At 63.3% G+C, this 99,866-nt stretch carries 98 protein-coding genes and 1 tRNA gene (1 of these 99 running past the window's edge); 47 read left to right on the forward strand and 52 right to left on the reverse strand.

The genetic code is table 11. The features are described 5' to 3' along the window. The 5 genes from NKJ90_RS11845 to NKJ90_RS11865 all read left to right on the forward strand — a co-directional run. Nucleotides 1-541 carry the 3' portion of an ABC transporter substrate-binding protein gene (locus tag NKJ90_RS11845; protein ID WP_023762459.1) on the forward strand. It extends 719 nt beyond the left edge of the window, so only the last 541 of its 1,260 coding nucleotides appear in the window; its start codon lies beyond the left edge, outside the window; its stop codon occupies nucleotides 539-541. A gap of 241 nt (nucleotides 542-782) precedes the next feature. Next, nucleotides 783-1,712, forward strand: a complete 930-nt coding sequence (locus tag NKJ90_RS11850; RefSeq protein WP_023762458.1) for a carbohydrate ABC transporter permease — start codon at nucleotides 783-785, stop codon at nucleotides 1,710-1,712. 227 nt (nucleotides 1,713-1,939) lie between these two features. Then, complete coding sequence (locus NKJ90_RS11855) at nucleotides 1,940-2,779, forward strand: carbohydrate ABC transporter permease (RefSeq protein ID WP_352486117.1); 840 nt, start codon at nucleotides 1,940-1,942, stop codon at nucleotides 2,777-2,779. After that, nucleotides 2,776-3,855, forward strand: a complete 1,080-nt coding sequence (locus NKJ90_RS11860; protein ID WP_023761320.1) for a Gfo/Idh/MocA family protein — start codon at nucleotides 2,776-2,778, stop codon at nucleotides 3,853-3,855. Before NKJ90_RS11855 ends, NKJ90_RS11860 begins: the two co-directional genes overlap by 4 nt. A gap of 58 nt (nucleotides 3,856-3,913) precedes the next feature. Then, on the forward strand, nucleotides 3,914-4,912 hold the full coding sequence (locus NKJ90_RS11865; protein WP_023761321.1) for an ABC transporter ATP-binding protein: 999 nt from the start codon (nucleotides 3,914-3,916) through the stop codon (nucleotides 4,910-4,912). Between the two features lie 148 nt (nucleotides 4,913-5,060). On the opposite strand, the gene NKJ90_RS11870 is transcribed toward NKJ90_RS11865, so the two are convergent. From NKJ90_RS11870 to NKJ90_RS11890, 5 genes are all read right to left on the reverse strand, one after another. Next, nucleotides 5,061-5,906 carry a fumarylacetoacetate hydrolase family protein gene (locus NKJ90_RS11870; RefSeq protein WP_023761322.1) on the reverse strand — a complete coding sequence of 282 codons (846 nt, stop codon included), beginning with the start codon at nucleotides 5,904-5,906 and terminating at the stop codon, nucleotides 5,061-5,063. Between the two features lie 148 nt (nucleotides 5,907-6,054). After that, a complete protein-coding gene (locus NKJ90_RS11875) occupies nucleotides 6,055-6,786 on the reverse strand; it encodes an SDR family oxidoreductase (RefSeq protein WP_023761323.1) in 732 nt (243 codons plus the stop codon). Between the two features lie 189 nt (nucleotides 6,787-6,975). Next, nucleotides 6,976-9,348 carry an aldehyde dehydrogenase family protein gene (locus NKJ90_RS11880; protein WP_352486118.1) on the reverse strand — a complete coding sequence of 791 codons (2,373 nt, stop codon included), beginning with the start codon at nucleotides 9,346-9,348 and terminating at the stop codon, nucleotides 6,976-6,978. Between the two features lie 65 nt (nucleotides 9,349-9,413). Next, complete coding sequence (deoC, locus tag NKJ90_RS11885; RefSeq protein ID WP_031260758.1) at nucleotides 9,414-10,460, reverse strand: deoxyribose-phosphate aldolase; 1,047 nt, start codon at nucleotides 10,458-10,460, stop codon at nucleotides 9,414-9,416. A 213-nt stretch (nucleotides 10,461-10,673) separates the two neighbouring features. After that, the gene (locus tag NKJ90_RS11890; RefSeq protein WP_023761326.1) at nucleotides 10,674-11,501 is read right to left on the reverse strand and encodes a ferredoxin--NADP reductase; all 828 of its coding nucleotides are present in this window, start codon (nucleotides 11,499-11,501) and stop codon (nucleotides 10,674-10,676) included. Between the two features lie 220 nt (nucleotides 11,502-11,721). On the opposite strand from NKJ90_RS11890, the gene NKJ90_RS11895 reads away from it, so the two are divergent. Both NKJ90_RS11895 and NKJ90_RS11900 read left to right on the forward strand, forming a co-directional pair. After that, nucleotides 11,722-13,806 (forward strand): hydantoinase/oxoprolinase family protein, encoded by a 2,085-nt coding sequence (locus tag NKJ90_RS11895; protein WP_023761327.1) that lies wholly within the window; start codon nucleotides 11,722-11,724, stop codon nucleotides 13,804-13,806. Nucleotide 13,807: 1 nt separating this feature from the next. Further along, entirely contained in the window at nucleotides 13,808-15,550 is a 1,743-nt protein-coding gene (locus tag NKJ90_RS11900) for a hydantoinase B/oxoprolinase family protein (RefSeq protein WP_023761328.1), read from the forward strand. Nucleotides 15,551-15,745: 195 nt separating this feature from the next. Here the strand turns inward: NKJ90_RS11900 and NKJ90_RS11905 are convergent, their stop codons facing one another. From NKJ90_RS11905 to NKJ90_RS11915, 3 genes are all read right to left on the reverse strand, one after another. Continuing rightward, nucleotides 15,746-16,402 (reverse strand): methionine ABC transporter permease, encoded by a 657-nt coding sequence (locus tag NKJ90_RS11905; protein ID WP_023761329.1) that lies wholly within the window; start codon nucleotides 16,400-16,402, stop codon nucleotides 15,746-15,748. After that, nucleotides 16,383-17,471, reverse strand: coding sequence for a methionine ABC transporter ATP-binding protein (locus NKJ90_RS11910; protein WP_023761330.1), 1,089 nt, complete (start codon nucleotides 17,469-17,471; stop codon nucleotides 16,383-16,385). The genes NKJ90_RS11905 and NKJ90_RS11910 overlap by 20 nt, the downstream gene beginning before the upstream one ends. An 86-nt stretch (nucleotides 17,472-17,557) precedes the next feature. Beyond that, a complete protein-coding gene (locus tag NKJ90_RS11915; RefSeq protein ID WP_023761331.1) occupies nucleotides 17,558-18,412 on the reverse strand; it encodes a MetQ/NlpA family lipoprotein in 855 nt (284 codons plus the stop codon). 464 nt (nucleotides 18,413-18,876) lie between these two features. On the opposite strand from NKJ90_RS11915, the gene NKJ90_RS11920 reads away from it, so the two are divergent. The 7 genes from NKJ90_RS11920 to NKJ90_RS11950 are packed head-to-tail and all read left to right on the forward strand — an operon-like array spanning nucleotide 18,877 to nucleotide 24,232. Next, a complete protein-coding gene (locus NKJ90_RS11920) occupies nucleotides 18,877-19,365 on the forward strand; it encodes a hypothetical protein (protein ID WP_023761332.1) in 489 nt (162 codons plus the stop codon). A gap of 33 nt (nucleotides 19,366-19,398) precedes the next feature. Continuing rightward, nucleotides 19,399-19,623 (forward strand): hypothetical protein, encoded by a 225-nt coding sequence (locus NKJ90_RS11925; RefSeq protein ID WP_352486119.1) that lies wholly within the window; start codon nucleotides 19,399-19,401, stop codon nucleotides 19,621-19,623. Then, nucleotides 19,620-20,828: an ABC transporter substrate-binding protein gene (locus NKJ90_RS11930; protein ID WP_023761334.1), complete on the forward strand. Its 1,209-nt coding sequence runs from the start codon at nucleotides 19,620-19,622 to the stop codon at nucleotides 20,826-20,828. Before NKJ90_RS11925 ends, NKJ90_RS11930 begins: the two co-directional genes overlap by 4 nt. Nucleotides 20,829-20,839: 11 nt before the next feature. Then, complete coding sequence (locus NKJ90_RS11935) at nucleotides 20,840-21,619, forward strand: ABC transporter ATP-binding protein (protein ID WP_023761335.1); 780 nt, start codon at nucleotides 20,840-20,842, stop codon at nucleotides 21,617-21,619. Then, the gene (locus tag NKJ90_RS11940) at nucleotides 21,612-22,322 is read left to right on the forward strand and encodes an ABC transporter ATP-binding protein (protein WP_023761336.1); all 711 of its coding nucleotides are present in this window, start codon (nucleotides 21,612-21,614) and stop codon (nucleotides 22,320-22,322) included. Before NKJ90_RS11935 ends, NKJ90_RS11940 begins: the two co-directional genes overlap by 8 nt. Before the next feature lie 7 nt (nucleotides 22,323-22,329). Next, nucleotides 22,330-23,217: a branched-chain amino acid ABC transporter permease gene (locus NKJ90_RS11945; RefSeq protein WP_023761337.1), complete on the forward strand. Its 888-nt coding sequence runs from the start codon at nucleotides 22,330-22,332 to the stop codon at nucleotides 23,215-23,217. 22 nt (nucleotides 23,218-23,239) lie between these two features. After that, the gene (locus NKJ90_RS11950) at nucleotides 23,240-24,232 is read left to right on the forward strand and encodes a branched-chain amino acid ABC transporter permease (RefSeq protein ID WP_031260760.1); all 993 of its coding nucleotides are present in this window, start codon (nucleotides 23,240-23,242) and stop codon (nucleotides 24,230-24,232) included. 108 nt (nucleotides 24,233-24,340) lie between these two features. Here the strand turns inward: NKJ90_RS11950 and NKJ90_RS11955 are convergent, their stop codons facing one another. After that, the gene (locus tag NKJ90_RS11955) at nucleotides 24,341-26,323 is read right to left on the reverse strand and encodes a BTAD domain-containing putative transcriptional regulator (RefSeq protein ID WP_352486120.1); all 1,983 of its coding nucleotides are present in this window, start codon (nucleotides 26,321-26,323) and stop codon (nucleotides 24,341-24,343) included. A 155-nt stretch (nucleotides 26,324-26,478) separates the two neighbouring features. On the opposite strand from NKJ90_RS11955, the gene NKJ90_RS11960 reads away from it, so the two are divergent. Then, a complete protein-coding gene (locus NKJ90_RS11960; RefSeq protein ID WP_023761340.1) occupies nucleotides 26,479-27,474 on the forward strand; it encodes a DMT family transporter in 996 nt (331 codons plus the stop codon). Between the two features lie 91 nt (nucleotides 27,475-27,565). After that, on the forward strand, nucleotides 27,566-28,354 hold the full coding sequence (locus NKJ90_RS11965; protein WP_050589578.1) for a DUF1194 domain-containing protein: 789 nt from the start codon (nucleotides 27,566-27,568) through the stop codon (nucleotides 28,352-28,354). 192 nt (nucleotides 28,355-28,546) lie between these two features. Here the strand turns inward: NKJ90_RS11965 and NKJ90_RS11970 are convergent, their stop codons facing one another. The 7 genes from NKJ90_RS11970 to NKJ90_RS12000 form a co-directional block, all read right to left on the reverse strand. Further along, nucleotides 28,547-29,527 carry a 2-dehydropantoate 2-reductase gene (locus NKJ90_RS11970; protein WP_023761342.1) on the reverse strand — a complete coding sequence of 327 codons (981 nt, stop codon included), beginning with the start codon at nucleotides 29,525-29,527 and terminating at the stop codon, nucleotides 28,547-28,549. A 2-nt stretch (nucleotides 29,528-29,529) separates the two neighbouring features. Continuing rightward, nucleotides 29,530-31,056 (reverse strand): acyl--CoA ligase, encoded by a 1,527-nt coding sequence (locus NKJ90_RS11975; protein ID WP_023761343.1) that lies wholly within the window; start codon nucleotides 31,054-31,056, stop codon nucleotides 29,530-29,532. Nucleotides 31,057-31,146: 90 nt separating this feature from the next. After that, entirely contained in the window at nucleotides 31,147-32,733 is a 1,587-nt protein-coding gene (gene ggt, locus NKJ90_RS11980) for a gamma-glutamyltransferase (RefSeq protein ID WP_023761344.1), read from the reverse strand. A gap of 63 nt (nucleotides 32,734-32,796) precedes the next feature. Then, complete coding sequence (locus NKJ90_RS11985; protein WP_023761345.1) at nucleotides 32,797-33,597, reverse strand: ABC transporter permease; 801 nt, start codon at nucleotides 33,595-33,597, stop codon at nucleotides 32,797-32,799. Beyond that, nucleotides 33,594-34,520 carry an ABC transporter permease gene (locus NKJ90_RS11990; protein ID WP_023761346.1) on the reverse strand — a complete coding sequence of 309 codons (927 nt, stop codon included), beginning with the start codon at nucleotides 34,518-34,520 and terminating at the stop codon, nucleotides 33,594-33,596. The genes NKJ90_RS11985 and NKJ90_RS11990 overlap by 4 nt, the downstream gene beginning before the upstream one ends. Then, nucleotides 34,517-35,602 (reverse strand): ABC transporter ATP-binding protein, encoded by a 1,086-nt coding sequence (locus NKJ90_RS11995; protein WP_023761347.1) that lies wholly within the window; start codon nucleotides 35,600-35,602, stop codon nucleotides 34,517-34,519. Before NKJ90_RS11995 ends, NKJ90_RS11990 begins: the two co-directional genes overlap by 4 nt. A 71-nt stretch (nucleotides 35,603-35,673) precedes the next feature. Next, complete coding sequence (locus NKJ90_RS12000) at nucleotides 35,674-36,714, reverse strand: ABC transporter substrate-binding protein (RefSeq protein WP_023761348.1); 1,041 nt, start codon at nucleotides 36,712-36,714, stop codon at nucleotides 35,674-35,676. Nucleotides 36,715-36,952: 238 nt separating this feature from the next. On the opposite strand from NKJ90_RS12000, the gene NKJ90_RS12005 reads away from it, so the two are divergent. Next, complete coding sequence (locus NKJ90_RS12005; RefSeq protein ID WP_023761349.1) at nucleotides 36,953-37,654, forward strand: GntR family transcriptional regulator; 702 nt, start codon at nucleotides 36,953-36,955, stop codon at nucleotides 37,652-37,654. 40 nt (nucleotides 37,655-37,694) lie between these two features. On the opposite strand, the gene NKJ90_RS12010 is transcribed toward NKJ90_RS12005, so the two are convergent. The 3 genes from NKJ90_RS12010 to NKJ90_RS12020 all read right to left on the reverse strand — a co-directional run bounded on the left by NKJ90_RS12010 (nucleotide 37,695) and on the right by NKJ90_RS12020 (nucleotide 39,956). Next, nucleotides 37,695-37,901, reverse strand: a complete 207-nt coding sequence (locus NKJ90_RS12010; protein WP_023761350.1) for a hypothetical protein — start codon at nucleotides 37,899-37,901, stop codon at nucleotides 37,695-37,697. 93 nt (nucleotides 37,902-37,994) lie between these two features. After that, nucleotides 37,995-38,753: an SDR family NAD(P)-dependent oxidoreductase gene (locus NKJ90_RS12015; protein WP_023761351.1), complete on the reverse strand. Its 759-nt coding sequence runs from the start codon at nucleotides 38,751-38,753 to the stop codon at nucleotides 37,995-37,997. 297 nt (nucleotides 38,754-39,050) lie between these two features. Then, complete coding sequence (locus NKJ90_RS12020; RefSeq protein WP_023761352.1) at nucleotides 39,051-39,956, reverse strand: LysR substrate-binding domain-containing protein; 906 nt, start codon at nucleotides 39,954-39,956, stop codon at nucleotides 39,051-39,053. 108 nt (nucleotides 39,957-40,064) lie between these two features. On the opposite strand from NKJ90_RS12020, the gene NKJ90_RS12025 reads away from it, so the two are divergent. Beyond that, nucleotides 40,065-41,459: an FAD-binding oxidoreductase gene (locus NKJ90_RS12025; protein ID WP_352486121.1), complete on the forward strand. Its 1,395-nt coding sequence runs from the start codon at nucleotides 40,065-40,067 to the stop codon at nucleotides 41,457-41,459. 191 nt (nucleotides 41,460-41,650) lie between these two features. Then, nucleotides 41,651-41,899 carry an MFS transporter gene (locus NKJ90_RS12030; RefSeq protein ID WP_023761354.1) on the forward strand — a complete coding sequence of 83 codons (249 nt, stop codon included), beginning with the start codon at nucleotides 41,651-41,653 and terminating at the stop codon, nucleotides 41,897-41,899. Here the strand turns inward: NKJ90_RS12030 and NKJ90_RS12035 are convergent. The 3 genes from NKJ90_RS12035 to NKJ90_RS12045 all read right to left on the reverse strand — a co-directional run bounded on the left by NKJ90_RS12035 (nucleotide 41,884) and on the right by NKJ90_RS12045 (nucleotide 44,005). Further along, nucleotides 41,884-42,021: a hypothetical protein gene (locus NKJ90_RS12035; RefSeq protein ID WP_245266806.1), complete on the reverse strand. Its 138-nt coding sequence runs from the start codon at nucleotides 42,019-42,021 to the stop codon at nucleotides 41,884-41,886. The genes NKJ90_RS12030 and NKJ90_RS12035 overlap by 16 nt on opposite strands. A 100-nt stretch (nucleotides 42,022-42,121) precedes the next feature. Beyond that, a tRNA-Arg gene (locus NKJ90_RS12040) sits at nucleotides 42,122-42,198 on the reverse strand. Nucleotides 42,199-42,511: 313 nt separating this feature from the next. Continuing rightward, nucleotides 42,512-44,005 (reverse strand): ATP-binding protein, encoded by a 1,494-nt coding sequence (locus tag NKJ90_RS12045; RefSeq protein ID WP_023761356.1) that lies wholly within the window; start codon nucleotides 44,003-44,005, stop codon nucleotides 42,512-42,514. Between the two features lie 280 nt (nucleotides 44,006-44,285). Here NKJ90_RS12045 and rpmH point away from each other — a divergent pair, with 280 nt between their 5' ends. The 5 genes from rpmH (at nucleotide 44,286) to yihA (ending at nucleotide 48,464) form a co-directional block, all read left to right on the forward strand. Continuing rightward, entirely contained in the window at nucleotides 44,286-44,420 is a 135-nt protein-coding gene (rpmH, locus tag NKJ90_RS12050; RefSeq protein WP_008833937.1) for a 50S ribosomal protein L34, read from the forward strand. A gap of 16 nt (nucleotides 44,421-44,436) precedes the next feature. After that, nucleotides 44,437-44,790, forward strand: coding sequence for a ribonuclease P protein component (gene rnpA, locus NKJ90_RS12055; protein ID WP_023761357.1), 354 nt, complete (start codon nucleotides 44,437-44,439; stop codon nucleotides 44,788-44,790). A gap of 14 nt (nucleotides 44,791-44,804) precedes the next feature. Next, nucleotides 44,805-46,619, forward strand: a complete 1,815-nt coding sequence (gene yidC / locus NKJ90_RS12060; protein WP_023761358.1) for a membrane protein insertase YidC — start codon at nucleotides 44,805-44,807, stop codon at nucleotides 46,617-46,619. A gap of 550 nt (nucleotides 46,620-47,169) precedes the next feature. Next, nucleotides 47,170-47,808 (forward strand): CatB-related O-acetyltransferase, encoded by a 639-nt coding sequence (locus NKJ90_RS12065; protein ID WP_023761360.1) that lies wholly within the window; start codon nucleotides 47,170-47,172, stop codon nucleotides 47,806-47,808. Continuing rightward, nucleotides 47,805-48,464 (forward strand): ribosome biogenesis GTP-binding protein YihA/YsxC, encoded by a 660-nt coding sequence (gene yihA / locus NKJ90_RS12070; protein WP_023761361.1) that lies wholly within the window; start codon nucleotides 47,805-47,807, stop codon nucleotides 48,462-48,464. The genes NKJ90_RS12065 and yihA overlap by 4 nt, the downstream gene beginning before the upstream one ends. Before the next feature lie 55 nt (nucleotides 48,465-48,519). Here yihA and NKJ90_RS12075 read toward each other — a convergent pair whose 3' ends face one another. Then, nucleotides 48,520-49,254 carry a TetR/AcrR family transcriptional regulator gene (locus tag NKJ90_RS12075; RefSeq protein WP_023761362.1) on the reverse strand — a complete coding sequence of 245 codons (735 nt, stop codon included), beginning with the start codon at nucleotides 49,252-49,254 and terminating at the stop codon, nucleotides 48,520-48,522. Between the two features lie 127 nt (nucleotides 49,255-49,381). Here NKJ90_RS12075 and NKJ90_RS12080 point away from each other — a divergent pair, with 127 nt between their 5' ends. Together NKJ90_RS12080 and NKJ90_RS12085 are read left to right on the forward strand one after the other, a co-directional pair. Next, on the forward strand, nucleotides 49,382-50,584 hold the full coding sequence (locus tag NKJ90_RS12080) for an HlyD family secretion protein (protein ID WP_023761363.1): 1,203 nt from the start codon (nucleotides 49,382-49,384) through the stop codon (nucleotides 50,582-50,584). 22 nt (nucleotides 50,585-50,606) lie between these two features. Beyond that, entirely contained in the window at nucleotides 50,607-52,196 is a 1,590-nt protein-coding gene (locus NKJ90_RS12085) for a DHA2 family efflux MFS transporter permease subunit (RefSeq protein ID WP_023761364.1), read from the forward strand. Between the two features lie 175 nt (nucleotides 52,197-52,371). Here NKJ90_RS12085 and msrB read toward each other — a convergent pair whose 3' ends face one another. The 4 genes from msrB to NKJ90_RS12105 form a co-directional block, all read right to left on the reverse strand. Next, nucleotides 52,372-52,875 (reverse strand): peptide-methionine (R)-S-oxide reductase MsrB, encoded by a 504-nt coding sequence (gene msrB / locus NKJ90_RS12090; RefSeq protein ID WP_023761365.1) that lies wholly within the window; start codon nucleotides 52,873-52,875, stop codon nucleotides 52,372-52,374. A 232-nt stretch (nucleotides 52,876-53,107) separates the two neighbouring features. Next, nucleotides 53,108-53,665 carry a fasciclin domain-containing protein gene (locus NKJ90_RS12095; RefSeq protein ID WP_023761366.1) on the reverse strand — a complete coding sequence of 186 codons (558 nt, stop codon included), beginning with the start codon at nucleotides 53,663-53,665 and terminating at the stop codon, nucleotides 53,108-53,110. A gap of 226 nt (nucleotides 53,666-53,891) precedes the next feature. Beyond that, the gene (locus tag NKJ90_RS12100; protein ID WP_023761367.1) at nucleotides 53,892-54,617 is read right to left on the reverse strand and encodes an anti-sigma factor; all 726 of its coding nucleotides are present in this window, start codon (nucleotides 54,615-54,617) and stop codon (nucleotides 53,892-53,894) included. Continuing rightward, nucleotides 54,614-55,153 carry a sigma-70 family RNA polymerase sigma factor gene (locus tag NKJ90_RS12105; protein WP_023761368.1) on the reverse strand — a complete coding sequence of 180 codons (540 nt, stop codon included), beginning with the start codon at nucleotides 55,151-55,153 and terminating at the stop codon, nucleotides 54,614-54,616. The genes NKJ90_RS12100 and NKJ90_RS12105 overlap by 4 nt, the downstream gene beginning before the upstream one ends. Before the next feature lie 147 nt (nucleotides 55,154-55,300). Between NKJ90_RS12105 and NKJ90_RS12110 the strand changes: the two genes are divergently transcribed. Beyond that, complete coding sequence (locus tag NKJ90_RS12110; RefSeq protein WP_023761369.1) at nucleotides 55,301-56,797, forward strand: amidase; 1,497 nt, start codon at nucleotides 55,301-55,303, stop codon at nucleotides 56,795-56,797. Between the two features lie 106 nt (nucleotides 56,798-56,903). After that, nucleotides 56,904-57,797: an acetylglutamate kinase gene (gene argB, locus NKJ90_RS12115; RefSeq protein WP_023761370.1), complete on the forward strand. Its 894-nt coding sequence runs from the start codon at nucleotides 56,904-56,906 to the stop codon at nucleotides 57,795-57,797. Between the two features lie 38 nt (nucleotides 57,798-57,835). Here the strand turns inward: argB and NKJ90_RS12120 are convergent, their stop codons facing one another. From NKJ90_RS12120 to NKJ90_RS12130, 3 genes are all read right to left on the reverse strand, one after another. After that, a complete protein-coding gene (locus NKJ90_RS12120) occupies nucleotides 57,836-58,234 on the reverse strand; it encodes a RidA family protein (protein ID WP_023761371.1) in 399 nt (132 codons plus the stop codon). 224 nt (nucleotides 58,235-58,458) lie between these two features. Continuing rightward, nucleotides 58,459-60,006, reverse strand: coding sequence for a magnesium-protoporphyrin IX monomethyl ester anaerobic oxidative cyclase (gene bchE / locus NKJ90_RS12125; RefSeq protein ID WP_352486122.1), 1,548 nt, complete (start codon nucleotides 60,004-60,006; stop codon nucleotides 58,459-58,461). Between the two features lie 114 nt (nucleotides 60,007-60,120). Continuing rightward, the gene (locus NKJ90_RS12130; protein WP_352486123.1) at nucleotides 60,121-60,597 is read right to left on the reverse strand and encodes an Lrp/AsnC family transcriptional regulator; all 477 of its coding nucleotides are present in this window, start codon (nucleotides 60,595-60,597) and stop codon (nucleotides 60,121-60,123) included. 138 nt (nucleotides 60,598-60,735) lie between these two features. On the opposite strand from NKJ90_RS12130, the gene phhA reads away from it, so the two are divergent. After that, on the forward strand, nucleotides 60,736-61,572 hold the full coding sequence (gene phhA / locus NKJ90_RS12135) for a phenylalanine 4-monooxygenase (protein WP_023761374.1): 837 nt from the start codon (nucleotides 60,736-60,738) through the stop codon (nucleotides 61,570-61,572). A gap of 106 nt (nucleotides 61,573-61,678) precedes the next feature. On the opposite strand, the gene NKJ90_RS12140 is transcribed toward phhA, so the two are convergent. After that, entirely contained in the window at nucleotides 61,679-62,440 is a 762-nt protein-coding gene (locus tag NKJ90_RS12140; protein WP_023761375.1) for a GGDEF domain-containing protein, read from the reverse strand. 158 nt (nucleotides 62,441-62,598) lie between these two features. Between NKJ90_RS12140 and NKJ90_RS12145 the strand changes: the two genes are divergently transcribed. Beyond that, entirely contained in the window at nucleotides 62,599-63,306 is a 708-nt protein-coding gene (locus NKJ90_RS12145) for a pyrimidine 5'-nucleotidase (protein ID WP_023761376.1), read from the forward strand. 19 nt (nucleotides 63,307-63,325) lie between these two features. Here NKJ90_RS12145 and NKJ90_RS12150 read toward each other — a convergent pair whose 3' ends face one another. Continuing rightward, nucleotides 63,326-64,165: an LOG family protein gene (locus NKJ90_RS12150; RefSeq protein ID WP_023761377.1), complete on the reverse strand. Its 840-nt coding sequence runs from the start codon at nucleotides 64,163-64,165 to the stop codon at nucleotides 63,326-63,328. A gap of 228 nt (nucleotides 64,166-64,393) precedes the next feature. Between NKJ90_RS12150 and dapD the strand changes: the two genes are divergently transcribed. From dapD to NKJ90_RS12170, 4 genes are all read left to right on the forward strand, one after another. Then, nucleotides 64,394-65,248, forward strand: coding sequence for a 2,3,4,5-tetrahydropyridine-2,6-dicarboxylate N-succinyltransferase (gene dapD, locus NKJ90_RS12155; RefSeq protein WP_023761378.1), 855 nt, complete (start codon nucleotides 64,394-64,396; stop codon nucleotides 65,246-65,248). Nucleotides 65,249-65,320: 72 nt separating this feature from the next. After that, entirely contained in the window at nucleotides 65,321-65,683 is a 363-nt protein-coding gene (locus NKJ90_RS12160) for a DUF805 domain-containing protein (RefSeq protein WP_023761379.1), read from the forward strand. Further along, nucleotides 65,676-66,053, forward strand: coding sequence for a DUF805 domain-containing protein (locus tag NKJ90_RS12165; protein ID WP_023761380.1), 378 nt, complete (start codon nucleotides 65,676-65,678; stop codon nucleotides 66,051-66,053). Before NKJ90_RS12160 ends, NKJ90_RS12165 begins: the two co-directional genes overlap by 8 nt. A gap of 13 nt (nucleotides 66,054-66,066) precedes the next feature. After that, nucleotides 66,067-66,843 (forward strand): hypothetical protein, encoded by a 777-nt coding sequence (locus NKJ90_RS12170; RefSeq protein WP_023761381.1) that lies wholly within the window; start codon nucleotides 66,067-66,069, stop codon nucleotides 66,841-66,843. Here NKJ90_RS12170 and NKJ90_RS12175 read toward each other — a convergent pair. Continuing rightward, nucleotides 66,743-67,831, reverse strand: a complete 1,089-nt coding sequence (locus tag NKJ90_RS12175) for a 2-dehydropantoate 2-reductase (RefSeq protein ID WP_348626175.1) — start codon at nucleotides 67,829-67,831, stop codon at nucleotides 66,743-66,745. The two genes, NKJ90_RS12170 and NKJ90_RS12175, sit on opposite strands and share 101 nt — an antisense overlap. Before the next feature lie 59 nt (nucleotides 67,832-67,890). Here NKJ90_RS12175 and dapE point away from each other — a divergent pair, with 59 nt between their 5' ends. Both dapE and NKJ90_RS12185 read left to right on the forward strand, forming a co-directional pair. Then, nucleotides 67,891-69,084, forward strand: a complete 1,194-nt coding sequence (dapE, locus tag NKJ90_RS12180; RefSeq protein WP_023761383.1) for a succinyl-diaminopimelate desuccinylase — start codon at nucleotides 67,891-67,893, stop codon at nucleotides 69,082-69,084. 3 nt (nucleotides 69,085-69,087) lie between these two features. Beyond that, the gene (locus tag NKJ90_RS12185; protein WP_352486124.1) at nucleotides 69,088-69,720 is read left to right on the forward strand and encodes a transporter; all 633 of its coding nucleotides are present in this window, start codon (nucleotides 69,088-69,090) and stop codon (nucleotides 69,718-69,720) included. Nucleotides 69,721-69,776: 56 nt separating this feature from the next. On the opposite strand, the gene truA is transcribed toward NKJ90_RS12185, so the two are convergent. The 4 genes from truA to def form a co-directional block, all read right to left on the reverse strand. Continuing rightward, the gene (truA, locus tag NKJ90_RS12190) at nucleotides 69,777-70,541 is read right to left on the reverse strand and encodes a tRNA pseudouridine(38-40) synthase TruA (protein ID WP_023761384.1); all 765 of its coding nucleotides are present in this window, start codon (nucleotides 70,539-70,541) and stop codon (nucleotides 69,777-69,779) included. Nucleotides 70,542-70,671: 130 nt separating this feature from the next. Further along, nucleotides 70,672-71,181, reverse strand: a complete 510-nt coding sequence (locus NKJ90_RS12195) for a GNAT family N-acetyltransferase (protein ID WP_023761385.1) — start codon at nucleotides 71,179-71,181, stop codon at nucleotides 70,672-70,674. Then, nucleotides 71,178-72,131, reverse strand: a complete 954-nt coding sequence (gene fmt / locus NKJ90_RS12200) for a methionyl-tRNA formyltransferase (protein ID WP_023761386.1) — start codon at nucleotides 72,129-72,131, stop codon at nucleotides 71,178-71,180. The genes NKJ90_RS12195 and fmt overlap by 4 nt, the downstream gene beginning before the upstream one ends. Nucleotides 72,132-72,136: 5 nt before the next feature. Further along, nucleotides 72,137-72,667, reverse strand: coding sequence for a peptide deformylase (gene def / locus NKJ90_RS12205; RefSeq protein WP_023761387.1), 531 nt, complete (start codon nucleotides 72,665-72,667; stop codon nucleotides 72,137-72,139). A 103-nt stretch (nucleotides 72,668-72,770) separates the two neighbouring features. Here def and NKJ90_RS12210 point away from each other — a divergent pair, with 103 nt between their 5' ends. Next, nucleotides 72,771-74,042, forward strand: a complete 1,272-nt coding sequence (locus NKJ90_RS12210) for a DNA recombination protein RmuC (RefSeq protein WP_023761388.1) — start codon at nucleotides 72,771-72,773, stop codon at nucleotides 74,040-74,042. 6 nt (nucleotides 74,043-74,048) lie between these two features. Here the strand turns inward: NKJ90_RS12210 and NKJ90_RS12215 are convergent, their stop codons facing one another. The 3 genes from NKJ90_RS12215 to NKJ90_RS12225 all read right to left on the reverse strand — a co-directional run bounded on the left by NKJ90_RS12215 (nucleotide 74,049) and on the right by NKJ90_RS12225 (nucleotide 76,434). Next, complete coding sequence (locus tag NKJ90_RS12215; RefSeq protein ID WP_023761389.1) at nucleotides 74,049-74,453, reverse strand: GFA family protein; 405 nt, start codon at nucleotides 74,451-74,453, stop codon at nucleotides 74,049-74,051. Between the two features lie 62 nt (nucleotides 74,454-74,515). Then, nucleotides 74,516-75,481, reverse strand: a complete 966-nt coding sequence (locus tag NKJ90_RS12220; protein WP_352486125.1) for a cation diffusion facilitator family transporter — start codon at nucleotides 75,479-75,481, stop codon at nucleotides 74,516-74,518. Between the two features lie 143 nt (nucleotides 75,482-75,624). After that, nucleotides 75,625-76,434 (reverse strand): transglutaminase-like domain-containing protein, encoded by an 810-nt coding sequence (locus NKJ90_RS12225; RefSeq protein WP_023761390.1) that lies wholly within the window; start codon nucleotides 76,432-76,434, stop codon nucleotides 75,625-75,627. A 211-nt stretch (nucleotides 76,435-76,645) separates the two neighbouring features. Here NKJ90_RS12225 and NKJ90_RS12230 point away from each other — a divergent pair, with 211 nt between their 5' ends. Next, nucleotides 76,646-76,771, forward strand: coding sequence for a hypothetical protein (locus NKJ90_RS12230; protein ID WP_013528464.1), 126 nt, complete (start codon nucleotides 76,646-76,648; stop codon nucleotides 76,769-76,771). A 211-nt stretch (nucleotides 76,772-76,982) separates the two neighbouring features. Further along, on the forward strand, nucleotides 76,983-77,297 hold the full coding sequence (gene sugE, locus NKJ90_RS12235) for a quaternary ammonium compound efflux SMR transporter SugE (protein ID WP_023761391.1): 315 nt from the start codon (nucleotides 76,983-76,985) through the stop codon (nucleotides 77,295-77,297). Nucleotides 77,298-77,378: 81 nt separating this feature from the next. On the opposite strand, the gene NKJ90_RS12240 is transcribed toward sugE, so the two are convergent. Then, nucleotides 77,379-77,807: a DUF6481 family protein gene (locus tag NKJ90_RS12240; RefSeq protein WP_023761392.1), complete on the reverse strand. Its 429-nt coding sequence runs from the start codon at nucleotides 77,805-77,807 to the stop codon at nucleotides 77,379-77,381. Between the two features lie 313 nt (nucleotides 77,808-78,120). Here NKJ90_RS12240 and NKJ90_RS12245 point away from each other — a divergent pair, with 313 nt between their 5' ends. The 3 genes from NKJ90_RS12245 to NKJ90_RS12255 all read left to right on the forward strand — a co-directional run bounded on the left by NKJ90_RS12245 (nucleotide 78,121) and on the right by NKJ90_RS12255 (nucleotide 81,677). Then, nucleotides 78,121-79,185: an LLM class flavin-dependent oxidoreductase gene (locus tag NKJ90_RS12245; RefSeq protein ID WP_023761393.1), complete on the forward strand. Its 1,065-nt coding sequence runs from the start codon at nucleotides 78,121-78,123 to the stop codon at nucleotides 79,183-79,185. Nucleotides 79,186-79,438: 253 nt separating this feature from the next. After that, nucleotides 79,439-80,608, forward strand: coding sequence for an AI-2E family transporter (locus tag NKJ90_RS12250; RefSeq protein WP_023761394.1), 1,170 nt, complete (start codon nucleotides 79,439-79,441; stop codon nucleotides 80,606-80,608). 67 nt (nucleotides 80,609-80,675) lie between these two features. Next, nucleotides 80,676-81,677 carry an LLM class flavin-dependent oxidoreductase gene (locus NKJ90_RS12255; RefSeq protein ID WP_023761395.1) on the forward strand — a complete coding sequence of 334 codons (1,002 nt, stop codon included), beginning with the start codon at nucleotides 80,676-80,678 and terminating at the stop codon, nucleotides 81,675-81,677. A gap of 65 nt (nucleotides 81,678-81,742) precedes the next feature. Here the strand turns inward: NKJ90_RS12255 and NKJ90_RS12260 are convergent, their stop codons facing one another. Then, the gene (locus NKJ90_RS12260) at nucleotides 81,743-82,762 is read right to left on the reverse strand and encodes a LacI family DNA-binding transcriptional regulator (RefSeq protein WP_023761396.1); all 1,020 of its coding nucleotides are present in this window, start codon (nucleotides 82,760-82,762) and stop codon (nucleotides 81,743-81,745) included. Nucleotides 82,763-82,983: 221 nt separating this feature from the next. Here NKJ90_RS12260 and NKJ90_RS12265 point away from each other — a divergent pair, with 221 nt between their 5' ends. From NKJ90_RS12265 to NKJ90_RS12275, 3 genes are read left to right on the forward strand one after another with little or no spacing between them, the layout of a single operon-like run. Beyond that, entirely contained in the window at nucleotides 82,984-84,567 is a 1,584-nt protein-coding gene (locus tag NKJ90_RS12265; RefSeq protein WP_023761397.1) for a sugar ABC transporter ATP-binding protein, read from the forward strand. Further along, nucleotides 84,564-85,880, forward strand: coding sequence for an ABC transporter permease (locus NKJ90_RS12270; RefSeq protein WP_023761398.1), 1,317 nt, complete (start codon nucleotides 84,564-84,566; stop codon nucleotides 85,878-85,880). The genes NKJ90_RS12265 and NKJ90_RS12270 overlap by 4 nt, the downstream gene beginning before the upstream one ends. Continuing rightward, the gene (locus NKJ90_RS12275) at nucleotides 85,877-86,845 is read left to right on the forward strand and encodes a substrate-binding domain-containing protein (RefSeq protein ID WP_023761399.1); all 969 of its coding nucleotides are present in this window, start codon (nucleotides 85,877-85,879) and stop codon (nucleotides 86,843-86,845) included. Before NKJ90_RS12270 ends, NKJ90_RS12275 begins: the two co-directional genes overlap by 4 nt. Nucleotides 86,846-86,887: 42 nt before the next feature. Here NKJ90_RS12275 and NKJ90_RS12280 read toward each other — a convergent pair whose 3' ends face one another. From NKJ90_RS12280 to NKJ90_RS12305, 6 genes are read right to left on the reverse strand one after another with little or no spacing between them, the layout of a single operon-like run. Continuing rightward, nucleotides 86,888-87,349 (reverse strand): MarR family winged helix-turn-helix transcriptional regulator, encoded by a 462-nt coding sequence (locus NKJ90_RS12280; RefSeq protein ID WP_023761400.1) that lies wholly within the window; start codon nucleotides 87,347-87,349, stop codon nucleotides 86,888-86,890. Then, nucleotides 87,346-87,930 (reverse strand): amino acid synthesis family protein, encoded by a 585-nt coding sequence (locus NKJ90_RS12285; RefSeq protein ID WP_023761401.1) that lies wholly within the window; start codon nucleotides 87,928-87,930, stop codon nucleotides 87,346-87,348. Before NKJ90_RS12285 ends, NKJ90_RS12280 begins: the two co-directional genes overlap by 4 nt. Beyond that, complete coding sequence (locus NKJ90_RS12290) at nucleotides 87,923-88,804, reverse strand: UPF0280 family protein (protein ID WP_023761402.1); 882 nt, start codon at nucleotides 88,802-88,804, stop codon at nucleotides 87,923-87,925. Before NKJ90_RS12290 ends, NKJ90_RS12285 begins: the two co-directional genes overlap by 8 nt. Continuing rightward, nucleotides 88,804-90,345 (reverse strand): hypothetical protein, encoded by a 1,542-nt coding sequence (locus tag NKJ90_RS12295; protein ID WP_023761403.1) that lies wholly within the window; start codon nucleotides 90,343-90,345, stop codon nucleotides 88,804-88,806. The genes NKJ90_RS12290 and NKJ90_RS12295 overlap by 1 nt, the downstream gene beginning before the upstream one ends. Beyond that, complete coding sequence (locus NKJ90_RS12300) at nucleotides 90,342-93,137, reverse strand: molybdopterin-dependent oxidoreductase (RefSeq protein ID WP_050589577.1); 2,796 nt, start codon at nucleotides 93,135-93,137, stop codon at nucleotides 90,342-90,344. The genes NKJ90_RS12295 and NKJ90_RS12300 overlap by 4 nt, the downstream gene beginning before the upstream one ends. 17 nt (nucleotides 93,138-93,154) lie before the next feature. Further along, complete coding sequence (locus NKJ90_RS12305) at nucleotides 93,155-94,015, reverse strand: FAD binding domain-containing protein (protein WP_023761405.1); 861 nt, start codon at nucleotides 94,013-94,015, stop codon at nucleotides 93,155-93,157. Nucleotides 94,016-94,275: 260 nt separating this feature from the next. Here NKJ90_RS12305 and pncA point away from each other — a divergent pair, with 260 nt between their 5' ends. Both pncA and NKJ90_RS12315 read left to right on the forward strand, forming a co-directional pair. Beyond that, the gene (pncA, locus tag NKJ90_RS12310; RefSeq protein WP_023761406.1) at nucleotides 94,276-94,890 is read left to right on the forward strand and encodes a bifunctional nicotinamidase/pyrazinamidase; all 615 of its coding nucleotides are present in this window, start codon (nucleotides 94,276-94,278) and stop codon (nucleotides 94,888-94,890) included. Nucleotides 94,891-94,939: 49 nt separating this feature from the next. Further along, nucleotides 94,940-96,349 carry a sodium:proton antiporter gene (locus NKJ90_RS12315; protein WP_352486126.1) on the forward strand — a complete coding sequence of 470 codons (1,410 nt, stop codon included), beginning with the start codon at nucleotides 94,940-94,942 and terminating at the stop codon, nucleotides 96,347-96,349. On the opposite strand, the gene NKJ90_RS12320 is transcribed toward NKJ90_RS12315, so the two are convergent. Genes NKJ90_RS12320 through NKJ90_RS12335 form a run of 4 tightly spaced genes read right to left on the reverse strand, consistent with a single transcriptional unit; the run spans nucleotide 96,350 to nucleotide 99,628 of the window. Then, nucleotides 96,350-97,069, reverse strand: a complete 720-nt coding sequence (locus NKJ90_RS12320) for an ABC transporter ATP-binding protein (RefSeq protein WP_023761408.1) — start codon at nucleotides 97,067-97,069, stop codon at nucleotides 96,350-96,352. It abuts the gene before it with no gap. Further along, nucleotides 97,066-97,791, reverse strand: coding sequence for an ABC transporter ATP-binding protein (locus NKJ90_RS12325; RefSeq protein WP_023761409.1), 726 nt, complete (start codon nucleotides 97,789-97,791; stop codon nucleotides 97,066-97,068). The genes NKJ90_RS12320 and NKJ90_RS12325 overlap by 4 nt, the downstream gene beginning before the upstream one ends. After that, the gene (locus NKJ90_RS12330) at nucleotides 97,788-98,750 is read right to left on the reverse strand and encodes a branched-chain amino acid ABC transporter permease (protein WP_023761410.1); all 963 of its coding nucleotides are present in this window, start codon (nucleotides 98,748-98,750) and stop codon (nucleotides 97,788-97,790) included. The genes NKJ90_RS12325 and NKJ90_RS12330 overlap by 4 nt, the downstream gene beginning before the upstream one ends. Beyond that, nucleotides 98,747-99,628 (reverse strand): branched-chain amino acid ABC transporter permease, encoded by an 882-nt coding sequence (locus NKJ90_RS12335; RefSeq protein WP_023761411.1) that lies wholly within the window; start codon nucleotides 99,626-99,628, stop codon nucleotides 98,747-98,749. Before NKJ90_RS12335 ends, NKJ90_RS12330 begins: the two co-directional genes overlap by 4 nt. Nucleotides 99,629-99,866: the final 238 nt, after the last annotated feature.

Below are 99,866 nucleotides of genomic sequence, written 5' to 3' on the forward strand. Positions count from 1 at the left end.
TGGGTTTGAAGCGCAGACCTACCCGGACAGCCAGAACCTTTTCACGCTCGGCCGCGCCGCCATCTACCCGGCCGGCTCGTGGGAAATCGGCCTGTTCAACACGCAGGCCCAGTTCAAGATGGGCGCCTTCCCGCCTCCGGTCGAGAAGGCCGGCGACACCTGCTACATCTCTGACCATACCGACATCGGCATGGGCCTGAACGCAGCTTCGAAGAACGCCGATGCGGCCAAGACATTCCTGTCCTGGGTCGCTTCGCCGGACTTCGCCACCATCTACGCCAACGCGCTGCCAGGCTTCTTCAGCCTGAACTCCGCTCCGGTGAAGATGGCAGACCCGCTGGCGCAGGAATTCGTCTCCTGGCGCGGCAAGTGCAAGTCGACGATCCGCTCGACCTATCAAATCCTGTCGCGCGGCACGCCGAATCTCGAAAACGAGACCTGGGTTGAATCGGCCAACGTCATCAACGGCACCGATACGCCGGAAGCCGCGGCCAAGAAGCTGCAGGCCGGTCTCGACAGCTGGTACAAGCCGGCCAAGTAAGAGCTCAGGCTGAGCGCTGCTTATCTCCCCCCTCAAGGGGGAGATGTCGCCGAAGGCGACAGAGGGGGTCGGTGGAGGCAGCCGCGACTTGATCGTTGCTTGAAAGCACGGTCAAATGTCGATGGCGCACTGCCTTGACCGACCCCACCCGCCTCGCTTCGCGAGGCACCCTCCCCTCGAGGGGAGAGAGGCGCCGCGCCTTTGGCGGCATTTGCCAACCTGATCGGCGGGGACCGAACTCATGGCCGCAGACATCAGACCGAAACGACCGTTCCGCTGGCACATCGGCATCTTCCTGGCGCCGGCGGTGCTCGTTTACACGGCGATCATGATCCTGCCGCTCGCCGGCACGCTGCAGCTGTCGCTGTTCCGCAATATCGAGCAGCACCAGGTTTTCGTCGGGCTGCAGAACTTCCGCGCCCTGTTTGGCGATCCCAACTGGTCGGTAGGTTTCTGGAACGCGCTCAGGAACAATACCTGGTTCTTCATCATCCACATGCTCGTGCAGAACCCGATCGGCGTCATGCTGGCCGCCATGCTGTCCAGCCCGAGACTGAGATTCGCGGCCTTCTACCGCACGGCGATCTTCGTGCCGACCATTCTGTCCTTCGTTATCGTCGGCTTCGCCTGGAAGCTGATCCTGTCTCCGCTATGGGGCGTGGCGCCACATCTGATGGACCTTTTCGGCCTGAAAAGCCTGTTCACGCCTTGGCTGGGCAAGGAGCAATATGCGCTGACCGCGCTCAGCCTGATCTCGGTATGGCAGTTCGTCGGCATCCCGATGATGCTGATCTACGCCGCCCTGCTGTCGATCCCCGAAGAGGTGATCGAAGCCGCCGAATGCGACGGCATCACCGGCCTGTCGCAATTCTGGAAGATCAAGCTGCCGCTGATCCTGCCGTCGATCGGCATCATTTCGATCCTCACCTTCGTCGGCAATTTCAACGCCTTCGACCTGATCTACACCGCGCAAGGGGCGCTCGCCGGGCCGAACTATTCGACCGACATTCTCGGCACCTTCCTCTATCGCGCCTTCTTCGGCTTCCAGCTGCAGGTCGGCGACCCCAACATGGGCGCTGCGATCGCCACGATGATGTTCCTGATCATCCTCGGCGGCGTCTGCGTTTACCTCTTCCTCGTGCAGACGCGCCTGCGTCGCTACCAGTTCTGAGGGGCGGATATGTCACGGCTAAACACCCCCCTCTGGCCTGCCGGCCATCTCCCCCGCAAGGGGGGAGATCAGATGTCACTTCGGCCTTCGCCAATCTTCAGCGTTGCAAGAAGTGCGGTAAGGCCAACTCCGCCAATCTCCCCCCTTGCGGGGGAGATGCCCGGCAGGGCAGAGGGGGGTGCCTGGGCGCCGCTCTTAAAAATTGCAGCCCGTCAGGAGACGCTCAGATGAGCACCGCCACTCGTTCCATGCCCCGCACCATCGGAGCCCACGCGATCCTGCTGACCTACACGGTGATCGCGCTGTTTCCGGTGATCCTCGTCATCATGAATTCGTTTAAATCTCGCGCTGGCATCTTCGGCGCGCCGCTGACGCCGCCGACGCCCGGGACATTCGACCTGATCGGCTACACGACCGTGATCGGCCAGGGCGACTTCATCCACTATTTCCAGAACAGCCTCGTCGTCACCGTCGCCTCGTTGTTTTTCGTGCTGCTGTTCGGCGCCATGGCGGCGTTTGCGCTGTCGGAATACCGCTTTCGCGGCAATTCGCTGATGGGGCTCTATCTGGCTCTCGGCATCATGGTCCCGATCCGCCTCGGCACCGTCGCCATCCTGCAATTGATGGTGGCAAGCGGGCTGGTCAACACGCTGACGGCGCTGATCCTGGTCTACACCGCTCAAGGCCTGCCGCTCGCCATCTTCATCCTGTCGGAATTTATGAAGCAGGTCTCCGACGATTTGAAGAATGCCGGCCGCATCGACGGACTGTCCGAATACACCATCTTCTTCCGGCTGGTGCTGCCGCTGGTCAGGCCATCGATGGCAACCGTCGCCGTCTTCACCATGATCCCGATCTGGAACGATCTGTGGTTCCCGCTGATCCTGGCGCCGTCGGAAGAAACCAAGACGGTGACGCTCGGCGCTCAGCTGTTCCTCGGCCAGTTCGTCACCAACTGGAACGCCATCCTGGCCGCGCTGTCGCTGGCAATCATGCCGGTGCTGATCCTCTACGTCATCTTCTCGCGGCAGCTGATCCGCGGCATCACGTCTGGAGCCGTCAAGTGAGTTCGCAAACGCCTCTTCGCGTCCCAAATCCTCTACGGGTAATCGTCGCCGGCCTCGGCAATATGGGCCGCAGCCACGCGCTGGCCTATCACACCAATCCGGGCTTTCAGATCGCAGCACTCATCAACCGCTCCGATGTGCCGCTGCCGGACGGGCTGTCCGGCTACGGCATCAGGCGTTCCTTCGATGATGCCCTGCGTGACGAAAAGCCCGATGTCGCCTGCATCGCCACCTATTCCGACAGCCATGCCGACTATGCGGTGAGGGCGTTGGAGGCCGGCTGCCATGTCTTCGTCGAAAAGCCGCTGGCGACGACCGTGGCCGATGCCGAGCGCGTCGTCGCGGCGGCCAAGGCCAATGGCAAGAAATTGGTGATCGGCTATATCCTACGTCACCATCCCTCCTGGATCAGGCTGATCGCCGAGGCGCGGAAGCTCGGCGGCCCCTACGTCTTCCGCATGAACCTCAACCAGCAATCCTCGGGGTCCACCTGGGAGACGCACAAGCAGTTGATGCAGACGACCTCGCCGATCGTCGACTGCGGCGTCCACTATCTCGACGTCATGCTGCAGATCACCGACGCGAAGCCTGTCGAGGTGCGCGGCATGGGCGTGCGGCTGACCGAGGAGGTCGCGCCCTCCATGTACAATTACGGCCATTTGCAGGTGCTGTTCGATGATGGCTCGGTCGGCTGGTACGAGGCCGGTTGGGGTCCGATGATTTCGGAAACGGCCTTCTTCGTAAAGGACGTCATCTCTCCTAATGGCTGCGTGTCGATCGTCATGAAGGAAGGTGTGAAGTCGGACGACATCGACACCCACACCAAGACATCGACCATCCGCCTGCACAGCGCCGCGACCGGACCGGACGGCAAATTCGCTAGGCCGGACGAAATGTTGTCGATGGCAGGCGAACCCGGCCATCAGGACCTCTGCGACCTTGAACAGGCCTTCGTGCTCAAGGCGATCCGCGAGGACCTGGATCTGACCAAACATATGGACGACGCGGTCAAGTCGCTCGCCGTCTGCCTTGCCGCCGACGAGAGCGTGCGCAGCGGAAAGGCGGTGCGATTGTGACCGCAGAATTGCCGTCAGGGGTTGCATTCGCGCCCACATTCCAATCCGGAGGATCGCCGTGGGCTCGCTGAACATCGAGAACGTGAAGAAGGCCTTCGGGCCGGTCGAGGTGCTGAAGGGCATCAACCTCGAAGTGAACGATGGCGAGTTCGTCGTCTTCGTCGGTCCGTCCGGCTGCGGCAAGTCGACCTTGCTCAGGGTCATCGCCGGACTGGAGGATTCGACCTCCGGCCGCGTGGTCATCGACGGCGCGGATGTCTCCGTCACGCCGCCGGCCAAGCGCGGCATTGCCATGGTGTTCCAGACCTATGCGCTCTACCCGCATCTGACGGTGAAGAACAATATGGGCCTCGGCCTCAAGCAGGCCGGGACGCCGGCGGCCGAGATCGATCGGCGTATCGGCATCGCCTCGTCGATGCTGTCGCTGGAGCCCTATCTCGAGAGGCGGCCGGCGGAACTCTCCGGTGGTCAGCGCCAGCGCGTCGCCATCGGTCGCGCCGTGGTGCGCGAGCCGAAGCTGTTCCTGTTCGACGAGCCTCTGTCTAACCTCGATGCCGCGCTGCGCGTCAACACGCGGCTGGAGATCGCGCAGCTGCACCGCCGGTTGAAGGCGACGATGATCTACGTCACCCACGATCAGGTCGAGGCGATGACGCTGGCCGACAAGATCGTCGTGCTCAACGCGGGTCGCATCGAGCAGATCGGCGGCCCGATGGAGCTCTACAATTCGCCGGCGAATGAGTTCGTCGCGGGCTTCATAGGTTCGCCGAAGATGAACTTCGTCGACGGCGCGAGGCTCGGAGAAACCGCCAAGACCATTGGCGTGCGGCCGGAACACCTGACCGTCGATCCCAGTTCAGGCGCATGGAAGGGAACGGTCGTCCATGCCGAGCATCTCGGCGCCGACACCAATCTCTATCTCGACTGCGAGAAGGCCGGGCTGATCACGGTGCGCATTTTCGGCGTCTATGATGCAGAGCCAGGTGCGACGCTGTATGCGACGCCGGATCCTGCGAAGACCTATCGGTTTGGCGCGGATGGGAAGGTGCTGAAGTAGGCGGGCGCAGCCCCCTCACCCAGCCTCCGCTTCGCTCGGCTGACCTCTCCCCGAGGGGAGAGGAGATTGTCAGCGCCGACGCTCACCTCTTCTCCCCAGCGGGGAGAAGGTGGCCGCGAAGCGGCCGGATGAGGGGGCAGCGCAACCTCTACACGTCCGCCTTGAACGTCTGCTTCTGCTGGCCGAGCCCTTCAATACCAAGCTCCACCACATCACCAGCCTTCAAAAACACCGGCGGCTTCATGCCGAGGCCAACGCCGGGCGGCGTGCCGGTCGAGATGATGTCGCCGGGGTGCAGCGACATGAACTGGCTGAGATAGGACACCAGGTACTTGACGCCGTAGACCATGGTCCTGGTCGAGCCGTTCTGCATCGTCTTGCCGTTGACCGTCAGCCACATCTTCAGGTTCTGCGGGTCGGCGATCTCGTCCTTGGTCACCAGCCATGGGCCGGTGGGGCCGAAGGTGTCGCAGGACTTTCCCTTGGTCCACTGGCCCTGCCGCTCGGCCTGGAAGGCGCGTTCCGACACATCGTGAGCAACGCTATAGCCGGCAACGTAGTCAAGGGCGTCGGCTTCGCTGACATATTTGGCTTTTCTGCCGATGACCACGGCCAGTTCGACTTCCCAATCGGTCTTGTCTGAGCCGCGCGGGATCAGCACGTCGTCATCCGGCCCGACAATGGCCGAGCTTGCCTTCATGAAGATGATCGGTTCCGGCGGCACGGTGGCGCCGGTTTCGGCGGCATGGTCGGAATAGTTGAGGCCGATGCAAATGAATTTGCCGGTGCCGGCGACGCAGGCGCCGAGGCGCGGGCTGCCGGAAACCGCCGGCAGCGATTTCGGATCGATCTTCGCCAGATCAGCCAGCAATGCCGGGTCCAGCGCCTTGCCACTGATGTCGGCGACATGAGCGGAGAGATCGCGGATGATGCCATCCGTATCGAGCAGACCTGGGCGCTCGCTTCCCACCTCGCCATAGCGCAGCAGTTTCATCTAGATACTTCTCCTGATTGCGGCCATCGGCCGATTACAATTCGCTCCGTCGCCGCGACGACGTGGTTCCAGGGCCGACGGAACCTAGCCAGTGGATGGTGGCCCGGCAAGCGCGGAAGCAACCTGCTTTTCCGCTAGGGAGAGCACCCTAGATCGACCAGCCGCCGTCGATATTGTAGGCCTGTCCGGACGTATAGGTGGCGCCCGCCAGATAGACGGCGAGATCGGCGATTTCCTCCGGCGTGCCGAGCCGGCCCATCGGCTGGCGGGCGATAAAGGCGGCGCGGGCGGCATCGTAATCGCCTTGCGCGTGCATGCGGTCCTGCAGCGAGGGGCTCTCGACCGTGCCGGGGCAAATGGCGTTGCAGCGTATGCCCTTGCCGACATAGTCAGCGGCGATCGCCTTGGTCAGGCCGATGACGGCGGCCTTGGTGACACCATAGGCGAAGCGGTTGGGCACGCCTTTGCCGGCGCCGGCGACCGAGGACATGTTGATGATCGATCCGTCGCCGCGCTCCAGCATGCCGGGCAGCACGGCCCGCACGGTGCGGATCATGGCGCGGACATTGAGGTTGAAGGCGAAATCGAGATCGGTATCCTTCATCTCCAGGATCGAGCCGGAATGGACGAAGCCGGCGCAATTGAAGAGGACGTCGACGATGCCGATCTCGGCAAAGGCCGCGTTGACGGCCTCGTCATTGAGCACGTCCAGCTTGCGGGTCTTGATGCCGGTGGTCTTGGCGAGCTCAGCCAGCAGCGCTTCGTTGATGTCTGTGGCGTGGACCACGGCGCCTGCCTTGGCGAACGCCAGCGCGCTCGCCTTGCCGATGCCTTGCGCCGCTGCCGTGATGACAACGACCTTGCCTGCCAGATCCGCCATGCTGTTCTCCTCGTCCGCTTGGCATCGTTAGGGTCTATCGGCAGCCGGCCGGGGCGTCATGTGCCAGTCAGCCATCATCATGCGGCCTGCGCGTCATCAACTCACAGATAAAGATGTTTTTTCTCGTTAAAGAACATGCATCCGGGCGTCAAGTCCGAATACGATCACCATCGCGGACAGCCACATGGCTCAATCCCCGTAAGGCACCCAGACATTCTTGACCTCGACGGCGCGGCGCAGGAAAGCATCGCCGGCGGCCTCGTCGGACGCCCAGTCGAGGCCGCGGCCATTGCCGCTCCAGACCCGCTTGAGGTTGCCGATGGAGTCGGCCTCCGCCTTGGCGCAGGTCTCGGCATCGGCGAACACCCACAGCCCGTCGACGTCGTCGTGCTTGGCCAGCACGCCGGCAAGTTCCGCCGTGCGGCCGGTGACGATGTTGATGGCGCCGGCCGGAACGTCGGAATATTCGATGACCTGATAGAGGTCCGTGGCCAGCAGCGGGTATTTTTCCGAAGGCACCGCGACCACCGTGTTGCCCATGGCCAGCGCCGGTGCGACCAGCGAGATCAGGCCGAGCAGCGGCGAGGTGTCAGGCGCGACGATGCCGACGACGCCGACCGGCTCGTGCAGGGCCAATGTCACGGCACGCGCCGGCGGCTGGTGCACGCGGCCCTCGAACTTGTCGGCAAGGCCGGCATAGAGGAACAGCCGCTCGATCGACTGGTCGACCTCCTCGCGCGCGGCCTTGGCGGTGACGCCCGTGAGCTGCACGAGGCGCGCCGAGAACTCGTCGGCACGGCCGGAAAGATTTTCAGCCAGATAATAAAGCACCTGGGACCTGTTATAGGCGGTCGCATCCGGCCAGCCCTTGCAGGCGCGGGCCGCAGAGACGGCATCGCGGATATCCTTGCGGCTGCCTAGCCCGACCTCGCCTGCAAGCTTGCCCTTGGCGGTGGCGACCGCCAGCGAGTAATTGCCGTCCGGCCGAATTTGCTTGCCGCCGATGAACAGCTTTGCCGTGCGGTCGATGGCCGAACCGTCCGCCTGCTCGACGGGCGGCGCCGAGATCGTCGCCGGCTTGATGACCGGGCCAAGCGGCAGTTTCGCCGTGAGATATTCGAACATGCCTTCCCGCCCACCCTCGCGGCCGAAACCGCTTTCGCGGTAGCCGCCAAAACCACAGGCGGCGTCGAACATGTTGGTGCCGTTGACCCAGACGACGCCGGCCTTCAGTTGCGGCGCGACATGCAAAGCGAGATTGACGTTCTCGCTCCATACCGAGGCGGCGAGCCCATAGCGCGTGTTGTTGGCGAGCTCGATTGCTTCCTCGGTGTTGCGGAAGGTCATGGTCGCCAGCACCGGGCCGAACACTTCCTCTTGAGCAAGAATATTAGCCGGCGAAACACTGGTGGCGAGTGTCGGCAGGTGATAATGGCCGGAGGACGGCAGCGCCGCATCCGGCTGCCAGCAGACCGCGCCTTGTCTGGCTCCTTCGGCGACCAGACCCTTGACCCGGTCGAGCTGGGTCAAATCGACCAGCGGGCCGATATCGGTGTTCTTGTCCAGCGGGCTGCCCACACGCAGTCGGCTCATTCGCGTCTTGACCTTGGCGATCAGGGCGTCGGCGATGCCTTCCTGGACCAACAGGCGCGAGCCGGCGCAGCAGACCTGGCCCTGGTTGAACCAGATGCCGTCGACCAGGCCTTCGACGGCGCTGTCGAGATCGGCGTCCTCGAAGACGATGAAGGCCGACTTGCCGCCGAGTTCCAGCGACAGTTTCTTGCCCGAGCCGGCGGTTGCCTTGCGGATGATCTTGCCGACCTCGGATGAGCCGGTGAAGGCGATCTTCTGGACGCCGGGATGGTTGACGATGGCGGCGCCCGCTTCCGGGCCGCCCTGAACGATGTTGACGACGCCTTTCGGCACGCCGGCGCGCTCGCAGATCTCGGCGAACAGGATCGATGTCAGCGGCGTGAACTCGGCCGGCTTCAGTACCACCGTACAACCCGCGGCGAGCGCCGGCGCGATCTTCCAGGCCAGCATCAGCAGCGGAAAGTTCCACGGGATGATCTGGCCGACGACGCCGACACCCTTGTGACCGGGGAAATCCCTGTCCAGCGCCTGTGCCCAGCCGGCATGGTGGATGAAATGACGGATCGCCAGCGGCACGTCGATATCGCGGCTTTCGCGGATCGGCTTGCCATTGTCGATTGTCTCAAGCACCGCGAACAGGCGCTGATGGCGCTGCATGGCACGGCCGATGGCATAAAGCACTTTCGCCCTGACATAGCCTGAACTGGCGCTCCACTTGGGCAGCGCCTTGGCGGCCGCCGCAACCGCCGCGTCGATATCGGTGGCCCTGGCGTCGGAGACTTTGGCCAGCAGCTTGCCGGAGGATGGCTCGCTGGTCTCGAAGCTCTTGCCGCCGGATGCGGCCTTCCAGGTACCATCGATGAACAGCGCCTTGGAAAAGTCGCGGGCGGCAAGCCAGGCATCGGCCTCGTTGCGGGCTTCCGGCGCCGGGCCGTAATCCATGGCGTGATAGCGGTCGAGAATGTTCATCAGGTGCCTCCTTCACCCTCCCTGCAGGGAGGGGTCGATCGGCAAGGCCGATCGGGGTGGGGTGCTCAAGCCATTGCGTGGCGATGATTGGCCGAATAGTGACCGGTCAAGTGATGTTCGAGCTGACGCTCGATGTCGGTCAAGAGGCTGGACGCACCGAAGCGGAACAGGTCCGGTTCCAGCCACGGCCGGCCGAGTTCTTCCTTCATCAGCACCAGCCAGTCGAGCGAAGCCTTGGCGGTGGAAATGCCGCCAGCCGGCTTGAAGCCGATGAGATAGCCGGTTTCCTCGAAATAGGCCCTGATGGCGCGCACCATGGCGAGGCCGACGGGCAACGTCGCGTTGACGCTTTCCTTGCCGGTCGAGGTCTTGATGAAATCGGCGCCCGCCATCATCGCCACCATCGAAGCCAGCATGACATTGCGCAGCGTGGCGAGGTCGCCGGTGCCGAGGATGACTTTTAGATGCGCGTCACCGCAGGCGGCGCGCATCGAGACGATCTCATTGTAAAGCTCCCGCCACTTGGCACCGAACACCAGGCCGCGCGGAATGACGACATCGATCTCGTCGGCGCCGTCGCGGACCGAAGCCTCGATCTCCTGCAGGCGGGTGGTGAGCGGTGCAAGGCCATGCGGAAAGGCGGTTGAAACGGCGGCGACATGGATGCCGGTGCCGCGCACGGCCTCGACGGCGGTGGCGACGAAGGGATGGTAGACGCAGACGGCGGCCGGGTGGATCTTTTCATCGGCTATGCCGAGACCCTCGGCGATGTCGCGGCGGAACGGGTTGATCGCCTTGGCGCAGAGGCGGCGCACGCGCTCCTCGGTGTCGTTGGAGTTCAGCGTCGTCAGATCCATGCAGGCGACGGCGCGCAGCAGCCAGGCCGCCTGGTTGTCGGCCTTGATCGAGCGCCGCTTGGTCAGGCTGGCGACGCGCCGTTCCAGCGCCGAACGGTTGACGCTGCGCACCGATTCCATGAAGCCGAGGTCGAGCTTCATGCCGGGATTGCGCGCGATGCGATGGTCCGGCGGAACGGCTGTGTTGGCGGCGGCACGCGCGGGCAACGGTGTCACCTTGGTGCCGAGATCGGCTTCGCGGATTGTGCTGCTCATCTCCTGCCCTTTCATTCAGCGGCGTGCGCTTATGCCTTGGCGCGTATCGCTTTCCCAAGACCGCTCGACCCTTTTGGACGATACGCACGAAGATAGCTCGCGAAGTTATACTTCACGAGTCCTGTGGGCCGTCATAGCTGAAAAAGGCTACCGGAGCAGCTGATTTTTGACCGCATGGTCAAAATGTAAAATTAAGATGTCGCCGGCCCAGGCCTAGCCGACGAAGGCGCGCTCGACGACGAAGGTCGCCGGATGGCTCAGCGAGCCTTCGACGAAGCCGAGGCTTTCGGCCAGTTCCTTGACATCCTTCAGCATGTGCATCGAGCCGCAGATCATGATGCGGTCGGTTTCCGGATTGAGCTTGTCGATGCCGAGATCGCTGTAGAACTTGCCGGAACCGATCAGCGCCGTGATGCGGCCCATGCGCGGCGATTCTTCGCGGGTCGTGGAATTGTAGAGCGTGACGCGGCCGGCGGTCAGCTCGCCGATCAACGGGTCGCTCTCCAGTGCAGCGACCAACTCCTGGCCATAGGTCAGTTCGGCATTGTCGCGGCAAGTGTGGGTCAGGATCAACTGATCGAACTTCTCGTAGGTATCGGGATCGCGCAGCAGGCTGGCGAAGGGCGCGATGCCGGTGCCGGTCGAGATCATGAACAGCCGCTTGGCCGGGGTCAGCGCGTCGACCACCAGCGTACCGGTCGACTTCTGGCGCATGATGACCGTGTCGCCGACCTGGATCTTCTGCAGTTCCGAGGTCAACGGGCCGTCCGGCACCTTGATCGAGAAGAATTCCAGCTCTTCGTCCCAGGCCGGGCTTGCCACCGAATAGGCGCGGTACACCGGCTTCTCGGCATTGGGCAGGCCGATCATGACGAACTCGCCGGAGCGGAAGCGCAGCGACTGCGGGCGGGTGATCCGGAACGAGAACAGCCGGTCGGTGTAGTGCTTCACCGAGACGACGGTTTCGGCGTAGACATTGGCCGGAATCGGGAATTGCAGCGGGCGGGCGCCGACGGTGTTGAGAGCGGTTGTGGTGTTCATCAAATCCAACCTTCTGGCCCAACTGTGGATGCGGGCGCCAAACTTTCACCTGCGCGCCCGAACCATTCAGGTCCCGGCGTGCTGTTCGCACACTCCAAAGCGGCAAGCTCTTGTGTCCCGAATTTATTAGTATACAAACGATATTTGCGTCAAGATGCTCCCTTAAAACAGCTTTCCAAACTGACGCATATCCGTAGTCCGCGCATTTCGGGTTTCGATGATGGAAGAGAATTTTTCGGCGCAAGCGCATGATTCCCTGGGAAATGTCGTTGCCGGTATCGATGTCGGCGGCACCTTCACCGATCTGCTCCTGATCGACGGACGCGACGGTGGCAGGGTGTATCTAGCCAAGACCCCGACCACGGTCGACAACCAGGCGTTCGGCGTCGTTTCGGCGCTCGGCGCCACCGGATTTGCCATCGACGGCATCGATCTCATCGTGCACGGCACGACCACCACAACCAATGCGGTGCTCGAACGCCGGCTGGCGAAAACCGGCATGATCACGACGCGCGGCTTTCGCGACGTGATCGAGCTTGGCCGACGCACGCGGCCGCAGGCCTATGGCATGACCGGCAGCTTCGTGCCGATCATTCCGCGCAATCTGCGGCTCGAGGTCTCGGAGCGCGTCGAGGCGTCGGGCGCGATACGCACGCCGCTCGACGAGGCCGAGATGCGTGACGCCGTGAAGACGCTGATCGCGGCCGGCTGCGAATCCCTCGTCATCCATTTTCTGCATTCCTACGCCAACCCGATGCATGAGCGCCGCGCCGCCGAAATCGCCGCCGAACTCTGGCCGAACGGCTACATCACCGCAGGCCATGCGCTGCTGTCGGAAGCGCGGGAATTCGAGCGGGGCGTCACCGCCTCGGTCAACGCCTCCGTACAGCCGATCCTCGAGCGCTACGTCGAGCGGCTGCGCAAGGAATTGGGCGCAAAAGGCTATGCCCGCGACTTCCTGATCATGAACGGCAATGGCGGCATGATCTCGGCCCGTTTCGTCACACGTGAATCAGCCAAGACGGTGATGTCCGGTCCGGCATCGGGTGTCATCGCCGCTGCCTATACGGGCAAGCGCGCCGGCTTCGAAAACCTCGTCACCTATGACATGGGCGGCACCTCCACCGACGTGGCGCTGATCCGCAATGCCGAGCCGGCTGTGTCGAACGAGATCGAGATCGAATACGCGATGCCGATCCACGTGCCGATGGTGGCGGTGCACACGGTCGGCGCCGGCGGCGGCTCGATCGCGCGCGTCGATGCGGCCGGCCTGATCCAGATCGGCCCGGAAAGTGCCGGCGCCAATCCGGGCCCGATCTGCTATGGACGCGGCGGCTTGGAGCCGACCATCACCGACGCCAATCTGGTGCTCGGCCGGTTGGCGCCGAAGAAATTGCTGGCGGTCGAAAACCCGGTCACATCAGAGCGCGTCACCGGCATATTCGAGGACAAGATAGGCAAGGCGACCGGCCTGTCCGGGGTCGAGGCGGCTGGTGCGGTGCTGCGGCTGGGCAACATGAAGATGGCCGGCGCCATCCGCATGGTCTCCGTGTCGCGCGGCCACGATCCGCGCGATTTCGCGCTGTTCGCTTTTGGCGGGGCGGGTCCGCTGCATGCGACAGCCCTTGCGCGTGAACTCGGCCTGCCCAAGGTACTGGTGCCCGCGCGTCCCGGCATAACCAACGCGCTCGGCTGCGTCGTCGCCGACCTGCGCCACGACTTCGTCAACACGATCAATCAGCCAGTCGCGGTGCTCGACGAAGTCCAGCTTCACAACCTATTGGAACGGCACCGAAACGAAGGCGAAGAGCTGATCGGCAAGGAAGCGGTGAAGCCGGAGACGATCCGCGTCACCCATTCGGCCGACATGCAGTTCGTCGGCCAGACCCACATCATCAACGTGGCGCTGCCGTCGTCATCGGTGACGCGGGCAACGCTGCAGCAGCTTTTCGAAAAGGCCTATTTCGCCCGCTTCAAAGTCGAACTGCCGGAAATCCGCGCCAATCTCGTCAATCTCAACACCTCGGTGACCGGCGTCAGGCCGGCGATCGATCTGTCGCGGTTGATCGATCCGGCGGGGCGCACCAAGACACTCGACGAGGCGCGACGCGAAATCCGGCCGGTCTGGTATGCCGGCCGCTGGCACGACACGCCGGTATACGCACGCGAAAAACTGCCGTTAGATGCGATCATCGAAGGACCGGCAATCCTCGAACAGATGGATGCCACCACTGTGCTCGAACCCGGCGACTGCGCACGCTGCGACGCCGACGGCAACATCATCATCGATATTGGCGAGGCCTGAGATGGAAAAACTCGACGCCATCACGCTTTCGGTCCTTCAGGCGGCGCTGCAGCAGGTCTGCGACGAGATGGACCTGACCTTTTCGCGCGCTGCGTTCTCGCCTGTGATCGCCGAGGCCAACGACCGCTCCGACGGCATCTATTCGGCCGTCGACGGTTCGCTGATCGCGCAAGGCAGCCAGGGCCTGCCGGTGTTCGTGGGTGTCATGCAGTATTCGACCAGGACGGTGATCGAGATGATCGCCGATGGCCGCTGCTTGGCCCCGGACCCAGGCGACATCTACATCGTCAACGATCCGTATCTCGGCGGCACCCATCTGATGGATGTGCGCTTTGCCATGCCGGTCTATCGCAATGGCAAGATATTCTGCTGGCTGTCCAACACCGGCCACTGGCCCGACATTGGCGGCTCCGTGCCGGGCGGGTTTTCCGCATCGGCAACGGCAGTCGAGCAGGAAGGGCTGCGGCTGCCGCCGGTCAAGCTGTTCAAGAAGGGCGTGTTCGACGCGGAGATCTACGCCATTATCTGCAACAACATCCGGGTCGCCGACCAGCGCATCGGCGACATCAGGGCCCAGGCCGCAGCGCTGCTGATCGGCCAGGACCGGCTCAACGGAATCCTGGATCGTTACGGCGACGAAACTGTTGTCGAGGCGATCGCCGAATTGCGTCGCCGCGCCGCCGAGCAGATGCGTGCCAACATAGTGGCCATCCCCGACGGCACCTACAGTTCCGAGGCGTTCGTCGACTCCGACGGGGTGGTCAACGAGCCGCTGACCATCGCGCTCGCCATCGAGAAGCAGGGCGATACGCTGACCTTCGATTTCTCCGGCTCGTCGAAACCGTGCGCCGGGCCGATGAACAGCGTGCTGGCGACGACCCTGTCGTCGGTCTATCTCGCCATGCGCCACATTTTCCCCGATGTGCCGATCAGCGCCGGCGCGTTTGAACCGCTGATCGTCAAGCGCCCGGAAGGCACTTTCCTCGACGCGAAATACCCGCGACCCGTATCGGGTTGCGCCGCCGAAGTGTCGCAGCGCATCGCCGAGGCGGTGTTCGCGGCCATGGTGCAGGCAGTGCCGGACAAGGTGACGGCGGCCCCGGCCGGCTCCAGCGGCAATTTCGCGCTCGGCGGCAACGACCCGGCGCGCGGCCGCGACTACGTCATGTACCAGATCTCCGGCGGCGGCTATGGCGGCAATTCAAGTCATGACGGCTTGACCAATGGCTGCTCGACCATCGGCATCTCCAAGTCGCCGCCGGTCGAGATCATGGAACAGGCATTCCCGGTGCTCTACCGCCACTATGCCTTGCGCGAAGGCTCGGGCGGCGCCGGCAAGCATCGCGGCGGCTTTGGCCTAGCTTATGAGGTTGAGATCCTGCGCGGCGACGCGCGCGCCTCCTTCGTCATGGATCACGGCCGTTTCGGCCCGCAAGGCGCACTCGGCGGTGAGGACGGCGCGGTCAACACCGTTACCGTTTTCCGCAATGGCGAGGAACATGTACCACTGCATCTGTCCAAGGAGCAGGACATCGCGCTGAAAGCGGGAGATCGGGTCAGGGTCGGCACGCCGGGTGGTGGCGGCTATGGCGATCCGCGCGAGCGGGATGCCGATCTGGTGCTGCGCGATGTGGCGCTGGGATATTATACGCCTGCGGAAGCCAGCGAAAAATTCGGCGTCGTCCTGTCGGTGGGCGAGCTCGCGGTCGACCGGAAGGCGACGGACAAGCAGCGCGCCCGCTAACAGCGAAACGACCGAAAAGACGGATGTTCGAGATCGCCGTTGAGCGCAAGAAGTCTGCGGGCTTCAAGGCGCGCGGCGGAGACGGAAACGAGATGGACATCAAAGGGCCGGATGCCGCGACGCCGCTTCGCGGCTGCTCCGCCCGTGGACGACGAAGTTGGGGAAGCCTCGGCCAATCCCAACTACCGGCTCCGCTTACCCCCGCCGATCCAGCCGCGCCACAAGCCTGTCCCCCACCCACTGGATGCCGCAGACCAGGATGATCAGTACGATGACCACGGCGATCATGACTGACGTCTCAAAACGTTGGTAACCGTAGCGGATGGCGAGGTCGCCGAGGCCGCCGGCGCCGATGGCGCCGGCCATGGCCGAGGCGCCGATCAGGGTCACCAGCGTCACGGTGAAGCCGGCGACGATGCCGGGCAGGGCTTCGGGCACTAGCACCTCGCGGATGATCGTCCAGCGATTGCCGCCCATGGCGCGGGCCGCTTCGATCAAACCATGATCGACCTCGCGCAGCGACACTTCTGCGATGCGCGCGTAATAGGGCGTGGCGGCGATCGACAGCGGCACGATCGCCGCCCATGTGCCGATCGAGGTGCCCACGATCAGTCGTGTCACCGGGATCAGCGCCACCAGAAGGATGATGAAGGGCACCGAGCGGAAGCCGTTGATGACGGCACCCAGCGCGCGATTCACCCACAGGCTTTCGGCAATGCCGCCGCGTTCGGTGGCAATCAAGGCCAGGCCGAGCGGCAGGCCGAAGACCAGCGAGATGAGGCCGGAGGCGGCCGTCATCAGCACCGTCTCCCAGATCGAACGCAGCAGAAGCTCAAACAGGATTGGCGACATGGCCAAGCACCTCCACCCGCGTCTGGCGGGCCTTCAGGAATGTGATGATGTCGGCGAGACGATTTGCATCGCTGCCGGGAACCGAAAGGAACAGCGTCCCGACCGGCTGCTGCTGGATGTGGTCGATGCCGCCATGGACGAGGCGGAAGGCACCTGGAACAGCCGTGGCAAGGTCGGACAGCAGCGGGCCGCTTGCCGCTTCGCCGGCCACATCGACGCGCAGGATCGTCTCCGCGCCGGCCGCCGGCAGCAGCCGGGCCGCCAGTTCGGCCGGAAGCTGCGGCCGGATGGCGCCGAGCAGGCTCCGCGTAATCTCGGAGCGCGGATCGGCAAACACCGACCAGACCGGCCCTTCCTCGACGATGCGCCCGGCGTCGATCACCGCCACCCGGTCGGCGATCGAGCGGATCACCTCCATTTCGTGGGTGATCAAAAGGATGGTCAGGCCAAGCCGCCGGTTGATGTCTTTCAGCAGGGCAAGGATCGACCGCGTCGTCTCCGGATCGAGCGCCGATGTGGCCTCGTCCGATAGCAACAGCGCCGGGCGCGCCGCAAGCGCCCTGGCGATGCCGACGCGCTGCTTCTGGCCACCCGACAGCAAGGCCGGATAGGCTTTGGCTTTCTCCGACAGGCCGACGAGATCGAGCAGCTCGGCCGCGCGCGCCAGCCGCTCGGCCTTCGGGCGGCCTTCGATCTTGAGCGGCAGCGCTACATTGTCCTCGACGGTCTTGGCCGACAGCAGGTTGAAATGCTGGAAGATCATGCCGATGCGCCGGCGCAGCGGCTGCAGGTCGCGCTCGCCGAGCCGGCCGATCTCGCGGCCCTCGATGAACACGCCGCCCGAATCGGGCCGCTCCAGGCCGTTCAGGCAGCGGATCAGCGTCGACTTGCCGGCGCCGCTGCGACCGATAATGCCGAGGATCTCGCCCTTGCGCACCGTCAGCGAGATACCGTCGAGCGCTGCCGTGACACCGAAGCGGCGTTTAAGCTCGACAAGGCGCACGACATCTTGCTGTGTTGCGCCGGCCTGCTCCGCGGTCTCGACGGTCGAGGTAAAGTGCTGGTTCATGGGCGGATCCTGAAAATACGAGTGCGGACCGCGCGTGGCGCGGACCGCCTTGCTGTCAAAGCAGACGCTTGAGCGCCTGTATGTCCTCAATAGGCGCTGAGGCCGGTGCCCTTGTAGACCTTGTCGAACTCGGCTTTCACCGCCTCGTTCTGGTACGAAGCCACCAGCGTTTTCACCCAGGCCTCATTCTCGTTGCCGGACTTCACCGCGATGAAGTTGCGGTACGGATTGTCGGCAATGGGCTCCTGCGCGATGCGGTTTTCCGGCGTCAGGCCGCTTTTTAGCGCCCAATCGGTGTTGACCACGGCAGCGTCGAGATCCTCAACCGAGCGTCCAACGATGCCTGCGTCCAACTCCTTGATTTGGACCTTCTTGGGATTTTCCGCGATGTCGGCAGTGGTGGCCAAGATGCCGGTGGCGTCTTTCAGCTTGACCACGCCTTCATTCTGCAAGACGCGCAGCGCCCGGCCTTCATTGGAGGGGTCGTTCGGAACGCCGATGACCGCGCCCTCGGGCAGCTCGGCGACCTTGGTGTACTTCTTCGAGTAGAGACCGATCGGCCATACGCCGGTGTAGCCGACGCGGACGATGTGATACCCTTGAGTCTTGATCTGGTTGTCGAGATAGGGCTGGTGCTGGAAGGCGTTGGCGTCGATCTCGCCACGCTCCAGCGCCTCGTTGGGTTGGGTGTAGTCGTTGAACACCACGGTCTCGATGGCGAGGCCCTTTTCGGCAGCCTGGGCGACGACGACCCGCCACACATCCTCGTCTTCGCCGCTGATGATGCCGACCTTGATCGCCTTCTTGTCTTCGGCGAACGACGCGCCGGGCGCCAACAGGCTGCCAATCGCGACGGCCGAGGCAAACAGCAGAGCAAGGCCACTGCGCCGGCTTAGGGGTGACCAGAGGGAAGAGGGCGAAGTGTTTTTGAAGTCGGTCATGATTGATCTCTGCGGTTGTGAAGTCATCGCGGCCAGGCGGACTGCCTAAGCCTTGGTCGCATCGTCATAAATTCTATCGATTCTATCAAAGAACGCATTTCGCCGTTCCCACCACAGCCAGGAATATTCTCTCAAAAATTTCAACGAAGAGAGAACAGGACGGCTTCGGCCGACCGCAGCGGTGCACACAGCATCGACGACCCGCCGCCTTTTACGATTCTTTCGCACGAGTGGGAGACGCCCGGCCGCTGGTGGCGGAAGCAGTTGCGGGGGCGGTGACCGGATGATCATGGATGCGACCCTTGCGGCTCACGTCCGGTTTCCGACCACCACCCCGGCGCACGTCCCAGTGGCCGGCCATGATCCAGCCATGGCAACTTTTTCGTGAAGCTGCACGGGTTGATCCGATAGCCTGTTTGCCTAGGTAAAGAAGCGGCGGGGGCCATGCAAATCCGACAGTCGGTATGACATTTTCCTCGATTCGAAAGCTCGCCATTCCTGTTCTCTTCGCCGGTATCCTGTCTTCCTGCGTCGTTCCCGACGATACGTCACGCATGGCCAAGGCTGACCCCACAGCGTCGGCGGCCCGCAAGGAGATGGTCGGTCTCAGCGAAGCCGACGTTCGAATGTGCGCCGGGTTTCCGACCGCCACCGCGGACGCTGGCCGCTCGGGCCAGATTTGGACCTACAAGCGCATCGTTCAGCGCGGCAATCTAAGCATTGTCGTTCCAACCCTGGCGGTCGGCGCGATCCCGGCGGTCGGCGGTTCCGTCAATGTCGCTCCCGGCGGTTATTGCGACACGCAAATTCGCATGGTCGACGGCCGCGTCGCCGAAGTCGCCTACGCCGGCGACAACAATCTGCCGAACAGGCGCGACGCGCTATGCGTCAGCACGGTGGATGCCTGTGTTGCCTATGCCCGCCAACACAGTCAAAGGCCGGCGGCCAGATAGCCGGCAGCAACCAAACCGCGACGGCAGGCCGGGGTGCTCGATCTGTTGATGGAGTTGCAGCGCGCGCCCGGTGTCGCCATCCTGTATCTCGGTCTGTGTCCGCATTGTCCGCGTAATGGCGCCAAAGTGCGCCGCTTTGGCCATGAAATGCGCAGTGGCCTCTTGCCGATCATGCTCATCTTCCTAATGTTCGTCTTGCCGATGATCGATCGTGGAGGGCCGGTCGGCTTCATCGTGATGGGAGGAAGTAGACCATGAAGGCATGCTATTTCGTTTCTGCCGCCCTTCTCGCCGCTATTGCAAGCTCCGCTTCGGGTGCCGAGATTTCCGATGGCAAGGTCAAGATCGGTATCCTCAACGACCAGTCGGGCGTCTATGCCGATTTTGGCGGCAAATGGTCGGTCGAGGCCGCCAAGATGGCGGTCGAGGATTTCGGCGGCAAGGTGCAGGGAGCGCCGGTCGAAATCATCAGCGCCGACCACCAGAACAAGCCTGACATAGCCTCCAACATTGCGCGGCAGTGGTATGACACCGAACAGGTCGATGCCATCATGGAACTGACCACCTCTTCGGTCGCGCTCGCCGTCCAGGGCATTTCCAAGGAGAAGAAGAAGATCGACATCGTTACCGGTGCGGCGACCACGGAGCTGACCGGCAAGCAGTGCTCACCCTACGGTTTCCACTGGGCCTATGACACCCACTCGCAGGCGGTGGGAACCGGCGGCTCTCTGGTGCAGCAGGGCGGCGACAGCTGGTTCTTCGTTACCGTCGACTATGCATTCGGCTATTCGCTGAAGGAGCAGACCGCGAAGTTCGTCGAAAGCCACGGCGGCAAGGTGCTGGGCGAAGTGCGTTATCCCCTAGGGGCGACCGACTATTCGTCCTTCCTGCTGCAGGCGCAATCGTCGGGTGCCAAGGTCATCGGGCTGGCCAATGCCGGCCTTGATACTTCCAACTCCATCAAACAGGCCGCAGAATTCGGCATCGTCCAGGGCGGCCAACGTCTTGCCGCACTTCTCTTCACTCTGGCCGAGGTGCATGGGCTGGGCCTTCAGGCGGCGCAAGGCGTCGTGCTGACCGAGGGCTTCTACTGGGATCGCGATGACAAGAGCCGCGAATTCGCGCAGCGCTTTTCCAAGCGCACGAACCGCATGCCGAACATGATCCAGGCAGCGACATATTCGGCGGTAACGCAATACCTCAAGGCGATCGACAAGGCCGGCACCGACGAGACCGAAGCCGTCGCCAAGCAACTGCATTCGCTGCCGGTGAACGACGTCTTTACGGCCAACGGCAAGGTGCAGGCGGACGGCAACATGATCCACGACATGTATCTTTATCAGGTCAAATCGCCAGCCGAGAGCACCAAGGAGTGGGACTACTACAAATACCTCGCCACCATTCCCGGCAACGAGGCCTTCCTCAGCGAGAAGGAAAGCGGCTGTTCGACGGCCAGCCAGTGATCGGCGCGGCCATGGCGCCGCCTGAGGTGAACGCGAACGAGCCGCATGTGGTGCTTTCCGCCCGCGGGTTGCGGCGCGACTTTGCCGGCTTCGTCGCCGTCAAAAATGTCGATCTCGATGTCCGCCATGGCAACATCCATGCGCTGATCGGACCCAACGGCGCCGGCAAGACGACCGTCTTCAATCTGCTCACCAAGTTCCTGGCGCCGACCAGCGGCAGGATCGAACTGCTCGGCCACGACATCACCCGAACCTCGCCGGCCAGGGTTGCGCGCATGGGTCTGGTGCGCTCGTTCCAGATATCGGCGATTTTTCCGCACCTCAGCGTGCTCGACAATGTGCGCGTCGCGCTGCAGCGGCCGGGCGGGCTCAGCGTCCAGTTCTGGCGCTCGCTCGCGGCGCTCGATCGGCTGACGCCGCGCGCCGAGGAACTGCTGCGTTCGGTCGGTCTCGACGACGCCAGGAACAGGCTCGCCGGCGATCTCTCCTATGGCAGGAAACGCGTGCTCGAGATCGCCACGACACTGGCGCTCGATCCGAAAGTGCTGCTGCTGGACGAACCGATGGCCGGCATGGGACACGAGGACGTGGCCACGGTTTCCGACCTCATCCGCTCGGTGGCACGGGATCGCGCCGTGCTGATGGTCGAGCACAATCTGACTGTCGTGGCCGACCTTTGCGACTGGATAACGGTCATGCAGCGCGGCGAGGTGCTGGCGGCCGGCGACTACGCCACCGTCAGCCGCGACGAACGCGTGAAGGTCGCTTATATGGGTACCGCCGATGACTAGCGCCGCGCCCCTGCTTGCGGTCAGCGGTCTCAACGCCTGGTATGGCGAGGGTCACGCGCTGCACGGCGTCGATCTGGAGGTGTTTGCCGGCGAGACCGTCACGCTGCTCGGCCGCAACGGCGTCGGCAAGACGACGACGCTTCGCTCCATCATGGGGCTCATCCGCAAGCGAACCGGCCGGATCGCTTTCGACGGCAAGGATCTGATGCGGGTGCCGCTGCACCGCACCGCCCATCAAGGCATCGGCTTCGTGCCGGAGGAACGCGGCATTTTCGCGACGCTGACAGTCGACGAGAACCTGGTCTTGCCACCGGTCGTCGCCGAGGGCGGCATGAGCGTCGAGGAAATATTCGATCTCTTCCCCAATCTCAAGGAGCGGCGCAACAGTCCCGGCACCAGGCTGTCGGGCGGCGAGCAGCAGATGCTGGCGATTGCGCGCATGTTGAGAACCGGCGTGAAAATGCTGCTTCTCGACGAGCCGACGGAGGGTCTCGCCCCCGTCATCGTGCAGCGCATCGGCGAGTTGCTGGCGACGTTGAAAAAGCGCGGCATGACGATCCTGCTGGTCGAGCAGAACTTCCGCTTCGCCAGCCGCGTTGCCGACCGTTTCTATCTGATGGAGCACGGCAAGGTCGTGGCAGGATTTCCGGTCGGCGAACTGCCGGACCGCATGACGCTGCTGCACGAAGTCCTGGGTGTATGATGGCGCCATGACGATGATCTTCGGAATCCCCGTTCAGGCCTTCCTCGGCCAGTTGCTGGTCGGGCTGATCAACGGCTCGTTCTACGCCATGCTGAGCCTCGGCCTGGCCGTCATATTCGGCCTGCTGCGCGTCATCAATTTCGCCCATGGCGCCCAGTATATGTTCGGTGCCTTCGTCGGTTATCTGCTTCTCACCCATCTCGGCATCGGCTATTGGCCCGCTTTGATCCTCGCGCCGCTGATCGTCGGCGTCTTCGGCATCGTCGTCGAGCGCCTGGCACTGTCGAGGCTGTACGATCTCGATCCGCTCTACGGCCTGCTCTTCACCTTCGGTCTCGCGCTCGTGCTCGAAGGCATATTCCGCTACTATTACGGCGTCTCGGGAAACGCCTACGCCGTGCCGCCGCTGCTTTCCGGCGGCACCAATCTCGGCTTCATGTTCCTGCCCAACTATCGCGGCTGGGTGGTGGTCGCCTCGCTGATCGTCTGCTTCGGGACCTGGGCGCTGATCGAGAAGACCAGGCTGGGGTCGTACCTGCGCGCGGCAACCGAGAACCCCCGTCTCGTCCAGGCTTTCGGCGTCAACGTGCCGTTGCTGCTGACGCTGACCTATGGCCTCGGTTCAGCGCTTGCCGGGCTTGCCGGTATTCTGGCAGCACCCGTCTACCAGGTGAGCCCGCTAATGGGATCGGATCTCATCATTGTCGTCTTCGCGGTCGTCGTGGTCGGCGGCATGGGATCGATCCTCGGCGCGATCGTCACCGGCTACATGCTCGGCCTCGCCGAAGGCCTGACCAAGGTCTTTTACCCCGAGGCTTCCAACCTGGTGGTCTTCGTCATCATGGCAATCGTGCTTTTGGTCCGGCCTGCCGGCCTGTTCGGAAGGGACGCCTGAGATGCCGGGAGAGACATCCGAGATGTCGGAAGCGAGATCCGACGTGGCTGACCTGACGCTTCGCGAAACATCGGCCAGGACCTCGGCAAGGCTTGAATGGACGCTGGTCGGGCTCGGCATCGTGGCGCTGCTGGTTGCGCCTTTCCTGATCTATCCGATCTTCCTGATGAAGATGCTGTGTTTCGCGCTGTTTGCCTGCGCGTTCAATCTTCTGCTCGGCTATACCGGGCTCCTGTCGTTCGGCCACGCCACCTTCTTTGGCGGCGCCGCCTACTTCACCGCGCATGCCGTCAAGGTCTGGGGCTGGCCGCCGGAAGCGGGCATCCTGCTTGGCATGGCAGGCGCGGCCCTGCTCGGCCTTGTCATGGGCTTTTTCGCCATTCGCCGGCAAGGCATCTATTTCGCCATGATCACGCTGGCGCTGTCGCAGATGTTCTTCTTCTTCTGCGTGCAGGCGCCCTTCACGCAAGGCGAGGATGGCATCCAAGGTGTTCCCCGCGGCATCCTGCTTGGCATCCTCGACCTGAATGTCTCGCTGAACATGTATTATTTCGTGCTTGTCGTATTCCTGGTCGGCGTCTTCGCCATCTGGCGCATCGTCAATTCGCCGTTCGGCATGATCCTGCGCTCGATCCGGGAAAACGAAAACCGCGCCATTTCGCTGGGCTATTCCGTCGCCAACTACAAGCTGGGCGCCTTCGTCATGTCGGCGGCGCTGGCCGGGCTGGCCGGCTCGCTCAAGGCGATCGTCTTCCAGTTCGCCACGCTCACCGACGTCACCTGGCAGATGTCGGGCGAAGTGATCCTGATGACGCTTCTCGGCGGCATCGGCACGATGGTCGGGCCGATGATCGGCGCCAGCCTGGTCATCGGACTGGAAAACACCCTTGCCACCTCCGGCTTTCCGGTGACCATCGCCACCGGGCTGATCTTCATGGTGTGCGTGCTGATCTTCCGGCGCGGCATTGTCGGTGAATTTTACGCGCGGGTGATCAGGCGGGCGGGGAAGGAGTGAACAGTTCCGGATAGGTTTGGATGCGGTCCAGCGGTCCTGAAGGATCTGCAGGACGCGTTGCGCCCGACCATGCTGTTCATTAGCAACGATCTGCTCTTCGCGACCTCCTCAGGAGCTCGGAAGGCCAGCCCTCGACAGCATTTCAAGGAATCTCGCGTGATGATGATCCTTCACATAGCGCGGCACAAAGCCGGGGCAGACATTACCCAGGTTGAGATGCGGAAGTTGTGACAGGCAATGATGGATGGCCCGCGAGGCCTCTTCGTTGTTTCCGGTTGCCGACGCGGCAGCAGCCCAGTAGAGGGCGCCGCGAACGAATCCCGGCTTTGTCCTAACCACCCTGCGTGCGGCTTCGAGCGCCCGCCGATCGTCTCCGCCGGCGAACAGTGCAACAGCCAGGCCATGGTGACGCCAGAAGTCGATGACGTCATGCGTTCCGAGCCGGATTGCCTCGTTGGCTTCACGCACTGCTTCACCGACCTGTCCGCGCAACGCGAAGAGCATCGAAATGTCGCCACGGCCGGTCGGATAGCTCGGGTTGAGGCTGATCGCATGTTGGCACTCGGCGATCGCCTCGTCGATGCGACCGGAACTTTCGAGCGCGAAGGACAGGATGCAGCGGGCGATTTCGTCGTCAGGCACTGCCCGTACCGCTGCTTCCGCAAGCTCGACCGCACGCTCGATTTGCCCTGGCTCCCGGGGCAGCGAGCCAAACGCCACGCCCATGGAAATTAAGACCGAGAGCGTTCGCTTCGCACGAGCGTTGTCGGGACCTATCGCGACAGCATTCTCGGCAAGCTCTATCCCGACCAACAGCGAATCCCGGGTCATTTCAAAATATTTCATGAGAGCTTCGTTCACCAACCTGCGCACTTCAGGGGGACCGGGTGGGCTCTTGTCGCGGACTTTCCAGTTGGTCAGTTGAAGGTCGAGGATCACGGCCAGCACAACCGCCTGAGCGATCCTGTCCTGGAATTCGAGCGCGTTCTCGGAGTGGCCATCGAACTTCTGGGCCCAGACGTTGTGGCCGCCGGCGGCATCGACAAGCTGGATGTTCACCCTCAGCCCATTGCCGGATCTCTGGACGCTACCGCTGAGCACATATTGCGCCCGAAGCATGCCCGGGATTTTGGTTTCTTCGGCAGGGCCGTTCTTCTCCACGGGTGGAAATGCGGAAAGCACGATATAGTCGGCGACCTCGGAGAGGGCCGTGGTGATGTCCTGGACGAGTCCCTTGGCGAAAAAATCGTCGCCCTGCTTTCCGGTCAGATTGATGAAGTCGGCAACGCTGATCGATGGGTGCCCGAGGCGCTGGCTGGCTGGAACAGCATTTGCCGGCTGGGCATTTGAGGCCGTGGCGACGGCAGACAGCACGGATTGCCAAAGCGCTCGCGTCTGCGGGCCAACGTGGACGCCGAGCTCCTTCTTCAGCATGCTTCTACAGGCCTCGTATGTCCTAATCGCCCTGTCGTGTTGACCACATGCGAGGAGCAATTCCATCTTGAGCCGGTAGGATTCTTCCCGCGTCGGCTCCATGGCCAGAACACGATCGACCAGGATGACCCCGGTTTCCGCGTCGACGAGGCGGGCCAATTTTTCGAAGGCCTCAAGTGCGCGGCTCAGCAGCCTGTCGCGTTCGGATGCGACCCAGTCATCGAACCCACTGCTTCCCAGATAAAGCCCGTCGAGGAACGGCCCGGTGTAGTTCGCCAGAGCCTTTTCGAGTTCCTGCACGGAACGGGCCGAGAGGCCTGCTTCGAATTCCTCCACGTCAACTCGAACCGCGTCTGGCGCGAGGCCGATTAGGTCCCCGCGGGAATGGATAAGATCCACACCTGCGCGCGACAGATCCCGACGCAGGACACTGAGCGTTTGCCGCAGGCTATTACGCGAGTGTTCGCTATCGCTGTCACCCCAAAACAGATCAGCCAGTCTCTCCCGTGTCGCCACCATGCCTGGACACCGGGCCAGATAGGCAATGATCGCAGGACCTCTTTTCCCTGTCAGCCGGAGCGGATCCGCCGACCCATTTTCGATCCGGAAACCACCGAAGAGTGAGATTATATTGGCGCCACTGCCCTCATTTTGCATTTGCTCTTCCAGCCTGACGAAATTCTAACTCAAAACTAACGCTTCGGAACTCTAGCGCCCCGCACTCAAGCGCTGTCGTGACGCAAGGTCAATTAGCCTTCGCTGAATTAGGGCCAGCCGAGTCAGCAATAGGCTTTGGCTCGAGGGGGTGGCGGGTGTCCAAGACTAGAGCCAATTTGCTGCTGCTGTTTGCAGCCGCTTTGTGGGGCCTCGGCAATGTCGCGCAAAAGACGGTACTTGCTCATCTCGACCCGCTGAGCGCCGTCGGCCTGCGCTGCCTGATCGGTGGGCTGCTTGTGCTGCCTTTCGTCTTGACCGAAAGGCGACTGCCCGCCGGGCCGGGCTATCTTTCCAGCCTGGCCAGGGTGGGCGTTCTGTTTGCCATCTCCATCACGCTTCAGCAGCTTTGCTATCTCGGCGCCACGGTCACGAATGCAAGCTTCCTGGTGAGCACTGCAACGGTGATGACACCACTGGCCGCCTGGCTGCTCATCGGCGAACGTCCGACAGCGAGCCTCACCGCTGCCGCCGGGCTGACCGTGGTCGGTGCCATGCTCTTGTCCGGCGGGATCGCCGGTCTCAGCAGCGGCGACCTCACCGCCATCCTGTCGGCTGGCTGCTATGCGCTCTGGATGGTCGAGCTTGGTCGGCACATGCAGGCGCATGCGCGCCCGTTCACTGCCGCGGCGACACAGTTCCTCGGCGCCGCCGCCTTCGCCCTGCCGCTCGGGGCACTGCAAGGCAACCTGTCGCTGGCCGCAGCATTTGCAGCCGGCCCGGAACTCGCAGTCCTCGGCGTATTCTCCACCGCAATCGCTTTCGGCATGCAGATTGCCGCCCAGCGCTTCACCTCCGCTAGTCATGCCGCTGTGATCGTCAGTGCCGAAAGCGTCTTCGGGGCGTTGGGCGCGGCGATCTTCCTCGGTGAACGGAACTCATCCGGGAGCGCACTGGGTGCCGCGATCATTCTCGGTGCGATCCTGTCGGTCGCAATGTCGAATCGAACGCCGCAGGCACGCACGCCCTCGCTGGCCGGTCCGGTTCCCTTCGACGCGGCGCCCGCCTTTGCGGCTGTGCCTGCAGCCTGGGCGGGGAATCGTCTTGCTCTCAATTCAGGTCCAAAGGAGGAATGTGATGACCCTTGCGGTTGATGCGAACGTATTCCCAACCCGACGGCCGCCCCGCACGTCTGCACCGACCGGCTTTCGCCGGCAGGTTCGGGCGATACTCAGCGGCATTCCGATGCCGACGAAACGATCGACCAGAGAACCGGCAAGACGGATCAATTCGTATTTGAGAGTGGCGGGGACACTTGCAGCTTCGGTGTTTTGGGGACTGCAGGCACACGCAGCCGACGTTGATGTTGCCGTTGTATTCGCTGTCGACTTCTCGTCCTCGATCGATCCAGAGGTTGCCGATCTACAGCGCGAGGGTCATGCCGCGGCGCTTACTTCGCCGGAGATCATCGCGGCCATCACGCGGAACTACGTTGGCTGCATCAGTGTGGCCTACTTTGAATGGTCGAGTCCCGGGCACACACGCATTGTGCTGCCGTGGACAAGCATCTGCGGGCTGGAGGATGCCAGAGCGGCCGCGTCGGTGATCAGCAAGAAAGGCGATACCGGCGTTACCCGTAGAGGGCGAAGAGGAACATCCGTTTCCTCCGCTATTGACGTCGGTAGTCTTCTGCTCGACCAGTTTCCGGGAAAGGCGGCCAAGAAAGTAATCGACATCTCCTCCAACGGCGAGAACAACGATGGGCTTCCTGTTCAACCGAGCAGGCTGAACGCCATTGCCAAGGGGTATACGATCAACGCGATCGCCATTCCAACGCAAGATGAGAATCCCGATCAACCGTTGGCGTCTTACTTTGCCCAATCGGTCATTGGCGGTTCGCAAGCCTTCGTCATAACGCCGAAGGGGCCAAACGACTACGCCATTGCCCTTCGCCGCAAACTGGTCACCGAAGTAAGCATGGACGTCGGCCGACAGTTCCCGCCACCGGCCGATGATCGCACTTCAAGCCAGTGATCCCGGAACCTTGAGGAGAGTTGAGCCTAAGCCGGCCTGTCCCGAGCTGGGCGGTATTGGTCGACGATCGCAACGGCTCCGAAAGTAAAGTGGTCGTTAGCCGTTGCAGCGGATGCCGCCATCAACCAGCGCGCGCCCCTGCACATCATTGGGACAGAGCAGCGGCTTCAAGCCTAGACGCGCCGCTCCCCCTCACCCATAACACCCGCGCTCCACCGCCAGCCGCCGCACCAGCGCCAGCACGGCATCGATGGTGGGTGTCGGCTTGTCCGTTAGCCGGCCAAGTTCCTGGACTGCGGCCACCAGCGCGTCGATCTCCATCGGCCGGCCGCGCTCGAGGTCCTGCAGCATCGAGGTCTTGTGTTCGCCGACATCGCCGGCGCCCTTGATGCGCCGATCGACCGCTATGGGGAAACGCACGCCGAGGCTTTCGCCTATCGCCTGCGCCTCCAGCATCATGGTGCGGGCCAGCGTGCGGGTGCCGTCGTCGGCAACGATCGCCGCCAGCGTGCTGCCGGTCAGCGCCGAGATCGGGTTGAAGGAAAGATTGCCCCACAGCTTGACCCAGATCTCGCTGCGTATGTCGTCGCGCACCGGGACCTGCAGTCCGGCCTTGACCATTTCCTCGGCCAGAAGCGTAACCCGCTCGCTGCGCTCGCCAGACGGTTCCCCAAGCGAGAAACGCTTGCCCTCGACATGGCGGATGAGCCCGGGCGCATCGACTTCGACGGCGGGGTAGACGACCGAGCCGATGACGCGCTGCGGCCCGATCCGCTGCCAGATTGCGCCGCCGGGATCGACCGCGTTCAGCCTGGTGCCTTCGAGCGGCCCGCCAACGCCATGGAAGTACCACCACGGCACGCCGTTCTGCATGGTGACGACCGATGTGTGGTCCCCGAGCAGCGGCGCGATCTGGTCGAGGGCCGGGGTGAGGGAGTGAGCCTTCAGTGCCACCACGACATAGTCCTGGGCGCCAAGTTCCTCTGCCTTGGCGACGGCCCGGACGGGGACCGAAATTTCCCGGCCATCCTCGATCAGGCGCAGGCCATTTGCCTTGATCGCTTCCAGATGGGCGCCGCGCGCGACGATCGAAAGATCGGTCCGTCCAGTGATGGCAAGCTTGGCCGCGAGATAGCCGCCGATCGCGCCGGCGCCGAAAATGGTGATCTTCATCGTCAAAGCCCGAGTTTGGCGGCGAGGCCGATGCGCTGCAATTTGCCGGTCGCGCCCTTGGGGATCTCGTCCAGGATCAGGATTTTGCGCGGCACCTTGAAATCGGCAAGCCGCGTCGCGGCATAGGTGCGGATGTCGCCCTCGGTAGCACTGATACCATCGCGCAGCACAACCGCCGCCGCCACCTCGTCGCCAAGCTTGTCATGCGGCATGGCGAAGGTGACGACCTGCGCCACCGCCGGATGGTCCATCAGCACATCGTCGACCTCGAGCGGCGAGATCTTTTCGCCACCGCGATTGATGATCTCCTTGAGCCGTCCGGTGACCCTGAGATATCCGTCATCGTCCAGCACGCCCTGGTCGCCGGTGTGGAACCAGCCATGTGCGAACGCCGTGGCGTTGGCATCCGGGTTCTTCTCGTAGCCATCCGTCACATTGGGTCCGCGAATGACGATCTCGCCGGTCTCGCCGGCCTTGAGCAGTCGCCCGTCGGGAGCCATGACGGCCACGTCCGGACCGGCGGAGGCGCCGACGCTACCCGGCTTGCGCAGGCCCGGCGGCAGCCGGTTCGACGCCATTTGGTGCGCGGCCTCGGTCATCCCGTAGGATTCGATCACCGGGCAGCCGAAGGTCGCTTCCAGTTCGGCCATCACTTGCGCCGGCAGCGACGCCGAGGACGAACGGATGAAGCGCAGACGCGCCGCTGCCAGCACCTCGGCATTGCGCGCTGCGCGCGGCAGGATCGCCTGATGCATGGTCGGCACCGCCGTGTACCAGCTCGGCCGCGCCTCGCCCAGCCACTGGAAGAAGCGCAGCGCGTTGAAGCCGGGCGTGCAGTAGATGCTGCCGCCTGATGCCAACGACGACAGCACGGCCGCGATCAGGCCGTGAATGTGGAACAGCGGCATGATGTTGAGGCAACGGTCATCGGCCGTCAGGCCAAGCGTCGCACGAATATGGGCGGCCGAGGCCGCGATGTTGGCATGGCTGAGCGGCACCAGTTTTGGACGTGATGTTGTGCCGGAGGTATGCAACAGCAGCGCGATGTCATCATCCCGCGCCATGTCGGGCGTTGCCGGCGGTCCGATCGCTGGGCCCTCGATGGCAAAACTGCCGGCCGGTGTGTCGGGCTGCACGACAAGCCGCAGCACGCCGATGCCGAGGCGTTCGGCCACCGTCACCGCCGGTCCGGTCTCGCCCTCGGCGACAAGGATCGCCTTGGCGCCGATGTCCGTCAGGTAGAAATCAAGCTCGTCGACCCGGTAGGCGGGATTGAGTGGCGCCGTCGAGGCGGCGGCCGCCACGGCGACGAAGGCGGCGGCCATCTCGGGCCCGTTCGGCAACACGATGGCCACCCTGTCGCCCCGGCCGATGCCGCGCGCATGCAGCTGTTTCGCCGTGTCGGCGATCAGGTCGCGCAAACCGCCATGGGTTAGCGTCGCCCTGTCGGGCGCCGAAATCGCCGGCGCATCATCGGTGCCGGCGGCGAGACGGCGGGAGAGGTCTTTGGGATTTGCAATATTGGTCATGATCACCGGTTGGATTTCGAACGACTATTGGCGGGAGCCCCGCTAACGGGCTTGCCTCGATATGGATACGCCATTGGACAACGGATCGCCTCAGTAGCCAAGCGCCAAACCATCCTTGCGCGGATCGGAGGCGCCGGTCAGCGTCCCTTTCTCCCAGTCGATCAGCACCACCTGTCCGCCACCAAGCGGATGATGCGGTTCGGTGATGCGGTGGCCGCGCCGGCGCAGACCGTCGATCGCTTCGGCGGGCACGTTGCGTTCGGCCTCCACTGTATCGTCATTGTAGAACACCCGCGGGGCATCCAGCGCCTGCTGCGGGTCCATGCCGAAGTCGAGCATGTTGGTGAGCAGATGGACATGGCCGAACGGCTGATAGCCGCCGCCCATGACGCCGAACGGCATCACGACGCGGCCGTTCTTCGTCGCCATGCCCGGCATGATCGTGTGCATCGGCCGCTTGCCGGGCGCGATCGCGTTCGGGTGCGTCGGATCGAGGCGGAAGCTCGAGCCGCGGTTCTGCAGCACGATGCCGGTTTTCGGGCTGACCACGCCGCTGCCGAACGAATAGTACGTCGAGTTGATGAAGGAGACGGCGTTGCGGTCGCGGTCGACGATGGAGATGTAGACCGTGTCGCTGCCGGGCAGGTCCACGCGCGGCAGGTGCGTCATGGCGCGGTCGCGGTCGATCTCGGCGCGCAGCCGGTCGGCATAGGCGCTGGAGAGAAGCTCTTTCACCGGCACCGGGACATGATCCTGGTCGCCGACGTAGCGGTCGCGGTCGCGATAGGCCAGCCGCCCGGCCTCGATCTCCAGATGCAGGCGTTCGGCGCCGTTGGGGTCCAGCCCGCCAAGCTTGAAGCCCGACAGCAAATTCAGCATCAAAAGCGCCGTCAGCCCCTGATTGTTCGGTGGCATCTGGTGGATGTCATGACCGCCATAGGAGGTGCTGACCGGCGTCACATAGTCGCCTCTGGTCGCGGCAAAATCCTCGGCCGAATGAAGGCCGCCCAACTCGTTGAGCCGGCGCACGATATCGTCGGCGACGGCGCCTTCGTAGAATCCGGCGCGGCCATGCGTGGCGATGATGCGCAAGGTGGTCGCCAGTTCCGGCTGGCGGTGGACGTCGCCGGCCTTCGGCGCTTTGCCGCCCGGCAGGAAGATGCGCGCGGCATGTTCGTCGGCCGAAAGATCGGTCTCCGGCTCGGCCCAGTCGACGGCGACGCGGTCATGCACGACATAGCCGTTTTCGGCATAATGGATGGCCGGCGCCAGCGCTTCGGCAAGGCCCTTGCGGCCATAGTCTTCGAGCAGGCGGCTCCAGGCATCGACGGCGCCCGGCACGGTGACCGCGTGCGGGCCCTGCAGCGGGATGCGGTCGAAGCCTTTTTCCAGATACCAGTCGACCGTCGCCTTGGCTGGCGCTCGGCCTGAACCATTGAAGGCCAGCACATTGCCTTGCCCTGCCGGGCTATAGAGCACGAAACAATCGCCGCCGATGCCGGTCGACTGCGGTTCGACCACCGCCTGCACCGCGGCGGCGCAGACGGCGGCATCCATGGCATTGCCGCCGGAGCGCAGCATCTCGATGGCGGCAAGGGTTGCAAGCGGATGTGACGTTGCGGCAACCGCCTCAGTGGCACGAACCGGCGAGCGGCCGGGAAACTGGAAATCACGCATTCTGTCTGGATATCCCCTAGTCACTTCTGCAAATTGGTCACTTCTTCGAATTGGTCATCTGAATCAATGCCGCCGCCCGAAGATCTGCGCAACCGACAACAGCACGACCGAGAGCACGATCAGGCAGGTCGAGATGGCGGCGATCGTCGGGTCGATCTGGTCGCGCAGCGCGTTGAACATGCGGCGCGTCAAGGTCGTGGTCTCGCCGCCCGAGATGAACAGCGAAACCACCACTTCGTCGAAGGAGGTGATGAAGGCAAACAGCGCGCCAGAGATGATCGAGAAGCGGATCTGCGGCATGGTCACCTGCCAGAACGCGGCGACACGTCCGGCGCCAAGGCTGCGCGCCACGCGTTCCTGGTTCATGTCGTAGGAGCGCAGTCCCGACAGCACGGTCAGCACCACCAGCGGCAAGGCCTGCACCGTATGCGCGATGACCAGCCCGGTCAGCGTGTTGTTGAGCCCGATCCGCGCATAGAGGAAGAAGGTGCCGATGCCGATCAGGATCACCGGCACGATCAGCGACGCCGTCAGCAGCGCATTGATGGTGCCGTTGAAGCGCAGCGTGCCCCTGTTGATCGCGTAGGCTGCGGCGGTGCCGAGCGGTGTCGCGACGAACACGGTCATGACAGCCACCTTGACCGAAACGATGGTCGCGTCTCGCCACTCCAGCGACTGGAAATAGGTCTGGTACCAGCGCAGCGACCATTGCTGCGGCGGGAATTGCAGCAGCGTCGAATCCGAAAACGACATGATGACGATGATGATCGACGGCGCGATCAGGAACAACAGCACGAGACCGCCGAGGCAGTAGAGCCACAGGCGTTGCCGGTGCGAAATAGGCAGGCCGATGTCCTCGCTCATCGTGAACTCCACACACCGGTGGCGCGCGCGCCGAGCAGCCACTGGAACAGGCCAAGAAGCGCCAGTGTAACCACCAGCAGCACCACGCCGAGCGCGGCACCCGCCCCCCAGTTGGAATAGAGGCTGGTGGTCTGTTCCATGCGCATTGCCCACATGATCACCTTGCCGCCGCCCATCAGCGCAGGGGTGACGAAGAAGCCCAGGCACAGCACGAAAACGATGACCACGCCCGAGGCGAGTCCTGGAAGCGACAGCGGAAAGAAGATCTGCCGGAAGGTGGCGACCGGACCGGCGCCGAGGTTCATGCCGGCGCGCAGGCAATCGGTGTCGATCGTCTTCATCGAGGCGTAGAGCGGCAGCACCAGGAACGGCAGCAAGATATGCGTCATGCCGATGACCACGCCCGACAGATTGTTGGCGAGCGACAGCGGTTGGCTGATGACGCCGAGGTCGATAAGCCAGCTGTTGATCAGCCCCTTGCGCTGCAGGATCACCAGCCAGGCATAGGTGCGCACCAGCACCGATGTCCAGAACGGCAAGATGACGAAGATCAGGCAGATCGACGCCGCCCGGCGCGGCAGTTGCGACAGCATGTAGGCCAGGGGATAGCCAAGCAGGACACAGGCGCCGGTGACGATGAAGGCGACCTTGAAGGTGGTGACGAAGGTCTTGATGTAGGAGGCCTGCTCGAAGAAGCGCGCATAGTTGGCGGCGCTGAAGGCGCCGGCCTCGTCGAACAGCGACAACCAGAACAGCCAGCCGATCGGCACGATGATGATGGCGAAGACCAGGAACAGGCTGGGTGACAGCAGCGCCAGCAGCCGGAGCTGCTCGCGCCGCGCATCGGCGCGCAGCGCTTGCGCGTTGAGGTCCCGACCGGGGCCGCCCGCAGTCTCGTTCAGAAGGACGGATTGCGCGCTCATCGCTCGGCCGCCACCAGGATCGTGTCCTGCGCATCGAGGCCGAGACTGATCGGCTGGCCGGGAGCCGGCATTCTGGCCAGCACGTCGCTGCGGCAATAGTCGCGCAGCGTCAGCTGGCGACCGTCGCGCAGCGCCGCGTAGCAGACGAAGCTGTCGCCCTGGTAGATGATGTCACTGAGCGTCGCGTCGAGTACATTGACGCCGCTTTGCGGTTCGGCGTTTGCCAGCAGCCGCAGCTTTTCCGGCCGCACCACCATCAGGTGCAGGCCCGATGCAGGCGCCGGCGCTGCGGTGTGGATTCGTCTGTCCTCGTACCAGACCGACCCATTGCGGCACTCGACCGGAATGAAATTCGATTCGCCGATGAAGCCGGCTACAAACCGCGTCCGCGGCGTGGCGTAGAGGGTTTCGGGTTTGTCGAGCTGTTCGATGCGTCCGCCGTTCATGACGGCGATGCGATCCGACATGGTGATCGCTTCGCGCTGGTCGTGCGTGACATAGACCGTGGTCATGCCAAGCCGCCGGTGAAGGGCACGCAGCTCGATCTGCATATGCTCGCGCAGGCCCTTGTCGAGCGCCGACAGGGGTTCGTCCATCAGCACGATGCGCGGCTCGAACACGATGGCGCGCGCCAGCGCCACGCGCTGGCGCTGGCCGCCGGAAAGCTGGTCGACCCGGCGCTCACCCAGGCCCTGCAATTTCACCAGATCGAGCGCCTTCTCGACGCGCTCGGCCGTCTCGGCGGCAGCGACGCCGCGCTGCTTCAGCGGAAAGGCGATGTTGTGAAAGACGTTCATATGCGGAAACAGCGCGTAGTTCTGGAACACCATGCCGATGTTGCGCTTGTGCGGCGGCGTGGTGATGATCTCGTCATCGCCGACCCTGATCGAGCCGGCATTGGCCCGCACGAAGCCGGCCAGGATCATCAGCAGCGTCGTCTTGCCGGAGCCGGAAGGCCCGAGCAGCGTCAGGAATTCGCCGGCCTCGACATCAAGGTTGAGGTCACGCAGCACCGACACGCTGCCAAATCGTTTCTCGATCCGGCGCATGCCGATCGGCAGCGCGGATGGCGCAATGGACAAGATCATCGTCTCCTAAGCAGGGGCGGCAGAAGCAGGGCGAGGCGCCGCCCTGCCGTGGTTTGGGCTGCGGCCTATTGCTGGACCAGATTGTTGAACTTTTCCGTCGCCTCGACCAGATTGTCGCGCCAGAACTCGGGATCCTGCAGCACCTGCTTCTTGACGTTTTCGGGCGACGAATTGATGTCCTTGATCCGGTCCGGCGGGATCTTGCCGGTCTCGAAGGCCTTTTCGTTCGCTGGCCCATTGTCGACATAGAGCGGCAGATTGGCCTGCAATTGCGGGCTGACGAACATCGCCAGCGCCTTCATCGCCGCCTCCTTGTTCTTAGCGCCCTTGGGAATGACCATGCAGTCGGCGGTCAGCACACCCTGGTCGAAGGAGAAGCTGACCGGCGCGCCTTCCTTCTTCAAGGTGCCGGCGCGGCCGTTCCAGATGCTCGCCATGTCGACTTCGCCGTCCTTGACCAGCTGCATGGCCTGGGCGCCGGAGGTCCACCAGGCGTCGACATGGCTGCGGATCTTGTCGACCGATTTCAAGGCGCCGTCGATATCGACCGGATAGACCTTGTCGATCGGAACGCCCTCGGCAAGTGCGGCAACGCTCAGCGTTTCCGTCGCCTGGCTGCCGCTCAGCGCGCGCCGTCCCGGGAATTTCTCGACGTTCCAGAAATCGGCCCATGTCTTCGGACCTTTGTCGCCGAAAACATCGGTCCGGTAGATGAGCACGACCGACGTGTAGGAAATGCCTACCCAGTCGTCATGGACGAGCTTCGGGTTGATGCCGCTCTTGTCGATGATGCCGTAATCGAGCTTCTCGAACAGCCCTTCCTTCGAACCGCGCGCGCATTCGTCGGCGCCGAGTTCGGTGATGTCCCATTTCACCGCATTGCCGGTCACCTGCAGCCGCACGTCGTCGAGGCCGTTGGTGGTGTCTTCCTTGATCGTGATGCCGAGCGCATCGGCGGTCGGCTTGAAGAACGCCTTGGCCTGCGCCTCCTGATAGGTGCCGCCCCATGAGGCGACGGTGATGGTGTCGCCCGCCATTGCGGGGGCAGCGAGCGAGGCCATGAGGCCGGCAACCGCAACAACGCTAACGCTTCTTGTCCTGTTCATTTTCGGCTCTCCAACCGGTGTTCCCATTTGTTTTTGATTTCGCATGCTATCTTGTATACAATTTTGAGTGTAGCCTAGCGGTCGATCTTGTCAACACCGACCGGCGCGATCGGATGAACGCGTTTCGTGCCGGACAAAGTGGCGGGGGACGGGCCTCGCCGGGCGTGGCAAATTACGCCGACTGCGGCTACAGCTATGCGTGTTCCGGCTGAAAGACCGGAGAAGTGGGAAGGGAATCTTGGCCAAGGAAACCAAAGATACGCTGCGCGACTCGGTCTATTCCTCGCTCAAGGCGATGATCGTGACCGGCCAGATTCCGCCGGGCTCGCGCGTCACCGAAAACGACATCGCCGTGAAGCTCAGTGTCAGCCGTACGCCGGTGCGCGAGGCCTTCAACCGCCTCGAGCGCGATGGGCTGGTCACCGGCAGGCCCCGCCAGGGCTATGTCGTCACCGAATTCGACATCAACATGTTCCGCGAGGCCTTCGACATCCGCGAACTGCTCGATGGCCATGCGACGGAACTGGCAGCAACCGCTGCTACGGAACAGGACAAGGCGCGGCTGCGCGCGATGCTGGCCGAATGCGAGCGGCTGGCCGCCATTCCGGAATGCACCAACAGGGAAAAATTCCAGGAGCTGGAAGTCGGCATCGACCTGCACCGCGTCATCGCCGAAATCAGCGGCAACGTGATGCTGCACGGCATGCTGTGCGGCATCCTCGACAAGTGCCAGCACTATGTCTGGACCGAGCTGCTGTGGCTGGACGAATGGAAGATTGCCCGCGACGAGCACACCGAAATCGTCGACGCCATCTGCGCCGGCGACGCCGGCCGCGCCGGCACATTGGCGCGCGCCCATGTGCGCGGATCGCGCGACAATGTGCTGCGCCTGCTGCAGGCCAAGTCGGACTATCGGAATTTTCTCGCTAAGGCGTCGTGAGGAACCACCTGGACGCTACCGATGCGCGCCGCGAGAATGATCAGTGTGTGGTGGGATCAATCTGGCGGAGGCGCGAGCGCGCTTCAGCCACATTTTTTTGCTCGGATCTGATCCGGCAGCACAGGGCAAGGCTGATGCCAACGCCACGCTCCTCGTCCAGCATCTCGTTCGCTCGCTTGAGAAAGACTTCCGCCCGCTTGACGCGCTGCCTGGCTCTCGCCAGTTCCAGTTCCAGATGGTCGTGCATTATTCCGCACCCTTGAGGTTTGCGGTCCCTTCATGGGAAAACCGCTGCTGAGCGGTTTGGTTCCCGCCGATTGGCGGATGTGCCGATCGACGTTCAGCCCTTGCGCTCCTGCAGGCTGTTGCCGCCGTCGACCACCAGCAGGGCGCCGTTGACATAGCTGGCGCGTTCCGAGGCCAGGAACATCACCGCTGCGGCCACTTCGTCGGGTCGCCCGGCTCGCGCCGGCGGCGTATGCAGGGCAGCTTGCCGCTCCATCTCGCTCGACGAACCCGTTTCGATCCAGCCGGGGGCCACGGCGTTGGCCGTAATGCCGCTTTTCGCCACTTCCAGCGCCAGCGTGCGCGTCAGGCCGACCATGCCGGCCTTGGCGGCGGAATAGGCTGATGTGCCTTCGAAAGACACCAGCGGCCCGGTGACCGATGTCACATTGACGATGCGCCCGTAGCCCGCTTCGACCATCGCCGGCAGGAACGCACGGGTGACCAGAAACGCGGTCTTCAAGCTGACGTCGATCCCCTGATCCCAGTCGGCCTCGGTCATGGCTAGAAACGCCTTGTCGACCGATGGCGATGCCAGCGAGCCCATGCCGGCATTGTTGACCAGTATATCGACCGTGCCGACATCCGCCCGCAGCCGCGCGACATCGGCGGCTTTGGTGAGATCGGCAATTGCGGCGTTCGCATCGATGCCTTCGGCACTAAGCTCGGCGGCGCGATCGAGCACACGCGCACTGGCGCCGGTGAGGAAAACCGCGTGGCCGGCACGGCCGAGTTGCCGGGCAATGGCAAAGCCGATGCCGTCGGCCGCACCTGCCCCGGTGATTAAGGCGCGCTTGATGGTGGAAGAAGGCATGGTCAAATCAGGCTCCGCGGGTTTCCGCCTGTCCCGCACTGTCGCAATCAACGAACCATAGTCCATGGATGAATTTGGCGCGCCATCACAGGTGATGATGAGAACTATGTCTACGCGATTGCCCTCCAAAGTGACACTCGGAAGCAGACCGGAACTTGCTGAAATCACGGCGGGTTTCCGGCCGCTTCCTCCCACGCCGTCAAACGGCTGGAAGAAAATCTGTTGGGCGTCTTCGCTGCCATGGCCCCATCCTCTTGAGAGCCAAGCTTGGCGCGGCTCATCCCAGATTCGACAGTCTCATGCGACGGTTCTCATCCACGCCAGGAAGGACTCTATCACCGCGGATCTCGGACTGTGGGGCATCCATACGATATAAAAACTGTAGCCCGGCAAGGATAATTGATGCGCTTTGACGAGCGAGCCGTTTTCCAGTTCACGGCCAACCACGACATCACTACAGATCGCAATGCCTTGCCCGGCGACAACCGCATCGATCGCATGCAGTTCCTCGCGGAAGCTCAAATCCCAAGCTTTGTGCGGGATTAGGTCTGGATCGATTGAACGGGCCGTCGCTAGCCACCGGGGCCAAGTGGGAGCGTCCGGATCCCGGTTCATCCAGTCGAAATGGATCAACGGATAACGCAGGAGATCAGCAGCACGCTCAATCGTTCGCCCGTCGCTTGCCAATAATCGGGGACTGCATATGGGAAAGAAGGAATCACGGCATATCTCCTGCGCGGCAAAGCCCAAAGGCGAGCGACGTGTGTAGCGGATCGCCACATCTGCGGCGCCGGCGCGTAAATCGAGTACTGCGTCCGTCCCGATGATATCCAGTGGTACGGCCGGGTTGGCCTCTCGCCATTTAGGCAATCGAGGCACCAGCCATCGACTCGCGAAAGCGTTCGGGCTTGTCACCCGCAATGGCGCTTGAAAATCTGGCTCGGCGACTGCGGCAAGGGAGCCGGAGAGAAGATCAAAGCCGTTGCGGAGTATAGGAAACAGTCGCGTTCCCGCACCCGTCAACACGAGCGGGCGCGGTCGGCGCTGGAACAGCTTGCGACCGCATATCTCTTCCAACAAGCGGACGTGGTGGCTGATCGCTGTCGGCGTCACGCCGAGTTCCGCCGCTGCGGCTTTGAAGCTGCCGTTCCGAGCGACGGCCTCGAAGGCGTGCAAGGCGCGGAGAGGCGGGCAGTTTCTCATGCCGGCAGTGTAGATGAGTTCCTCTCACCTAGCAGCTAAGAATTTCGCTTTTGCAGAAGGTTGCGTCTCTGTGAGATCATAGTCCTGCCAGAACCGAGGGCGATACCGATGGAGATTCCGCGACAGACCGAGGCGCTATTGGGCCGATCCCATTCTCCGAGTGCGGCGATTGAACTGCTCCGGCAAGGCTTGCGGGGCGAACTGGTGTTGCCGACGGACGCTACCTACGACCAAGCACGCGGAGTCTGGAACGGGGCGATCGACAAACACCCTGCTGCAATTGTCTTTTGCGCCGATCCCGCCGACGTCGTCCATGCCGTGACCTATGCCAGGTCACAAGGCTGTCTCGTGGCGGTACGCAGCGGCGGCCACAACGTCGCCGGTCTGTCCGTCTGCGACGATGGGATGGTGATCGATCTATCACGCATGAAGAAGATCGCAGTCGATCCTGGGCGTCGCATTGCCAGGGCCGAAGCTGGTCTGACCCTCGGCGAGTTCGACGCAGCCACGCTGGCCCACGGCCTTGCGACGACCATGGGCGTCAACAGCGACACTGGTATTGCCGGCCTCACGCTGGGTGGAGGCTTCGGCAAGCTCGGACGAAAGCACGGCCTGAGTTGCGATAATTTGATCGCGGCTGAAATTGTCACGGCCGACGGACGGCTGTTGCGAACAAGCGCCAGCGAGTATCCCGAACTGTTCTGGGCCTTGCGAGGGGGCGGGGGCAATTTCGGCATCGTGACGACGTTCGAATACCGGCTGCACCCGCTTAGCCCGAACCTTCTCGTGGGCTCGGTGCTTCACGATTACGATCATGCGCGCGAGGCCATGCGGTTTTACGATGGATTCTCCCGCGACGCCCCGGACGAGGTGAGCGTCGATGCCGCGCTCGTCACGCTGCCCTCGGGCGAGCGTGCCTTCAGCATCTCGGCTTGCTATGTCGGGTCGCCCGAAGCGGGCGAACCAGTCATCGCACCGCTGATGAAGTTCGGATCCCCCATCGACAGTCGCCTTCAAGCCATTCCTTATCTTCAGATCCAATCGGCGGCCGACAGCCTCTTTCCACGCGGGCGACGCTATTACTGGAAAGCGCAGTTCATGCGCGAGATCAGCGATGGCGCGATCGAGGCCCTGCTCGACGCTTACGCGCGGGCTCCCAATCGCTCCTCCCTGTTGGTTTTCCAGCAGGTCGGCGGCGCGATCGCTCGCATGCCCGCATCGCACTCGTCCTACGCCAATCGCGATGCGGCCTTTGACTGCTTCCCGATCGCGATCTGGGACGATCTGGCCGATGACGAGGCAAATACCCGCTGGGCGCGCGACCTGTGGAATGCGGTCAGACCATTCTCGACCGGTGGCGTCTATGCCAACAATCTCGGTGATGAGGGTGACGAGCGCGTGCGTGATGCCTACGGCGCCAATTATGCGCGCCTCGCTTCTATCAAGAAGCAATACGACCCGACCAATTTCTTTCGATTGAATCAGAACATCAGGCCTGAATAGTTCGGAACAAACATAACGGCGAACCGTGCGCCGTCGCTGGACGATCCTTGCTGTCCTGTTTGTCGCCCGCGCCGCAATGGCGTTTCGGTTTCAGAGCGTCGGCGCCGTCGCGCCTCTTATCAGCGATAGCGTCGGAGCGAGCCTGGCCGACATCGGCATTCTAATCGGCCTATCTTGCACCGGGAGTCGCATTGGCCCTGCCTGGCGCGACCATCGGCCAGCGCTATGGCGATAAGGCGACCGTTCTTGCCGGGCTCCTGATGATGCTGGCGGGTGAAATGCTGATGGCGGCATCGCCGTTCTGGAGCCTGCAGGTCGGCGGCCGATTGATAAGCGGCACTGGCGGCGTTCTCCTGAACGTCCTGATGACCAAGATGGTCGCCGACTGGTTTGCCGGCCGGGAAATCGCAACCGCCATGGCCATCTACATCAACTCGTAGCCAGCGGGCATCGCTATCGCTCTCATGCTGCTGCCGGCAATCGCAACGACATTCGGGGTGACCGCCGGGGCCATTGCCGTTTCGGTCCTGGCCATCGTCGGCATCGGCCTGATGACCTTCATCTACCGCACCCCGGAGGTACCGCCCGCTGGTGGCGTCGAACGCTCTGGCATTTCGGCGGGGACAAATGGCGTTCGCAAATCAGGACGATTTAGAGTCAAATGGCGCGCCCGAAGAGATTCGAACTCCTGACCCCCAGATTCGTAGTCTGGTGCTCTATCCAGCTGAGCTACGGGCGCGCAACAGGCCATGCTTTCCATGGCCCCGCGATCCGATCGTGAACGACCGGCCGCGACGAGACGTGTTCCCTAGCGACTGAATTTCGGAAAAGCAAGCCGATCCGGCAAAAGTTTTGTCGCAGGCGTGTCATCCGGCAATGATGGCCCGTTTCCCAGCGCCTCAAAACCACCAAAGCGCATCGTGTCCGGGCGGCCACAAGTGATGCGCTTCCGATGCATCACGTCCGCCCAAAGCCGGAGACGCCTTCGGGTGACATGTTTCTGCAAGGAAAGGAGGAAAGATCGGTCGCCGGGGCAAAACAGCGCCGATCCGTCATGCCGGGCGGCGCAGGCCGTTGCTGCGGGCCTGGTCGAGCCGTGCCGGCTGGTCGGGAATGGTGACCGCGAATGTGGTGCGCCCGCCAATGCTCTCGACCAGCTCCACCGTGCCGCCATGCGCCCGGATGAGTTCGTGCGCGATCGCCAGTCCAAGGCCGGTGCCGCCGCTGCGGGCCGAGCCGCGGAACGCCGCGAACAGGTTCTCCCGCGCCTTGGGCGGCAGGCCCGGTCCGGTGTCGCTGACGGCGATGCGGCTGACGCTGCCCAGGCGCACGGCCGACACGGCCAGGCGGCGCACCAGGGCGCTTTCACTGTCTGCAGCCATCGCCTGCACGGAATTCCGGCACAGATTGGTGAGCACGCGGAACAGCTGATCGGAATCGGCGTCCACCTCGAAGGTCGGCTCGACGGAATTGACGAACTCGATGCCCTGCCCGATGTCGAGCAGGCCGTGCACGTCCTCGACCAGCTGGCGCAGCCTCAAGCGTCGGCGCGCCGGTGGCGGCTCCTGCGTGCGGCCATAGGCGAGCACGCCTTCGGAATAGGAGACGGCTCGGTCGAGCGCGCGCAGCAGTTTCGGCGCGAAGGCCTGCACGGTCGGGTCCTTGACCTGGCGCAGGCGGTCCGACATCAGCTGCGCCGAGGCCAGGATATTGCGCATGTCATGGTTGATCTTGGAGACGGCAAGGCCGAGGTCGGCAAGGTGCTTCTGCTCGGAGAGCATCTTTTGCAGCCGTTCCTGCATCTGCGACAGTTCGCGCTCGGCAACGCCGATCTCGTCGGCGCGGGCGGCCGGGTGGATGATGCGCCCGGGATCGTCGGGGGCTTCCGAAAAGGACAGCATCGAGCGCGTCATGGTCCGGATCGGCCCGATCATGATCAGGTCGATCGCGGCATAGACCAGCATTGCGGTGAACAGCGAGATCAGCAGCGAGACGAAGGCGACGTTGCGCGAGTATCGCAGCATCGCATTGCGCAGGCTGTTATCGGGCATGATCAGCTCGAACTCCTTGTCCGAGTCACCGACAGGCCCGAAAACGCGCAGCATCCGGTCGCCGCCGAAAAACAGCGTGTCGAGTGCACCGGTCATGCCCTTGATCATGCCGATGCCGGCGATATCGATGTGTTCGTCGACCTTCGGCGGCATTTCGGCCACCACCAGCAGCCGCGAGACGCCACCGTCACGCACCGCGATCGCCTTGGCGCCGATCGCCATCAGCACGTCGTTCTGGGCCGTGCGTGACAGCGAGGTGGGCTCACCCTGCACCAGCACGATCGACACCGCCGCCGCCGTGCTCAGCCGCTCCTTCAGCCAGTTCAGCCGGTAGCTGGCGATCCAGGGCAGGAAGATCAGCACTTCGGCCAGCAGCACGAAAACGATGGTCAGCAGCAGCAGCTTGGTCGACAGGCCGCGCGACAGCGGCACCGTGCGCACGATGGTGGGTTCGGCCGTGCCGGTCCCTTCCTGCGCTTGTATGGTTTCGCTCATGCGGTCCATGTCTTCACAATCACTTGATCAACGCAGATTAGGCGATTACGGCTTTCTTGCCAATTTCATCCTTGGTCGGAAACATAAACCGGCCTGGACGACGCCGGGGTTTCGGCCCGACGACGCCGGATTGACTTCCAAAAGCCTTCTTTCTATAAGCCCGCACACGCTCGGGCCATTCGTCCCGGCGCGGTTTCGATCGCGCCAAAGCCGGCCCGGCAAAGCTCCTGTTACACAGTGACAGAATCAAGAAGGGCCGCACCCCGCGGTATTAAAACAAATGAAGCGTACCTACCAACCGTCCAAACTCGTCCGCAAACGTCGGCACGGCTTCCGTGCCCGCATGGCCACCAAGGGTGGTCGCGGCGTCGTCGCAGCTCGCCGCAATCGCGGCCGCAAGCGGCTCAGCGCCTGAACGGAAGACGAGATCGTTGCCCGCAACCGGCAAGCCAGTGGGACCAAATCCCCAGCGGCTTCTGAAGCGCGCGGAATTCCTGGCCGTCCGTCGTGGTGAAAAGCGACGTGGGCGGCTTTTTCTCGTTGAAGTTCTCGACCGCGGCGACGGCCTGTCGCCGCGCGTCGGTTACACGGTCACCAAGAAGGTCGGCAATGCGGTTATCCGCAACCGCGTCCGGCGGCGGCTGCGAGAAGCCGTCCGTACACACGCTGCATGTGACATGGCGCCTGGCAATGACTATGTCATCGTCGGGCGCGAAGACGTGCTTACCATTCCGTTCGGCCAGTTGAAGGCCGAACTCTCCCGCCGACTGCGCGGAACACGATAGGCCAAGGGCTTTCGATGGAAAACAACCGGAATTTCTTCATCACCATCGCATTGTCGGTGCTGATCCTGGCCGTATGGCAATATTTTTACGTGTTGCCGCGCAGCGAGCAGCAGCGCGAGGCGGCGCGCGTCGAACAGCAGCGCATCGAGGAGCAGAAGAAGGCCGCCCAGGGCACCAATCCCGGCACCGACACCGGAACGCCCGCTGCTCCTGGCGCCATTCCGAACGCACCCGGCACCGATGCCGTGACGCCGGCCGGTCGCGAACAGGCGCTGGCCACGACGACCCGCGCCAAGATCGATACGCCGAGCCTCGAGGGTTCGATCAACCTGACCGGCGCCCGTCTCGACGACCTCAAGCTCAAGCACTACACCGAGACGGTCGACAAGAACTCGCCCGAGATCAGCCTGCTCAACCCGGCGGCACTCCCCAATGGCTATTATGCCGAGATCGGCTTCGTCGGTAATGACAAGACCGGCGCGGTGCCTGGTCCGGAGACGGTATGGGCCGTCGACGGCAATGCGACGCTGACGCCGGCGACGCCGGTCACCCTGACCTATTCGAACGACAAGGGCCTGACCTTCAAGCGCACCTTTTCCGTCGACACCAACTACATGTTCACGGTTTCCGACACGGTGCAGAATGCGGGCACGGCTGCCGTCTCGCTGTCCAATTACGGCCGCGTCACCCGGTTCGACAAGCCGCTCGTCGCCAGCACCTATGTGCTGCATGAGGGCCTGATCGGCTTCACCGGCACCGAAGGCCTCCAGGAACACAAATACGCGTCCATCGAAAAGGACAAGCAGGCCACGCCGGGCAAGTCGACCGATGGCTGGCTTGGCATCACCGACAAATACTGGGCGGTGACGCTGGTGCCGACGGAGAAGCAGCCGTTCCAGCCGCGCTACGCCTATTTCGAGGACGGCCGCCATCGCTACCAGTCTGACTTCCTGACCGATCCGATCACTGTCGATGCCGGTCAGTCGGCGACGGTGGAGAGCGAAATCTTCGCCGGCGCCAAGGAAGTCGCCAAGATCAACGCCTATGCGGAAGACCGTCACATCAAGCGGTTCGACCTGTTGATCGACTGGGGCTGGTTCCACTTCATCACCAAGCCGATGTTCTGGCTGATCGACACGCTCTACAAATTCTTCGGCAATTTCGGCCTGGCGATCCTCGCCACCACCGTCATCGTCAAAGCCATCTTCTTCCCGCTCGCCAACAAGTCCTATGCGTCGATGGCGAACATGAAAAAGGTGCAGCCGAAAATGCTCGAAATCCGCGAGAAATACGCGGACGACAAGATGAAGCAGCAGCAGGCGATGATGGAGCTGTACAAGACCGAGAAGATCAATCCGCTCGCCGGCTGCTGGCCGGTGGCGCTGCAGATCCCGGTCTTCTTCTCGCTCTACAAGGTGCTCTACATCACCATCGAGATGCGGCACGCGCCGTTCTTCGGCTGGATCCAGGATCTGGCGGCACCCGATCCGACCTCGATCTTCAACCTGTTCGGCCTCGTTCCGCTCACGCTGCCGCACATGCTGATGATCGGTGTCTGGCCGCTGATCATGGGCGTCACCATGTTCCTGCAGATGCGCATGAACCCGACGCCGCCGGATCCGACGCAGGCCGCGATCTTCACCTGGATGCCGGTCATCTTCACCTTCATGATGGCGGGTTTCCCGGCCGGCCTCGTCATCTACTGGGCCTGGAACAACACGCTGTCGATCCTCCAGCAGGGCGTGATCATGAAGCGCCAGGGCGCCAAGATCGAGCTGTGGGACAATCTGGTTGCGCTGTTCCGAAAGAAACCGTCGCCGGCAGAATAGCAGGCGTTGCCTACGCGAAATCAAAAGCCCCGGTCAGTTCATTGCCCGGGGCTTTTTTGTCGGCGAGGCATCCCATTCCAACCGATTTCCAATCTGCGGCGAAACTTTGGCCTGACGCACCTCGTAACTGCGCTTTGCCATTCCCTGCGGCATGCGCTTCGGCACGCCTTTGCACAGGCCATGGATTGCGGCCACCGTGTTTTCGCGACGGCGGCAAGATACCCTTGCCAAGACGGCTTCCGGCGCAAGGGTGCCGGTGTTTGGGAGGCCGTAGGCAGACCGGGGTCCTGTCGGCCTCCACGGGGCCCCGGTTCTTTTGCTTGGACTCGAAGATCTGTAGGGTTTGGCTTGTCGACGCCGACTGCTCCAGGAGATCGCTTCTTGGCGGCGCTGTCGTCGACCTTGGCCTATGGCGACAGCAAATGAGCAAAGCCGCCATCGAAAGCTCGCTCGTCAGCCGATTGGTGCTATAGGGCGGATCAGGCTATTTTGGACAGGCGCATGCGGATTTCGGATGCGCCTGGCGGCCTTTTTTTTTACGGATCTCGACATGGACGGACCCAACCCCAACATCAAGCACCCGATCCCGATGCACACGCGTGTCGGGTTCCTCAAGGGACTGGTGAGCGCGCCGAACATCGAGATCGGCGACTTCACCTATTATGACGATCCCGATGGGCCGGACAAATTCGCCGAGAAATGCGTGCTGCATCATTATCCCTTCATTGGCGACAAGCTCATCATCGGCAGGTTCTGCGCCATCGCCGAAGGCGCACGCTTCATCATGAACGGCGCTAACCACGCCATGTCCGGCTTTTCGACCTACCCGTTCAATATTTTCGGCCATGGTTGGGAGAAGGGTTTTGACCCGGCGACCTGGTCCAAGGAAGTGCGCGGCGACACAATCGTTGGCAACGACGTTTGGATCGGCATGGAGGCGGTGATCCTGCCCGGCGTTACGATCGGCCATGGCGCCGTCATTGCCGCGAAGTCGGTGGTCACGCACGACGTGCCGTCCTATGCGATCGTCGCAGGCAATGCGGCCAAGGTGGTGAAGATGCGTTTCGACGACCGGACGATCAGGCGGCTGCTGGCGGTGGCCTGGTGGGACTGGCCGGTGGACAAGATCAGCCGCAACCTCGATGCTATCCGGGGTGCCAATATTTCTCTTCTGGAGGCAGCAGCTTGAACGCTCTAAACAGCAGCACGATCGGCACCGACCTGTTTACACGGGGGTGGGTATTCATTCGTGGCGTGCCGGCCATGAAGTTCCTGCCGCCGGAAGGACCGCCGGAAATCGCTTTTGCCGGCCGCTCGAATGTCGGCAAGTCGTCGCTGATCAACGCGCTGGTCAATCAGAAGGGACTGGCGCGTACCTCCAACACGCCGGGGCGCACGCAGGAGCTCAATTATTTCGTACCGGACGGTTTTTCGGGCGAGGGCGCCGACCTGCCGCCCTTGGCGCTGGTCGACATGCCGGGCTATGGCTACGCTACGGCGCCGAAGGAGAAGGTCGACGAGTGGACCAAGCTGGTTTTCGACTATCTCAAGGGTCGCGTCACGCTGAAGCGGGTCTATGTGCTGATCGATGCCCGCCACGGCATCAAGGCCAAGGACGATGAAGTGCTGTCGCTGCTCGACAAGGCGGCAGTGTCCTATCAGATCGTGCTGACCAAGACCGACAAGATCAAGGCTGCCGGCGTGCCGCGGCTGATCGAGGAGACGCTGGCAAAGATCAAGAAGCGGCCGGCAGCGTTTCCGTTCGTTCTGGCGACATCTTCGGAAAAGGCCGAGGGCCTGCAGGAATTGCAGGCCGCGATAGTGCTTGCGGCCAACGGCGGGTAGAACAATTCCCAAAGCGCATAGGGCCTTCCCTTAGGAATTGCGCGGAAACAAAAAGCTAAGGCTTGGCCTCGATGGCAATCGTTTGATGGCTTTCTTCCGCCACGAGCCTTTCGGTGCCGTAAGCCTTCAGGAACATGCTGACGCCTGACGTGACGATGTGGTCGATCTCGTCCTGCGACGGGGCCTTGGTTCGGTAGGCGAAGATGCACTGGCGGAACAGACTGGCCAGGCACAGTTCAGTGAACTGATAGGCGGCGAGATCGACATCATCGATCCGCAACAGGCCGCGCTCGATGGCAGCATTGAGAAAGGCCACGACCTTGTCGTGACCGCGCTTGGGTCCACGTTCGTAAAAACGCGCGCCCATGTCGGGAATCCGGTCGGATGCGCCGATCACGGTACGCTGTGCCTGGATGACCTTGGCTGATGTGATCTTGAGCGCCAGCACCTTGCCGAACTTCACCAGTGTCTGGCGAAGGTCGTCGGATTTCTCCAGCATGTCGTACATGTTCTTGAAGATGCTGCCGCGCTCTTCCTCGATCAGCGCTTCGAACAGCTCTTCCTTGTTGGCGAAGTAGACATAGATCGTGCCCTTGGAGACACCGGCCTCGCGGGTGATGTCGTTCATCGACGCCGCTTCGAAGCCCTTGTCGATGAAGACACGCCGGGCGCCATCGATGATCTGGCTACGCTTGACCGGGTCCTGCCCTGCCGCCGGGCGACCACGGCGCAAGCTGTCCAGCAAATCGCCACACTGGTCGGTTTCGGCGTTGCGCAGAGTCTCGGCCATAAAGGTCACACCTCGAAAATAATTCGAACCATCCGGTTCGATTGCACTTGATATGGTCCTCTTTACGCGCTATGTCAACGTCCTGATCGAACCGAACGGTTCAGTACTATTACATTAGAGAGATGTCATGTCCTCGAACGCGCCAACATCAGCCGAAGTCCGTCCCTTCCCCAACGCCAAGGTCGCGCCGGCGACGGAAGCACCTGAAATACCCGTCCAGCCCGCGGTATCGCCGCCGTCGACACAGGCTCCGGCCAAGAAGAAACGCTCGGTGCGCTCCTTTTTGCTGCCGGTCATCGGCGTTGCCTTGCTGGGTGCCGGCGCCTGGTATGGTTACGATTACTGGACCACGGGCCGCTTCATGATCTCGACGGACGACGCCTATGTACAGGCCGATATGGCGTTCATATCGCCCAAGATTTCCGGCTATGTCGATCAGGTCAAGGTCAGCGAGAACCAGCTGGTCAAAGCCGGCGACCCACTGCTCGTCGTTGACGATGGCGACTATAAAATAGCTGTCGCCCAGGCCGAGGCGCAGATGGCCACGTTGAGCAAGACGCTCGACCGTATCGACGCCCAGACCGAGGCGGCGCGCGCCTCGTTGCAGCAGGCCCAGGCGCAGAAGGTCGCCGACCGGGCCTCCGCCGACAATGCGGCCAAAGTCGCGGCGCGCGCCTCGCAGCTGCTCAAGACGCATGTCGGCACGCAGGCGCAACTGGATGACGCCCAGACGGCAGTCCAGCAGGCCGACGCAGCCCTTGTCGGCGCCGACGCGCAGATCGCCGCGGCGCAGGCCAATATCGGCGTGCTGCAGGCGCAGCGCGCCGAATCGGCAAGCACGCTCGCATCCTTGCAGCTCAGCCACGACAAGGCCCTGCGGGATCTTTCCTTCACCGTGCTCAAGGCGCCTTATGACGGTGTCGTCGGCAACCGTTCCGTGGAGCAGGGCGATCTCGTCAGCCCCGGCCAGAAGCTTGCCGTCATCGTGCCGATGGACAAGCTCTACATCGTCGCCAACTTCAAGGAGACGCAGCTTGCCCGGCTGGTGCCCGGTGAGAAGGTCAAGATCTCGGTCGATGCGACCGACGGCCAGGACTTCGAGGGAACCGTCTCGTCGCTGGCGCCGGCTTCCGGTGCCGTGTTCTCGCTGCTGCCGCCCGAAAACGCCACCGGCAACTTCACCAAGGTCGTGCAGCGCGTTCCGGTCCGCATCGACGTGCCCGCCGACGCGCTGAAGAGCGGCAAGCTGCGCGCCGGCCTCAGCGTCGTCGTCGCCGTCGACAGCCGCACCGCCCCCGCCGCGTCGGCGTCGGCGGCTGCGTCGAACTGAGCGGCCGCCGGGGAGCAATGCCATGGCAACCGCAACCCTGACAGCAGGAGCACCGCCGGCAAGGCCGGCTGCGCCCGACACCATCTCGACACGGCGCGTCATCGCTTTCCTGGCGATGGTGTTCGGCATGTTCATGGCCATCCTGGATATCCAGATCGTCTCCGCCTCGCTGGCCGAGATCCAGGCCGGCCTGAGCGCCAGTTCCGATGAAATCCCGTGGGTGCAGACCGCCTACCTGATCGCCGAGGTGGTGATGATCCCGCTGTCGGGCTTCCTCAGCCGGATGCTGTCGACGCGCGTGCTGTTCACGATTTCGGCGGCGGGTTTTACCGCTGCCAGCGCCCTTGCCGCGACCGCCACCAACATCGACCAGATGATCGTCTACCGCGCCGTCCAGGGCTTCATCGGCGGCGGCATGATCCCGAGCGTCTTCGCTGCCGCCTTCACCATCTTCCCGCCGTCGCGCCGTGCCGTCGTGTCGCCGATGATCGGCCTGGTGGCAACGTTGGCGCCGACCATCGGCCCGACCGTCGGCGGCTATATCAGCCATGCCATGTCCTGGCATTGGCTGTTCCTGGTCAATGTCGTGCCCGGCATCCTGGTGACGACGGCGGCCTGGACGCTGATCGACTTCGACAAGCCCAATCTCAAGCTGTTCAGCAAGTTCGACTGGTGGGGTCTCGCCGGCATGGCGGCCTTCCTGGGCTGCATGGAATATGTGCTTGAGGAAGGACCCAACAACGACTGGCTGCAGGACCAGGGCGTCTTCATCTGCGCCATCGTCATGACCATTGGCGGGGTGCTGTTCTTCTGGCGCGTGTTCACGGCCGAAGAGCCGATCGTCGACCTGAAGGCCTTCACCAACATCAATTTCGCCTTCGGCTCCCTGTTTTCCTTCGTCATCGGCATCGGCCTCTACGGCCTGACCTATCTCTACCCGGTATTCCTCGGGCGCATCCGCGGCTACGATTCGATGATGATCGGCGAGGCGCTGTTCGTCAGCGGACTGGCGATGTTCTTCACCGCGCCGATCTCGGGCATCCTGTCGAACAAGATCGACCCGCGGCTGATGATGATGATCGGCTTCTTCGGCTTCGCCACCGGCACCTGGTGGATGACGCATCTGACCGCCGATTGGGATTTCTACGAGCTGCTCATCCCGCAGATCCTGCGTGGCTGTTCGATGATGCTGTGCATGGTGCCGATCAACAACATAGCGCTCGGCACGCTGCCGCCGGAGCGGTTGAAGAATGCGTCCGGCCTCTTCAATCTCACCCGCAACCTTGGTGGCGCCGTCGGCCTCGCCCTGATCAACACGGTGCTGATCGACCGCAATGCCTTCCACTTCGCAAGGCTTTCCGAGCATGTGCAATGGGGCAGTGAAGCCGCGCAGTCCAAGCTGCAGAACATGACGTTCAATTTCGAACAGACCCCCGGCCTGAACGCGACAAATGCCGCGATCTCCAAGCTGTCGGGCATGGTCCATCAGCAGGCGTCACTGCTGTCCTTCATGGACGTGTTCTTCATGCTGACAGTGCTGTTTGCGACGCTCGGGCTGTTCACCATGCTGATCCGCAAGCCGGTCGCCGCCGGCGGCGGTGGCGGGCACTGATACCGGAGCAATTCCAGGAAAAGTGTAAGGCGGTTTTTCCATCAGGAATTGCGACAAGCAAAGTTGCGTGGGCAGCGTTTCGGGAAGCTCCTCCAGTCGACGCCCGAAAAGCTCTGACCGCGAAAAAACTCCGGGCTGCCAAGCCCGGAGTTTTTCGTTTCCAGTTTGGAACTTGTCAGGCGGTGGCGGGCTTGAAGCTAAGCGCCACGCCGTTGATGCAGTGGCGCAGGCCGGTCGGCGCCGGGCCATCGTCGAAGACGTGGCCAAGATGGCCGCCGCAACGGCGGCAATGCACCTCGGTGCGGGTCATGCCGAGCGACCTGTCCACGGTTTTGCCGATGCCATTGGGGATCTCTTGCCAGAAGCTCGGCCAGCCGGTGCCGGATTCAAACTTCGTCTCCGACGGGTAGACCGGCAGGTCGCAGCCGGCGCAGGCAAAGATGCCCTTGCGGTGTTCGTTGAGCAATGGGCTCGTACCGGGATATTCCGTGCCTCCCTTACGCAGCACGTCGAAGGCAGCCGGCGACAGGATGGCTTTCCATTCGGCGTCGGTCTTGGTGACTTCGAACTTCTCGGCGGCCTGCGCCGCCTGCGGGTTGCTCATGCGCAGCACTGTCGCCGCGGCCCCGGCGACGCCAATGGCGGCGGCACCGCTCAAAAGAAAGTCGCGACGGTTCATGACCAATTCCTCCTATCGTCTCTTTGCCAAACTATACCGCCGTGCGGAAATCAAAAGCCGGTGACGGTGGCCCTCAACCGAACACCCCCGCGCCGTTCCACATCTGAATGTGGACGCCGCGGAGTGCGCGGGTCGATTGCGGATCTCGGGAGCGGGATCACGCAATCGACGGAGGGTTCTTGCAGCCAGTTCGTCGGCTGCAAGCCCCCTGTTACATCTTCGACAAAAGAAGTTACATCTTGGGCAAAAGAACCTTGTCGATGACGTGAATGACGCCGTTGGACTGTTCGACATCGGCGATCGTCACATGGGCGACATTGCCGTTCTCGTCGGTGACGGCGACCTTGCCGCCTTCGGCCTTGAGCGACAGCTCGCAGCCGCCGACAGTCTTGACCTTGTGGGTGCCGCCATCGGCCTTGGCCATCGAGGCTACATCCGCCCTCATCGCCTTGGCACCGACGACATGGCAGGTCAGAATTTTGGTGAGCTTGTCCTTGTTCTCGGGCTTGAGCAGCGTCTCGACCGTGCCGGCCGGCAGTGCCGCAAAGGCTTTGTTGGTCGGCGCGAACACCGTGAACGGACCGGCGCCCTGCAGCGTCTCGACCAGGCCGGCGGCCTTCACGGCGGCGACGAGCGTCGTGTGGTCCTTCGAGTTCACGGCGTTTTCGACGATGTTCTTGTTGGCGTACATTGCGGCGCCGCCGACCGTCGGGTTTTTGGCATAGGCGGCGGTGGCAAGGGCGGAGACGGCGATGGTACCGGCGAGCAAAAGGGTGGCGAATCTGCGCATGATATAATACTCCTCGGGTTTTCCACTTCCCATCTTTGGGACGAGAGGAGATACGGGACAAAAATGCGCTAGTTTCAGGAATATTGTGATTTCTTTAAGTTACCAACCCAGGCCAGATACATTTTCGAATGCCGCCGGGTTTGCCGACGAACATGCTCACTGAGGCATGTGCAGCGAATAATAGACTTCAGGTAATCTATTTTGAGTTTGCAGACGCAAGGGCCGGTCAGATGCTCTTCAGATCGCCCGCGGCGACCACCGGGCCGGTTGGCTGGCCGGTCGGCGAACCGCCTGACGGCTCGAGGCTGACGGCCAGCACCGCGCCCTGGGCGAGCTTCTGCCGGGCCGCCGGCGAGACGATGATGCGCGCCGTAGCACCTGCCGGAATGACGCCCATCGACACCGGCGGGTTCTTGCCTTCGATCATCCACAGCTCGAAGTCCTTGCCGGCGGCGCGCTCACCGGAGACGTGCGACAGGCCGACCTCGTGATGCGCGGCGTCGTAGACGGCGAGATATTTGACGTCGCTGCCTTCGGCGGCCAGCGAGGCGACGAGGCGCGCCTGCGGTTGCTCGACCGGCGGGTTAAGTATGGGCACGGCGATGTAGATCACCAATGCGGCGACCGCTGCCGCGGCGAGGCCGCGCCAGAAGGTCAGGCTGGACCACAATCCGCGCGGTTGAGCGGGTACGGCAACGGCCCCGGCGGACGCAAACAGCCTGCGGTCGATCGCCGGCTTGACCGAAGCCGGCGGCTCGATGTCCTGATAGGCGGCAGCCAGCGGCGAAAAACTGACCTCCCAGCCGTCGACAAGGCGGGCGAAGTCGGTCTCGGCTTCGATGCGGCGGGACGCGATCTGGCGTTCGTCGGCAGCCAGCACGCCGAGAACGTATTCGGCGGCGAGCAGGTCGTCGCCTCCACGTTCCGGTCCTGTGTCTTCTGCCAGCGTCATCTTTCCAGACATTCTCTGAGTTTCAGCAGGCTGCGGCGCAGCCAGGTACGCATCGTGTTCAGCGGCACGCCGTGGCGCTCCGCCAGTTCGGCATAGCTTTCGCCCTTGAGATAAGCACCCCGGACTGCCGCCGCCCGGTCCTTCTCCAATTCATCGAGGCAATGGTGGATGCGTTCGGATTCGTCGCCCGCCACCACCATCGCTTCAGGCCCCGGCGCCGGATCGGCCACGTCGAGTGCGGCATCGATGTCGGCAGCAGGCTTGCGCCGCGCCCTGATGCGATCGATCGCATGATTGCGCGCGATCGCCACCAACCAGGAGATCGGGCTCAGGTCGGAGACGGCAAAACGGTCCGCCTTCGTCCATATCTTGACGAAGACTTCCTGTAGAGCTTCTTCCGCATCTCCCCGATCGTTCAATACACGAAGACAAACGCCGAAAAGTTTCGCGCTGGTCTGCCGGTAGAGCAGATCGAACGCGGCCCGATCCTTCATCGAAGTCCGGACGATCAGCTTGGTGATGTCCTGCGGCGTCATCGCAGGCAAATTAGGCGATTGCGATATATTTGCAACGGCGGAAAACCTTGTGCACGCCTTAGCTTTGCGTGTCGCCAGCCCGGCTCCGCCCGTCGATTGCTAATGTAGTCGCCACTGGCTAGCTTGCTGCAGGGACGGGGAGCGCGCATGTCGGTTGAACAGATACTATGGTCGCAAGACGCAACCGGCCTCGCCGATCTGATTCGCAAGGGCGAGGTCTCGCCCGTCGAGTTGACCGAGGCCGCGATTGCCCGCGCCGAGGCCACCCGTCCCGACATCAACGCCACGGCCGTGTCGCTCTATGATGCCGCCCGCGCCCGCGCAAGGATCGTCGACCGCTCGCTGCCGCTGGCCGGCGTCCCGTTCGCCATCAAGGATCTCGGCATCGCCATCAAGGGCGTGTCGACGCATGGCGGCAGCCGCATTCCGGCATGGCTGGCCGACGTCGATTCGGCGCTCACCGACCGCTATCTTGCCGCCGGGCTCATTCCGATCGTCACCTCGACGTCGCCGGAACACGGGCTGCGGTTGATGACCGAGTCCAAAGCCTTTGGCATCACCTGCAATCCGTGGAACACCGGCCATACCAGTGGTGGCTCGTCGGGCGGTGCGGCGGCACTGGTCGCCGCCGGCGTCGTGCCGGTGGCGCACGCCTCGGATGGCGGCGGCTCGATCCGCGTGCCCGCCGCCTGCACCGGGCTTGTCGGCCTGAAGACGTCGCGCGGCCGCACACCGCTGACGCCCCTGGTGAGCGAAAGCTGGTACGGCATGGTGGTCGACCATGCGCTCACCCGTTCGGTGCGCGATTGCGCGTTGCTGCTCGATCTCACCCACGGACCCGACCTTTTGTCGCCCTATGCCGCGCCGCCGCCGAAAGGCACGTTCACGGCGGCCGCTGCGCGCGATCCCGGCAAGCTCAGGCTGGCCGTGTACCGCAAGTCGCCGCTTGGCCTGCCGATCTCGGATGAGACGCTCAAGGCGCTCGACACGGCGGTGGCGCTTGCCCGCGAGGGTGGCCACACCGTCGAGGAGATCGACCTGCCCTTCATAGGTCGAGATTTCCTCGCCGGCTTCTGCAGGACGGTTGCCTCGGCCGTCGCCGGCACGATGCGGGCGGAGGCGCTGCGTGTCGGCCGTTCCGTTATGGGCGACGTCGAGCGGGCCACCCGGGTGCTCGGCAGGTTGGGCGAGATGCTGTCGGCCGGCGAGACCTATGCCGACCTGCAGCGGTTGCATGCCGCCTCGCGGCAGCTGATCGCGGAGACTGCTCGGTATGACGCCGTACTGATGCCGATCATTGCCCATCCGCCGCTCGCCTGCGGCACCATGGATCCGAAAGGCACCGACGAGTTCATTGAGAACCTGCTCGACAAGTTTCACCTGACGCCCTTGCTGAAGCTGAAACCGTTCTTCGGCCAGTTGATGGACAAGAGCCTCTGGTTCACCCATTGGCCGGCGATCCAGAATGTCAGCGGCCAGCCGTCCATCGCACTGCCGGTCCATGTCACCGATACCGGCCTGCCGCTCGGCATCCAGGCGGCGGGCCGCCCGGGCGACGAGGAGACGCTGCTGTCGCTCGCCGCGCAGATGGAAAAGATCTCGGGCTGGCTGGGCCGCAGGGCGCCGCTGAAGGTGCCGTCATGATGACGAGGTCGTGAGGCGCTGGAATATGACAGCAAAGCCATTTGCGGGTGGCGCCAATTCCCGCTAAGACGCCGCCGTCTTTACCGATCTCCAGGGAACCAAGCCGATGACGGACATCGCCGCCACCGCCGAAATGCAGGCAGCCCTGCTGTCGCGGGCGCTGCCCTACATGCAGCGCTACGAGAACAAGACGGTCGTGGTGAAATATGGCGGCCACGCCATGGGCAATATCGAACTCGGCAAGGCGTTCGCCCGCGATATCGCGCTCTTGAAACAATCCGGCGTCAACCCGATCGTCGTCCATGGCGGCGGCCCGCAGATCGGCGCCATGCTGGCCAAGATGGGCATCGAATCCAAGTTCGAGGGCGGCCTGCGCGTCACCGACCAGAAGACGGTCGAGATCGTCGAGATGGTATTGGCCGGTTCGATCAACAAGGAGATCGTCGCCCTGATCAACGCCGAGGGCGAATGGGCGATCGGCCTGTGCGGCAAGGACGGCAACATGGTTTTCGCCGAAAAGGCCCGCAAGACGATGATCGACCCTGACTCCAATATCGAGCGCGTGCTCGATCTCGGCTTTGTCGGCGAGCCGGTCGAGGTCGACCGCACCTTGCTCGATCTTCTGGCGCGCTCCGAAATGATCCCGGTGCTGGCGCCGGTGGCGCCCGGCCGCGACGGCCACACCTACAACATCAATGCCGATACTTTCGCCGGCGCCATTGCCGGAGCCTGCCAGGCGACACGCCTGCTGTTCCTCACCGATGTGCCGGGCGTGCTCGACAAGGACAAAAACCTGATCGATGAGTTGACAGTTGCCGAGGCCAAGGCGCTGATCAAGGACGGCACGGTCTCGGGCGGGATGATCCCCAAGGTCGAAACCTGCATCGAAGCGATCGAGCGCGGCGTCGAAGGCGTCGTCATCCTCAACGGCAAGACGCCGCATTCGGTGCTGCTCGAGCTGTTCACCGAACACGGCGCCGGCACGCTGATCGTGCCCTGAGCGGCGGCCGATCTGTCGATCGGTCTGCCGCCGATCGATCAAGCGGCCTGAGGAAGGCGTGCAATGACCTTTATCTCGAAGTCGAAGCCCGCCAGCCAGTTCACGCCCACTGCGGTCCAGTTCGTGTAAGGCGGTTCGCCGAATACCTTCTTTCGAACCGCGTCGATCGCCTCCCACTGCGCGGCCGGATCGGTGTGGAATGTGGTGACGTCGACAATGTCGTCGAACGTGCCACCGGCGGCTTTCAGCACGGCTGCGAGATTATCGAAGGCAAGCTGGACCTGCTTTTCGAAGACCGGCTCGGGCGACCCGTCTTCGCGGCTGCCGACCTGGCCGGAGACGAACAGAAGGTCGCCCGAACGGATCGCCGCCGAATAACGGTTGATCTCGTAGAGAGCCTGCCGGCCGGCCGGAAAGATCGCGTCGCGTTTGGTCATAGTTTCACTCCATCTAGATAAGGCAGGTCCGACCTCCTGATGATCGCGACGTGGCTTCGCCGAGAAGGCGAGAGCTATCCGCAGGGCTTCAGGGTTTTGGATCGCTGCACTCCAACATCCGGGACGGTTGTTGACATACGTCCCGTATGCCGGATGTGGGAACATACGGCGCGTATGTCAATGTGAATACGTCGCGCATGTTTCTATGAGATTGCCAAGAGCTGTCACGCGCGGGGTGAAATCGTAATCTCGGGCGACGTCAGCTTTCGCTTTAGGCGTTGGACAACCATGGACTCCTCTTCCGTGTCCTGCGGAGCGCCCCAGAATTCGGCAAGCGTCGGGCCGTCCTTCACCCTGATGTCGCGGACCAGAAAACCCCAGACCTCGCGGAACCAGACGCGCCGGCCCATCTGGATATACCAGCGCATCGAGTGCCGCTGCTCGGGATCCCTATGGAACAGGATGCGGGCCAGCGCCTTCGGCCGCGACTGCACCGCCAGCTCGATCAGCTTGACGCTGAAGAACAGCATCCACGGCTTCAGCCGCGTCATCTGCAGCACCTGGTGCTTGTAGTCCCACAGCCGGGCATCCTTCTGGATCACCTTGCGGCTCCGCGCGATCCTGAAGAACGGCGTCCAGCGATGCGGCGTCACATAAAGCGCCTGGATCTGGTCCGGGTCGTAGGCGATCAACTGGCGAAAGCCGCGCCACAGGTCGCGAAACCCCTCATCCTCGAAGCCGGCTACCCAGGTCGCCATCGACAGTATGCCGTTGAGGCGCAGCAGCCTTATCGCCTCGCGGTCGGATGAGGTGCTGCCGCCCTTGCGGATCAATTGAAGCGTCTGCTCGTCGGTATTTTCCATGCCGAGCAGCCAGCGGATGACACCTGCCTTGCGATAGAGGTGCAGGATGTCAGCGTCGCGCACGATGTCGTCGGCGCGGGTCGAGCCGACGATCAGCACCGGCACATTCTCGATAATCAGGGCATCGAGAAAGGCGCGCCAGGCCTTCTTCGATACCGTCGGGTTCTCGTCGGCGAGATTGATCAGTTCAACGCCATGCTCGCGGTGCAACAATGCTATTTCTTGCGCGAATTTAACCGGGTCGCGATGCCGCCAGCGGGTCCAGAAGCCGCGCTGGCCGCAATAGTTGCACAGATGCGGGCAGCCGCGCGAAAACTGCATGACCACGGCACGCTTGCCGCCCCAATAGCTGTAGCGCCCGTGATCGATCAGCTCCCAGCCGACACGGTAGGCGTCGAGTTCTGCGATGGTCATGGCCGGCTGCGTGGCGAAGGGACGGCGCAGATCGTCGCGATAAGCGATGCCGGCCACGCTCCCCGGCGGCTGGTGCATTTCAAGCGCCTCGACCAGCGCCACCACGGTCGCCTCGCCCTCGCCGCGCACGACGAAGTCGAAGACGTCCGTTTCAGCCAGTATGTCACGCCAGTGATAGGTCGGAAAAACGCCGCCATAGATGATGATGGTCGCCGGCTCGCGCTGCTTGATCATCTTGGCGAGTAGCAGGGCGGTCGGGTGCGCCGAGGTCGAGCCGGAATGGCCGATCAGGACGAAGTCGGGGCGATCCGTGAGCGCGTTGCGCACGACGATATCAAGTGGCATCGGTCCGAATTCGGCGTCGACAAGGCGCACCTCATGGCCGGCATCGATCAGCGGGCCGCCGAGCGCCAAAACGCCGAGCGGCGGCAGGTGGTCGTCGGGCACGCGACTGCCGATGGCGGTGTGCGGCGGATTGATCAGGACGATGTTCATGGCGGACCTCCGGCTGTTGGTCCGCGCAAGCTGGCCGGCGATGTGGACACGGGCTTGGCCCGCTTCAGCAGTTTGCGTGCAGCTTTCCCGCAGGAATACTGAAGGCAGGCATTGTCATCGCCTCAGGTGGGCGAGCGGCACGTGGCCAGGCCCCTTGATGTTCTGCAGCACGAGTTGGGTATGAACGTCGCGCACGCCGTCGAGCCGCATCAGCCGGTGCATGACGAAGGCGTTGAGCTCGTCGACCGATGGCACCATGACATGCAGCAGGAAATCGTGGTCGCCGGTCATTGTCCAGCACGCAGACACCTCGTCCATGCGCTGGACCGCGGCGATGAAACTTTCGGGCGAGCCGTCGCTGTGGCTGACAAGGCGCACCTGGATGAACACCTCGACCATCAGCCCGACCGCGCGGCGGCTGATCACCGCGGCAAAACCCTTGATGATACCGGTCTCCTGCAGCGCCTCGAAACGCCGTGCGCAAGGCGTCGTCGACAGGCCGATCTCTTGTGCCAGCTCGGAGACAGGCTTACGCCCGTCGCGCTGCAGGACATCGAGCATCCTGATCTCGAAATCATCGAATTGAGGCATCTTCACTCCTCCAAAAGGGCTTCTGAGTAAATCTTACCTCGATTTCTCTCGTTGAGCCATCATCAAAACCGATTTGCCTCGGCAAATCCGGTTATCTTTAACACGTCAGCCATCCATGATCTGTGAGGAGAAAAAGTCATGACGACGATGACAGTTGCGGAATACGCCCGCGATTGCGCGGCGCAAGGGTTGCGCGGCAACTATTCGGTCTGCCGTGCCGATTTCACCGTGGCGCAGGGTTACGACTACAGCGACGAAGAGCAGGCAGTGTGGCGCACGCTGTGCGACCGCCAGACCGAACTGACGCGCAAGCTCGCACACCACTCCTATCTAGACGGCGTCGAGAAGCTCGGCCTGCTCGACCGCATCCCTGATTTCGACGAGGTCAGCGCCAAGCTGCGCAAGCTGACCGGCTGGGAGATCGTTGCCGTGCCAGGTCTCATTCCCGCGGCTCCCTTCTTCGACCATCTCGCCAATCGCCGATTCCCGGTCACCAACTGGCTACGGACCAGGCAGGAGCTCGACTACATCGTCGAGCCGGACATGTTCCATGACTTCTTCGGCCACGTCCCGGTGTTGTCGCAGCCGGTGTTTGCCGATTTCATGCAAATGTATGGCCGCAAGGCCGGCGACATCATTGCGCTGGGCGGCGACGAGATGATCACCAGGCTCTACTGGTATACGGCAGAATACGGCCTGATGCAGGAGGCCGGCCAGCCGCTGAAGGCCTTTGGCGCCGGCCTGATGTCCTCGTTCACGGAATTGCAGTTCGCCGTCGACGGCAAGGATGCCCACCACGCGCCTTTCCACCTGGAGACGGTGATGCGGACCGGCTACGAGATCGACAAGTTCCAGCGCGTCTATTTCGTGCTGCCGTCGTTTGACGCCTTGCGCGATGCCTTCCGGACCGCCGACTTCGAGGCGATAGTCGCCCGCCGCAAGGGCCAGCCGGCACTCGACCCGGCGACGGTCTGACGCCTCAGTCGGTCTCGCTGGCCGCAGCCGCGGTGCTGGTGCGCATCGCCGTCTACGGCCTTTGAGCCATGCCCTGCATCTGCCGGCGCCCGCATCAGCGCCTTGATCAGGCCGCTTCGGAAATGTCCGTGCCGAGGATCGTCAGGTTGCGGCCCTGATGCTTGGCCTGGTAGAGGCGCCGGTCGGCGGCGCGCATCAGGTCCGACACGCTCATATCTTCGCCGCAGACGGTGCCGCCGATGCTGACGGTGAGTGGAATGGTCCGCTCGTCGACGGGCCGGAAGCGGATCAGCTCGACTTCGCGGCGAATGCGCTCGGCGACGCGCTTGGCCTCCTGCTCGGTGGCGCCGGTCAGGAAGGCGCCGAACTCCTCGCCGCCGATGCGGCCGAGCACATCGCCGCTGCGCACGCCGCGCTGAATCGCGCTGGCGATCAAACGCAGCGCGTCATCGCCGGTCAGGTGGCCAAAATTGTCGTTGATCCTCTTGAAGTGGTCAGCGTCGATGATCAGTAGCGCGCCGCGATCGGACTTGCGGCGCGAACCCTCCAGCGCGGCAAAGAAGCTTTCCCGGTTGAGCATGCCGGTCATGTCGTCGCGGCTTGCCTTTTCCGCCAGGCGGCGATGCGCGGCAGCGAGTTGGGCATGCGCGCGAGCGAGGTCGCGATGCGCGTTTTTCAGCCTGTCGCTTTGCCAGAAAGTACTTGCGCTGGCGGCCCATGTCAGCACCAGCGGACAGAGCGTTGAGGTCAGCCAGATCGTGCGGTTGACCGGAAATCCCATCGCCGGAACGATGATCAGCGTCAAAACGAGCGATGCCGCGACAGACGCGAAAGCGACGACGGCGGATCTCAGAATTATGCTGTTCATCGCTTGCTCCCACAAGACTGTCTCTGTGCCAGCAAGCCCTGAAGGGCACCTTTCCCGGATGACTAAAATTTGAACGGTGAGGTCATTTCTGCAATCATAGCGAGTAGAAGGTGGATAAAGTCTCTTTCAGGCCGCCCGTTTCATGCCATAAGGAGCAGATGACCACGCTCCCTGACCCCGCCCGCTTCGCCCATGTCACCGATTGGGTGTTCGACCTCGACAACACGCTCTATCCGCATCATTCGAATCTGTTCTCTCAGATCGACGTCAAGATGACCGCCTATGTCGGCGAACTCCTGGCGCTGCCGCGCGACGACGCGCGCAAATTGCAGAAGGAGCTCTACCGCGAATATGGCACGACGCTGAACGGGCTGATGACGCGCCACGGCATCGACCCCGACGATTTCCTCGAGAAGGTCCATGACATCGATTACTCATGGCTAGTGCCCGATCCCGTCCTCGGCACGGCCATCCGCCAGCTTCCGGGCCGCAAGTTCATCTTCACCAATGGCGACCGCAGGCATGCCGAACGCACCGCGCGCCAGCTCGGCATTCTCGAACATTTCGACGCTATCTTCGATATCGTCGCCGCAGGGCTCAATCCCAAGCCGGCGCGCCAGACCTATGAGAAGTTCGCCGAACTCCACTCCGTTATTGGCCACAATGCAGTGATGTTCGAAGACCTTGCCCGCAACCTTTCGGTGCCGAAGTCGCTGGGCATGACCACGGTGCTTGTCGTGCCGCGCAATTTCGAACCGACCTTTTCCGAGATCTGGGAGCGCGATCCAGCCAACGAGGATGACGTCGATTTCGTCACCGACGACCTTGCCAGCTTCCTGACGGCGGTAGTCGAGGTAACGGCCTGAAGCGTCCTGCCCGCCAGGTTCACAGACTGTAGAAGCGGCTGATGATCCCCCAGGCCTCGTCGGCGGTGTCGACGAAATCGATGATATCCTGGTCGCCGGGGCTGATCGTGCCCTGCTCGGCGAGGAAATCGAGATCGATCGCCCGTTTCCAGAAGGATTTGCCGAACAGGATCACCGGCACGCGCTCCATGCGCCCGGTCTGGATCAGGGTCAGCGTTTCGAAGAACTCGTCCATTGTTCCGAAGCCGCCGGGAAACACCGCGACGGCCTTGGCGCGCATGACGAAATGCATCTTGCGGATGGCGAAATAGTGGAAGTTGAAGCAGAGCTCCGGTGTCACATAGCTGTTCGGCGCCTGCTCGTGCGGCAGGACGATGTTGAGGCCGATCGACGGCGCGCCGACATCGTCGGCGCCGCGGTTTCCCGCTTCCATCACGCCGGGTCCGCCACCGGTCACCACGACATATTCGCGGTAGTATGACGTGGCCGACTGCTGCGAGCAGAGGCGGGCGAATTTGCGCGCCTCCTCGTAGTATTTGCTGTTTTTCTCGAGGTTCTTCTTCTGCGTCTCGTTCTTGGCCGCCCAGGCCTCGCCGCCGGGCTCGGGCAGGCGTGCGCCACCAAACAGGATGACCGTCGAACGGATGCCGCGTTCGGCCAGGATCATTTCAGGCTTCAAGAGTTCGAGCTGCAGCCTGACCGCGCGCAATTCGCGACGCGTCATGAAGTCGGGATCGTTCCAGGCCAGCCGATAGGTCTCGGCACGCGTCTGCGGCGTGTCCGGCACACTCTTCGACCGCTCCAGATCCTCGTCCGAATGCGGCAGCGGCGTCCACCCCGCCTTTTCCATAGGAGTCATAATTGCGCTACCCGTCCAAATTCTTCAGTTGCGCCGTCCCATGGCGCGGCCGCGATTGACCCTCACTGAGCCTTAACATAAGCAGGTTCCGCAAAAGTGTCCGACGGTTTTGCGACAAGAACCTGCTACATGCAAAGACCCAGGAAGGCAAAGCCTGCCAGCGGTCCGCGCGACTTTCAAAACAGGTTAAGGCGCAGCCCCTTAACAGCTTGGTAATGGAGCGAATTCATGTCGAAGCCAGATCTGGCGAGCCTCGAAAAGACCATTGAGAAGGCCTTCGAGGAACGCGACACGATTTCGACGATGACACGCGGCGAGACGCGCGACGCCATCCAGTCGGCACTCGACCTGCTCGACCGCGGCACCGCCCGTGTCGCCGAGCGGCAGGCGGACGGCAAATGGCATGTCAACCAGTGGCTGAAGAAAGCCGTGCTGTTGTCGTTCCGGCTCAATCCGATGGAGATCATCAAGGGCGGCCCGGGCCAGGCGGTGTGGTGGGACAAGGTGCCGTCGAAGTTCGATGGCTGGAGCGCCGTCGATTTCGAGAAGGCGGGATTCCGCGCCGTGCCGTCATCGATCGTGCGCCGTTCGGCGTATGTCGCGCCGGGCGCCGTGCTGATGCCGTCCTTCGTCAATGTCGGCGCCTATGTCGATACCGGCACCATGGTCGACACCTGGGCCTCGGTCGGCTCCTGTGCCCAGATAGGCAAGAACGTGCACCTGTCGGGCGGTGTCGGCATTGGCGGCGTGCTGGAGCCGATGCAGGCCGGCCCGACCATCATCGAGGACAATTGCTTCATCGGCGCGCGCTCGGAAGTGGTCGAGGGCTGCATCGTGCGCGAAGGCTCGGTGCTCGGCATGGGCGTCTTCATCGGCCAGTCGACGAAGATCGTCGACCGCGCCACCGGCGACATTTTCTATGGCGAGGTGCCCTCGAATTCCGTCGTCGTCGCCGGCTCGCTGCCTGGCAAGCCGTTGCCGAACGGCGAGCCGGGCCCAAGCCTCTACTGCGCCGTCATCGTCAAGCGCGTCGATGCCAAGACCCGGTCCAAGACCTCGATCAACGAATTGCTGCGCGATTGATCTTTGCGCAAAGCGGGCGCACCTTCCGCCGGCGCGACGATCGGTCGCGCTGGTTCAACATGGAGGGATGACATGGACTGGAAGTATCTTCTCACAAGTTTCGATGGCCGCATCAACCGTGGCAAGTTCTGGGCCGGCATCGGCGTATTCATCGTTATCGGCATCGTTGCTTTCATCCTCGACGCGATTCTGGGCACGCGATTCACCACGGCCAGCGGCGCCCAGGTCGGCATCATCGGCATCCTGTTCGCGCTGGCGTCGATCTATTTCGCCATTGCCCTCTATGCCAAACGCTGGCACGACCGCAACAAGTCGGGCTGGTGGACGCTGATCGGCCTCGTACCCATCATCGGCGGCATCTGGCTGCTGGTCGAGCTCGGCATCCTCGAAGGCTCCAGGGGTGCCAATCAATATGGACCGGACCCGCTTGCCTGACAAATCAGATCTCACCTGGCTTTTCTTCAAAACATCGGGCCGCGTCAGTCGCGCGGCCTATTTCCTTGGTGGATTGCTCGTCGCCATCATCCAGGCCTTCCCTCTCTATCGCTTCACGCTGGTGCCCGAGGGCTCGCCCGAGAGCAACATGTGGTCGTTCATCTTCTTTATCGCTTTCATCGCCTCGCTGTGGTCGAACATCGTGCTGACGGTGAAGCGGCTGCACGACTTGGACAAGCCGGGCATTGCCGCACTGATCCTGTTCGTCCCGGTGGTCTCGATTGTCGCCTTCCTTGTGTTGTGCCTGTTTCCAGGGCAGCCTGGGCCCAATCGCTATGGCCGGCGCACCAACGAGCCGGCACAATCCTGAGGGTCGATCGGACATGCGCTACCGCACGCTTGATCCGAAACTGATCGTCGACACCGCCGAGCGGCTCGAAGAGCGGATCGCCGACCGTTTTCCCGAAGCGGGATTGCGTGGCGTCGCCGCCGAACTGGTCTCGCTGTCGCGCGATTTGGCCAAGGCCGCCAAGGCGCTCGAGGCGCCGATCTGGTGGCTGCGCGGGCTCATCATTGCCGCCGTCGTCGCCGGCGCGCTGGTGTTCCTGTTCGTCGGCACCATCCTGCCGCTCATTCATATCTCACAGGCCGACGATGCGGTTCAGTCGGTGCAAGGTATCGAAGCCACGATCAACATGATGATCCTTGCCGTGCTTGGCTTCCTGGCGTTGACCCGAACCGAGGAGCGTATCAAGCGCAAACAGGTGTTCCGTCAATTGCACGGCCTGCGCTCGCTGATCCATGTCATCGACATGCATCAGCTGACCAAGGATCCGGCAGCTCTTTCGGCCGATTTCAGGCCGACCACGCATTCGCCTGCCCGCATCACCAATGCCGCCGACCTGGCGCGCTATCTCGACTATTGCTCCGAAATGCTGTCGATCACCGGCAAGATCGCAGCGCTGTTCGCGCAGTCGGTCAATGACGATGTCGTCATCGATGGCGTCAACGACATCGAGAACCTGGCGTCCAACCTGTCGCGGAAAATCTGGCAGAAGATCACGTTGATCGACGGCCGGCCGGCGCCGCAGCGATCTGCCCCGGCGACAGGCCCGGCGAGCCAACCCGCTCCGCTTCCGCCGCGCGCACCAGCGCAGTGATCCGCTGGACCATCGGCGCCGGCGTGCCGGCCTTATCCGCCAGCCGCAGGATGGCGCCCTGCAAGTCGTCGATTTCCGTCGGTCGGCCGCGCTGCAAATCGTCCCACATCGACGAGCGCGCTTGCGGGTCGATCGCCAGCATGCGCCGGGCCAGCAGTTTGAACAGGCAGTCGGGCATCCTGAGCACCTTCGACAGCAGGGATGGCCGCAGGCCGGCAATCCGCGCCGGCTCAATGCCGGACGCTTTCATCGCCGTGAGCGCCTCGTCGATCTGACCGGCCAGAATCAGCCGCCAGCGCCGATCGGCCAATTCGGTTGCCAGGGGCAGGTCCGACAGCGCCACCAGCGCGTTGTTCAAATTCATCAGCAGCTTGCCCCACAGCACGGCCTTCATGTCGCCACGGGCCTCGACCGCAAAACCTTCGACACCAAGCAGATGGATCAGGCCGGAATTGCCGTCTTCGACCATCACCTTGCTGTCGCTGGCGCGGTGAACGCGCAGCGGCAGTTCGCCATCCGGGGACTGCACGACATTGAACGGCACCATGCCGGCCAGCACTGTTTGCCCGGTAAGCCCGGCGCGCAGCCTTTCTGCATTTTCGATGCCATTCTGCAGGCTCACCACAACCGCATCCGGGCGGGCATGGACCTTGATGAGGCCTGCCATATCCTGCGTCGCGCCGCTCTTGACCGTGACCAGGATCACATCCGCCTCCGGCAGGGCGGCGGCCGGATCGGTGGTGACTGCAAGCGCCTCCGGCTTGATCGAGCGATCGCAGCCTTCAAGATCGGTAACCCGCAATCCGCCCTGCCGCAACGCCGCATCGATACGCGGCCGGGCCAGCAGAATCACCCGGCGCCCGGCGAGCGCCAGGCAGCCGCCGGCATAGCAATGACGATTCTTCTTTCCCGGTCTGCCATCCTGTCGCCCGCGCGGGTCGCAGCTATACGACATGAAAACCATAATATCGGCGGTATCGCCAGCCATGAGGCTGGCCCCCATGTCTGGCCGTGACAGGCCTTCCGCTTTCGACTATCGCTTTTGCCATGACGCTGCCGACCGATCCCGCCGAAAACCTCGCTGCCCTTATCCGCTGTGCATCCGTGACGCCCGCTGAGGGCGGCGCGTTGGGCGCGCTGGAGACGATGCTGAAGCCGCTCGACTTCCTGGTCGATCGGCCGGTGTTTTCCGAAAACGGCACGCCCGATATCGAGAACCTCTATGCGCGACGGTCCGGCAACGGCCCGCACCTGATGTTTGCGGGCCATACCGACGTGGTGCCGGTCGGTGACGAAGCCGCCTGGACGCATCCGCCCTTCGCTGCCGAGATTGCCAATGGCGAGATGTATGGCCGCGGCGCGGTCGACATGAAGGGCGGCATCGCCTGTTTCATCGCCGCCGTGGCACGCCATGTCGAGACCAAGGGCGGCCCGAAAGGGTCGGTCTCGCTGCTGATCACAGGCGACGAGGAAGGGCCGGCCATCAACGGCACGGTCAAGCTGCTCGAATGGGCGGCTGCCAGGGGTGAGAAATGGGATGCCTCCCTTGTCGGCGAGCCGACCAACCCCGATACGCTCGGCGACATGATCAAGATCGGCCGGCGCGGCTCGATGTCCGGAGCCATAACGGTCAATGGCCGTCAGGGCCATGTCGCCTATCCTCAGCTTGCCGATAATCCGGTGCGTGGGCTGATGAGCCTGGTCGACGCCTTGATGCACCCGGACTTCGACAAGGGCACCAGGGATTTCCAGCCGACCAATCTGGAGATCACCTCCATCGATGTCGGCAATCCGGCCACCAATGTCATCGCGGCCAAGGCGACCGCGACCTTCAACATCCGCTTCAACGACAGCTGGACGGCCGAGACCCTGCAGGCCGAGATCCACAACCGGCTCGACCAGGCGGCAAGACGCAAGAAGTACCGGCAGGCCAAGAAGACGCCGGTCGACTATGAGCTCGTCTGGCGCGACCGGCCGAGCCATGTCTTCCTGACCCGCGATGACAGACTGGTCGAGACGCTTCGCGGCTCGATCAAGTCGACGGTCGGCAAGGAGCCGACGCTGTCGACTTCCGGCGGCACGTCCGACGCGCGTTTCATCAAGGACTATTGCCCGGTGGTCGAGTTCGGGCTTGTCGGCAAGACCATGCATATGGTCGACGAGCGTGTCGCCATTGCCGATCTCGAAACGCTGACGCAAATCTATCAACGCTTCATCGAAGACTGGTTCGGGCAGGGCTAGGGCATGCTTTCGGCTGATGAAACCCAAGCTTCGCTGACGGGCGCCTGGCGGCTCATGCTCGGCAAGGCTGACGGCTTGCGCCTGCTCGACCTGTCGGCCGACGGCTTCTGGAATTCCTTTTTCGCCATTGTCGTTGCAGCACCGGCCCTGATAGTCGGCTGGGTCGGCATCGCCAACGAGATCGGCGATCCAGACGCTTTCGCGGGGCGCTTCAGCATGCTGGTGCGTCTGGCGACCGTCGACATCGGCTCCTGGGTGCTGCCGCTGGTCGTTCTGGCCCTGGTCGCGCCGCGCGCCGGCATTGGCGGCCGCTTCGTCCACTATGTCGTCGCCAGCAACTGGGCCTCGGCCATTACTGCCTGGCTGATGCTGCCCTCGGCGCTGATCCGGCTTTTTCTATCGTCAGCGAGCCAGGTTTCAAGCCTTGTGTCGCTGTTGTTGTTTGCCCTGTCGATGGTGCTGACCTGGCGAATGACCAACGCCACAATTGGCAAGGGGCCCGCCATTGGCACCGCCGTTTTCGTCGGTATGTTCCTCGCGTCGCTGTTGGTGCTGTTCGGCCTGCAGACGCTACTCGGCATCGCCGTGCCGGATGATGTCGGGTCCCAGAGCCTTTCCGGGTTCGTCCCCGGGTAGAGCCTTCCGGACTCTACCCCAGACAGAGCCCTTCGGGCCTCTATCCCGGAGAGCCCCTATCCTGCATAGTCGATCTCAGGATAATCGACACCCACCAGAAACAGCCCGTCGGGCGGCGCCACCTGGCCGCAGGCGGCGCGGTCGTGCGCCTCGAGCGCTGTTTTCAGGTCGGCCGCGGTCCAGCTGCCTTCGCCGACTCGCTTGAGGGAACCGACCATCGAACGCACCTGATTGTGCAGGAAGGAGCGCGCCGAAGCCCTTACCTCGATCACGTCATCTTGCCTGCTCACGTCGAGCCGCTCCAGCGTCCTGATCGGGCTGTTGGCCTGGCACTGGGTCGAGCGGAAGGTGGTGAAGTCATGCCGTCCGACCAGGACCTTTGCCGCTTCGTGCATGGCGCCCGCGTCAAGCCGTTTCGGCACCCACCACACTTTGCCCTTGTCGAGTGCGGCCGGCGCGCGGCGGTTGAGGATACGGTAGAGGTAGTGGCGGCCGGTGGCCGAGAATCGCGCGTCGAAGCTGTCGGAGACGACCGTTGCCTTGAGCACGGCGACGCGCGCGCCGGCCGCCTGCAGATGGGCGTTGACGGCATCGCGCACCTTGTCGTTGGGCCACGCCTTGACGAGGTCGACATGCGCAACCTGGGCGGTGGCATGCACGCCGGCATCGGTGCGGCCGGCGGCGCGCAGCCGGGCCGCTTCGCCGCAGAATTTTTCGATCGCCTGCTCGATCGCCTGCTGCACCGAAGGCTGGTCCGCCTGGTGCTGCCAGCCGGCAAACAGGCTGCCGTCATATTCGATGTCGAGGCGAAAACGCGGCATGCTAGGGCAAGACGCCGAAAAGTGTGAAGCGGTTTTCGGACGACATCATGCTCGATCTCTTGGATTAGAGACGGATTCAGATTTCAGGTGGATTCGACCTGAAATCATCCGGCTCTAGGGCTGTTGCCGCCTACGCGGCGAGTGCCGAGCCGAAGGCCGACGCGTAGACCAGTTTGCCGGCTTCCGGAGCATCGCCCCAGGCCAATGCCTGCAGAGCCTCGCTTTGATACTCGCTCTCGAACTTTTCGGCGCGGGCGTGACTGTAGCCGAAACGGCTGTAATAGGCCGGATCGCCCAACACCACGGCCAGTGTCTCGCCGGTGTCCTTGAGGCGGATATGCGCCTCGCGGATCAGCGCGCCGCCGATACCGCTGCCATGGAACGAAGGCTCCACCGCCAACGGCGCCAGCGCCACGGCCGCGAAGTTCTTGCCGCCGCTTTCGACGAACAGCCGGGAAAACAGGATGTGGCCGACCACCTGGCCGTCTTCTTCCGCCACCAGTTCGGCGACGACGTCGCCGCCGGTCACCAGCGCGTCGACCAGCCCGGCCTCCGCCTGCTGGCCAAAAGCGTGCTCTTCGACGAGGCGAATGGCCTCGCGATCCCGCGGCGTCGCCGCGCGTATCGACATCATGCTCATGAGAATTTCATTCCTTTTTCGATCTTGGCCCCGCGCAGGAACTCCTGCGCGGCAGCAGGCCTTCCGCCCGCCCGTTGAACTTCGACCAGCCTGATCGCGCCTGCCCCGCAGGCGACAGTCAGCCGGTCATCGAGAATTCCTCCCGACTCGCCCAAATCTTCCGAAAGCGACAGGCCTTGCGATAGCGTCGAGCGAAGCAGTTTCAGCCGTTCCGGGCGGCCGCCAATTTCTATCTCCGACCAGGCGCCGGGAAAGGGCGACAAGCCACGAATATGATTGTGGACCTCGCTCGCCGGGCGAGTCCAGTCCACGCGCGTCTCGGATTTATCGACTTTCTTGGCGTAGGTCACCCCTTCCACCGCCTGGTCGGCAAATGTCAGCGTGTTCCTTTCCAGTCGGGCCAGCGCTTCCACCATCAGGGTTGCGCCGACGCTCATCAATCGATCGTGCAGATCGCCGGCTGTCATATCGGGCTCGATGGCGCATTTTTCAACCAATCCGACCGGACCGGTGTCCAGACCCTCTTCCATGCGCATCACCATCATGCCGGTTTCGCTGTCGCCGGACATGATGGCGCGCTGGATTGGTGCAGCCCCCCGCCAGCGCGGCAAAAGCGAGGCATGGCCGTTGATGCAGCCAAGCCGGGGCGCCTCCAGAACCGCCTTCGGCAGCAGCAGGCCGTAGGCGACCACCACGGCTACATCGGCCCGCAAGGCCCGGAAAGCGGCCTGCTCGGCCTCACCTTTGAGCGAAGTCGGTGTACGCGCCTCGATGCCCAGCCGCTCCGCTTCGCGCTGCACCGGCGACGGCGTCAGTTCCAGCCCGCGCCGTCCGGCGGCGCGCGGCGGCTGGGTGTAGACGGCTGCGACTTCATGTCCGGCCTCGGCGATGGCGCGCAACGTCGGCACCGAAAACTCCGGCGTGCCCATGAAGATGACGCGAAGGGGCATTTCCCCTATCCCACCAGCTTGCCCGGCGCCTTGTCTCTGGCGAGCTTCTTGAATTTCTTCACAACCATGTCGCGCTTCAGCTTCGAGATATGGTCGATAAACAAGACACCATTGAGGTGGTCGATCTCATGCTGCAGGCAGGTCGCCATCAGGCCCTCGGCCTCCATCTCCTGCAATTTGCCGTCACGGTCGAGATACTTGACCCGCACGGCGGCCGGGCGCTCGACCTCGGCATAATAGTCCGGGATCGACAGGCAGCCTTCCTCGTAGACGGACCGCGCATCGGCGCTCTCCAGGATTTCCGGGTTGATGAAGACGTGCGGCGCCGGCTCCTCGTCTTCCTTGGCGAGATCGATCACCAGCATGCGCAGCGGCTCGCCGATCTGGATTGCGGCCAGCCCGATGCCGGGCGCGTCATACATGGTCGCCAGCATGTCGTCGGCTAAATTGCGCAAAGGCGCGTCGACACGCTCCACCGGCTTGGAAACCTGGCGCAGGATGGGATCGGGAAGGATGATGAGCGGCTTGATCGGCATGGCGCTCCACCTAAGACCTCCAGCGAAAAGCGTCAACCGTTGCGCGCGAAGCTCGTTCACGTTTTGATCTGTGCGATCAGGGCGAATCGTTTATGCTGTCCACATGAATGATCTGAGCACCATCCTTTCGGAACCTGTCGCCCGGCTTGGCGCCACCACGATCACACTCGGCCATGCGCTGGCCTTCGGCGCCTTGCTGGTTCTCGGCCTGTTCGTGGCGCTCGTTGTCGCGCTGTGGCGGTCGGCCAAAGCGCGCGCAGTCGCTGCCGCCGAAGCCGCCGATCATGCCCGCGACGCCGAGGCGCGAATGGCCGGCATTCTGCAAAGCCAGGCCGAGATGCAGGGCCGCATGGGCGCCATCGCCGAAGTGTTCGGGGCGCGGCAAGCGGAATTGACGCAGTCGATCGGCCAGCGTCTCGATGCCATGACCGGCAGGCTCGGCCAGACCATGACCGAGCAGACGAAATCGACGCATGAAAGCCTGGCCAAATTGCAGGAGCGGCTGGCGATCATCGATGTCGCGCAAGGCAACATCCAGTCGCTCGCCGGCCAGGTCGTGCAGTTGCAGGCGATACTCTCCAACAAGCAGACGCGCGGCGCCTTCGGTCAGTCGCGCATGGAGGCGATCGTCGCCGACGGCCTGCCGCACGGCGCCTACGAATTCCAGGCGACGCTGTCGAACGGCAGCCGGCCCGACTGCCTGGTGAAGATGCCGAACGGCGCGCCGTCGCTTGCCATCGACGCCAAGTTTCCGCTGGAAGCCTGGAACGCCATCCGCGCCGCCGATGGCGCCGACCTGCAGAAGGTCGCCTCGCAGGCATTCCGCCGCGACATCGAGATCCATGTCCGCGATATCTCGGAAAAATACCTGATCCAGGGCGAGACCCAGGACACCGCCTTCATGTTCGTGCCTTCGGAATCGGTGTTCGCCGAGATCCATGAGAATTTCGAGGCGATCGTCCACAAGGCGCATCGCGCCCGTGTCGTCATCGTCTCGCCGTCGCTGCTGATGCTGTCGATCCAGGTTATTCAGGCGATCCTCAAGGACGCCCGCATGCGCGAACAGGCGCACCTGATCCAGGGCGAGGTCATCCGGCTGATGGAGGATGTTGCGCGTGTCGATGAGCGGGTGCGCAAGCTGCAGGTCCATTTCGGCCAGTCCGCCAAGGACATCGACGACATCCTGGTTTCTACTTCGAAGGTCACCAAGCGCGGCCAGAAGATCGAGGCGCTGGAGTTCGGCGCGCAGGCCGACGGCGAAGCCGCGGCGGACGCCGCGTCGCGGCCTCCCGCTGCAAAGGCTGACACGGGCGCTCGCGTTGCCGATTCGAAGACCGGGCAGCTCAGGCTGAGGGTCGTCGAAGGCGACGATTGAACAGCGCTACTGCTCCTCGACGGTGGTCATGTCCTGAAATTCCGGCAGCCAGTGCAATGCCGAGCGGTGCCAGTATTGCATCCGGGGAACCAGTTCATCGCGCTGCCTCGCCGTGCCGACCCGGATGCCATAGACTTTCGGCCCGTCGCCAACCGATGTGGCGTATAGATGCGAGCCGCACTCGCCGCAAAAGGCCTGCGCGCGCTTGGCGCCGCTCGATCCTGTCTTGATGTAGATTTTCGGCGTACCCTTGGTGATGCGGTAGTTGCTTTCGAGCGCCGGAACCGTCACGCGAAAAGCCGTGCCGGTCAGTTGCTGGCAGTCCGTGCAGTGGCAGATGTTCGTCTTTTCAGGATCGACCTCCGCCTCGTAGGTGATGGCGCCACAATGGCAGCCGCCGTCGATTTTCATCTTCGTTCCTCCAAAGTGTTGTTAATCTTAGCGAGGCAAGACCGTGAGGCAATGGCGCAACGCTAATCCGGCGCCGGATTGGATGCGGTCTCGATCAGCTTGCGCCGCTTTTCCCAGGTGCCGGTGGTCTGCGGCTTGACGAACAGCCGTGTGATCTCCGGCATCTCCTTCTGTAGCCGCGCCTCCAGGCGCTCCACACAGGCTTCGATCTCCGGCGCCGTCAGGTGATCCTCGAACTCGATGCTCAGCCCGGCAACGATCTCTGCCGGCCCCATATGGACGGTCAGAACGCCGTTCGCCCGCTGCACCGCCGGATCTTGTTGGGCGATCGCCAGCACCTGTCTCTGCACCTCGGGCGAGGCCGGCTCCCCGATCAGTAGGCCCTTGCTTTCGCGGGCCAGGAAAATTGCCGTCGCGCCAAGGATCAGCCCAATGCCGATCGAGGCGGCGCCGTCGAGTTCCGGCATCCCCAGCAGTTCCGCCGCCAGGATGCCGGCGAAGGCGACGATCAGGCCGAGAAGGGCCGCACTGTCCTCGAACAGCACGGTGTAGACGCTCGGATCCTTGCTCGACTGCACGGCCCGCAGCCAGCCTTCCTTGCCCTTCTGATTGCGGAACTCCTTCAGCGCCACCAGCCAGGAGCTGCCTTCGAACAGGAAGGAAAGGCCCAGGACGAGATAGTTCACCTTGACGTTGGCGACCGGTTCCGGCGCCATGATGTGGATCACGCCCTCGTAGAACGATACCCCGGCGCCCACGGCAAAGACGAGAAGTGCGACGATGAAACTCCAGAAATACAGTTCGCGGCCGTGACCGAGCGGATGCGTGTGGTCAGCCGGACGGGCGGCGCGATGCATGCCGTAGAGCAGCAGGCTGCCATTGCCGGTATCGACCAGCGAGTGCACGCCTTCCGACAGCATCGCCGAACTGCCGGTGAAGAAGGCGGCGGCGAACTTGGTCAGCGCGATGGCGAGATTGCCGGCCAGCGCCGTGTAGATCACCCGTTTTGAGCCGCCATGCGCAGCCATGGTGTGTGGTCCCGTTAGATGCGCACCCAGCCTAAGGCCAGAGGCAGAAGCTCCACAGACATCACAATGCACGAACCGCAGGCTCGTTCAAAGCTGGCGTGCGTCAAAGACAGTGCTGGACAGATTGGCCGGCAGGAAGCGGGCTAGTCGACGATCTCGCTGGTCCACACCTTGAACCCGGCGAGCGTGCCCGGCCCGAAAATATGGGTCAGCGGCACATCGGCGGCGTCACGGCCGGAGGCGATCAGGATGCGGCCGATGCGCGGTGCGTTGTTGCGCGGATCGAAGGCATGCCAACGGCCGCCGAGATAGACTTCCATCCAGGCGCAGAAATCCATGCTCGCCCATGGCTTTGGCATGCCGATGTCGCTGATGTAGCCGGTGCAGTAGCGCGTCGGGATGTTGAGTGCCCGGCAGAATGTGACGGCGAGATGCGCATAGTCTCGGCAGACACCGCTCTGTTCGCGGTAGGCCTCCGCAGCGCTACGTGTCGGCCGAGCATTGCCGTAGTTGAAGACGAGATGATTGTGGACGAAGTCGCAGACCGCCTGGACGCGTGGAACGCCGAGCGGCGTTTGCCCAAACAGCCGCCACGCTTCATCAGCCAGAAGGTCGCTCTCGCAAAATCGGCTGGGCAGCAGGAACAGCAGCGTGTCCGCCGGCAGGTCGCGCACCTCGTGCTGCCAGGCCATCAGGTCGCCCTTCTCGAAGGTGCCGGGATCGCGGATCACCGCGTCTGTGCCGAAGGTGAAACGCCCAGGCGGCGCGACGAACCGGTTGCACCAGTTGCCGAAACTGTCGCGGTAGCTCTGGATAGGCACCGGCGGGTTGGAGACCAGGAAATCCGGCCGCTCGAGATCGGAGGCACGGGAATAGTGGACATTCAGCATCGCGATGAGCGGCGTTTCCTGCGGAAAGTCGAAGCTCATTTCGCAGCCGATGTGGATTCGCATTTTCGTCCTGACCGGCCTGCCTGACGATCACCCGGCGACGGCACGGTTGATGCTGCAGTGCGAAAATAACCATGGCACGGACGGCCAGGGTTTACGAGCAAATTAGAAACCGGTTGAAAGCGATCCGCTGACGGCGGCAGCAGTCGCTAACCCCTTGCAGTCGGGCGGTTCTCTTGTTTCACTTCGCTTCCCGCAATCGGAGGAACGAATCATGGCTAAAGGTGCGATGAAGGCAGGCAAGGAAGCCCGCAAGCCGAAGAAGGACGCCAAGAAACCCGCTCCCGCTCCGGCCCTGAAGGCGCCGCCTGTCAAGGCGATGAAGCTTAAGGACAAGTAGGTCCGGGCCATCCGCATTGGAATAGGATTACGATCGGCAACGCCGTTGCCGATCGTTGGTGATCGAGCGCCCGAAATTCCAATGTTGGCACGGCGGGGACGACCTCGCGCTTCCCCAAATCCGGACGGGACGACCCGTCATTGCTTGATTGATTGATCGTCGGGCACCCGAAGATCACTTTTCGGTCCGATGCTCTGATGGAGCGTTGTCGATGTCTTGGATTCTTCTCTTTGTTGCCGGCCTGTTCGAGATCGGCTGGGCAATCGGCCTCAAATACACTGATGGCTTTTCGAAGCTGGTGCCGACCATGCTGACCGTTGCCTCGATGATCGTCAGCCTCGCCTTGCTCGGCCTGGCGCTGAAGACGCTGCCGGTGGGTACCGCCTATGCGGTGTGGACCGGCATCGGCACCGTCGGTACGGCACTGCTCGGCGGCTGGCTGCTCGGCGAGCCGGCCACGGCGATCAGGCTGGCCTTCATCGCGCTCATCGTCTGCGGCATCATGGGACTGAAGTTCGCCGCCTGACCGCAACGGCGGACAAACGCGTTCAGGGTCGCTGCAAGGCGACCCTGATTCTTGAAGCTGATTGCTTCGGCAGTTTTGAGGCTAGCGGGCGGAGAAGCCCGGAGGCGTCCTGCCGGTACGCTGCTTGCGCGCCGCATAACGCGCGTCGCGCTTGGCCTTGCGTTCGGCTTCGTCGGCCAGAAAACGGGCGATGCGCTCGTTCTCTTCGGATTCCCGAATCTTGGCCTCGGCCTGTGCGGCTTCCTCGGCGGCGATACGTGCTGCCTCGGCTGCTGCCTCGCGCTCGGCCTTCTCAACCGCTTCGCGTGCCAGCTTTTCCTGCTTCAGCCGGGCCTTTTCAGCCTCGCGGATTTCGCGGGCCGCTAGGATCGCCTTGCGTTCGGCCTGCCGCGCCAGCACTGCGGGATCATCCGCAGCCGGCTTTGCCTTGAAGCGCTCGAGGAGCGCCTTCTTTGCCTCGTTTGCGGCGTTGCGCCGCTCGAAAACGTCTTTTTCCCTGTAGATAGCCAAGTCCACTTCCCTGGAGTCAATTCGCGACGCTTACATACGCGCGAAAACCGAGAGTTCAAGCGCCAAAACGGCATGGCAGCCATGAAATTATTGGCTGTTGCAGCCGGGAGACGTCTTTTCGGCCGAAACCGGCATGCACTGTTCACCGTCCGCCCCTCTGGCGGCGCGGCGGGTCGGTCGCTACGTCTAGAGCGATTCACCAGAAACGGTGAACCGCGCTTTATCTCTGTGTTGACGCAATTCCGGGCGGAAATCCGCCTCACACTTTTCCTGGGATTGCTACGCGACCAACCCAACAGCAGGATGACACTTAATGGAACTCGGTCTCTACACCTTCGCCGACGTCAGCCCGCAGCCGGGTCCGGGCGCCATCGGCCCGCATGAGCGGCTGCGCAACCTGATCGAGGAGGTCGAACTGGCCGATCAGGTCGGTCTCGACGTCTTTGGCCTCGGCGAGCACCACCGGCCCGATTATGCGGCCTCAGCGCCGGTCGTAGCCCTGGCCGCAGCCGCCGAGCGCTCGAAGCGTATCAAGCTGACCAGCGCGGTCACCGTCCTGTCTTCCGATGACCCGGTGCGCGTCTTCCAGCAGTTCGCCACGCTCGATCTTCTGTCGGGCGGCCGCGCCGAGATCATGGCCGGACGCGGCTCGTTCATCGAATCCTTCCCGCTGTTCGGCTACAACCTCGAGGACTATGACGAGCTGTTCGCCGAAAAGCTCGACCTGCTGCTCGCCATCCGCGATAGCGTGAAGGTCACCTGGTCCGGCAATCTGCGCGCGTCGATCAACGATCGCGGCGTTTATCCCCGGCCCTTCCAGGACAGGCTGCCGGTCTGGATCGCCATTGGTGGGACGCCACAGTCTGCCGCCCGCGCTGGCGCACTCGGCCTGCCGCTGGCGCTCGCCATCATTGGCGGCGAGCCGGCACGGTTCGCGCCGCTGTTCGATCTCTACCACGAGGCCGCCAGGCGCGCCGGCAGCGAATCGGCTGATCTCGCCACCAGCATCAACGTGCATGGCTTTATCGGCGAAACGACCGAGCAGGCGGCCGACGATTTCTATGGACCCCAGGCGGAAGTGATGAACCGCATCGGCCGCGAGCGCGGCTGGGGTCCGACATCGCGGGCGCATTTCGACCAGTCGCGCGGTCCCAACGGCGCACTGTTCGTCGGCAGCCCCGAGCAGGTGGCCGAGAAGATCGTCGCCCAGCACAAGATCTTCGGCAACGACCGTTTCCTGCTGCAGATGGCGATCGGCACCATGCCGCATGCCAAGATCATGAAGGCGATCGAACTCTACGGCACCAGGGTGGCGCCGATCGTGCGCAAGGAAACGGCGAAATCCGCGCCGGCGCTGGCGGTGCCCGTCGAAAAGTAGGTCGGCCCCGATCTCCCCTGACGAAACCAGGTGGAATGGCGGGCATGAAGCCGATCGCCACGGGGTACGTTCCAATATCCATGACCATGGCCGGAAACGGCTCGTGCTGTCGCGACATGCGCTTAAAGGCAATGGTCATACCAGCCATCTCGGTGGAGCCCGGTTCACCTAACCCTGGAACCTGACCCCGTCACTCTGCGTTTCATGCAGGCAATCGCCGATCGCCGAGGGGCGCCCGGCTCAAGGGGCGAGCATGAAGACCGAACCCACTGCCTTGGGCGCAGGCGTTGCCGATGAACTGGATTCGCGCGTCGCGGCTCGTGCCGACATGCATCTGACGCGCTCGCTGCTCGTCGGCATCTTCCTATTCATGGCCATCTATGCGCTCTACTTCGCCCGCGCGTTCTTCATGCCGGTCATCCTGGCTTTTCTGCTGACGCTGACGCTGACGCCGATCGTCCGGCTGCTGCGCAAGCGCGGCATCCCCGACGTGGTTTCGGCAACCGTGCTGGTGCTGCTGTCGCTTTTCGTTTTCGCCAGTGCCGGCTATCTGCTCAGCGGTCCAGTCATCGAACTCATCAACAACACCTCGTCGATCGGCCAGCGGCTCACCGAACGGCTGGCGCAATTGCGGCGTCCGCTCGAGAAGATCATGCAGATTTCGCATCAGATCGAACAGCTGACCGAGACCTCGCAGGAGCCGGGCGTCCAGAAGGTGGCGGTGGCGCAATCCGGCATTCTGTCTGCAGCGGCCAGCAACATCCTGTCGGCGGGAACAAGCCTCACCATAATCTTCGTACTGTCGCTGTTCCTGCTCGCCTCCGGCACGATGTTCTACGAGAAGATCATCCAGTCCTTCGCGCGTCTCAGCGAAAAGAAGCGGGCGCTGCGCGTCGTCTATGACGTGGAGCGGGAAATCTCGCACTATCTGCTCACTGTCACCATCATCAATGCCGGTCTCGGCGCCGTCATCGGCCTTGGCCTGTGGGCACTCGGCGTGCCCAACCCGCAAGTCTGGGGCATCACTGCCGCCATGCTCAACTTCCTGCCCTATGTCGGCGCGCTGTTGACCATCATGCTTGTCACGATCATGTCGCTGATCAGCTTCGACACCGTCTCCTACGCGCTACTGGCTCCGGCCTTCGTGTTGTTGTGCGATATCATCGAAGGCCAGTTCGTGACCCCGACGGTGGTCGGCCGCCGCCTCGAGATCAATGCCGTGGCGATCCTCATCGCCATCGCCTTCTGGTCGTGGCTGTGGGGCTTCGTCGGTGCCTTGATGGCGGTGCCGCTGCTGGTCGTCATCAAAGTGTTCTGCGATCATTTCGACGGCCTCAGCCATGTCGGCAATTTTCTCGCCGCACAACACACGGCTGTCATCGAGGACGAGGACGTCGCCGACACTGAAATTGCAAAAGGCTGATCAATATTTTTGAATTTGCAGGTCGCAGGGCGCTTCCTACATGCGGTCCTGACACAGGAAACCGTTCATGACCGACCTTTCCGTTCTCGACCTGTCGCCGATCGTCGAAGGCAGCGATGCCTCGCAATCGCTGGCCAATTCGCTTGATCTTGCCCGTCATGCCGAGCGGCTGGGCTACAAGCGCTTCTGGCTGGCCGAGCATCACAACATGCCAGGCATCGCCAGTGCGGCAACCGCGGTCGTCATTGCCCATGTTGCCGGCGGCACCAAGGCCATTCGTGTCGGCGCCGGCGGCATCATGCTGCCCAACCACGCGCCGCTGGTGATTGCCGAGCAGTTTGGCACGCTGGCCGCTTTGCATCCGGGCCGCATCGACCTCGGCCTCGGCCGGGCGCCCGGCACCGACATGGCCACGGCCCGCGCCTTGCGCCGCAATCTCGAGGCCGGGGTCGACAATTTCCCGCAGGATGTCATCGAGCTGATGCGCTATTTCCAGCCGGCCGAGGAAGGTCAGCGCATCCGCGCCGTGCCTGGCGAGGGCCAGAACGTGCCAGTCTGGATCCTCGGATCCAGCCTCTATGGTGCGCAGCTCGCTGCCATGCTCGGCCTGCCCTATGCCTTCGCCTCGCATTTCGCGCCGGCGGAACTCGATCACGCGCTGGACGTCTACCGCTCGCGCTTCCAGCCATCGGAGCAGCTCGACAAGCCGCATGTCATGCTTGGCCTCAACGTCTTTGCCGCGCCCACCGACGCCGAGGCATGGTTGCTGTTCACGTCATTGCAACAGGCCTTTGTCAACCTGCGCACCGGTCGGGCCGGCCGACTGCCGCCACCTGTCGAGAACTATGAGCGCGATCTCGAGCCGATGGCCAGGACCATGCTCGGCCAGGCTTTGTCCTGCGCCGTCGTCGGCTCCCCGGATACGGTCCGGCAAGGCATCGACGCCTTCGTGCGCCGCACCGGTGCCGACGAGCTGATGGTCACCGCGCAGATCTTCGATCATGCGTCGCGAGTGCGGTCGTTCGAGATCCTGGCCGAGGCGCATAAATCGCTATCGCAAGCTGCCTGACAGTCCGGCTCGGCTAAAGGCGGCACACCTTTCGCAACGTCGAGCGCCCGCCGACGCGCGAAAAACTAAGCGCTCACGCTCTGCGCCATCGCTCCCAGCGGGCGGCATGAATTGCGGATCATCAGCCGGCCTTTGAGCACCAGCTTGCGCGGCGGCGCGTCCCTGTTGCCGGCGAGACGGTCGAGCAAGAGGTTGGCCGCCTGTTCGCCGATCGCCTGGACCGGCTGCGCCACCGTGGTCAGCTGCGGCTGGAACACATCGGACCATGGAAAATCGTCGAAACAGGCGACCGAAATGTCTTCAGGGCAGGACAGGCCGATGTCGCGGATCGCCTTCATGGTGCCGATCACCATCGGGTTGTTGGCCGAGAAGATCGCGCTTGGCCGATCATGCGAGGAAAGCATCTGCATGGTGGCATTGTAGCCGTCGATCTCGTGGAAATTGCCGAAACGGATCAACTCCTCGGCGATAGGCAGGCCGGCGGCGTGAAGCGCCTCGCGATATCCCGTCATGCGGTCATGCATCGGCGAAATGTCCGACGTGCCGGTGATGTAGCCAATGCGCCGATGGCCGAGATTGATCAGGTAGGTGATGGCGTCGAACACCGCGCGCTGGTTGTCGAGCACCACGGCATCGGTATCGACGCCTTTGCAGAGACGGTCGAGCAGCACGACCGGCACATTGGCGTCGTCGACGATCCGCTTGAGGATCGCGCCGTCGCCGACGCGCGCCACGATCAGCCCGTCGACCATGCGGTCGAGCAGCAGCCTGATCTGCTCGTCCTGGGTGTTCAGGTCCTCGTCCGTGCAGCAAAGCATGACGGCATAGCCGGCCCGGTCGAAGGCCTGCTGGATGACCGAGACGACATCGGTGAAGAACGGGTTGGTGATGTGCGGTACGGTCAAGCCGATGGTGCGGGTCGTGCCCATCTTCAGGCTGCGGGCGATCGCGTTGCGCTTGTAGCCGATATCGCGGATCGCCTGTTCGATGCGCTGGCTGAGCTCCGGGCTGACCGTTGCCGTGCCGTTGATCAGCGCCGATACCGTGGCGACCGATACACGCGCCGCTTCGGCAACGTGGAGCATGGTCGGCGCCGTGGATTTTCGCTTCCTAGTCCGCTTGAATGCTGTCATTTCGAAACGTTTCGCCACCCCTCTATGTGCTATATCTACGGAATTTTGCATTTTTTCGCAAGAATTGAAATATGTCGGCTCAGCATCATCAGATATCGGCTTGACATGATCGAAACGTTTAGATTAGCGTTTGGGTGAGATTTGACGAGGACGGAAGGGAGGCCGCCATTGTCATGGAGCATGCGAATTCCCTATCCCCGGAGCACAGTGCGGCGGATCGTTCGAACGTCGTTCTGAGCGCCGAGCATATTTCCAAGAGCTTCGGCGGCATCGCCGCCTTGGTCGATGTCCGCTTCGAACTGCGGCGCGGCGAAGTCCATGCCCTGATGGGCGAGAACGGCGCCGGCAAATCGACGCTGATGAAGATCCTCTCCGGCGTCTACACCGGCTATGAAGGTACCGTCAGCGTCGATGGCCGTCCCGTCAGCTTCTCCGGCGTGCGCGACGCCGAGGATGCCGGCATCGCCATCATCCACCAGGAACTCAACCTGGTGCCGGAACTCAGCGTCGCCGACAACATCTTCCTCGGGCGCGAGAAGCTGATCGCCGGGCTGATCGTCGACCGCAAGGCGAGCAGCCGCGCCGCAGATGCTTTGTTGCGGCGGCTCGGCATCGAACTCGATCCGCAAGCCCGCGTCGGTGCCTTGCGCGTCGGCGAGCAACAGCTGGTCGAGATCGCCAAGGCGCTGTCGATGTCGGCACGTATCCTGATCATGGACGAGCCGACTTCGGCGCTGTCGCCGGCCGAATGCCAGCGGCTGTTCCGCATCATTCGCCAGCTCGCCGACAGCGGTGTCGCCATTGTCTACATCTCGCACCGCATTGACGAGGTCATGCATCTGGCCAGCCGTATTACCGTGTTTCGCGATGGGCGCCACGTACTGACCGAGCCAATGGGCAAGCTCGACGAAGACGCGATCATTTCCGCGATGGTCGGCCGCAACCTGCTCGCGTCCCCTGAGGGGGAGCGCGGCCCCAGTGGCAGGATCGTGCTCTCGGTCGAGAACCTGTCGCTGTCGAAGCCCGATGCCCATGGCTGGCGCACGGTGATCGACGGCGTCGGATTCGATCTTGCCGCTGGAGAAATCCTCGGCATTGGCGGGCTGCTCGGCTCTGGCCGCACCGAGATACTGGAAGCGATCTTCGGCTCGAGCGATGGCCGCACCGGTGGCGAAATCCAGGTCGATGGCCGGCCGGTGGATATCCGTTCGCCCCGCGACGCGCGGCGGCTGGGCATTGCGCTGGTGACCGAGGACCGCAAGACGCAAGGCCTGCATCTGCAGGCCTCGATATCAGACAATGTCGCGTTGCCGCTGGTCGGGTCGCTGGCGCGCTTCGGCATCCGGTCGCTGGCCGGCGAACAGGGGCTGGCGCGGCAGGCGGTCAAGTCGCTCGGCATCCGCTGCCGGGACATCGACCAGCCCGCCGGCACGCTGTCGGGAGGCAACCAGCAGAAGGTCGTCATCGGCAAATGGCTGGCGACCAGGCCAAGGGTGCTGTTGCTGGACGAGCCGACGCGCGGCATCGACGTCGGCGCCAAGCGCGAGATCTACGACCTGATCTTCAAACTGGCGCGCGACGGCCTCGCCATCGCGGTCATCAGTTCGGAACTGCCCGAGCTGCTGCATCTCTCCGACCGCATCCTGGTGATGGCCGATGGCCGCCAGACAGGCATCCTTTCCCGCGATGCGGCCAGCGAGGAGGCCATCATGCGCCTCGCCGCACCGCGCCGGACCATATCGAGACCAGCCGCATGACTGTCCTGAAAGTCCTGTCCCAAACCAAGCTCTATTGGGGCCTGATCGCCATCTTCCTGATCGGCGTGCTGGGCTCGCCGATGAGTTCGAAGGGCAACAACATCTTCCTCTCCTACGGCAATCTGCTCGACGTGCTGCGCCAGGTCTCGACCACCGGGCTGATCGCCACCGGCATGACGGCGGTCATCATCACCGGCGGCATCGATCTCTCCGTCGGCTCGCTGATGGCCATTTGCTCGGTAGTCTGCGCCATGCTGCTGACCGTTCCAGGCGTGACGCCGGGCGTCGTGCTGGGCGTGCCGACCGTCGCCTTGGTGGCGCTTTGCCTTGGCTTCGTCGTCACCCGCTTCATCTTCCAGAACCTTGCAAAATCCCGTGCCGGTGCCGATCTCGTCCGTGAAATCAGGCTCGACGGAATTCGCGGCCTGGTGACGCCCGCCGTCGTCGGCGTGGTCCTGTGCAGCCTGTCGCTATGGTACCTGCTGCCGCAGATCGAGCCGAAATTCGGTGTGCTCGGCGTGTTGCTGGTCGCGCCGTGCGTCGGGTTGCTGTTCGGCGCGCTCAACGGCTTCATCATCGTTGCCGGACGGCTGCAGCCTTTCATCGTCACTCTGGCGATGATGGTGACGGCGCTCGGCATCGCCCGCCTGACCGCCGGCCAGAACAATGCGGTTCTGCCGGTCTATACCGGCTCGAACGCCACCGCCGATTTCGAGATGCTGCGCTCGCTGGTGTTCGGCGTCATCCCGATGCCCGGCCTGTTCTTCCTCGGCGCCATCCTGATCTATGGTGCAGTGCTGCGCTTCACGCCGTTCGGCCGCTATGTCTATGCCATCGGCGGCAATGAGGAGGCGGCGCGCCTCTCCGGCATCGCCGCCGGCCGCGTCAAGATCGCCACCTATGCCATTTCCGGCCTGCTCGCCGGCATCGCCGCCGTGCTCTACGTCGCGCAATACCGGCAAGGCAAGCCCGATGCCGGCGCCGGGCTGGAGCTGGACGCCATCGCCGCCGTCGTCATCGGCGGCACCAGCCTGATGGGCGGGCGCGGCAGCCTCACCGGCACGTTCTGCGGTGTGCTGATCTTCGGGCTGCTCTCCAACATCCTGCAGCTCCACAACATCAATTCGAACCTTCAGCTGGTGCTGAAGGGGATGATCATCATCGGCACCGTGCTCGTGCAGGAGCGCAATGCCGGCGATCTCCTGGCCTATCTGCGCCTGCCAGGCGGGCAAACGGCGCGCAAGGAAACGGCCGCGGCAAAGCGGCCGTCACAAGAGACATCGTCTCTCAATCTCGGAGGAAACAAAAAATGAAACGACGTGACATGCTGAAACTTGCCGCCATGACCGCGGCACTGCTGACCACCACCGCGCTCATGACCAGCGGCAATGCCTTCGCCCAGGACAAGAAGTGGAAGATCGGCTTCTCCCAGGTGACGACCATCGAGCCCTGGCGCGCGCAGTTCAACAAGGACATCCTGGCCGAAGCCGCCAAGCATCCCGAGGTCGAGCTGATCATCACCGACGGCGAGGACAAGACCGAAAAGCAGGTCGCCGATGTCGAGAACCTGATCCGTCAGGAGGTCGACGCGCTGTTGGTGTCGCCGAAGGAATCCGCCGGCCTTACCGGCGTCGTGCAGCAGGCGATCGACGCCAAGATCCCGGTCTTCGTGCTCGACCGCAATGTCGACACCAAGGACTACACCCAGTTCGTCGGCGGCGACAACGCGCTGATCGGCCGCGCGGCCGGCGAATATGCCGTCGAACTGCTCGGCGGCAAGGGCAAGGCATCAGGCAATGTCGTCGAAATCTGGGGCGGCATGGGCACCCAGCCGGCGCATGATCGCCATGACGGCTTCCATGAGTTCACCGACAAGGAACCGGGCATCAAATATCTGCTCGACCAGCAGTCGGGCGACTGGAAGCAGGACCAGGCCTACAATTTGATGGCCAACGCGCTGAAGAGCAACGAGAAGATCGATCTCGTCTATGGCCACAATGATCCGATGGCCTATGGCGCCTATCTCGCAGCCAAGGATGTCGGCCGCGAGAAGGACATCAAGTTCATCGGCATCGACGGTCTGCCCAATGAAGGTGTGCAGATGGTGAACAAGGGCGAACTGACGGCGACGTTCACCTATGTCACTCCCGGCGCCGAAGGCCTGCGCCAGGCGATCAAGTTCCTCAACGGCGAGAAGGTCGAAAAGACCATCACCTTGCCGACCGAGAAGATCACCAAGGAAAACGCCGCCAAGGTGCTGAAGGACAACGGCCTCTGATCTAAACTTCCTGCCGGGTGCTTTTGCGCCCGGCAGATCCGCCTAAGCCAGCTTCGCCAGCAGTTTCATGAAGGTGGCGATCTCCTTGGCCGAGAGCGGCGCCAGTGTTTCCCTTGTGATCTCACGGGCCAGCGGGATCAGGCGCTCGATGGCGTCGCGGCCCTCCGCGGTCAGGTTGACCAGCAGCCGCCTTTTGTCGACCTCATGCTTGGAAAGCTCGACAAGGCCGCGCGCCTTCAGCCGGTCGATGACACCCTTCACCGTCGCCGCATCCATGGCGATCAGCGTGCCGAGCTGGTTCTGCGAGGTCTCGCCGACGTCGCGCAGCTTGGCGAGAGCCGCGAATTGCGGTGGCGTCAGGTCGCCGATATGCGCGGCAAAGATCGAGACATGGCGCTGATGCGCCTTGCGCAGGATGAAGCCGACCTGCTCCTGCAAATGGTAATCCTGGTCGTCAGGCTCTTCGGACTCGACCAGCTTCAGCAGATTTTCCTCAGCACTCACCGCAGCCCGTCCCAGGCCTTGATATCCTTGGCGGCCAGGCCGCCCATGCGGTCGTGCACGCGCGGGCCACAGGTCATGGCGAGGCAAAACAGGATCTCGTCGGGGCGCGGCCCGTCGCTGATGCCGACTTCCATGGCGTCGAAATGGCTGCGCACATAGGCGGCGTTGATGTGGCCGAGCGGCACGTCGAGCTTTGAACCGAAAGCGCCGACCTTCTTCGCCGACGGCACGATCGCCTTGGCGTCGCCGAGCCGTTCGCGCATGGCGTAGCCGCCGGGCACATGCCAGAGCGCGCCGTGCTCGAGTTCGCCTGCTGTGCCGACAATGGCGCCCTTGCCGTAACCGTCGATCTGTTTGACGTCGCCGCCGAGTGCGGCGATCAGCCGGTCGGCGAGCAGCAGGCCGAGCGGCTTCAGATCATCCATGGCGCTCTGCAAATCCTCGACATAGCGCCCGGCGAACGGGTTTTTCACCAGCGCCATGGCGGCGGCGCGGCGGCGCGGCACTTTTGCGACCGGCCCGCCCTCGTGAAAGATCTCTTCGGTCAGAACCGCGATCTTGCGGATCGGAAACTCAGGCATGGGCAACTTCCTTCCCTGGACTTTTGTTGGGCGCGGCAAGCGCCATGGAACCACCTATGCGGGTCTGGCCGGCAAGGAAGAGCGCCGATGCGGCGATCAATCCCCTGCGGCGGAAATCTTCGGCGACGGCAAGCCCGCTGTCCAGCGCCATGGCGATCTCCGCTGGAGAAAGCCGGCCGACCTCTTGCGTGACAAGCCTGTCGCCAAGGTCGCTGTCCGGCGCCAGATCGCGCGCCGGCACACGCCGGATAGCCGGATGATTGGCCAAGTCGACGGCGTTGGCGATCAGCGTCGCGGCGGCATCGGCTTCTGCTCCCGTGCGCGCCAGCACGGTCACCGCATCGGCAATGCCCAACGAAAAGGAACGTCCGCGCCAGCCGCTGGTGGCAACGCCGCGCACGCCATCCTCGACATGGACGACGATGCGATCGGCGAGGCCGTGCCCGGTGCCGGCAATGGCAAGTGTCATCGACTGGCCGCCACCAAGATGGATCGCGCTGTCGCCGCCATTGTTGACATAGGCACGGTCGAGCCTGCGTCCGACAAGCAGCGCATCAAGCATTTCGTCGGCTACCGAGCCGGCGACGGCGGCCATCGGCGTGATGAAGCTTTCGGCCAACGGCACCACAGCCGCTTCCATGCGCCGCGCTGTCGGACCGACGAAAGCGCGGGCCCGCAACGCGGCTGGGCGGCGCAGTTCGGGCAATTCCTCCACCAGCTCGGGCAGGATGGTCTGGAACCGCGCTACGGCTTGCTCATAGGCCAGGCGGCATTCGTGCGCCTCGCCAAAGGCTTCGACGATCAGGTCGATCGGCCCGTGGTTCAGATGCAGCCGCTTGCCGTCCTGCAGCCAATGCGTTTGCGGACCGTCCATCATCCAATCTCGTTCGACACAGCGCGCCGCAATTGCGCCAGCGGCGGCCATGGATTGCTGGCCGGCGCGCCGGTGCCGCGTCGCGGATTGAGGTATTCGCCGCCCTTGGCGACGATGTCCTCGACGCTGCGAATCTCGGCCTCATAACCGCCGAGCCTGACATAATCGTCGCGGCGCAGGGTGAATTCGATCGGCGCCACCAGGGCCGGCGTCGGCACATAGCCGAAGGCGCCCTCCGGCACCCGCGTGACATCGACCATCAGCGTGATGCCGCCGCCCGGCCAGACATAGACCGGCGCGCCGCCGACCGTCACATAGGTAGTCAAGCCCTGCACGGAACGGGTCAGGTTGACCGGGTTTTCGGTGACGCCGGCCCGCAGCGAACCACCGGCGCCGCCGATGAACAGCACGGTACACAGCGCCGGCTCGCAATTGTCCTCGATCAGTTCGACCGATTTCTGCAGCCGTTCGGGAAATGGCTTCTGCACCGGCTTCAGCTCGTCGTCGAGCTCGTAATAGGCGAACTGCTCGCCGGTGGTCGAAACCATCAGCAGCGACAGGCCCGGCCGCGCGCCCTTCTTGGCATTCCATTCGCCGAGGATCGACAGCGGGTCGGATATGCTGGTGCCGCCCCAGCCGAGGCCGGGTTCGGAAACCTTGAAATAGCGGCCCGGCGTCGAGCGGCGGCCGATGATTTTTATGCCGGTGTCCTGCCAGCCCAACACCTTGCCGGCCTGATGCTCGGAAACGACACCGGTTATGTGGTCGTCGACCACCACCACCTCGTCGACCAGGCCGCGCCATTGCGTGGCGAACATGCCGATGGTGGCCGAGCCGCACCCGACACGCATGCGGTGTTCCTGCTTGCCGTCGATGACGGGTGGCTTGCCGGCTTCGACTGTGATGATGGCGCCGCCGTCGATGGCCAGTTCGACAGGCTTGCGGTTGCACAGATTGAGCAGCGCGTCGCAAGTGGCGCGGCCTTCAGCCTTGGAGCCGCCGGTCAGATGGTGCACGCCGCCAAGCGACAGCATCTGAGAGCCATATTCGCCTGTCGTGACATGGCCGATCGCTTCGCCCTGCGACCGCACCACAGCTGTTTCGGGTCCGATATGACGGTCGGTGTCGATCTTCACCTTGACGCCGCAATAGGAGAAGATGCCCTCGGTAACGACCGTGACGAGATCGACCCCCTCGACCTCCTGGCTGACGATGAACGGCGCCGGCTTGTAGTCGGGGTAGGTGGTTCCGGCACCAATGGCAGTGACGAAGCGGCGGCCGGTGTTGATCAGTTCGCCGTCCCACGCCTCGCCCTCGGCAACGAACGGCACGATTGCCACGCCGGTTTCCGCCGCATGGTCGAGGATGGTCAGCGGGTCCATCCGCACGATCCTGCCACCGACATTGCCGTAGCGGTCGCAGGCGCCGGTGCGCCCATCGGCGATGTAGCACATCACCGGACAGGCATCGCAGCGGATCTTCTCCGCCACCAGCTTCTCGCCGGGATCGTGGGTTTCGAAGCGTTCGGCAAGCTCGCTCATCGGCGTGCCTCCTTTTCGCGAATAGCGGCGCGGATACGCGTCGGCGTCGCCGGAACCTTGGTGACCAGGACGCCGGTGGCGTGGCGGATGGCGTTGAGGATCGCCGGCGCCGTCGGGATCAGCACATGCTCGCCCAACCCCTTGGCGCCAAAGGGTCCTTCCGGATCCGGAACTTCTATCAGGATGGTCTCGATCGGCGGAACGTCGCCGATGGTCGGAATGAGATAGTCGTGCAGATTCTCGGTGCGGCCGGGGATATACTCCTCCATCAGCGCCATGCCGATGCCTTGCGCGATGCCGCCTTCGATCTGGCCCTCGACCAGCAGCGGGTTGATCGCCTTGCCGACGTCGTGCGCTGCGGTGATCTTGATCAGCTTCACCGTGCCGAGCTTGAGGTCGACCTCGAGTTCAGCAATCTGCGCGCCATAGCCATAGACCGCATAGGGCTTGCCCTGGCCCTTGGCGTCGAGCGGCAGCGTCGGCGGGTCGTAGGTCTCCTCGGCGCGGAAGACGAAGCCTTCGGCATCTACGTCGAGCGAGGTGAGATCGATACGGCGAGTGGCTTCACCTTCGCGGATGGCGATCGCCGGGCCGTCGAGTTGCAGCGATGCCTTTTCGGACACATTGGCGAAACGCAGGATCTTTTCGCGCAAGGCGCGGCCGGCCTTCTCTGCCGCCTTGCCGGTGACGAAGGTCTGGCGCGAGGCCGATGTCTTGCCGGCATCGGGAGTGATAGCCGTATCGCCGCTCTTCAGCTGGAATTTTTCCAACGGCAGGCCGAGCGCGTCGGCGCAGATCTGGGTGATGACCGTGTTCGAGCCTTGGCCGATGTCGATGGCGCCCTGGTGCAGGATGACCGCGCCGTCTGCAGCGATGCCGACGCGAATGGTCGACGGATTGGGCAGCGAAGTGTTGCCGCAGCCGTACCAGCAGGACGCGATGCCAACGCCGCGCCTTCTATCCCTGTTGGCACTGTTGAACGCATCCGCGTCGGCTTTCGCGCGTGCCCAATGCGGCCGCAGCGATTCGAGGCATTCGGCGATGCCGACGCCTGAGTCCAGCCGCTGCCCGGTAACCGTTTCGGACCCGTTCCGAAGGCAGTTTTTCAGCCGAAAGTCGAGCCTATCCATGCCGAGCTTGCCGGCCAGCTCGTCATAGAGCGTCTCCTGCATGATCGTCGCCTGCGGCACACCGAAGCCGCGGAAGGCGCCCGAAATCGGCCCATGCGTGTGAATGGCCCGACCCTCGGCCCGATAGTTCGGCGTCGCATAGGGTCCGGACGCATGCACCGGGACGCGGTTGGCGACCGTCGGCCCCCAGCTTGCATAGGCGCCGGTGTTGAAATCGCCTTCGAAGATCATGCCGGTGACATGACCATCGGCATCGGCGCCGATGGTCGCTTTCATCTCGGCTGGATGGCGCTTGGTGGTCGAAATCATCGATTCGGTGCGGGTGTAGGCGAGTGCCGCCGGCCGCCCCGTCTTCAGCGCTACAAGACCGATCAGCGGCTGCAGCGAGACATCGAGTTTCGAGCCGAAACCGCCGCCCGTCGCCGTCGGCACGATGCGCACCTTGTCGACGGCAAGGCCGAGCACCTTCGCCGTCTCGTCGCGGTCCATATAGGGCGCCTGCGTGCAGGCGACGACGACCAGAGTATCACCGTCCAGATACGCATAGCCGGCTTCCGGTTCGATATAGGCGTGCTCGACATAGGAGGTGTCGATGGCGCCGGACACCGTGAACGCCGCGCCGGCGAGAGCTGTCTCGGGGTCACCGTGTTCGACGAAGCCGGCAGTAAGCAGGTTTGCCGGCCGGTTGTCATGAATGAGCTTGGCACCGCCGGCTCTCGCTTCGCGCGGCTGCAGAAAATGCGGCAATTCGGTCCAGCGAACCGGAAAATCCGACATGTCTAGATCGAGGATCGCCTCGCGCTCGCCGGCAACGAGCGCCACCGCCTCGCCACGCAGGCGGGCGAACCCTTCGGCCAGCGCCGGCTGGTCGGCGAACGGCCCGATGACGCCGAAACAATTCTTGCCGGGAATGTCGGCGGCGGTGAAGACAGCGGCGATGCCGGGATGTGCCTTCGCCCAGCCGTCGAGGTCGCCGAAGGCGAAGCCGGCGTGATAATGCGGCGAGCGGACCACCAGCACGGCCAGCGCGTCGGCAGGGAAAGAATCGCCGCCGAATTTCTCACCGCCGGTGACTTTTGGCACGCCATCGAGCCTGACGGGGGAGGAGCCGATCGCTTGGCCGGATTGAGGCAAGCGGAAATCGAGGCTTGCTGCTTGCAGCGACGCGTCCATCACCGCCGCGATGATCTTCCGGTAGCCGGTACAGCGGCACAGAATCCCGCCCAGCGCGTCCTGCACCTCGGTCTCGGTCGGGTTAGGCTGCTTGTCCAGCAATGCCGTTGCCGCGACCAGCAGCGCTGGCGTGCAGATGCCGCACTGCGCCGCGCCATGGGCAAGGAACGAGGCTTGCAGGGCCGACAGCCGGCCATTGGCGAGGCCTTCAATGGTTGTAACCGACGTTCCGGCAGCGGACGCAACCGACATCAGGCAGGCGCAGACGGGATCGCCGTCGACCAGCACCGTGCAGGCACCGCAATCGCCGGCATCGCAGCCGACCTTGGTGCCGGTCAGCAGCAGTTCGTCGCGCAATACCGACGATAGCCGGCGCAGCGGCGGTACGTTGACCGAGATGGCGTCGCCATTGACCTCGAAAGTGATATCGGCCCGTGCAGCGCCGAAGCCAGGCAGGGCGTTGCCCAGATCGGGCAGGGCTTCATTCATTTCAGGCTGAACTTGGCTCACGCCGCCACCTCGTCGCCAGTCATCCGTCCCACAGCCGCAAGCACGACACGGGCAACGATCTCGCGGACCGCATCGATCCGGTACTCTGCACTGCCGCGCACATCGGCGATCGGCGACAGTTCGCCCATCGGGGCGGACAGGATCGCATCGGCGAGTCCGTCGTCCGATGGGAGCCCGCGCAACGCAGCCTCGACGCCAACAAGCCGCTTGGCCACCACCGAGCAGGAGCCGGCGGCGACCATGGCATCCGCGACAATGCCATTCTCGACAACCAGACGCGCCGCCACCATGGCAATGGAGATCACAAGGTAGCGCCGCGCGCCGAGCTTGACGAAAGCCGACGTGCCAGTGGTAGCGCCCTTCGGCACGCGAATGGCCGTCACCATCTCGCCTGGGAGCAAGGCTGTGCGGCGGTTGCCGAGAATGAAATCGTGCAGCGGCAGACGGCGTGTCGCAGCCACGGAACGCAGCTCGACTTCGGCATCGAGAACCAGCAAAGCCGGCACACCATCGGCGGCAGGCGACGCGTTGGAGAGGTTGCCGGCGACCGAGGCGACGTTCTGGATCTGCGCCGAGCCGACCTCTCGCGCCGCCTGTTTCAGCGCATCGAAGGCCGGCGGCAAGGGATGGCGAATGATATCGGTCCAGGTCGTACGCGCGCCGATGACGAAATGGCTGCCCGTCTCTGCAATGCCGCGCAGCGCCGCCAGGCCGTTGATGTCGAGGACATCGTCCCGGAACGGTTTGCTGCCCTGCGCCGGATAAAAATCGGTGCCGCCGGCAAGAATGCGCCAGGCGCCCTCGCCAAGCAAAGCGAGCGCTTCGTCGACCGAGGTGGGTTTCGCGTAACGGATCACGCCTTGCCTTCCAGAAAAGAGGTCTTCCAGAACCGGAATTTCGAAAGATCCTTCCGGCATCGGCAACCGGGGGAATTCATTCGTATGCAAATGATATCAAGACGGCAGGAATTGTCAAAGCCGGAGTTTGCGACCACTCGGTCGGCACGCATTTCTTATGCCTTGAGAGGTTGACGCCGCGGCCCTTCTGGTCAAGTTTCTGCGTCCGGTCGCGTCAGCGGCATTTTCCACTGGAGCCTGCATACGGAAGAGGAAAGCCCATGGCCGACGAAGCGCTTGTCGTCATCGACCTGCAAAACGACTTTTGTCCGGGCGGCGCGCTGGCGGTTGCCGGCGGCGACGAGATCGTGCCGCTGGTCAACGACCTGATCCGGCACGCCGATCACGTCGTGCTGACGCAGGACTGGCACCCCGCCGGCCATTCCAGCTTTGCTTCCAGCCATCCGGGCGCGCAGCCTTTCACGATGATCGAAATGCCGTACGGCCAGCAGACGCTGTGGCCGGACCATTGCATCCAGGGCAGCCTGGGCTCTGATTTCCATTCCGGCCTCGCCTGGACCAAGGCCGAGCTCGTCATCCGCAAGGGATTTCGGCCTGATATCGACAGCTACTCGGCCTTCTTCGAGAACGACCGCACGACGCAGACCGGCCTTGCCGGCTATCTCCGGGAACGCGGCATCGACACGCTGACCCTGGTCGGGCTGGCGACCGATTTCTGCGTTGCCTTCTCGGCGCTGGATGCCGTTAGCCAGGGCTTCAAGACCACCGTCAGGCTCGATGCCTGCCGTGGCATCGATCTCAACGGTTCGCTCGATACAATGCTGCACCGCATGCGCGATGCCGGAGTGACGCTCGAAGATCCCTTGTCGGATTGATCGGATCGTGGGGCGCAAGAGGGGCTTCTTACCGACCGCAACGGGTGTGATGGCGGGTGCCGCAATCGCTGTCGCCATGCTCTTCCCGGCACAGGCGCTGGCTGCGGAAGCGCACGGCCTGCCCGGCGCGGTGATGTCGCTATGGTGGGCGCTGCCCTTCACCGGACTGCTTTTGTCGATCGCCACCGGCCCGCTGCTGTTCCCTCATGCCTGGGAGCATCACTACGGCAAGATCGCAGCCCTGTGGGCAGCGCTGGTGATCGTGCCGCTGGCCCTTGCCTTCGGCGTCCCCTCGGCGACCGAGGCGGTGTTGCATGCGCTGCTTACCGAATACATGTCGTTCATCATCCTGCTGTTCGCGCTGTTCACCATTTCAGGCGGCATTCTGGTCGCCGGCAACATTCACGGCACGCCGCTGGTCAATGCCGGGCTGTTGCTGGTCGGTGCACTGCTCGCCTCGGTCATCGGCACGACCGGCGCCTCGATGATCCTGATCCGGCCGATCCTGCGCGCCAACGATAACCGGCCGTTCAACGCCCACGTCGTGATCTTCTTCATCTTCCTGGTCTCCAACATCGGCGGTTCGCTGACGCCTTTGGGAGACCCGCCACTGTTCGTCGGCTTCCTGCGCGGTGTCGACTTCTTCTGGACGACTGCCAATCTCTATCGCGAAACGCTGTTCGTCGGCGGTCTCGTGCTGGCCGTCTTCTTAGGCATCGATATCGTTCTGCACCGGCGCGAGGCTGGCGCGCCAAAGATCAAGGATCCGACACCGGATACGGAGGTGCGTCTGCGCGGCCTGGCCAATCTTCCACTGCTGGCCGGCGTGATCGGTGCCATCCTGCTGTCGGCGGCCTGGAAGCCGGGTGTGAGCTTTTCCGTCCTCGGGGTGAGTCTCGAGCTGCAGAACCTGGTGCGCGACGCCATCATCCTTGCGCTGGCCTTGCTGTCGCTTCCCCTCTCCTACAAGAGCCACCGCGAGGCGAACGGCTTCAATTGGGGGCCGATCGCTGAAGTCGCAAAGCTGTTTGCCGGCATCTTCATCTGCATCGTGCCGGTCGTCGCCATCCTGAGAGCCGGCCATGACGGCGCGCTGGCGCCATTGGTCGCCCTCGTCACTTCTCCCTCGGGCGCGCCCGACGACCTCGCTTATTTCTGGCTGACCGGCTCGCTGTCGTCCTTCCTCGACAACGCGCCGACCTATCTGGTGTTCTTCGAGCTTGCCGGTGGCGACCCACGGCACCTGATGACGGAATTCGCCTCGACTCTGGCGGCGATCTCGGCCGGCGCGGTGTTCATGGGCGCGAACACCTATATCGGCAATGCGCCGAACTTCATGGTCTACGCCATAGCCCGACATCGAGGCGTGAAGATGCCGGGCTTTTTCGGCTATATGGCATGGTCCGGCCTGGTACTGATCCCGATATTCCTGATCGCGGGTTTTCTGTTTTTCGGCTGATCACCCGACGCCGACATAGCGGCGCACGGCCGACGGGTCGGCGCGCAGATCCTCGACATCGACCGTCTCGCGATTGCGGCCGTTTTCGATGAAGGCAACGCGGTCGGCGACCGAAAGCACCGCGTCGACACGCTGTTCGACCAGAATGGTCGAGACGCCCATCTCGCGCAGTTGCGACACCGTCTCGCGGATCTTGGCGATCATCGACGGCATCAGCCCTTCCGTCGGCTCATCGAGCAGCAGCACCTGCGGTTCGAGGCACAGCGCACGGGCCATCGCCAGCATCTGCTGTTCGCCGCCGGACAGCGTACCGGAGCGTTGTCTCAGCCGCTGGCGCAGCAATGGAAAAAGGTCGAGGACGTTTTCCCGCACGGCCTTGCCCTTGCCGCGCGCCATCAGGCCGATCTCGAGGTTTTCGGCTACCGTCATCTCGGCGAACAGCCGCCTTCCCTGCGGCACATAGGCGACCCCGGCTTTGGGTACCTCGTGCGCCGGCAGTCCGGTCAATTCCTTGCCATCGAGCCTGATCGAGCCGGCGCTTGACGGGACCAGCCCCATGATGGCCTTGAGCGTCGTCGTCTTGCCGGCGCCGTTGCGGCCGAACAGGCACAGCACCTCGCCCTTGTTCAGCACCAGGTCTAGTCCATAGAGCACCTGGACCTCGCCATAGAAGCAATCGAGCCCCGCGATTGCCAATGCTTCGGACTTCGTCTCCGTCATGGGGCGGTCCCCAGATAGGCTTCCTGCACCGCCGCATTCTCGCGGATCGCTTCCGGCGTGCCTTCGGCGAGAATCCTGCCAGCGTTGAAGACGGTGATGCGGTCGGCCAGTTGCATGACGACAGGCATGTTGTGCTCGATCAACAGCACGGTGGCGTTTTTGGCGATCTCGCGCACCAGCTCAATGAAATTGTCGATCTCACTGTCGGCAAGGCCTTGCGTCGGTTCGTCGAGGATCAGCAGGCGCGGCTTCAGCGCCAGGCCCATCGCCACTTCCAGCAGGCGCTGGTGGCCGTAGGACAACTGCCCGGCCGGCATGTCGGCACGGTCGGCGAGGCCGGTGCGTTCGAGCGCCGACATGACGCCTGCCCGCACCGCACCCTTCGAGCGGCCATCGCTCAGGGTCCGCTGCACCGGCAGCGCGACATTGTCGTAGGCGGAAAGATTGGCAAAGACGCTGGTGATCTGGAACGTGTAGGCGATGCCCTGGCGAACTCTGATATAGGCCGGCTCGCTGGTGATGTCGGCACCGTCGAAGATTATCATGCCGGAAGATGGCTGGATGCGGCCGCTGACCAGGCTGACGAAAGTCGTCTTCCCCGCCCCGTTCGGGCCGATGACGGCGCGGATTTCGCCCGGCATCAGTTCGAAATCGACGCCGTCGACGGCGCGCAGGCCGCCGAAGTTTCGCGACAGGCCCTTGGTGGTCAAAAGCGGCATCATGGCAGCCACCCAAGCCAGCGCTGCCGGATGCTGCCCAGAATGCCCTTGGGGAAAAACAGCACCAAAAGGATCAGCGCGATGCCGACGATCAGCAGATAGGCCGAGGTGTAGCCGCTGGTGATGTCGATGACATAATACATGAACAGCGTGCCGATCAGCGGCCCGAGTGTCGTGGCCGCACCCCCGAGCAGCACCCAGAGCAGCGGCAGGATCGAATACTGCACCGAAGCGAAGCTCGACCCGACATAGCCGAACAGCAGGGCATAGGCGGCGCCCGAAGCAGCGCAGATAGTGCCGGAGATGACGACCGCGGCGAGTTTGTTGGAGAAGGTGTCGTAGCCGAGCATCTTCGTCCGCTCCTCGTTCTCGCGGATGGCGACCAGCACGCGGCCATATCTGGAGCGGACGATCGCCAATGTGACAAGCAGCACGAGCGAGAACAGCGCCAGCGCCGTCATATAGCGCACGGTCGGATTGGTGAGATCGAGCGATGTCGAGCCGAAAGCAAGCACCCGTGCCGGTTGCGGCACGACCATGCCCTGGTCGCCACCGGTCCATGTCGCGAAGTAGAGAATGAGGAGGTAGAAGACCTGGGCGAACATCATGGTGACGATCATAAAGGCGACACCCGTGGTGCGCAGCGCCAACAGGCCTATCGCCAGCGCCAGCACTGCCCCGCAGGCGATCCCGCCAAGGAAGGCCAGTGGCACGCTCCAGCCGAGATGGATGACGGCAAGGCCGGCGCCATAGAGCCCGGCGGCGAAGAACATGGCATGGCCGAGGCTGAGCAGGCCGACATAGCCGAACAGCATGTTGTAGCCCATGGCAAAGACCGCCAGCACCATAATGCGAGCGAGCAGGCCGTGATAATAGTCCGGCAGCAGGAAGCTCAGCACGAAGAGCAGGGCGATGACGCCGAGATGCAGGGCATAGGCTTTTGCCGGCGAAGCTTCGCTCATCGCGACGCCGTCCCGAACAAGCCTTGCGGCCGGAACACCAGCACCATGGCAACGAGCAGGGTGGCGATGATCTTGGCCAGCGTCGGCGAGAAGAACATCGAGATGATGCCGTCGGACAGGCCGATCAGCACGGCGGCGACGACGGTTCCGCGCAGCGAGCCGAGGCCACCGATGATGACGACGATGAAGGACAGCAGCAGCGGGTCCTGTCCCATCAGATAATGCGCCTGGCTGATCGGCACGATCAGCACCGCGGCAACGGCCGCCAGCATGGCGCCGAGCGCGAAGACGCCGCCATAGACGCGACCGACGGGAATGCCGAAGGCCTGCGCCGTCTCGCTGTCATACTGCGTGGCGCGCATGATGAGGCCGATCTTGGTCCGCGTCAGCACCAGCCATGTCGCGACCAGAAGTAGCGCGGAAGCGGCGATAATGGACAGCTTGTAGCCGGAGTAGCCGAACCACGGCAAAAGGATGCGATAGCTGAATGGCGGCTCCACCGGCCGCGCCTCCGGACCGTAGAAGGTCAGCGCCAACTGCTGGATGATGTAGAGCATGCCGATGGTGGCAACGATGGTGGCTTCCGGATTGTAGTTGAGCCGGCGCAGCACCAAGCGTTCGGCGACCAGCGCGATAGCGCCGACGATCAGCGGCGCAATCACCAATGCAGCCAGGAAGCCGAGTGCCGGGTGGCCGCCGATCGCCGTGGTGATCGCCCAGGCGAGCACGGCACCCAGCATGAAGAACTCGCCATGCGCGACATTGACGACGCGCATGACGCCGAACACCAGCGACAAACCAAGCGCAGTCAGCGCCAGCACGGCGGAGGTGACGAGGCCTTCGAGGGCGGCGAGGAGGAGGTGCGGACCGAAGTGCATCGGCTATGCACCGGCAGGCGCCAAGTGCACCCCCCTCTGGCCTGCTGGCCATCTCCCCCGCAAGGGGGGAGATTGGATGTCGTCGCCGGTTTCGCCAATCGCCAACGCCGGCAGATAAGTGCCGCCGCAAGAACCGCCGATCTCCCCCCTTGCGGCAGGGCTATCGCATATGAGTAAAGAGGCTAAGCAGGTTTTGATCGGCCCATCGTGCCTTGAGTCGTTTGTGGCTGAGCGGGAT

It is taken from the genome of Mesorhizobium sp. M0051 (assembly GCF_040323235.1).
GTDB lineage: Bacteria > Pseudomonadota > Alphaproteobacteria > Rhizobiales > Rhizobiaceae > Mesorhizobium.

What these genes read in the sequence shown, in the direction of transcription:
- NKJ90_RS12295 (WP_023761403.1), bottom strand. Translation starts at nt 90,345, where the DNA reads ATGAGCGAGCTTGCCGAACGCTTCGAAACCCACGATCCCGGCGAGAAG.
- NKJ90_RS12315 (WP_352486126.1), top strand. Translation starts at nt 94,940, where the DNA reads ATGGCGGGTGCCGCAATCGCTGTCGCCATGCTCTTCCCGGCACAGGCG.
- rpmH (WP_008833937.1), top strand. Translation starts at nt 44,286, where the DNA reads ATGAAGCGTACCTACCAACCGTCCAAACTCGTCCGCAAACGTCGGCAC.
- NKJ90_RS12160 (WP_023761379.1), top strand. Translation starts at nt 65,321, where the DNA reads ATGGACTGGAAGTATCTTCTCACAAGTTTCGATGGCCGCATCAACCGT.
- NKJ90_RS12110 (WP_023761369.1), top strand. Translation starts at nt 55,301, where the DNA reads ATGTCGGTTGAACAGATACTATGGTCGCAAGACGCAACCGGCCTCGCC.
- sugE (WP_023761391.1), top strand. Translation starts at nt 76,983, where the DNA reads ATGTCTTGGATTCTTCTCTTTGTTGCCGGCCTGTTCGAGATCGGCTGG.
- NKJ90_RS12325 (WP_023761409.1), bottom strand. Translation starts at nt 97,791, where the DNA reads ATGATGCCGCTTTTGACCACCAAGGGCCTGTCGCGAAACTTCGGCGGC.
- NKJ90_RS11850 (WP_023762458.1), top strand. Translation starts at nt 783, where the DNA reads ATGGCCGCAGACATCAGACCGAAACGACCGTTCCGCTGGCACATCGGC.
- NKJ90_RS11905 (WP_023761329.1), bottom strand. Translation starts at nt 16,402, where the DNA reads ATGTCGCCAATCCTGTTTGAGCTTCTGCTGCGTTCGATCTGGGAGACG.
- NKJ90_RS11890 (WP_023761326.1), bottom strand. Translation starts at nt 11,501, where the DNA reads ATGAACACCACAACCGCTCTCAACACCGTCGGCGCCCGCCCGCTGCAA.
- NKJ90_RS11955 (WP_352486120.1), bottom strand. Translation starts at nt 26,323, where the DNA reads ATGCAAAATGAGGGCAGTGGCGCCAATATAATCTCACTCTTCGGTGGT.
- msrB (WP_023761365.1), bottom strand. Translation starts at nt 52,875, where the DNA reads ATGAACCGTCGCGACTTTCTTTTGAGCGGTGCCGCCGCCATTGGCGTC.
- NKJ90_RS11935 (WP_023761335.1), top strand. Translation starts at nt 20,840, where the DNA reads ATGGCGCCGCCTGAGGTGAACGCGAACGAGCCGCATGTGGTGCTTTCC.
- NKJ90_RS12275 (WP_023761399.1), top strand. Translation starts at nt 85,877, where the DNA reads ATGAAACGACGTGACATGCTGAAACTTGCCGCCATGACCGCGGCACTG.
- NKJ90_RS11945 (WP_023761337.1), top strand. Translation starts at nt 22,330, where the DNA reads ATGACGATGATCTTCGGAATCCCCGTTCAGGCCTTCCTCGGCCAGTTG.
- truA (WP_023761384.1), bottom strand. Translation starts at nt 70,541, where the DNA reads ATGCCGCGTTTTCGCCTCGACATCGAATATGACGGCAGCCTGTTTGCC.
- NKJ90_RS12140 (WP_023761375.1), bottom strand. Translation starts at nt 62,440, where the DNA reads ATGAACAGCATAATTCTGAGATCCGCCGTCGTCGCTTTCGCGTCTGTC.
- NKJ90_RS12210 (WP_023761388.1), top strand. Translation starts at nt 72,771, where the DNA reads ATGAATGATCTGAGCACCATCCTTTCGGAACCTGTCGCCCGGCTTGGC.
- NKJ90_RS11965 (WP_050589578.1), top strand. Translation starts at nt 27,566, where the DNA reads ATGCCGACGAAACGATCGACCAGAGAACCGGCAAGACGGATCAATTCG.
- NKJ90_RS11875 (WP_023761323.1), bottom strand. Translation starts at nt 6,786, where the DNA reads ATGGCGGATCTGGCAGGCAAGGTCGTTGTCATCACGGCAGCGGCGCAA.
- NKJ90_RS12015 (WP_023761351.1), bottom strand. Translation starts at nt 38,753, where the DNA reads ATGCCTTCTTCCACCATCAAGCGCGCCTTAATCACCGGGGCAGGTGCG.
- NKJ90_RS11900 (WP_023761328.1), top strand. Translation starts at nt 13,808, where the DNA reads ATGGAAAAACTCGACGCCATCACGCTTTCGGTCCTTCAGGCGGCGCTG.
- NKJ90_RS12220 (WP_352486125.1), bottom strand. Translation starts at nt 75,481, where the DNA reads ATGGCTGCGCATGGCGGCTCAAAACGGGTGATCTACACGGCGCTGGCC.
- NKJ90_RS12225 (WP_023761390.1), bottom strand. Translation starts at nt 76,434, where the DNA reads ATGCGAATCCACATCGGCTGCGAAATGAGCTTCGACTTTCCGCAGGAA.
- NKJ90_RS12130 (WP_352486123.1), bottom strand. Translation starts at nt 60,597, where the DNA reads ATGCCTCAATTCGATGATTTCGAGATCAGGATGCTCGATGTCCTGCAG.
- NKJ90_RS12250 (WP_023761394.1), top strand. Translation starts at nt 79,439, where the DNA reads ATGAAGACCGAACCCACTGCCTTGGGCGCAGGCGTTGCCGATGAACTG.
- NKJ90_RS12185 (WP_352486124.1), top strand. Translation starts at nt 69,088, where the DNA reads ATGCTTTCGGCTGATGAAACCCAAGCTTCGCTGACGGGCGCCTGGCGG.
- NKJ90_RS12255 (WP_023761395.1), top strand. Translation starts at nt 80,676, where the DNA reads ATGACCGACCTTTCCGTTCTCGACCTGTCGCCGATCGTCGAAGGCAGC.
- NKJ90_RS11855 (WP_352486117.1), top strand. Translation starts at nt 1,940, where the DNA reads ATGAGCACCGCCACTCGTTCCATGCCCCGCACCATCGGAGCCCACGCG.
- yidC (WP_023761358.1), top strand. Translation starts at nt 44,805, where the DNA reads ATGGAAAACAACCGGAATTTCTTCATCACCATCGCATTGTCGGTGCTG.
- NKJ90_RS12100 (WP_023761367.1), bottom strand. Translation starts at nt 54,617, where the DNA reads ATGACGCTGGCAGAAGACACAGGACCGGAACGTGGAGGCGACGACCTG.
- NKJ90_RS12000 (WP_023761348.1), bottom strand. Translation starts at nt 36,714, where the DNA reads ATGAACAGGACAAGAAGCGTTAGCGTTGTTGCGGTTGCCGGCCTCATG.
- NKJ90_RS12300 (WP_050589577.1), bottom strand. Translation starts at nt 93,137, where the DNA reads ATGAATGAAGCCCTGCCCGATCTGGGCAACGCCCTGCCTGGCTTCGGC.
- NKJ90_RS11930 (WP_023761334.1), top strand. Translation starts at nt 19,620, where the DNA reads ATGAAGGCATGCTATTTCGTTTCTGCCGCCCTTCTCGCCGCTATTGCA.
- pncA (WP_023761406.1), top strand. Translation starts at nt 94,276, where the DNA reads ATGGCCGACGAAGCGCTTGTCGTCATCGACCTGCAAAACGACTTTTGT.
- NKJ90_RS12010 (WP_023761350.1), bottom strand. Translation starts at nt 37,901, where the DNA reads ATGCACGACCATCTGGAACTGGAACTGGCGAGAGCCAGGCAGCGCGTC.
- NKJ90_RS12095 (WP_023761366.1), bottom strand. Translation starts at nt 53,665, where the DNA reads ATGCGCAGATTCGCCACCCTTTTGCTCGCCGGTACCATCGCCGTCTCC.
- bchE (WP_352486122.1), bottom strand. Translation starts at nt 60,006, where the DNA reads ATGAACATCGTCCTGATCAATCCGCCGCACACCGCCATCGGCAGTCGC.
- def (WP_023761387.1), bottom strand. Translation starts at nt 72,667, where the DNA reads ATGCCGATCAAGCCGCTCATCATCCTTCCCGATCCCATCCTGCGCCAG.
- NKJ90_RS12065 (WP_023761360.1), top strand. Translation starts at nt 47,170, where the DNA reads ATGGACGGACCCAACCCCAACATCAAGCACCCGATCCCGATGCACACG.
- phhA (WP_023761374.1), top strand. Translation starts at nt 60,736, where the DNA reads ATGACGACGATGACAGTTGCGGAATACGCCCGCGATTGCGCGGCGCAA.
- NKJ90_RS12105 (WP_023761368.1), bottom strand. Translation starts at nt 55,153, where the DNA reads ATGACGCCGCAGGACATCACCAAGCTGATCGTCCGGACTTCGATGAAG.
- NKJ90_RS11910 (WP_023761330.1), bottom strand. Translation starts at nt 17,471, where the DNA reads ATGAACCAGCACTTTACCTCGACCGTCGAGACCGCGGAGCAGGCCGGC.
- NKJ90_RS12175 (WP_348626175.1), bottom strand. Translation starts at nt 67,831, where the DNA reads ATGGCTGGCGATACCGCCGATATTATGGTTTTCATGTCGTATAGCTGC.
- NKJ90_RS12285 (WP_023761401.1), bottom strand. Translation starts at nt 87,930, where the DNA reads ATGCCTGAGTTTCCGATCCGCAAGATCGCGGTTCTGACCGAAGAGATC.
- NKJ90_RS12085 (WP_023761364.1), top strand. Translation starts at nt 50,607, where the DNA reads ATGGCAACCGCAACCCTGACAGCAGGAGCACCGCCGGCAAGGCCGGCT.
- NKJ90_RS12265 (WP_023761397.1), top strand. Translation starts at nt 82,984, where the DNA reads ATGGAGCATGCGAATTCCCTATCCCCGGAGCACAGTGCGGCGGATCGT.
- deoC (WP_031260758.1), bottom strand. Translation starts at nt 10,460, where the DNA reads ATGAGCAGCACAATCCGCGAAGCCGATCTCGGCACCAAGGTGACACCG.
- ggt (WP_023761344.1), bottom strand. Translation starts at nt 32,733, where the DNA reads ATGCGTGATTTCCAGTTTCCCGGCCGCTCGCCGGTTCGTGCCACTGAG.
- dapD (WP_023761378.1), top strand. Translation starts at nt 64,394, where the DNA reads ATGTCGAAGCCAGATCTGGCGAGCCTCGAAAAGACCATTGAGAAGGCC.
- NKJ90_RS11950 (WP_031260760.1), top strand. Translation starts at nt 23,240, where the DNA reads ATGTCGGAAGCGAGATCCGACGTGGCTGACCTGACGCTTCGCGAAACA.
- NKJ90_RS12020 (WP_023761352.1), bottom strand. Translation starts at nt 39,956, where the DNA reads ATGAGAAACTGCCCGCCTCTCCGCGCCTTGCACGCCTTCGAGGCCGTC.
- NKJ90_RS12260 (WP_023761396.1), bottom strand. Translation starts at nt 82,762, where the DNA reads ATGCTCCACGTTGCCGAAGCGGCGCGTGTATCGGTCGCCACGGTATCG.
- NKJ90_RS12335 (WP_023761411.1), bottom strand. Translation starts at nt 99,628, where the DNA reads ATGCACTTCGGTCCGCACCTCCTCCTCGCCGCCCTCGAAGGCCTCGTC.
- fmt (WP_023761386.1), bottom strand. Translation starts at nt 72,131, where the DNA reads ATGCCCCTTCGCGTCATCTTCATGGGCACGCCGGAGTTTTCGGTGCCG.
- NKJ90_RS12035 (WP_245266806.1), bottom strand. Translation starts at nt 42,021, where the DNA reads ATGAAGGTCATCAGGCCGATGCCGACGATGGCCAGGACCGAAACGGCA.
- NKJ90_RS12080 (WP_023761363.1), top strand. Translation starts at nt 49,382, where the DNA reads ATGTCCTCGAACGCGCCAACATCAGCCGAAGTCCGTCCCTTCCCCAAC.
- NKJ90_RS12320 (WP_023761408.1), bottom strand. Translation starts at nt 97,069, where the DNA reads ATGACGGAGACGAAGTCCGAAGCATTGGCAATCGCGGGGCTCGATTGC.
- NKJ90_RS12270 (WP_023761398.1), top strand. Translation starts at nt 84,564, where the DNA reads ATGACTGTCCTGAAAGTCCTGTCCCAAACCAAGCTCTATTGGGGCCTG.
- NKJ90_RS11975 (WP_023761343.1), bottom strand. Translation starts at nt 31,056, where the DNA reads ATGACCAATATTGCAAATCCCAAAGACCTCTCCCGCCGTCTCGCCGCC.
- NKJ90_RS12195 (WP_023761385.1), bottom strand. Translation starts at nt 71,181, where the DNA reads ATGAGCATGATGTCGATACGCGCGGCGACGCCGCGGGATCGCGAGGCC.
- NKJ90_RS12120 (WP_023761371.1), bottom strand. Translation starts at nt 58,234, where the DNA reads ATGACCAAACGCGACGCGATCTTTCCGGCCGGCCGGCAGGCTCTCTAC.
- NKJ90_RS12170 (WP_023761381.1), top strand. Translation starts at nt 66,067, where the DNA reads ATGCGCTACCGCACGCTTGATCCGAAACTGATCGTCGACACCGCCGAG.
- NKJ90_RS12290 (WP_023761402.1), bottom strand. Translation starts at nt 88,804, where the DNA reads ATGGACGGTCCGCAAACGCATTGGCTGCAGGACGGCAAGCGGCTGCAT.
- NKJ90_RS12230 (WP_013528464.1), top strand. Translation starts at nt 76,646, where the DNA reads ATGGCTAAAGGTGCGATGAAGGCAGGCAAGGAAGCCCGCAAGCCGAAG.
- NKJ90_RS12245 (WP_023761393.1), top strand. Translation starts at nt 78,121, where the DNA reads ATGGAACTCGGTCTCTACACCTTCGCCGACGTCAGCCCGCAGCCGGGT.
- NKJ90_RS11940 (WP_023761336.1), top strand. Translation starts at nt 21,612, where the DNA reads ATGACTAGCGCCGCGCCCCTGCTTGCGGTCAGCGGTCTCAACGCCTGG.
- NKJ90_RS11895 (WP_023761327.1), top strand. Translation starts at nt 11,722, where the DNA reads ATGGAAGAGAATTTTTCGGCGCAAGCGCATGATTCCCTGGGAAATGTC.
- dapE (WP_023761383.1), top strand. Translation starts at nt 67,891, where the DNA reads ATGACGCTGCCGACCGATCCCGCCGAAAACCTCGCTGCCCTTATCCGC.
- NKJ90_RS12075 (WP_023761362.1), bottom strand. Translation starts at nt 49,254, where the DNA reads ATGGCCGAGACTCTGCGCAACGCCGAAACCGACCAGTGTGGCGATTTG.
- argB (WP_023761370.1), top strand. Translation starts at nt 56,904, where the DNA reads ATGACGGACATCGCCGCCACCGCCGAAATGCAGGCAGCCCTGCTGTCG.
- NKJ90_RS11990 (WP_023761346.1), bottom strand. Translation starts at nt 34,520, where the DNA reads ATGAGCGCGCAATCCGTCCTTCTGAACGAGACTGCGGGCGGCCCCGGT.
- NKJ90_RS12145 (WP_023761376.1), top strand. Translation starts at nt 62,599, where the DNA reads ATGACCACGCTCCCTGACCCCGCCCGCTTCGCCCATGTCACCGATTGG.
- NKJ90_RS12045 (WP_023761356.1), bottom strand. Translation starts at nt 44,005, where the DNA reads ATGAGCGAAACCATACAAGCGCAGGAAGGGACCGGCACGGCCGAACCC.
- NKJ90_RS11915 (WP_023761331.1), bottom strand. Translation starts at nt 18,412, where the DNA reads ATGACCGACTTCAAAAACACTTCGCCCTCTTCCCTCTGGTCACCCCTA.
- NKJ90_RS11970 (WP_023761342.1), bottom strand. Translation starts at nt 29,527, where the DNA reads ATGAAGATCACCATTTTCGGCGCCGGCGCGATCGGCGGCTATCTCGCG.
- NKJ90_RS11880 (WP_352486118.1), bottom strand. Translation starts at nt 9,348, where the DNA reads ATGAACATTCTCGACCGCTATCACGCCATGGATTACGGCCCGGCGCCG.
- NKJ90_RS12025 (WP_352486121.1), top strand. Translation starts at nt 40,065, where the DNA reads ATGGAGATTCCGCGACAGACCGAGGCGCTATTGGGCCGATCCCATTCT.
- NKJ90_RS11870 (WP_023761322.1), bottom strand. Translation starts at nt 5,906, where the DNA reads ATGAAACTGCTGCGCTATGGCGAGGTGGGAAGCGAGCGCCCAGGTCTG.
- NKJ90_RS12330 (WP_023761410.1), bottom strand. Translation starts at nt 98,750, where the DNA reads ATGAGCGAAGCTTCGCCGGCAAAAGCCTATGCCCTGCATCTCGGCGTC.
- NKJ90_RS12150 (WP_023761377.1), bottom strand. Translation starts at nt 64,165, where the DNA reads ATGACTCCTATGGAAAAGGCGGGGTGGACGCCGCTGCCGCATTCGGAC.
- NKJ90_RS11985 (WP_023761345.1), bottom strand. Translation starts at nt 33,597, where the DNA reads ATGAGCGAGGACATCGGCCTGCCTATTTCGCACCGGCAACGCCTGTGG.
- NKJ90_RS12215 (WP_023761389.1), bottom strand. Translation starts at nt 74,453, where the DNA reads ATGAAAATCGACGGCGGCTGCCATTGTGGCGCCATCACCTACGAGGCG.
- NKJ90_RS11920 (WP_023761332.1), top strand. Translation starts at nt 18,877, where the DNA reads ATGACATTTTCCTCGATTCGAAAGCTCGCCATTCCTGTTCTCTTCGCC.